The organism is Parasphingorhabdus flavimaris, assembly GCF_013371215.1.
GTDB classification, from domain to species: domain Bacteria; phylum Pseudomonadota; class Alphaproteobacteria; order Sphingomonadales; family Sphingomonadaceae; genus Parasphingorhabdus; species Parasphingorhabdus flavimaris.
This window is the reverse complement of sequence record NZ_JABWMH010000002.1, coordinates 399,049-514,391: the sequence shown is the minus strand read 5'-3', so window position 1 is coordinate 514,391 and position 115,343 is coordinate 399,049. Positions and strand designations below refer to the sequence as shown.

Sequence of the window (115,343 nt, the reverse complement as noted above, 5' to 3'; positions counted from 1 at the left end):
AGAAGATATAATACCGCTCGCCGCGCCGAACGCGGACCAAGACCGGGAAGTTTGGCGAGGGCCTGAACCAGATTTTCGATCTCTTGCGATGCCATGATTTGACCTTTAGGGACATATTGCGTCACCTGCCAAGAACTTAGCTACAGTTTGGCCACACACAAGCGAGATTTTATGCGTCTAGCCTTTATGGGAACCCCGGATTTTGCCGTTCCTGCGCTGCAAGCGCTGCACGATGCCGGACATGAAATTGTTGCGGTCTATTCGCAGCCCCCGCGCCGTGCCGGACGCGGGAAGCAGCTTAGCCCCTCGCCTGTCCAGAGACTGGCCGAGAGTTCGGGGCTATCCGTAAGGACGCCTGTCTCTCTCAAAGATGAAGCAGAACAAGCCGCCTTTGCCGCACTGGATCTCGATGCAGCGGTTGTCGCCGCTTATGGCCTGATCCTGCCGCAGGCGATTTTGGATGCGCCCAAGACGGGGTGTCTGAACATCCACGGCTCGCTGCTCCCCCGCTGGCGCGGGGCGGCTCCGGTCCAGCGAGCGATCCTCGCCGGAGATGCGGAAACCGGAATCACCATCATGCAGATGGAAGCGGGATTGGACACTGGACCGATGTTGCTAAAATCCGAGACCCCAATCGACGGTAAAACCGCTGGTGAGCTGACCGAGGAACTGGCCGAAAAAGGCGCAGAACTGATGGTTCGTTATCTGGCATCTCCGTTGGAATATCCTGCGGAAATTCAGGATGATGCACTGGCAACTTATGCGAAGAAAATCGAGAAACAGGATGCACGGCTCGATCTCGATCAGCCGGCCGAGCAGGTCGAGCGTCAGATTCGGGCATATAATCCCCTGCCCGGCGCCTTTTTCGAATATCAAAACAATCGGTATCGAATTCTGAAGGCGACCGTCAGCGAAGGGGTTGGACCGTCCGGCACAATATTGGACGAACGTCTTCTTATAGCCTGCGGCGCGGGAGCCATCCAGCCCGAGGTGATCCAGAAAGCCGGTAAGCCGGCGATGGACCTGAAATCCTTTCTCAACGGCACAAAAATTCCGGCAGGGACGATTTTGCGATGACCCGCTTTGCCCTCACTCTGGAATATGATGGCCGCCCGTTCATGGGCTGGCAGCATCAGGACCATGGCCCCAGCGTCCAGCAAGCGGTCGAGGATTCAATCAAGAAAATCACCGGCCAGACCGTACGGGTGTTCGCCGCAGGCCGAACCGATGCTGGCGTCCACGCGCTGGCGATGCGCGCGCATTTCGATCTCGATACCAGGCTAACACCCTTTCGCTTGCGCGAAGGTATCAATGCGGGATTGCGTCCCCATCCGGTCGCGGTGCTGGCATGTGATATTGTCGACGACGAATGGCACGCCCGCTTCGCCTGCGAGGGCCGGCGCTATCTCTACAAGATCACCAACCGCCGCGCGCCGCTGACCTTCGATCGCGGGCTTAGCTGGCAGGTCGCTCCGGATCTCGACACCGATGCGATGCACCATGCGGCGCAGCTACTGATCGGACAGCATGATTTCACCACTTTCCGTTCGACCCATTGTCAGGCGCAAAGCCCGGTAAAGACGCTCGACAGCATATCGGTCAGCCGCTTTGGCGACGAGATTGAAGTCGAGGTAGCCGCCCGCTCATTCCTCCACCATCAGGTGCGTTCGATTGTCGGCTGTCTGAAACTGGTCGGTACCGGCACCTGGACCAAGACGGATCTCAAAAACGCGCTGGCGGCAAAAGATCGCAATGCGCTCGGCTTCAATGCACCGCCTGATGGCCTTTATTTTGTCGAGGCTCTCTACCCGCCGGTGTCAGAGGCCGAATAAACGCTGCAGGCTCTTGTCGAGCATCAGCAGCTGCCAGAGCAGACGGCTGTTATCGGAACGCCCGGCGATATGGTCATCCGCGACCTTGCGCAGGGCCTTGCCGTCAAACCATCCGGTTCGCGCCAGAGCTCCGCCGCTGCTGATATCCCGCGCCTGATCGGCCAGCGGTCCGCGAAACCATTGGGCGATCGGCGTGACAAAACCCATTTTGGGGCGATAGAGAATATCATTGGGCAGATATTTCTCCATCGACTTTTTCAGCAGATATTTGCCCTGCCCCTTGTGCACCCGCAAATTGGCCGGCAGCTTCGCGGCGAATTCCATCAGCCTGTAATCCAGCAAAGGCTCGCGCGCTTCCAGTCCCACAGCCATGCTGGTGCGGTCGACCTTGGTCAATATATCGCCGGGCAGCCACATTTTCATATCGGCATATTGGGCCTGGTCGAGACCATTTTGCGCCGGCGCATTTTCCATCAGATCGATCATCCGCTGCTCGGCGTGATATTCTCCCAGATCGCGTTGCAGCGCATCGGAATAGACGGACCGTCTGCCGGAAGGGGTCGTCACGCCGACAGCTTCGGCATAGCCCTCCGGTCCGCTCCTCGCGAGCGACAGCAGGGTAGACTTGGCGCGAAACGGTCGCGGTGCCCAGTCGGCCTTGGGATAGACAGAACCGAGCCAGCCCAGGACCGGCCCGCGGAAGGATTGCGGCAAAAGCCCCCTCACCCGCTCTTCGGCATGGTGAAAGACATGACGGCGATATCCGGCCATCGCTTCGTCCGCGCCGTCACCGGACAGCGCCACGGTCACCGTTTCGCGTGCCAGCTCGCTTACCCGATAGGTCGGCAGCGCGGAGGCGTCGGCAAAGGGTTCGTCGAAATGGTCGGCCAGCGTGTCGATCAGGCCGAAATCATCAGCAGCCACGATACGTTCGCGATGATCGGTCTGGAAGCGCTCCGCTATCGCACGTGCGTAGCCGGTCTCGTCGAGCGACTGCTGGTCGAAGCCGATCGAGCAGGTCTTGACCGCCCGGCGACTATTCTCGGCCATCAGGGCGACCACTGCGCTGCTGTCGACCCCGCCCGAGAGAAAGGCTCCCAACGGCACGTCGGAAATCATCCGCGAGTTTACCGCCTGCTTGAGCAGCTCGACCAGTTCTTCCTCAAGATCCCTGGCCGATCCCTTGCTCCGCTGGCTGAAATCCATATCCCAATATTGTACAGATTCAGGTTCCGGCTTGCCTTGCTCGAGCAAAAGATAATGACCGGCGGCGAGTTTCTTCACGCCCTTCAGCAAGGATGTCTGATCCGGCACATAGCCAAAGGCGAGATAGTCATCGACTGCCGTGATGTTCGGGTCGCGGCGTAGCAATGGATTGGCCAGCAAGGCTTTAAGTTCTGACCCGAACAATATGCTGCCGTCGGAAACCCGCGCGTAAAACAGCGGTTTCACACCCAACCGGTCCCGGGCGAGAAACAATTGTCGGCTGCGCTGGTCATAGATCGCGAAGGCGAACATGCCGTTCAGCCGCTTAAGGCAATCCACTCCCCATTGCCGCCAGGCAAAAAGGATGACTTCGCTGTCGCTGCTGGTCTGGAACTGGTGGCCGAGGCGTTCGAGCTCCGCGCGCACTTCGAGAAAATTATAAATCTCGCCGTTGAAGCTCAGTATCTGCGCCTCGTCGGGCGTCAGCATCGGTTGCGCGCCGCCTTCCAGATCGATGATCGACAGCCTGCGATGCCCCAGCCCGACCCCCGGCGCGGTCCAGATGCCCGAACCGTCGGGGCCGCGGTGGCCGAGAGCGTCGGTCATCTTGCGCAGGCGATCGGGATCGACCGGCTTGGCCGTCTCCAGATGAAAGATTCCTGCAATTCCGCACATATCGTGCGCCCTAGCGCAGCCCCGCCATCTCGTCAGCCAATTTGTCGACCGGACCCAAATCATTCAGGAAGGCATCGATCGACATACGAGACGATACATCGCGATTTGTTTCCGAGGAAACGAGTATCGCGACCGCCTGTTGCTGCCCTCCGAATATCCTGCTCTTCATTGTTTCCAGCTTCACCACCGAACCACTGCCGGTGAGCTTTCCACCGATCCGGTAAAATGAGACCACGTCGCGGACCACCGGCCCAGGTGCGACCAGTTCGATCGCGACAGCCCCGTCCGGCGCATCCAGATCGCGGTTCCACGACCATCGCGTATTCGGAACCAGGGCGCCCTGCCCATAGCCGACAATCTCGCGCCCTTCTTCCTGACGGTCGTAGACAGCAATGGAAAGATCGACTTCCGTTCCGGTCGACGCGTTCCGGTAGCGACCGAAAAGCTGATGACTCGAACGGTCAAACACCGGTTGCCAGGGATAGAGGGGCTGGTAATCCACGCGCTCCCAGCCGGCCACGTCCGGAAGGGAAATCCGATCGGGAACAGGCGATTCCTGGGCAGCTAGCGCCGACGTCCAGATTACGGGAATCAGAATGATCGCGGCCATTGCGGCCATCACCTTGAGCGGCTTTTCCCCGGTTGCCGGCAGATTTTGCTTCCCGCTCAAGGCATCTCCGTCGATCATCGGGTCGTCAATCTTGCGATCGAAAAAAGGCCAGCCGATCGCCATCACCAGAATCAGGACAAAAGCGAAAAAGAACCAGCCGTAGAAAATATGATCGAAACCGGCGGCGAAATCGAGCGTGGTGTGATGCGCGATATACATCGTGCCGAATGCGCGGATGCCATTGGCGAGAACCGGAACAATCACCGCCGCTGTCATGAACAATATCCGGCGCTTCCAGCTGCGGAAACAGATATTGGAAACCAGCGCCCCGTAGGCGAGCATCGCGATCAGGAACTTGATCCCGGAACAGGCTTCGGCAACCTCGAAATAGCCGGTGGGCGTGGATATGAACACGCCATCGATGAAGGCCGGAATGTCGGCCCACCCAAGAAAGACCATCGACAATTTGGCGGTGACCATCTGCAGAAAGGGCACAAATTCCTCGCCGAACGGCACGAGAAAAAAACTGAAGCCGAGAGGGAATATCAGACCCCGCGCCACCGTCGGACCGAGCAGCGTCACCACCGCGCCCTGCAGCATCATCAGCAAACCAAGATGACGCGCGAGCGCAACCCCGGCAGCTTCACCCAGCAACCACCCGAAGGATGCAATGCCGGTGAGCAACAGTCCAGGCAGCCAGATTTGCGGCGTAAGTTTTGCCAGTTCTTCCTGACGCTGCTGCACGAGATAATAGAGGATCGGCAATATCAGCAGGCAGTGGTTGTAGGTGGAGATATTCCACCAGTTCCGCACCATGTCGGCGCCGTCGCGCCAGAATATCGCGAGAATTGCCAGGCTGGCAATCGCCAGCAATTTCAGATGTTTCGACCATAGCGAAACGGACATCGTCGGCTTTGCTTCGGTCGCAACCTGATCTGCCGTCGCGCTCGTCATGCTGCAGCCTCGGCAACAACAGCGGCAGAAAACCCGCACAGCGCCGGCAGGCTGGCGAGCTGCGTTTCCCAGGAATATTGCGCTTGGATCAATATCCCGGCCTGCTCGCCCAGTCGTCTCGCCCGCTCCGGGTCCGCCAGCAAATCGCGAACCAGTTGCGCTTCGTCCTCGACAGATTCGGCAATCAGGAAATGCTCTCCGTTGATCGCGTTTATGCCCTCGGCGGCGCATGTCGATGCCACCACCGGCCTGGCCATGGCCATCGCCTCGAGCACCTTGTTCTGAATGCCTCTGGCGATCCGCAACGGCGCGACCACGACATCGGCGGCCATGATCCAGCTGCGAATATCATCGACCGCGCCCACCACAACGGTGCCGTGCTGACCATCCAATTGCCTCACCTTCTCGGACGGCGCCCGCCCAACAATCGCGAAACGTGCACTTGGGAAACGCGCAAGAATTTCGGGCATGACCTCCATGCTGAAGCTCTGAACCGCCTGCACATTCGGCTGATAATCCATCTGGCCGGTGAACAGGATCATGGGCCCTTCGCCCTTCAGACCTTCTGGATGGACATCCCGGGCAGCATAAAATTCCAGATCGATCCCGTTACCGACCGCCTTCACCCGACCGGCAGACAATCCCGAACGCTGTCGGAACAACGCTGCCTCGGCTTCGCTGACAAACAGACTATGGTCGGCGCGTGCCGCAACATCTTTCTCGAACGCGCTCAGCAGGCGTCCCTCGCGACGATTGATCCAGGCCATCGGACCGAAACCTTCCCCCGCATAGCTTTCAAATTTGGCGCTATCGACATCGGCGAAATCCATCACCACACGGCCGTCGAAATCGGGTGGAATATATTGCGCCATCTGTCCGGAAAATACGAAGATGCAGTCGACCGGGCGGGTGGCGATTACCCGCGCTACATAGGCGTTGATTTCAGAATTCTCGAACGATGTCAGCGACACTGGTTTCCCCGAAACCAGCGCCTCGATTCCGGCCCGCCATCTGGGTTTGTTGCGGACGACAATTTCGCAGGATGCCAGTTCCGCTTTGCGGTCCCAGCCGATTTGCCTTTCCTGTTCGTCATCGGCGAAACAGGCGACGTGCACCGGCGCGCAATCCATCAGCTTCTGCAGAAAATGGTGCGAGCGGATCTTGTCGCCGCGATTGGGCGGCCACGGGACGCGGTGGGCCAGAAACAGGATTTCTCCCATCAGCCGAGGCCCTTGGCAATCATCGGTCCGATCAGATTTGCAACCGGCAGCGGCAGGCGCTGCCACAAGGCGATCTTGGCCTTATATTTGGGGCTCAAGGGATTGACGTCGCGTGCCTCTTCACCGTCGGCGGTGCGGGTCGCGTAGGACAGCGGCTGCGGTTCAAACCCCCAGTTTTTCTTGAAGGAAAAAGCGCCGGTGCCATATTTCGAACGCCCGAAATCAAACTTGTTGCATCCCCGTTTGCGGGCATGGTTCATCAGGCTATAATACATGATATCATTGGCCCTGAACCGGCGCGCATCCCATGTGCCTCCGCCCCAATAAGGCATGACGGTCTGTTGGTGATAAAGGCTCAGCACGCTGGCCACGGGTTTGCCATCATGGAGCACCGTCAGGATATCGGCATCCTCACCAAATTCGTCGAGAACCTCATCGAACAATGCCTTCGGGAAAACCGGTGTCCCGAGATTGCGGACGCTTTCGGCATAGACCGCATAATGGTCGGCCCGGTCCTGTTCCCCGACTCCCACACGCACGGTCAGGTCATTGGCAAGTCCCTTGCGAATCTCCGCCCGCTGTTTGCGCGGGATCGCCAGCAACTGGCTCTCGTCGTCATCCGCCAGCGGATTCACAAAGCCGGCATAAATGCCTTGCTTGTGATGCCATTGCCCGTCGGGAACCGGTCCGCCACGTAATTCGACGCTCGGGAAACTGTAACGTTCGGCAAATTCCCAGGCTTTGTCGGCCAGCAACTGGATGGCCTGATCATTGTCGGACAATATGCCGCCTCCGACCGCAAAACCGGACGACACCAGGGCGCGACCGAACAAGGCGGAATGAATGAGATTGAGCGGCAATATACCCTGCAACTCGCCGGTGCCGTCCTCGGCGAGCAGATATCGCCACTGATGGCCGCAAGCGCGGCTGACCGCCAGCACCCAGGCGGGACGATGAAACGCAGTGCCTTGTGCGGACGCGGACACAAAGGCGTCGATCCGGGCCAGTTCATTGGCCTCCGGCCGCTCGAGAATGCGGACCGACAATGGTTTGGGCTTGAATGCCATATTCATCGCATCAACCCCGCTTCCAGTGCTGCCAGTTCGTCGACCCGGCCCCATTTGAAATCCTGCCCCGCCCGCAAGAGCTTGGCCCGCATAAGTCGCAAATTGGTATAATGGCGCAGCTTTGATTTTATCGGCGCGTCACCGACCCGTGGCTGGCCGGGATCGATTTCCCACGGGTGGAAATAGAATATCGCCCCGCGTCCGTCATCATTGTGCATCTTGCGGATCGAGCGCTCGTATAACGGATAAGGCAAAAGCCGGAAAAAACCGCCGCCACCTGCAGCGAATACGCGATTGCCCAGCTTTACCGTCGTCACCGGCAGTTCGATGAATCCGGATTGCTCGACCGGTTTCCAAGCAAATCGCGGTGAACCGGCCCAGCCATAATGATCATGGTTGATCGGCGCGACGCTCGATGAATAGGCATAGCCTTGCTCGGCCAATATTTCATGCGCCCAGGGAGTCCGCTGATCGATAGAGAAACTCGGTGCCCGATATCCGACCACCTTTTGCCCGGATGTGTCTTGCAGAATTTTCCGGCTGCGATCCAGATCATCCCGGAACTGGTCCGGGGTCAGCGTAAACACGCGGGCATGGTCATAGCCGTGGTTGGCAATTTCATGGCCCGCAGCAGCAACCTTCTGCATCAGGGCCGGATAGCGTTCAGCAACCCAACCGAGAGTGAAGAACGTCGCCTTGATGCCCGCTTCGTCGAACAGCTCCAGCACCGCTTCGCTGTTGCGTTCTACCCGATGCTCAAGCTGATCCCAGTCGGCACGGTCGATGACGGTCTCGAAGGCTCCCACCTGAAACCAGTCTTCGATGTCGACAGACATGGCATTGAGCAAAGCATCCGCTTTTCCCGCCGTGGCGAAAGATTCAGGCCGCGCGTCCTGCATTGACATAGTTTTCCTTGCTCCGGACATCGTTTTCGACCCATTCCACGAGCATCGTCAAGACGCGGTGCAGATTTTCTTCCTGACCGTCCATGCGTTTTTCCAACAGGGACAGACGCTGGGATATTATGTCGACCTTCTCTGCGGTGGCATCGTCGAGCGCCGCCGCCGGTGCGGCAAATGCCGGCGCCTTCTGTGCAGACGCAAATTCGGGCTGTACCGGCTCGGCAACCGGTTCCGCAGATGCTTCGCGATCCCGGAGATTGACCACATCATGGTCCGTTGCCGGCGTCGCTTCAAAAGCCGGCTCGAACGGCTCGGCATCAGGCTCGGCAACCGGTTGCTCGGCAGAAAGGTTCGATATTTCGACCGACGGCTCGCTGCCCGCATCGCGGACTTTTTTGGGCTTTTCCCACAGCGGGCTTTTGATCTCGCCCGACGGCTCCAGCGGCGCATCGATGTCGATGTCTTCGCCATTCAGGTCGGCAAGCACCCGGCCGACCATGGCCTGGTCGATCAGTTCCGCCTGTTCGATCGATCCCATCAGCAATACCCGGCTCATCAACGTGTTGATTTTGCGAGGCACGCCATCGGTCTCGATAAAGAGCAGACGGAAGACATTGGAGGTAATTTTCGGCCGCCCGGACCATCCGCTTTTCGACAGGCGATGGGTGATATAGGGCTCGATTTCTTCTGCGCTCATCGGCTCGAGATGATGATGCGCGATGACCCGTTGCCGCAATTGCTCGAGCTGGTTGGAATTTTCCAGCATGTCGCGGAATTCAGGCTGACCGAGCAGGAATATCTGCAGCAATGCCTGTCCGCCGAGCTGGAAGTTCGACAGCATGCGCAATTCTTCCAGCGCGTCCACCGGGAGGTTCTGCGATTCATCGACGATCAGCAGACAGCGTCGGCCGGCCCGCGCTTCGGAATGAAGAAATTCTTCAAACGCGCTCAGCAACTGGGCCTTGTCCATATGATCGGTGTCGATATCGAAATGATTGGCAGCAACCCGCACGATATCCTGGCTGTCCAGCTTGGTGGTCACGATATTGGCCGCGGTCAGACGCGCCTTGTCGATCGTCGCCATCAAATGGCTAACCAACGTGGTTTTGCCCGCGCCGACATCGCCGGTGATGACGATGAAGCCCTCACCCTGAGCCAGGCCATAGCCGAGATAGGACAACGCCTTGCGGTGTGTCAGGCTCTCGAAATAGAAATGGGGATCCGGGGTCAGCTGAAACGGCCGACCGCTTAACCCGTAAAATGTTTCATACATGCGCGTATCTCCGATCAACGGCGTTGTTGACGCTCTTAAAAGTCATATCTTAGGCCCAGCAGAGCGGAAGCGGTGAGCTCGCTGTCGAAGCCCTCCTGCCGGTAGCTGTCCAGGCCGACCGCGGCGGTCCCCTGAAGTCCTGGCAAAATCCGCCGATAATATGCGGCATTGGCACCGACGCCCAGAACGTTGGGAGCGCCCGCAAAGCCGCTATCCAGAAGATTGGCATAAACATTCGCATCGAAACTGGAATAGGTGTCAATGTCGCGGCCAATCGACAGATTGGTATAATAATTTTCATCAACCAGCCCGTCGACCGCAGCGACCGCTCCCAGTTGCGAAGCGAAGAAGCGACGGCGCGCATATCCCACGCCAAGGCCGGCCTGCCAGCCGTTATAATTATAGGTGTATTGCCCGTTGACGCCGCGCGCACGGAATGAGGACGAGGACGCCGACTGCAACACGTCGTTGAAGCACAAGCCACCCGACTGACCGAAGGCGCAACCGTTGAGCTCGCCGCTCAGCGGATTGCGCGAGCTGGAAAAGCTGGTTCCGAGATTGGCCAGATTGTCATTGAGCAAGCTGCCGAATCCCGAAACCGTATCATAGACAGAGATGTTCAGCGCGGTATTCTGGTTGGGCTGATAGCCAAAGCTGCCGTAATAGGTCTCGCTGCCGTAACGCTGTCCGGCCCGGGCCTCGAACGAGGTGCGACGGCTTGGTCGCCACATCACCCCGACATCCCAGATGATTCCGTCCTGGTCATAGGATAGCAAGCGTGGCGATGTCTCATCGGTAACCAGTCGGCCATCATTGTCGACCACCGGGTCACCATTGACATCGCGGACCGCGTCGCGTTCCGAAATCTCGATATCTTCATAACCGACGCCGCCGACCACTGCCAGGGTCGAAGAGACCGGCACCGTGACATCGGCGCGGGCATATTTGCCCTCATAGCGTTGATCCAGTTGCCCTGCATCTTCGCGTTCCCAGCCCGCACCGACCGACCAGCCGAAAGGCAGGTCGCCCGGCTGCATGCCGACACTGGCGCTGGCCGAGTGACTCACGCTGTCGTCAAAAATATCGATCGGAAGCTGTCCGGGAGGCAAGGCCCCCGTATCTTCGCTCTCGACCTTGGTATAGCCGAGCCGGTAATTGGCATTAACGTCCAGCGCGCCGACCTCGGTCGACAGGTTCGGACCGGCATAAACCGAATAGACTTGCGTCACATTGTCGATATTGCCGACCGCATTGGAAGGCGACTCGCCACGCAAATCAACCCGGCTGCGAGTGGCAAGCGCGCCCGCTTCAAGCGACAGGAGGCCGGGAACGACCTGCACGCCACCGCGCGCCAGTCCGGTAATCACATCATCGTCACCGAAATCATCCTGATAAGAGATGCGGCGTTCGTAACGCACGTTCACTTGGGCTTCCGCGTTGCGGGTCTGGATGGAACTGTCGATACCGGCGGCGACCGATGTATAGGTCAGCACGTCGCCACCATCATTCAGGTCGGCGACCAGCACCTGCTGGATCTCGATATAGGGAGTCACTTCGGCGCGGCGGTCGCGCGCTTCAGCGGCTGGCGCGGCCAGTCCGAGCAGGGGAAATATTGCCGCTCCGCATTTCAGGGCTTTGGCGATCGTTTGCGAGGTCATGGCTTACTCTCCATATCCGTAGTAGGACCCGAAACGTCTTCCAGTCGGCGAGAATTTGGTACCGTTCAGAAGAAGCTGGATATGTTCACATCCGCCCATCAGACTCAGCGCATCGCGCAGGGCGGTTTCGGTTGTTTCATCCGCTTTGACCACCATCAGAACCTGGCCGACATGAGTCGCCAGAACCGATGCCGGCGAAGCCGACAATGCTGGTGGAGAATCAAAAATGACGATGCGATTGGGATTGTGCCGGGTCAGGCGATCGAGCACCTGTTCGGTACGCGCCGACGCCAGATATTCGGTATCGGCATTGGTCTGGTCACCGGCCGGCAGAATGGCGAGGCCGGGAATATCGGTGTGGATGATGCAGTTCTCGACCGGCAATTCCGGATCGGCAAGCGCATCCATCAGGCCCTTGCTCCCCTCGAGACCGAGGCTCGACAATATGCTTGGCTTGGCGAAATCCGCGTCAACCAGCAGGACTTCGTTATCCTTCTCCGCGGCGATCGACAGCGCGAGGTTCAGCGCGCAGAATGTCTTGCCTTCATTCGGATGGGCGGAGCAGATCAATATCCGCTCGCCGTGCGGTACCGGCGCCGTTTTAGGGCTGCCCTTCGCGACCATCAGCAACTGTCGCTTGATGATCCTGAATTCTTCGGAGATGCCGGTGACAGGTCCATCCGGAACGATGAAACCCGCTTCCCTGAGCTTGTCACGGTCGACGATCACCCGCGGCCCGTCATAAGCAGCTACAGGCCTTTGCGGAGCCGCGCTGATCTGCTGACGATCAGCCGCAGGCGGTTGACCCTCGGCTGCATTGTCATGCTGGTCGATGGTCCGGACCGCAGGGATATAATCGTAGATTTCCCCTGCCCTTTCGAGCAGCGAACCTGGTTTTCTGGGGGGGACTATATTTGTTCATAACTGCTCCCTCAGGCCACCATGCCGCGCTGGATGAATTCCACGATCATAAGCATTCCAAAAACGCCGAAGAGCGCACCGCTTGTGCCGTAGAAAAGACGTAACTTGCGCCCGCGTGCTGCGCGCTGGACACTGGTCAGAACCTGCGAAACCGAACCGATCACCGGCAATCCGCTGGCTTTTTCCAGTTTCGATGCGGTCGGATAGCTGGTCTGCAGATGCCCGATGGCGAAAGCCGTACCAACACCGCCACCGATGCCGGCGAACAGAACCATGGCCAGCAATAGTGGCCGATTGGGTGCAGCCGGAGACCGCGGGCTGGACGGCGGATCGATTACCCGGAATTTCACCGAATCGGTTTCCGATTCGACCTGCCCGCGCAACTTGATCTGCTCCCTGTCGGTGAGCAGCTTGTTATACTGATCCTTCAGAACTTCATGATCGCGATTGATCCGCGACATTTCCGCAGCAATGCCTGGCTCCAGCGTCTGCTTGGACGCCAGCTGCGCCATATCCGCCTGCAGTGCATTTTTCCGTGCCTGCAATGCGGCAACCGTCGCCTGGCGTTCGGCCCGCATGCTCTGCAGCGAACTATAAGCGGGATTCGGTGTGCGATATCCGCCACCACCAGCCGGCTCCTTGGCCGCTTGCACACGAAGGGCGGCAATTTCATTCTTCATCGCCGTCACGTCGGGATGGCTGTCGGTCCAGCCGCGTGCGCGCGCAGCCGCCAGTGTCGATTGCGCCTGTGACAACTGGGCACGGGCACCGCCGCCACCGGCAACCCCCGGCGTTGCGATAGACGATGGAGTGCCGGCCAGTTGACCGTTCAAGGCGGCCAGTGAAGCCGAAGCCTGACTGAGTTGCGAGTCGATCTGGCTCTGCTCCGCGCGTGCGGCTTCCAGTCGCTGGCTGATCGAGCCGATACCCGGCAACAGGCCCAGATTTTCAGTCTCGAACTGCACCCGCTTTTGCTCGGCTTCCTGAAGCTCCTTTTCCCGCTGGGCGAGCTGGGCGTCGAGAAACTTGATGGTCTGACTGGTTTCATCGCGGTCACCGGACAGGTTTTCCTCGACAAAAATGTCGATCATTTTCTGGACGATGTCGCGCGACAAGACGGCATTTTCCGCGTCGGAAAGATTGCTCGCCGAAGACGTCGCGATGATCTCGAACAGATTGTCCTTTTCGGATTTAATCTGAACGCTCTTGCGCAGCATCTCGACCTTGCCAGCCAGTTCCCGGTCGCTCGAGACAGACTCGTTCAGCGCGGTTCCACGGACAACTTTTTCAAGATTGATGGTCGATGCCAGAGTTTCCTGGACCCGTTCCATATTCTTCTTGCGCTCGCGTGCATCGACCCCGACCTTGTCGGACAATATCGACTGCATCTCGACCGAGATACGTGCCTTTGATTCATAACTGTTGGGAATCAACGCGACGACCAGCCACCCCAGCAGACATAACCCCCAGGCAACGGCCAGCGCCAGCCAGCGCCGGTTCCAGACGCTGTGCACCGCTATGCGAAATTCATCATAAAGGCTGTTCATAAGCTCTTTTCAATTCCTGTCAGATGGAGGCAAAACCAACTCAAAACATGCTTTCCGGGATGATGATCACATCACCGGGACGGAGCATGACATTGGCCTTGGCCTCGCCCTTTTTCAGCAAGTCGTCGATGCGCAACGCAAATTCCTTCTGCTGACCGGTTCCACGGTCATGCCGGATCAGCCGGGCGCGGTTACCGGATGCAAATTCCGACAGTCCTCCGACCGAGATCATCGCATCGAGCAACGTCATATTGGCGCGGTACGGAATAGAGGCAGGCTTTTCGGTCGCCCCGACGACACGGATTTGCTGCGAAAATGTCCCGGAGAAATTGTTGACGATGACCGAAACCAGCGGCTCGTTGATATATTGGGACAACTGCAGCTTCAGATCCTGCGCGAGCATCGCGGGCGTCTTGCCCACGGCTGGCATATCGGTGATCAGCGGCGTGGTGATTCGGCCGTCGGGCCGGACCTGAACCTTCGCGCCCAGTTCTGGATTGCGCCATACAAAAATGGTCAGTTCGTCGAGCGGACCGATCACATATTCTTCACCTGGCCCTTCCTGCATGGACACGAAAGATGCCGGGGGGAGCTGGGGCCCACTGGAGTTGCCGGAGCATCCGGCGACGGAAAGTGACGCCATTCCGGCACCAATCATCAATTTCGCCAAGTGCTTGTTTTTGATAGCAGAACGCATTTTGTACACCTCGTAAATACTCTTCGCGACACGCCTGATTTCCGGCGGAAAACGGGCAGATCACACAAAGTCACGAGGTGGCTATGCTAGAAAATAGTGAATATTGCGTTAGGAATAGCTGAATTTCAGATTAACGGGACTGGCGCTTTGGCCGCATCCAAAACCTCTGGAACTAATCGACCAATATCTCTTTCGCCGGCCCCTGACCGAGGAAATTGGCCGGGCTTGCCGAGGCACCATAAGCACCGGCGCAAAAGATCGCGACGATGTCCCCGACGTGCGCTTCGGGCATCGCGGCGTTGTCGCTCAACCGGTCCAGCGGCGTGCACAGACAGCCAACTATGGAAACGGTTTCGCTCGGCTCCTCTTCAAATCGGCTGGCGATGGCTGCGGGATAATTGCGCCGCACCACGGTTCCGAAATTGCCGCTAGCCGCCAGTTGATGATGCAGGCCGCCGTCCGTGACCAGAAATATATGGCCCTGACTTTCCTTGCGATCCACGATCTGCGTCAGATACACACCCGCTTCGCCGACAAGATAGCGGCCAAGCTCAATCGCAAATTGCGTGGAAGCCAGGATATCGGGCAGTCGTTCGAACTGTTCCGAAAGGGCATTTCCGACCATTTCGATATCAACCGGCTCGTCACCGGGGAAATAGGGAATACCGAACCCGCCGCCGAGATTTACATGATCCGGCGCCTGCCCGACCATCGTTGCAAGCCGGGCGGCAAGTTCCAGCGTCTGCGCCTGTGTCTCGATTATCGCATCGGCGCTGAGCGCTTGCGAACCGGCAAAAATATGAAAGCCGCGCCAATCTGCTCCAGCGTCCAATATCCGTTTCACCGTTGGTGCAACCAGTTCGATATCCATCCCGAACGGTTTCGCGCCGCCACCCATTTTCATGCCCGACCCTTTGAGGTCAAAGTCCGGATTTACCCGGATGGCAAGCCGTGGCGTTGTGCCGAGGTTCGTGCCGATCCGTAACGCCCGGTCACATTCGCTGGGCGATTCGATATTGATGGTGACACCGGCCCGGATCGCCTGCTCAAGCTCGTCATCCCTTTTCCCGGGCCCTGCAAAGCTGATATGTTCCGCAGCTGCGCCAGCATCGAGTGCCATCCGCAATTCCCCGCCGGAAGCGATATCAATCCCGTCGGCCAGCCCGACCATGTGCCGGAGCAACGGCGGAAAGGGATTGGCCTTCATTGCATAATGCAAATCCAGGGCATCGGGCATGGCTGTCCGCAATTGCGCCATCCGCGCATCAAGCCGGCTGCTCGAATAGACAAAAAGCGGCGAACCATTTTCTGCAACCAGCGCGCTGGCTTTCTGCCCGCCAATCGCGAGTTCACCATCGATTGCAGAATATCCTGGCGGGATCGGTCCTGTCGCTTTGGTCTTGATCATTCGATATCCATGCTGGCCAACGCGTTCCGGTCCAGCTTTCCATTGGGGTTTTTGGGAAATTCAGAAAGCGGGACAATATCCCGCGGGTGCATAAAATTCGGTAAATTCTGCTTCAGATATTTTTCCAGCTGCTCGGTCATGGCATCGGACGGCAGGTCAGCATCGACAGGCCTGACAAAAAGCCGGATCGCCTGACCGAGGCGTTCGTCGGGCACTCCCAGAGCAACCGCTTCTGCAACCATCCCCGATTCGACGGCAATTTTTTCGATCTCGGTCGGGCTGATCCGGTTGCCGGAACTCTTGATCATCGCATCGTCGCGGCTCACGAAATAGAGCAGGCCGTCCGCGCCGCGCTTCACCGTATCGCCCGAGTAGACCGCAGTCCCGCGGTAGCCCGATGCCTCCGGCGCGCTTTTGAACCGTTCCGCGGTCCGCTCGGGATCGTTCCAGTAGCCCTGGGCCACCAGCGGTCCACAATGGACCAGTTCGCCCGCCTGATCGGGACCGGCGACGGCCCTTGCCTCATCGACCACCAGGATTTCGGCGAAGGGTATCGCGGTCCCCATGCTGGTCGGGTTGTCGTCGATCAGCGCAGGGTCGAGATAGGTGGATCGGAAGGCTTCGGTCAGGCCGTACATCGCGTAGATGTCGGTACCTGCCCCGAATATCGCCCGCAACTGCTTGACCAGACTCGGGGTCAGCGCGCCACCGCTGTTGGTCAGACGCCGCATTGACGCCACGGCGTCTTCCGGCCAATCCTGTTCGACCAGTTGCACCCAGAGCGGCGGTACAGCGGCCAATGTGGTTATCTTTTCCCGCGCGCATGCCTTCATGACGTCACGCGGAGTCAGATAATCCAGCGGCACCGCACATCCACCAGCAGCCCAGGCGGAAAACAGCTGGTTCTGGCCATAGTCAAAGCTCAGCGGCAGCACGCAAATAGTCCGGTCGTCTGCCGAGAGCTTGAGATATTCCGCGACGCTGAGCGCGCCCAGTGTCAGATTGGCGTGGCTGAGCATCACACCCTTGGGACGGCCCGTCGAACCGCTGGTATAGAGAATGGCGGCCAGATCATCCGTATCGGTCGTGGACGGGCTGGGTGCCACCGGCTCCCCGAGCAGTTCCAGAGCGGATGCAATGGCCTTGTCTTCGAACAGGCCACAGTCGACATCGCTATCCTCGAGCGATTTGAGACGCCCGGAATTGCTGATCAGCAGCCTGGCACCGCTGTCGGACATGATATGAGCGACCTGAGCCGGTTTGAGCAACGGATTGACCGGCACGTGGATCAGTCCGACCCGGGCCGAAGCCAGCGGCATGATACAGGCCAGTTCGGTCTTGGCCAGCCAGGTTCCGACGCGGTCTCCTTTGACAAGGCCCTGCCCCAGCAGCCATGCCGCCAGCAGGCCAACACGATGATTTAACATCTTGTAGCTAAGAGTCCCCGAACGCATGACGAGAGCGTCCGCATCCGGATCCTTGCCTATCGCCAGATGGTCGAGTGGGAATGCAGCGTTTTCTGATTCAATATTCAATTGGTTTGACCTATGGGAAAAAGAGCAGATTTGTGACAGATACGACCTTAACCATGAGCAGCGAATATCATAGCAATTTTCAATCCGTGCAAGCCATTGCCGGAGAAAAACTGGGCCGCTCGGTCCAGAAATCGTTGTTCGACCGGATCGACTGGCTCAGACAGCTGCACGAGCTTTGTCTGCCGGACAAGTCTCCATTGATCGTTCACAGTAGCGAAGGCGAAGCCGAAGCCTGGATGTTCCTGATGAAAACCGGACTCGGGCGCCATGCTGCGCTCGCCAATTGGTATAATTTCACCTTCCGCCCGATTTTTCTCGCCGACTATGACGAGGTGACCAAGCTGGCCCTGCTCGCCAAACTCGCCAAGCAGCTCAAGTCCAGCTCCCACCGCATAGAAATTACGCCGGTTCCCGACGAGGATTCCGCCGCCAGCCTGACCGAGCGTGCGTTTGAACAAGCTGGCTGGATCGTGTTCCGGTCGAAGGCCGATGATAATCATATCCTCAACGTCAACGGTCGCACCTTTGACCAATATTGGGCCGATCGCCCCGGGCAGCTGCGCAGCACCGTTCGGCGCAAGGCCAAGAAAAACCTCGTATCGGTCAGGATTGAGAAGGAGTTTTCCGAAGAAGACTGGAATGATTATGTCTCGGTTTACGAACGCAGCTGGAAGCCCGAAGAGGGCAATCCCGATTTCCTGAAGAAATTGGCCGAGCATGAAGCGGCGGCGGGCTGCATGCGTCTCGGCCTGGCCTATATTGACGGGGAGCCGGTTGCCGCGCAATTCTGGACCGTAGAGAATGGCGAAGCCCTGATCCACAAATTGGCCCATATCGAGGATGCGACGAAATCGTCGCCCGGCACATTGCTGTCCGTCGCGATGTTCCAGCATGTCATCGATATCGACCATGTCGACCTGATCGACTTTGGCACCGGCAATGACGGTTATAAACGCGAGTGGATGGAAGAGGTCCGTGATCGTTACCGGCTCGAATTCTACTGGCCGAATAACCCGTTGTCCTGGTTGCCAATTTTACGTCATTATGCCTCGGGCCTTGCCGGAAAGCGCGCTTCCCTTTAGGGAAACGGCCTTATCCGGGATTCGGGGGTTTTGATGCAGAATGAGGTTGAATTGACGCCGGAAGCCGCCGTGCGCGCCGTCATGCGGGATATTCTGGGGCTGAGCGAAGAGCAGGTCGCGGGATTCACCGCGGAAACCGAGCTTTTCGGAGCGCTTCCCGAGCTGGACAGCATGGCTGTGGCGGGATTGCTCACCGAGCTTGAAGACCGTCTCGACATCATGATCGACGATGACGAAGTAGACGGCGAATTGTTTGAAACCTTTGGCAATCTTGTCGTCTTTGCCGAGATGAAAGTCACAGGGTGACTCTCGCCCCCGCATTCGTCTCCTACGAATTTGCGGACCGCAAAGAATTTTGCCTGTCATTTGCGGCCTCGTCTTCCCGCAGGGTGATGCTTGTGCCTCCGCTGTTCGACGAGATGAACCGGATGCGGAAGATGCTGGTCGACGTCATGCGTTCGCTGCACGCGCTGAATATCAGTAGCCTGCTCCCCGATCTGCCCGGCACCAATGAAAGTCTGATCGCTCTCGAGCGGGTCACGCTGGCCGACTGGAAAGCGGCCGTCCAGGCCTGCGCAGAGCAGCATGACATTTCGCATATAGCATCATTCCGGGGCGGCACACTGGCCGTCGCGGACATAGCAGCTGCCAGTCACTGGCTATTCAGCCCGATAAAAGGCGCGACCTTGATCAGGACGATGTTGCGGACCAGGATTGCATCGGATCGGGAATCCGGGTTGACCACGAGCCTCGCCGAACTGACCGCGCGAGCAGAGACCGGACCGCTTGAACTCGCCGGCAATGTCATCAGCCCCGACCTGTTCGCCCAGCTCAGTGCCGCTGACATCACGACCATGCCCGACCAGCGGATCGTGCGCCTCGAATCCGACAGCAAGCCTAGTGACGTTCAAATCGCCGGATCGGCCTTGTGGCTCCGCGCCGAGCCGGATGACGATCTCGCAATGTCCGCAGCATTCGCGCAGGATATTGCAGGATGGATCGGGCAATGACGCGGAGTTTTCACCAGATTTCCTGCGAAGGCGAAACGCTCGCCGCCACGCTGGATTCGGGAGACAGCCCCACCTCCTTGATGATTGTCAGCGGCGGCAATGAAATCCGCTCCGGAGCCCATGGCGGCATGGCTCAACTGGCCTTGCGGATATCCGCGCACGGCTTTCCCGTCTTGCGCTATGACCGGCGCGGGATTGGCGACAGCAGTGGCGAAAACCGTGATTTTCTGAGCAGCGCGGAAGAGATAGCGGCCGCCACCCGGTTTTTCCGGCAGCAACAGCCCCAGATCGGCAAGATCATCGCTTTCGGCAATTGCGACGCCGCAACTGCATTGGCGCTCTATGGCCCTGATGCGGGACTGGACGGCTATATGCTCGCCAACCCCTGGGTGATCGAACAGTCCAGCGAACCGGAGAACGAAGAGCCGACGATTTCCTCTGCGGCGATCCGGTCCCGCTACTGGGACCGGATCAGGAATCCGCGCACCATCATCGATTTGCTGTCGGGCAAGATTGATTTGCGAAAATTGCTAAGGGGCCTGAAACAGGCCGCAAAGGTGAAAGAGAATAGCGCGCTTTCGATCCGGTTGCGCGATGCCCTCGTCAATATTGACGGTAACAGCCGGATATTGCTGGCCAAGCGCGACACGACGGCCCGTGCCTTTCTCGCTGCGTGGAACAGCAGCGACTTTGCAAGCTTGCGTGACAGCACCGACATCACTCTCGAAACGCTCGATAGCGCGTCGCACAGCTTTGCCGATGCGACCGCTAAAGACTGGCTTGTCGGGAAATTGCTCGAAGCGTTGCGCTCAGCCTGATCATTCGGCCGCCATCAGTTCAAATTCCTGTTCTGCCAGAAAACGCTCGGCATCGAGCGCCGCCATGCAGCCGGTCCCGGCCGCGGTCACCGCCTGGCGATAGACATGGTCCATGACGTCACCACAGGCGAACAGCCCCGGAATCTTGGTCTTGGGCGTGCCCGGCTCGACCTCGATATAGCCGCCGTCGATCAGATCGAGATGGCCCTTGAAAATCTCGGTTGCCGGCGCGTGGCCGATCGCGACAAAGGCGCCGTCGACGCTCATATGGCTCTTCTCGCCAGTCTGTGTGTCGACAAGATCCAGTCCCACCAGCCCCACAGGGTCACCGCCACCAACAAAGCGTTCGACGTTCGTGTTCCAGAGCACCGATATCTTGGGATTGGCAAACAGACGGTCCTGCAGGATCTTCTCCGCACGCAGGCTGTCGCGGCGATGGATCAGGGTCACGTCGTCGCTGTGATTGGTCATGTAAAGCGCTTCTTCGACCGCGGTATTGCCGCCGCCGATCACCGCGACCTTCTTGCCGCGATAGAAGAATCCGTCGCAGGTCGCGCACGCCGAAACGCCCTTCCCCGACAATTCCTCTTCACCCGGCAGTCCGAGCCATTTGGCCTGCGCACCGGTCGCTATTACCAGCGTATCGCCTTCATAAATATCACCGCCATCGCCGGTCATCCGGAACGGCCGCTTGGAAAAGTCGACGTCGACGATCGTGTCGAATATGAACCGCGTGCCGACTTTTTCGGCCTGCAACTGCATTTCTTCCATCAGCCAGGGCCCCTGGATAACATCGCGGAAGCCGGGATAATTCTCGACGTCGGTGGTGATGGTCAGCTGGCCACCGGGCTGCAGCCCTTGAACCACAATCGGCTCCATTCCCGCCCGAGCGCCGTATATCGCCGCCGAAAGTCCGGCAGGTCCCGAGCCCAGAATGAGCATTTTTGTGCGATGTGTTTCGGCCATGTTCGATTCCCGCTGATGATTCTGTTCATTGCAAATAGGGATGCCGGAGGCCGGTAGGCAAGGCCTATTGCCGACCCGGGTGGCGAAGAATTATTTTGGGCGGTGATAGCTGCTTTGCGCAAGCCGTCGACCGCCCGGCTTCTATAGCGGAAATCACCATGAATCAGGACGGCGTTGCAAGTTTCATCAGTACCAGTCCGCTGACGATCAGCAGCGCCGCGGCAATTCTCATCATGCTCACCGACTCTCCAAAGAACAGCATCCCGATCACAAAGGCTCCGACCGCGCCGATACCCGTCCAGATCATATAGGCGGTACCAAGCGGCAGCGTCCGCATCGCCCAGGTCAGTAATCCAAAGCTGACGATCATCCCGATCACGGTTATGATGCTCGGCCAGAGCCGGGAAAACCCGTGCGACTGCTTCATCGCAGTCGCCCAGACAATTTCAAACAAACCGGCAAATATGAGCAAGATCCACGCCATGGCAACCTCCGTCAGGTCGCCGGGCCGTCCCGGACTTGAACCCCTTCGGGGACGGGAACGTGGTCGCCGCGCCGTGCAATTAACGCCAGCGCGTTCCAGGGTCAATATCCTGAGAAACTCCAATCTGGTTCATTAGCCGACCTGCTAGAAGACCTACACAAAGCAGCATTAGAAAATTCTGAAGGACAAAGGGTTGCGAGCGCCATAGCGCTATGCACACAAGCTTTGCTGTGTTTCATGAGAGCTACGTCAGGAGTTGCATCGTTTTAGCAGACTCTAAAAGGTGTCATTCTCGGCGCACGCATATACCATTAAAGGGAGGCACCAGGTCTAAGAACCCGACACTAGCTACATAAATTGAGCATAAGATTTGATTTTCGTGGATCGCGGCCATCAATCCATAGCCCAATAAAGGGCCATCGGGTTTTCTACCAATAATTGGCGTTGCAGTTGTTTTGTTACTGCTATCTGCGGGATGACATCCACCAATTGCCCGTCATCTGGCAGAATAGCCTGCATATTTGGATGCGGCCAATCCGTTCCCCACAACACGCGGTCGGGATAGTCTTCAACCAGCGGACGAACGGCTGCAACAAAATTTGTAAAAGGTGGTCCTGCTGCGTCAAGCCGGTCGGGACAAGTTACTTTCGTCCAGATGTCGTCTCGACTGTCTAGCAGTTCGCGGAATGCCATCATATCCGGACCATCTGCTCCCTGACTGACATCGGGTCGTCCCATGTGGTCGATGACAATTGGCACCGGAATCTTCTCAAGAAACTCCTTCATCTCTTGCAAGATATCCGCCTCAAAGTAGATCACAACATGCCATCCTTCAGGCAAACGGCCCGCGATCTCGAGAAACTTGTCTTTCGGCGCGTTGTCGACCAGCCGCTTGAGGAAATTGAAACGCACGCCGCGAATGCCACCTTCATGGAGCGCTTCCAATTCGGCTTCGCTGATCGCCGGGTCGACCACCGCCACGCCCCTCGCCATCCCGCCTGATTTAGCAATAGCGTCCAGCGTCGCACTATTGTCGGTTCCGTGGCAACTCGCCTGGACAATCACGTTCCGGGAAAATCCCAGATGATCGCGCAGAGCAAATAGCTTGTCCGGACCAGCATCTTCGGGGAGATATTTGGCCTTGGGACTGAATGGAAACTGCGCTTGTGGGCCAAAGACATGGCAATGGGCATCAACTGCACCGGAAGGCGGCGTGAATTTTGGTTTGGATGGATGGGAATGCCAACTGACAATCCGTTCCGGTTCGTCCGATGAACAATATATATTGCCCAAGTGATCGGTCCATGTGCCCAAATTATCTGAATTGCCGACGGTCATGCAAATATCTCTCCATCCATCAATTTGCGCGCCGTGCGCAGCATGGCAGCGCTGGTCACATTGCCGGTAGTGTCCACCTCCATCACACAGGTTGTTTCTCCAGTCGGATGCTCGACAGAAAGCGTTTTGCTGCTCCCGGCCGGCACATCGGCAACTTCTACGACAGGAGTACCATCGATAAGTGCAGCGGTCGCGACCGTCACCGCTGCGAGCACGCCAACGCTTGCATGGGCCCGGTGCGGGATGAAGCTGCGGACGGTGATGGCTCCGCCATTTCTTGGCGGGGCAACCAGCATCATCTTGGGGACGGATTTTTCCGTCACATCGCCCAGGTTCATGCGCTCGCCAGCTGCAAGGCGGATAGCCTCTATCCTGGCTTTCAAATCATCGGCCGCATCCAGTTCGTCGCGGCTTTCATAGCCGGTCGCGCCGACATCCGATGCCTTCATGATGATACAGGGCATGCCATTGTCGATAAGTGTGCATGGCACGCCATTGATAATGTCGACGGCATTGCCTGTTGGCAGCAATGCACCGCAACTGGAACCAGCTGTATCGCGAAATTCGAGCGGTATCGGTGCCGCAGTACCAGGTACGCCATCTATCCGGGCATCTCCCAGATAGATCGGAACGCCTTCAGGCGTTTGCACCGTTGCCACCGCGATCTGGCCGGTATTTTCCATATAGATTGTGACTTTGGTTTCGCCGTCGCCAGCAGCCACTAATGCTCGCTCAATGGCAAAAGGACCAACACCTGCCAGTATGTTTCCGCAATTTTGTGCGTCGCTGACCAACGCCTGATCGACGAACACCTGAAGGAAGAGATAATCGACGTCGACGCCGTCGCGTTCAGACTTTTGGACCACCGCTACCTTGCTGGTCAGCGGGTCGGCACCACCCATGCCGTCGATCTGGCGTTCGTCGGGGGAACCCATGATTCGCAGAAGGAACGCGTCGCGGACAGCGGTCTCGGTCGGCAGGTCTTCGGCAATAAAATACCCCCCCTTGGACGTTCCGCCCCGCATCCACATGACGCGGATTCCATCAGACATATTTCAGGCCTTCTTTCTCAAGCCGTTCGCGCATCTTATACATATCGAGGCCAAGCTCACCGCTCGCCAGCCGCTGCCGTTTTTCTTCTTCCTTGGCTTCGCGCTCCTGCGCTTTCAGGAGCACGCTGGCGGCCTCCTCCCGTTTAACGACGCATATGCCATCATCATCCGCAACGATCACGTCACCGGGATTTACCAAAGCTCCGGCGCAAACCACTGGCACATTGACTGAACCCAGCGTGTTTTTGACCGTTCCCTGAGCAAATATCGCCTTCGACCAGACGGGAAATTTCATTTCCTGCAAGTCGCGGACATCCCGCACCCCGGCATTGATGATCAGCCCCCGGCATCCGCGCGCTTGTGCCGATGTCGCCAGGAGATCGCCAAAATATCCATCCTCGCATGGACTGGTGGGTTCCAGTACCAGCACATCTCCCTCTTTCAATTGCTCGATGGCGACATGCACCATCCAGTTGTCGCCCGGCGCGGCCGAGATTGTAACCGCTGTTCCTGCTATCCGCGCACCCGGGTAAATTGGCCGCATATTGCTGGCCATCAGGCCGGTTCGGCCCTGCGCTTCGTGCACCGTTGCGACGCCGCATTTGGCAAGGCCATCGACCACGGCCAGATCGGCGCGCTCGATATTCTGGACAACGATATTGGACATGATCAGGCTCCTTTGACTGTTCAAAGTTTACGAAGTTTCCGCGGCGCGACGCAAGTCGGAACTATGCAATGGATATAATAATATGCTAATTGTTCAGGAAATGGAGATCTGGAATTTCAACTTGCGCCACCTGCGCGCTGCTGTCTCTATCGGACGCTTGGGCAGCATTTCTGCAGCAGCACAGGCGATCCATATCAGCCAACCGGCGATCACACAGGGGATTGTAAAACTCGAAGCGCAGCTTGGACAGCCGCTATTTGAACGCAGAACCGACGGGATGATCCCGACCGATGCGGGACACCTGCTCTTCCCGCGCATCGAAGCAGCATTGGCGCAGATCGCATCACCCCGGGTTACGATGACACAGCTCCGCGCCCTGATCGCGCTCGCCAGTGCGGGCAGCTATGCCGAGGCGTCGGCGGCAACCGGACTGGCACAGCCTTCGTTGCACCGCGCGGTCGGTGATCTGTCGGTTGCGCTCAAGCGAAAGCTGGTCGAGCGACGCGGCAAGGGGGTTACACTGACCGAGCAAGGTCGCCGCACCGTGCGGCGGTTCCGTCTCGCCAGGGCGGAGCTGGACGCAGGATTAAGCGAGCTCTCCGCCTTGCTCGGGCGCGAGACGGGGAAGATTACCATTGGTGCAATGCCGCTATCTAGGGCGCGGATATTGCCAGCGGCGGTGGCGGCGTTTCACCGGATGCATCCCGATGTCTCGATTAATATTGTCGAGGGTGCGTTTCACGAACTGATCGAGCCACTGCGCGACGGCGACATTGACGTGATGATCGGGGCTTTGCGTGATCCCTCGCCCGGACCGGACATCACCCAACAGCCGCTGTTTGAAGATCGTCCGGTCGTGATCGGCCGGAAAGACCATCCTGCTGCCGACAACGAACCTTCGCTGGAAGCGCTTGCACAATATCCCTGGACGATTCCAGCATCAGGCACGCCATTGCGCGATGGTTGGACAAAGATGTTCGCCGCGCGTTCCATCCCGCTGCCGGAAGTACCTATTGAATGCGGTTCGGTTATCACCATTCGGCAGATATTGATCGAAAGCGATTTTCTGACACTCTTATCACCCGATCAGGTGGCTGTGGAACTGGAGGCAGGATGGCTCACCAAAATTGCCGAAATTCCCAAAGAGTTTATCCGCAATATCGGGATGACAACGCGCATGGACTGGCGACCAACGGCCATGCAGGCCAAGTTTATCACGATTTTGGAAGCTGTATCCAAATCAGATTGAATTCTCAAAAACTTATAACAAATTCAAGCTTCCAATTGGCGTGAATGTAATGCGCAGGATAGCTTGCCAGCCATGGATCAATCGATCACTCTTGTCGGTTATGGTGAAGCGGGACGGACCTTTGCGCGGGCCGCTGGCTGGCAGTCACGGGCGCATGTGTTCGACATGCAGAATCTCGACGATGCTTTTGCCGAAGACCGGGTTTGCGGCTGTTCAACGCTGGCGGAAGCTCTGCTCGGCAGCAATTATGCCATCAGCGTGGTCACGGCCGATCAGGCGCTCGTTGTCGCACAGGATGTGGCAACCACAATCGCATCGGGGACGCTGTTCTTTGACATGAACAGCGTCGCGCCCGATACCAAACGCGCTGCAGCGGACGCTATCGAAGCCGCTGGCGGTCATTATATTGATGCCGCCATCATGTCTCCGGTTGATCCGGCTGGTATAGCAGTTCCCTTGCTCATCTCCGGCCCGCATTGCGAGGACGGGATGGAGGCTCTGAGCGCGCTTGGATTCACCAATGTCCGGATTGTCGGCGAAAATGTCGGCCGTGCGTCGACCATCAAGATGTTGCGTTCGGTCATGTATAAAGGTGTTGAGGCACTGACCGCAGAATGTCTGATCGCCTGCGAGAAGGCAGGCGTGATCGATGAGGTTCTCGGCAGTTTTAACAATGACTGGTCTGCCCAGGCGGATTACCGGCTCGACCGGATGCTGGTTCACGGCACCCGGAGATCTGCAGAAATGGCGGAAGCAGTCAAGACGCTCGAAATGTTGGGCGTTGAACCGGATCTGACCCGCGCGACGGTTGCACGGCAGGCGGCGCTCGGCGAACTTGGCCTCAATCCTCCTCCGGATGGACTGAATGCAAAATTGAAAGCGCTTGCCCAATGACGATGATTATCGACTGCCACGGTCATTATACTGTCCTGCCAAAAGCGCATGACGAATGGCGTGAAGCGCAGAAGGCCGCCTTTGCGGCTGGCGGGAACGCGCCGCCCTACCCCGAAATTTCGGATGATGAAATCCGCGAAACGATCGAAGCGAACCAGCTCCGCCTGCTGAGAGAGCGCGGCGCGGATATGACGATATTCTCCCCCCGCGCCTCTGCCATGGCACCGCATGTTGGAGATCAGTCAGTCGCTGTGCCGTGGGCGCAAGCTTGCAATAACCTTATTGCCCGAGTGGTCGGGCTTTATCCCGAGACCTTTGCTGGCGTTTGCATGCTGCCGCAATCGCCCGAAGCGGACATGACATCGAGTATCGCCGAGCTCGAACGTTGCGTCGACATGGGCTTTATCGGCTGTAATCTCAATCCCGATCCGGGCGGCGGCAAGTTCGAGCATCCGCCTTTGACCGACAAATTCTGGTATCCCTTTTACGAGAAGATGGTCGAACTGGACATGCCGGCAATGATCCATGTCTCGGGCAGCTGCAATCCGGCAATGCACGCAACCGGTGCCTATTATATCGCAGCCGACACAATCGCCTTCATGCAGCTCATTCAAGGCGACCTGTTCAGGGACTTTCCGGGATTGCGCCTGATCATTCCGCACGGAGGCGGCGCGGTTCCCTATCACTGGGGCCGGTATCGCGGGCTTGCCGACATGCTGAAGCAGCCCGATCTTTCGACCCACCTGATGAACAATGTCTATTTCGACACTTGTGTCTATCACCAGCCAGGCATCAATCTTCTGGCTGATGTCATCGACAACAAGAATATCCTGTTCGGCAGCGAGATGGTCGGCGCTGTGCGCGGTATCGATCCGCAAACCGGCCATTATTTCGACGACACCAAACGCTATGTCGATGCGCTCGATATATCCGATGCAGAACGCCATGCCATATTTGAAGGCAATGCCCGTCGTGTCTTCCCGCGGCTGGATGCGCAGTTGAAGGAGCGAGGGCTGTGACAACCTGGATAAAAAACGCCTGGTATGTCGCCGGATGGGATTATGAAGTCGGCCCGCAACCGCTGGCGCGGACGATATTGGGCGTGCCGGTCGTGCTCTGGCGCAAACTCGATAGCGAAGTGGTGGCCATGCGCGACGCATGCCCGCACCGCATGCTGCCTTTGTCCATGGGTATCAAGGAAGGCGATTCCATTCGCTGCACCTATCATGGCTTGAAAATCGGGCCTGACGGAATTGCCGAAGAGATGCCATTGAAATCCGATCCGGTGAACAAACGGATTTGCACGCAAACGTTCCAGATACACGAACAACACCGGTTCGTGTGGATATGGATGGGCGAGGAGAAAGGCGATCCAGCCGATATCCCCGATCTATGGCCCTGCTCAGCAGATGGCTGGAGCTTCGATGGCGGTTATAATCCCATCCAGTGCGACTACCGGTTGCTCATCGACAATCTGATGGACCTTACCCATGAAACTTATGTCCACGGGGGTTCAATCGGGCAGCAGGAATTGATGGAAACGCCGCTGAATACTCGCAAAACGGAAGATCGCGTGTTTGTCGAACGCTGGATACCGGACATTGATCCGCCTCCATTCTGGAAGGGCGCTCTGGGCAAAGAGGGTCAGGTGGACCGCTGGCAAATCTGCGAATTTATCGCGCCGGCAGCGGTGATGATCGACGTCGGAGTGGCCCCGATCGAGGCAGGCGCGACACTGGAAAAACATGATCAGGGCGTTCGCGGCTTTGTCGTCGATTTCATGACCCCGCAAGACGAAGAAAATTGTCATTATTTCTGGGGCATGGCGCGCGATTTCCGCGTTGACGACCCCGGTTTCGGGGCACGTTTCCGGCAGCAGCAAAATGGCGTTTTCGATGAGGATATTGTCATATTGGAGGCCCAGCAAAAATCGCTGGCGGCCAATCCTCATCTATCAATGCAGTCCTATAATATCGATCAGGGCGGCGTGCGCGCGCGTCAGATGATCAGCAAAATCATAAAGTCGGAGAGCGGCCAATGAGCATTCAGGATATTCACGAATATCTCGCCGAATTCGAGGACATCCCCGGCACGCGGGTCTTCACGGCGACGCGCGCACGGCGGGGTTATCATCTCAACCAGTTCGCGATGAGCCTGATGAAGGCAGAAAATCGCGACCGCTGGAAAGCCGATGAGGCGGCCTATCTGTCGGAATGGCCGATCACGGATGATCAGCGTCAGGCGGTACTCGATCGCGATTATAACCGGATGCTCGACCTCGGCGGCAATATCTATTTTCTCAGCAAGATATTCTCGACCGATGGTATCAGTTTTGCCGAGGCGGTCTCGACGATGACCGACATGAGCTTTCCCGAATATCGCGATATGATGATGAATGGCGGTCGCTCGCCCGAAGGCAATAGATCAATCCGGGAGGGCAATTGACATGGCACGGATAACCGCAGGCGTCGCTTCCAGCCACGTTCCGCTTCTCGGGGTCGCGGTCGATCAGGGCAAGACCCAGGACGACTATTTCGGACCGATTTTCAAGGGCTATGAGTGGACGAAAAAATGGGAGGAAGAGCAAAAGCCCGATGTAATCGTGCTGGTCTATAATGACCATGCTTCTGCCTTTGACGCGAACATCATTCCCACTTTTGCGATTGGTTGCGGCGAAACATACAAACCCGCCGACGAAGGCTGGGGGCCGCGGCCGGTTCCTGATGTCGAGGGCCACGCCGACCTGGGCTGGCATATCGCGCAAAGCCTGATCCTGGATGATTTTGACATGACGATCATCAACGAGATGGAGGTCGACCATGGGTTGACTGTGCCGCTTAGCATGATGTTCGGTCAGCCTGACAACTGGCCCGTCAAAGTCGTCCCATTGGCGGTCAATGTCGTGACCTATCCGGTGCCGTCGGGCAATCGTTGCTGGGCGTTGGGCGAGGCCATTGCGCGCGCGGTAGAGAGTTTTCCCGAAGATCTGAATGTACAAATCTGGGGAACGGGCGGGATGAGCCATCAGCTGCAAGGACCTCGTGCCGGGCTGCTCAATCGCGAATGGGATAACAAGTTTCTCGACCTGATGATCGGCGAGACCGATGCCGCCCGTCATATTCCGCATATCGAATATCTGCGCGAAACGGGTAGCGAGGGCATTGAATTAATCATGTGGCTGATCATGCGCGGCGCGCTCGGCAAGAAAACAAAATGCCTGCACCGCCATTATCATATCCCGTGCAGCAACACCGCAATCGGCCACCTTGTGCTGGAACCAGACAATTAAATATTAGGAGAATATCCCATGAGAATCGCACTCGCAGGCGGCGGCGCCTTTGGTGAAAAACATCTTGATGGCCTGAAGAATATCGACGGCGTCGAAGTGACCGCGCTGGTTGGCCGGACGCTGGAACCAACCCGGGCTATGGCTGACAAATATGGTGTCGGTTTTGCCACCACCGACTATGACGAGATGCTCGCGCGCGAGGATGTCGATGCGGTCATATTGGCAACGCCAACGCAGATGCACGCGGCCCAGTCGATCGCCGCGATGGACGCCGGCAAGCATGTCGAGGTGGAAATTCCCCTGGCAGACAGCTGGGCCGATTGCGAAGCTGTGATGGCCAAGCAGAAGGAAACCGGGCTTGTCTGCATGGTCGGGCACACCCGCCGGTTCAATCCGTCGCACCAATATGTGCATAACCGGATCAAGGCTGGCGACTATAATATCCAGCAAATGGACGTGCAGACCTATTTCTTCCGCCGTAAGAATATCAACGCCAAGGGGCAGGCACGAAGCTGGACCGACCATCTGCTCTGGCATCATGCCGCGCATACGGTGGATCTCTTTGCCTATCAGGCCGGGCCGATCATTCAGGCCAATGCGATCCAGGGGCCGATCCACCCGGAACTGGGCATCGCGATGGATATGTCGATACAGTTGAAAGCGCAGAGCGGCGCGATCTGCACGCTTTCCCTCTCGTTCAACAACGACGGCCCGCTGGGCACATTCTTCCGCTACATCGGCGACAACGAGACTTATATCGCGCGCTATGATGATCTGGTGAACGGCAAGGAAGAAGTGATCGACGTGAGCAAGGTCGATGTTTCGATGAACGGAATCGAATTGCAGGACCGCGAATTCATTGCCGCAATCCGAGAAGGGCGGGAACCCAATAGCAGTGTTGCCCAGGTGTTGCCTTGCTACAAGGTGCTGCATGATCTCGAACAGCAGCTCGGGTGAAAACACAGGTCGTCATTATTGGCGCTGGCCCCGCCGGATTATTGCTCGGCCATTTGTTGCGCGCCGAAGACATTGACTGCATCATCGTCGAGCGCGCGTCGGCGGAGTATGTGCTGGGCCGGATTCGTGCTGGCGTCCTTGAGCAGACGACGACCGATCTGCTCCACCGGCTCGACATTGATGCCCGGTTGAATAGCGAAGGGCTGCTCGAAGAGGGCTTCTGCCTTGCCGATGGCGAGAGACTGATCCGGATCGATACTTACAGCCTGACAGGCAAACATGTCACCGTTTACGGCCAGACCGAGGTCACGCGCGACCTGATGGATGCAGCGCCCGAACGGGGACTGGACATCATCTATGAAGCAAATGATGTCGACTTGCATGATATTGACGGTAATGCGCCGTATGTTACTTATCGCAAGGACGGCTGCGAGCACCGAATCGATGCGCGCTTCATCGCTGGATGCGACGGCTATCATGGTCCGTCGCGGCAAGCCATTCCGAAAAGTGTCGCACAATCCTACGAGCGCGAATATCCATTTGGCTGGCTTGGTATTTTGGCCGATGTGCCGCCCTGCCATGACGAACTGATCTACGCCAATCACGAGCGCGGCTTTGCGCTGGCTTCGATGCGGAGCAAGACGCGCAGCCGCTATTATATTGATGTTCCGGTCACAGAGAACGTCGAAGACTGGAATGACGATCGGCTCTGGGATGAGCTTGCCGTCCGGCTGGGTCCTCAGGCCGCAGCCAATATGACCCGCGGCGCAGCAATTGAAAAGAGCATCGCGCCGCTGCGCAGTTTTGTGTTTGAGCCCATGCGCCACGGCAGCCTTTTTCTCGCGGGAGATGCAGCCCATATCGTTCCGCCCACGGGGGCCAAAGGACTGAATCTGGCTGCATCCGACGTGCATTATCTGTCGGAAGCCCTTGCCGGCTTTTTCAACCACATCGACAATGACGGCATCGCGGCCTATTCACAAAAGGCATTGGCAAGGGTCTGGAAGTCCGAACGCTTCAGCTGGTCGCTGACAAAACTGATGCACCGCTTTCCCGAAGACGGGCCCTTCGAACGACGGATGCAAATGGCTGAACTGGATTATATTTCCGGAAGCGAAGCGGCGCAAAAGACAATCGCCGAAAATTATGTCGGATTGCCGCTTTGAAGTGACGCCATTATGCTATTGTCAGGGATTCAACCCTTTACAACCTGCTGATCAATCACGCCAAATGGTGACGAACCATCGACACCGCGACCTTCCATCCGGATATGGTCGCCAAAACCCATGAAACCTGTTGTCGCCGGCGCCTTGTCGCGGATCATCTCGATCGCGCGGACTTCTGAGATACAGCTGGAACCGACTTCCGCATAATCGGGATTCGATACCGTGCCCGAGCCGATAATAGTCCCCGCCACCAGATCGCGGGTCAGAGCCGCATGGGCGACGAGATCGTGAAAGCCGAAATCCATCGCCGCGCCATTGGCCGCGCCGAAACGCTTACCATTCCAGTCAATCTCGAGATCGAGACAGACCCGACCATCTTTCCAGCCGTCGCCCAGTTCATCGGGTGTCACTGCAAAGGGCGCCATTGAACAGGCCGGTTTTGCCTGGACCCAGCCAAAACCGGTCTTCATCTCGATCGGGGCGATCGCGCGCAGCGACCAGTCATTGATCTGGACGATCAGCTTTATATGGGCCATCGCATCCTCGGCGGACGTGCCCATCGGCACATGATCGACGATCACGCCAAATTCACCCTCGAAATCGATGCCATGTTCGATGCTCGGCAAGGGCACATCTTCGGTCGGGCCGAAGAAGCGATCGGAGACGCCCTGATACATCAGCGGCCGGTCACTTTCGATCGGGTCAAGCCCGAACGCGACCTGCATCAAATCGCCGTGGGTGGAAAAAGCCGAGCCGTCGAGCCACTGCCAGCTGCGCGGTAGGGGGGCGGCGCATGCCTCGGCTGTGGCAGGCTCCCCCTGCCCCGCAGCCAGCTTCTGCCGTGCCTCTGAAAGGATCGCCTGGCCGGCATCCCAGCCTTCCATCAGCTGCAGCAAATTTGGCAGCCGGTCCCCGATTTTCAGACAGCGCGTGCCATCGTCCGAAACGACAGCCAGAGCGCCGTCGGGTGTGCCGTCTTTGAGGGTTGCCAGTCTCATTGTTTCAGGCTTTCATCAAATGCGCCGTCGATCAGGATGAAGGCGATCCGGCAATTTTCACTGCTGCGGTTGGCCCAGCCATGGTTGGTGCCGCGCTGCACGACAATATCGCCAGCGCGCACGGTGGTTTCGCCTTCGTCCATGATGAGGACCAGCTCGCCTTCGAGCACGATTCCGTAGTCGATCGTTTCGGTGCGGTGCATATGGGCATGGCGCGAGCCTTCTCCTTCAAAGGAGGAAGCGTCCGCCGCCCCGATTTCGGCAAAATGGGCTTTCGCCTGTTCGGGAGTCATTTCCGAGAAGCTGTCGTCGTCGGGCGGGATATCGAGAACCCGTATTCTCGTGCCGTTTGCCGGCGGGGCCAGGATGATCCCCTCTTCCGGAGGCTCTCCCGAAGCGGCGTCAATCGGCGCGGGCGTCGCGCGGGTGTTCCAGACTTCGTGGAACAGCGGTCCGGTTTCGCCACCAATTTTCTGGGTGCGCGGCACGCTGCCGTCTTCCTGTATGATCGCCTGACCTTGCGCATTATGGCCGGTAACAACGCGGCGGACGGGTCTCTCGCTCATAGTTTCATTTCCTTCGTTTCAATTGGGTTTCATTCAGAGCTTTGGCGGCGTGAATGCCAGCCCGCGTTCGGTGAGTTCTTGCTGCGCGCGCGCTTCGTGCTGGAGCGCGGCCCTGGCAGAGGGACGCTCGCTCGCCCGGTCATAATGATCGGCAATTGCCGGGAAGGTCGCGGGATCGAAACCGGCTCCGGTGATCCGGAACCAGATCCAGGCCAGATAGGCGTCGAGGATCGACCAGCGATCGCCGAGATACCAAGGCTGTTTGCCCAGTTGGGTCGCAATAGGTTCCAGTTGCAGTTTCAAAACCTCTTCGGCTTTTGCGCGCACATGCGCGGAAGATGCCGGGTCGGAGAGGATCATGCCCGGGATCACGAAACGCGTCACCAACGGGTGCAAGTCAGCCGACATGCGGAACAATGAGGACAGGACGGACGCATCGGCCTGGGGATCACCGGACAGCGGCAACAGGCCTGCTTCGGGATATGTCTGCGCCAGATAGAACAGGATCGCACCATTTTGTGTGAGAACGCCTGCCTCTGTTTGAATCGCCGGAACTTTGCCCGCGGGATTGATTGCCAGATATTCCGGCTTGCGGTGCTCACCCGCCATGAAAGCGACAAGCCGCGTTTCATAGGGTTGCCCGATTTCTTCCAGCGCAGTGAGCGTGACGCGAGCACAGGTCGAAGGAGCAAAATAGAGAATTGGTTTGTTTTCGGTCATGCCACTGTCATTTCCACTGGCAGCGAAGCCAATGCATGGAGCGTGTTGTTAAGCCGCCGTTCGGGTTTTCCGGTCAGGCGAATGGAGGAAACCCGCCGGGCCAGAGCAGCGCCGATCAGTTCGCCTTCGAGACGCGCGACCATTTGGCCAAGACACTGGTGGATACCAAATCCAAAACCAACATGGCCACTGACATTGCGGTCTATCCGGAATTGATCGGGATCATCCCATTTGCGCGGGTCGCGATTGGCGGACGCCAGGAACAGCAGAACTTTTGATCCTTCGGGAATTTTGATTCCGGCAACTTCGGTATCTCTTGAAGCCGTTCGAAAGAAGGTCTGCACGGTGGAATCCCACCGCAGGCTTTCTTCAAATGCTCGCAGTGCAAGTTTTGGATTCTCCCGAAGCTTTTGAAATTCGTTGGGGTTTTCAGCCAAGGCCAGGGTCATGTGAGCGATACCGTTCACCGTCGTGTCGACGCCGGCGGACAGAAACGATCGTACCAGTCGCTCGGCTTCGTCTGCAGTACAATCGCCGCGATCCGCTGCCTCATACAAGGCCGCACCCCAGCCACCGGGCTTCAGATTCTCTCGCTTGCAGACTTCACCCACCCATTCGATCGCCGCTTCCTTGCCAGCATTGCCTTCTTCGAAAACACGATTGCGAGGGCCAAAGGCGTTGAACACGATCGTTGCATAATCGATCAAATGCTCCCGCCCCTCGTCAGGCAGTCCGATCGTGTCGGGAAAGATCATCAGCGGAAAGGCTTCTGATAAATCAGGCACCGCGTCAAAGCGTCTCTTCCCGGCCAAAGAGGCAACCAATGCATCCGCCTTTTCCTGCCAGACCGGACGCAGTTCCTTCAGCGCTTTCATCGAAACAATCTTGTTGACGATGGCCCGTGTTCGATCATGTAGCGGGGGGTCCGCCTCGAGCAGCAACGACGGCGGACGGAACGGTTCTTCTTTCGAAAAATCGGCCAGACCAACACCGCGCGAGGAGCAAAAGGTCTCGTGATCGCGCAGCGCGGTTTGAACTTCATCAAAGCGGGCCATTGCATAGACGCCCAATGTTTCCAGCCACACAACCGGACCGGCATCGCGCAGCGCGGCATGATGCGCGTAGGGATCGGCGAGAAATTCTTCTGCGAACGGGTCCATGTCCATTTTGGTTATTTGCTTTGGCATCATGTTGTTGCCTCAAAGGTTGGTTTGCGCGCAAACAGCAGTGCAGCGATGGCGCCAATTGCGATGAGCCCCGCATAGACGGTCAGTGCATTTGCGAGCCCGCCTGTTGCCTGCATAGCCGAAGCCGCGACGATCGGAGCGAGAAACTGCCCCAGGAAAAATGCGCCTGTCCACATTCCGGTACCCCGGCCCCGCATTTCGGCGGGCAGACGGCGCATGGTCCAGGTCAACATATTGGGCAGCAGGATCCCGCTGCCGATGCAGGCCAAAATCGCGAATGCCCCAATCATCGGCAGGACTGAAGAAAGTCCTATGCCGATATAACCGATGGCGGCAACGGCCAGACCCAGCGCGAGCAGCAGAGGACCCGCTTTGTCTTTCAGCCTGTCAAACACGAATGTCCCCAGCCCGACGCCCAAATTGGTCCCGGCACCGATCAGTCCGATGATACCGGGTGATACGGCACCGGACAGTTCCAGAATCGGACCCAGTTGCACGATGACGGTATAGAAAACGATTCCCACACCCAATGTCGTGAAAACCAGCGGGAGAATTGCGCGGTATGGAAAGCCCGGCTTTGCGAGTCCGGCATCATTCGCCTTCACCTCTGGTTCGAACAGGATCGTGGCTGCGGCGAGCGCGATCGGTATGGCGACAAGGTACAGCAGAAACGGTCCGCGCGAGCCGAACAGTTCGCCAAGCCCGCCGCCGATGGCGATCAGCGCAATGGCGGCGATGCTGCCCACGGCGACCTGCAGCGCAATCCACTTCTCGCGCCGCTCACCGACAAAATAATCGCCGATAAGAGCGGTCGCGACCGTCATGATGATGGCTTCGACGATGCCGAGTGCAACCCGCGCACCGATAATCTGGAAAAGATCGTCTAGAAACCACGGGATGATACCGAAGGCGGCGTAAAGCAGCAGCGCTGCTACCAGCAATGTCTTTCGCCCCAACCGGTCGGACAGCCAGCCCGCCACTGGCGAAAAGAGCGCGACACAAAGAGCGGGAATCGTAAGCGCCATCGGGACCAGAAATTCGCTCCCTTCGACGGAAGCGAATTCGCGCATGAGCAAGGGCAAGACCGGAACCAATGATATGATCGCCATGATCGGCATGACCGACGCTGCCAATATGATGATGCCCTGGCGTGTACCAGCTTGGCGCGCTGCGTTTCCAACACCTGTTTCCGCCATGCTCGCATCCCTCCTGTGTTCGCAGCCCATTTTTTGGGTCAGCTCTTCTTAGTCTTCGCTATCCCGCCATTTATAGTTCAGCGGCGCTTCGCGAAAAGCAAAACGATCAACGTGCCGTTCAACAGCGCCCTTCAAACCATCGCGCTGCCCTTCCGATGACGCCTCGATGCAGCAGCGCAAGGTACCGCCCTCCGGTGCCAAGGTCACAACTGCATCGGCGGGCCAGGCGGCCCCGCGCGCATCTTTTGGAAAAGTGATAAGAACAGCCTCTCCCCTCTCCTCTACGGCGAGGTTATGCGCCCAATGCTTGCCAAGCTGTGCTGCATATTTTTTTGCGTTGTCGGTCGGCACCTGGGCTTCTGCGATATATTTCACCCGGCATTCCCGCCCAATGTTTCGGCAAACCAGTCGGACAGCAGATCGCGACCATAGGCCATATTGTCCGCGCCAACATGCTCGACACCGCCTTCGCGCTGCGTGAAGATAACCTTTTCGCGGCGCGGCGAGTTGACCAGCTGGTCATAGAGATCCGAAGCATAATCCACACTGATCTGACGATCATTGGACCCGTGGGTGACGAGAAACGGAACCGTGATCCGGTCCATATGGCCGTTGAGGTTCATATCGGTCGATTTCGCCAGGAAATCTTCCATATCTTCCGCACCAAATGCCCACATCACATGCGCCCAATAATGCGGAACCGGGTTTTCCCCTTCACGCTTCATGCGCTTGTCCTGCACTTCGCGCCAATTATGATTGGCACCCCAGACCGCTCCGCTGGCGAACCGTGGTTCGTAGGCTACAGCGCGCGGCGCAAAATGGCCGCCGAGCGAAATACCGGTCATGCCCAGTTTCGACGCATCGACATTGTCCTGCGTTTCGAGCCAGTCGACAGCCTTCGAGGCCCAGCTTTCGCTATGCGGATCGACCGGAAGATTCTGCAACCGCAATGCTTCGCCCGAACCGGGCTGGTCTACGCAAAGCGTCGAGATTCCGCGTCGCGCCAGTTCTTCGGGAAGGCGCGTCCAGTAGAGCAGTTCCTTGTTGCTATCGAGACCGTTGCAGAAGACGACAGCCGGCTTTTTCCCGGAGCCGGGAGCCTTGGTCCAGATCGCCGGCATGGTGCCGGTGTCGAGCTGTATTTCTACCCGCTCACGGTTGATCGATCCGAGCTTGGTCGACCGGTCAAAAGCATTGCGCGCTTTGGCGAAAGTTTCGGTGCGACCCGGATGGCCATGTCCCATCATGCGTTCCGCGGTGAACAGATAAAGCGATGCGCGCTCCAGCTTGTTCGAAGCAGAGAAGTTCCGCCCCCTGGCTTCGTCCTCCGCAGCGAGTTCCTGCAGCTTGTCCCCCATCGCGGCCCATTGTTTCATGAACTGCGGAACGCCGGCATCATCGCCCGCCGCTGCCGCTTCCTTGATCGGCTGGCACATGTCGATGATTTCACCAATCTGGCCGCCGCTTTCCATTGCTATTGCGACCGACAGGTTCCAGATATAATTGGGAAAATATTCAAAAAGAGCCATATATTCAGACCTCCGAGGGCTGGAAGAGACAAGGGTCGGCTGCCGGTTTCGGCATGGTCTGCGGCCCGCCTATACCGGTTTCCCACTGGTCCATCACCTGCGGACCAGGTTCGTGTACCATTTCCTGATGATTTTCGAAATCGACCTCTTCGAGCTCCGATGTATATTCCACCGCGAAACCGGCGGGTGTGCAGAAATAGCTGAACGTATTGTTCCCCGCGGTGTGGCGGCCAGGGCCCCAGCGAATGTCGGTGCCGCGCTTGCGCAAACGGCTGGCGCCACGCATCATGTCATCCAGCGTCAGCATATCATAAGCGACATGGTTGAGGCAGGGTGGCCCGGGCAATAGTGCAATCCGGTGATGCGCTTCGTTGCAGCGCAGGAAGCACATGAAATCGCCCAGCCAGTCGGAAACCTTGAACCCGAGCACTTCGGTAAAAAATTTGACCGCTGCTTTGTGATCGGGGGAATGCAGAACGATGTGACTGATTTTGAGTGGCATGCCTTCCCAGCGTTTCATCACCCGCTGTTCTCCGCGTTCGACATCCGAGGAAATTTCGAACGGCATTCCATCGGGAGAGAAGAAGCGGAAGCCATAGCCCCCGCCCGGAGCATCGAGGACGCGCGGCTCGTGAATGATCTTGCAGCCGGCATCTCCGACCTTCGCACGCAGGGCGTCGACGTCCGCGCGGCTGCCGGCCGCCAGAGCAATTACCTCGACACAATCGCTGTCGCGCTTGTGCAGGCGGACCACGTGATGCTCGTCATGGCCATGGGTCTTGAACCAGGCCATGTCATCGGTGGCCTGCACTTCCGTCAGGCCCCAGTCATCGGCATAGAATTTCCGTTCGGTGTCAAAGTCCTTGACGCCGTATCCGACGTAGCGAATTTCGGTTACTCGGCTCATTACTTAGTCCTTAATCTTGTTCTATCAAATGGGTTGGGAGACAATCGCGAACATCTCGTGGGTGGCCTCGGCGTTATCGACCGGCGGTCCCTTGCCGAGCTGGCCGTGACAAATCGCCAGAGACTTTTCGACAATATATTTGCAACGGTCGAAACGACGGGCGCGATAGGCCTGGAAGGCGGCTTCCGGCGTATCGTGATTGGAAAGTTCATCGGCCAGAACAAGGCTGTCCTCGATTGCCATGCCAGCGCCCTGCCCCAGATGCGGCGTGGTCGCATGGACCGCATCACCGAGCAATACGACCCGGCCACTGTGCCATGCACCATAGAGCATCATCTGCTCCAGCGGGCGGTAGACAACGCCTTCGTCATCGGTAATTTCAGCCGCCAGCTTCTGAATTTGCGGCGGCGCGGCGGACAATTTTTCGCGCATGGTCTGGGCCATGCCCGCTGTCTCATAGACCGGCTTGTCCGGTTCCGGCGTTGTCACATACATGTACATCAGCTCTTTGCTGATCGGCACCAGGCCGATGCCGGTCGGACCGTTATAGACATGCAGCGCATTGAGATCGTCGGGACGCTGGAAATTGTAGCGCCAGACCGATTGGCCGGTAAATTCCGGTTTCTCGGCATCCGGCATGATTTTCTGCCGCGTGTCGGAATAGACCCCGTCTGCGCCCACCACGATATCGAATTCTTCTGTCTTCCCATCTGAAAAAATGACGCGAACCTTGTCGCCCGAATCGTCGATCGCGTCGGCAACAACGCCCAAGCGGATTTCTGCGCCCGATGCCTTGGTCCGGTCACCCAGAACCCTGTGCAGTGCGGGCCTGCCGATGCCGACATTGGCCGGATAATTCTCCGCCAGGCGCGGTGCCGGAATTTCGGCCACCTTGGTGCCGTCGGGCATATGGATGGCGATCGTGTCGAACGGCACACCGGCGCTCAGATAATCGTCGAGCAGGCCCAGCTCCGACATTGCCCGGATGACATTGGACTGCTGGATGATACCGACACCATAGACGGACCAGTCCGGGTCTTTTTCGATGACCGTGACCCGGTGGCCTTTCTGACGCAGGGCAATCGCTGCGGTCAACCCGCCTATGCCGCCGCCGATGACAAGAATATTGCGATCGTTCATGGCTAGAAAACATCCATGTCATTGGCGATAATCACAGGTCCATCGTAATGGTCCGCGATTGTCCGGAGATATTCGAAATAGTCCGGCGTGTCCGTCTCCGCGCCGGCAAAATGGGTGACGATCACTGCCTTCACGCCAGCGCGAGCCGCCAATTGCCCGACATCCTTGGGCAGCAGATGATGTTTGGTGAGATGGGCTTCCATGCCCTTTGCCGCTTGCTCGGGCATTCTGGGATTGTTGCGCCGTACCGTAGCAACGATAAGTGGCACGTCCATCATTTCTGCGACGAGCAGATCGGCATCCCTGGCCAGTTCCTCAACCGCGCTGCTTGGTCCGGTGTCGCCGGTATAGACGATCGAACGCCCGGGCAAATCGAAGCGGAACGAGAGGGACTGGAAGCGTTTTTCCAGATCACTGCCCGGTACAAAACTATAGTGGCTGTTGCTGCGCACGGACACATTCATTCCGTTCACATTTGTCTTGGCACCGTCGCGAAACTCGACCACCTCGATACCAGTCCGGTGGTCCTGGACCGGGGCACCCGGCACGCCGTAATTGGCGGTCGCGCCTGGCGTCATGGAGGCGAGCAGCCCGTCAACCATTTCCTGTGTGCCAGGAGGGCCGTAGATGGTAAAAGTCTTCGGCGCGTTGGTCTGGAAGCGAAGCCCCAATATGCCGGCAAGCCCGGCCGTATGGTCAAAATGCAGATGGCTGATGAATATGCCGTCCAGCGCTGCGGTCTGGACGCCGGCCTTGCCCGACTGGCCCGAAGCACCATCCCCGACATCGACAAGATATTTTTTGCCGTTGAACACCAGCAGATTGGCAGGCTGCGAACGGGTCGGGCTGGTTACCGGCCCGCCTCTTGTGCCCAGGGTAATCCATTTGCCCTTGCTGTCGGCAACAGTCTGGCTGTTTTCATCCTGCTGAGCGGGAGTGGCCGGTCCCGCTTGCGCAAGGACCGGAGAAGCGGAAAGCAGCAGTGCGCCCACCGAAAGTGAAAATGTTGAGCGCACTGCCTGAACTCCCTTAAAAATTGAACTTCGCCCGCACACCATAGGTCCGCGGTGGCTGGTAGGTTCCACCGACGACGTTGCCGGAGCCCAATTGAACAGTTGTCGAAACAGCTTCGTCGGTAATATTCCGGGCGAAGGCAGTAATCGCCCACTGGTCATCCAGTTCGGCCAGGGTGAGCGAGGCGTCCAACGTCACGTCGCTTCCGACCCGGCTCTCCGGAATATAGTTGAATCCGACCTCACGGCTGCCACGGTAACGTCCGTCCAAGGTGCCGACAAGTTTGACCGCACTGAACTCGATTGTCTGCTCCAGTCCAAGATTGGCGGACCATTTCGGAGAGTTCAGAGCCTGTTTGCCGGAACAGTCAACGATATAGGACCCCTTGCCGCTGACCGGATCGATCGGCTGCTGTGTGGTATCGCAACTGGTGACAGGGCGCAGGAAGTTTGGTGGATCGCCCGGATCGGCCAGATCGACCTGATCGAACGAATATTCGTCATATTTGGCATCGAGATATTGCATGCCCCCGCGCAATTTGGTCGTTTCGGTAACCAGGAACTGGAAGTCGATATCGACACCCTTGATCGAGGATTTGCCGACATTGCGGGTGTAGAAGGCGTTGTTGCCGTCCACATCGACGCCCAGAGCCGCCAATTGCTGGCCCTTATATTTCCAGTAGAACAGCTCTGCGTTCAGCTCGAAGCGGTTGTCGAAGAAGCGGTTTTTCGAACCAATGGTGAAGGCGTCGATGAACTCCGGATCATAGGTTTCCCGGCCCCGTGCGAGGTTAAAGCCGCCGGCGCGGAAGCCGTTTTCGAAACTGGCATAGACCAGATTCTCCGGCGTGATGTCATATTCGACCGCAGCCCGATAGGTGAATTCCTTGTCACTGGCGGAACGCTGGATGGTGTTGGGCGTGATGATCAACAGCGCGCCCGGTCCGAATTGTGCCGGAGCAAAGATATTGAACGGACCATAAGGAAATACCTGACCCACACCATCTGCTCCATTGGGATTAAAGGCGGTTTGCGGATTTCTGCCGGGAACCGGGAACAATGCCGGGTCTAGGCCGCCGAGCACATCCTGCAGAGTCAGGCCGACTGGCAAGGTTGGAACATGGCCACAAAACGGAGCCCGGCCAACCGGATCCTCGAGGCAAACCCCTGCTGCTGCCGTAGCGCTGGCATCGATCGAGCGATTTTCGGTTGTGTGACGTATACCGCCGACAAGGCGCAGATCGTCGGACAGGTTGAATGTCGCACGACCAAAGAAGGCCAGCGAGTCCGACTGTGAATCAAATGCGTTGTTCGAGACGGTGCCAAACTGGTTGAAAGCATTCACGCCCTCGACACGTTCGTCGAAATAATATGCGCCCGCGATCCAGTCGACTGGCCCCGTCGAACCCGAGAATCGTGCCTCGATGCTCCACTGTTCGGCAGTGTCCTTGTTGATCGCGGCCTTGAACGGAGGTCCGTTGAATATATTATCGAGCTTGGACTGGCGATAGGCCGGGATCACCACGAGATCGACATCGCCGAGTTCGAAGTTCATTTCTGCACTCACCCCAAGATATTCGTCATCGCGCGATGGATAGGCGAAGTCCTGAAAAGGCGAGAAAAGCGGAGCGGTCGCGACCGTTGCGAGAAAGGCGAGCGCTTCGGGAGTATGGAGACCGGTAAACGGCTCGGCCACGGCAGCCGGAGCGGAGATGAAATTCCATCCCGGTACCGGAGGATCTTCGCGTCCCGGCGTTCCAGGAGGAATCAGGCCATAGGCACCAAAGACATCTGTGCCGGGACCCGCGCCCTTCTGGGTGGAATAATCGACCGTGAAGCGGATATCAAATCCGGGGGCTGGTTCGGCATAGAACTGGCCACGAAATGCGACATCCTTGGCGTCAAATGTGCCATCGGTATTGTAGCCATCATGTTCGTTGACCGCAGCGGCGATGCGGATCGCGCCGTCGTCGCCCACAGCAAGGTTAAGAGCGCCTTCGATCCCGAAAGCGTTATAATTGCCGTAGGAACCGGAGACATAGCCGCTCGTTTCGCCAGGAATTGGCTTGGTCGGGATCACGTTGATGGCGCCGCCGGTTGCGTTACGTCCGTATAATGTGCCTTGCGGCCCCTTCAATACTTCGACACCCGCGACATCCAGAAACGAAGCAATGGTCGATGAAGGCCGTCCGATGTAAACGCCGTCGACGTTGAAGGCGACTGCGGGGCTGGTGTAACCGTTGTTCGTGAAATTGCCGACCCCGCGAACAAAATATCCGGCATTCGCGCCACCGCCTGCGGTGACGTAAAGTGCGGGAGCAACCGCATTCAAAGTTGTGGCATCGGCAACACCGGCCCGCGTCAGGTCAGCCCCCGTGGCGGCATTGATCGGAATCGCAGCATCCTGCAGCGACTCTGCTTTGCGTTGCGCCGTCACGACAATTACGCCCAGTCCACCAGACTGCTCTGCCTCGCCCGCAGACTGCGAATCACCGCCTGTTTGCGCTGACTCAGCCGCTGTTGCTGCATCTGCGACTTCTCCTGCGTAAGCCGGCGTCGCTGCAAAGGCGGCAAAGCAGGCTACTGACAGTGCAGTTCTGGAAATAGTTGATCCATTGAAATTACGGCGCATGTGTCCTCTCCCATAAACGTGTGCCCGGATTTACCGGTGCTTCTAGAAAGGCGATAGAACCGCCCGTTTAAAAGATATAATTTTTTGTTTTTGTTGTAATGCATCAATTATATTTATATGTTGATGCATCGGGCCGAACGTCCGCGGGATGACTCAGGGATAGATACAAGATGCGGCTCGACAATTTCGATCTCAATTTACTCGTGGCTTTCGACATTCTGCTGCAGGAAAAAAATGTCACCAAGGCGGCAGCCAGGGCGCATGTGACGCAGGCAGCGATGAGCGCACAGCTCAAGCGTCTTCGCGAAGCTTTTCAGGACGAGATACTCGCACAGCAAGGCAAGAAGATGGTGCCGACACCATATGCCCTGGCGATGCATCCGGAAATTACCGAAACAATTGCCTCTTTGCGTGCCCTGATCGCCCGCAAGGGCAAATTTGATCCGGCGACTTCCGAACGTGAATTCAAAATTGTCGCATCGGACTATATCACAACGGTCTTGCTCGTGCCTTTGCTGGGTGCGATTTCAACGATAGCACCTTTCGTCAAACTGGACATCGCCTTGCCATATTCCAATACCAACAAATCGTTGGCCGACGGCGAACTCGACATGTTCCTGGGCCCAGAAACCTTCACCCATCCAGACCATCCCTCCGAACTGATCTTCGAAGAACGGCATGTCGTGGTGGGATGGTCCGGAAACCCGCACATGAACGAACAAATGACGATCAAGCGCCTGTCAGAACTTGGCCATGTAGGTGTCTCGATTTCAGGCGGTGACACTTATATCGATGCCTGGATGCGCGAGACAAATATCGAGCGCCGGATAGAAGTACGCGCACCATCGTTCCTTCAGGCACCATTTCTGGTACTGGAAACAAACCGTGTTTGCCTCATGCATGAACGGCTGGCTCAATCACTGGCAGGGCGACTGCCACTGCGCATTGCGAACCTTCCCTTCGAGGTTCCACCCATGCGCGAGATGCTTCAGTTTCACGCGACGCGCGAAAAGGATCCAGGTCTCACCTGGCTGCGGGAGCAGATCAAAAGCCTGGCCACGCTCAGGTAGCGGAGACGGTGGTCAACACTGCCTCGAAAAATCGAAAAGCGTAAGGGCTTCCTTTATGTCTAGAGAGAATTCTGATCCGGACCAGCGCGAACGTCGACTATTCGGGACGCAGCGGTCATTTCGAGAACTCTGATTGCGGTGCCCGCATCCGCCAAGGATCCTCGAAGCCGACAGTCGTCTATCGGCCTTTGGTCGGACTCGCAGCAGAAGCGGACCCACAGTAGATCCGCCGGCAATCCGAAGAAATCATGGCCTTACTCCACCGCCGAGAGCGATGAAAAGTGACACCTGGTTCTGGTCATTCGCGCGGATCAGTTCCAGCAGAGACTGCTGGGCGCTGAACAGATTTCTCTCTGCGTCCAGAACCTCGAGATAACTGACGACGCCCTCGCGGTATCGCAGACGGGCTATCCGTGCGGTCGCTTCCTGCGCCGCAACCGTTCGCCGGGCCGTATCGACCTGTTCGCCAAGCCAGCGGCGACCGGCGAGAGCATCGGAAACCTCGCGAAATGCCGTCTGGACCGTCTTGTCATAGGTGGCCACCGCTTCGGTTTCGAGAGCCCGGGCAAGGCCGAGATCGGCATCGCGCGCGCCCCAGTCGAATATCGGCAGACTGATCGACGGACCGAAGCTCCAGGTGAAACTGTCTTCGCTGAACAAATCATCCAGACTGCCGGACGTCAGCCCGCCGGAACCAGTCAATGATATGCGCGGGAAAAATGCCGCGCGCGCTGCGCCGATATTGGCGCGCGCTGCGCTCAGGCTTTGCTCCGCTGCGACAATGTCGGGACGGGAGAGTAACAGGTCGGAAGGAAGGCCGGCGTCGAGAGGCCCGGCAAATTCCTGTCTCTCCAGCGGAAGACTGTCGGGAAGATCGGCGGGAAGTCGCCCCCCCACCAATACCGTCAACTGGTTGCGGGATTGAGCCTGAGACAGGCGTTGTGCCCCCAAGGTCTGTTGCGCTTGCGTCAACAGGACTTCGGCTTGCCGGTAATCGAGAGCCGATGTGACACCGGCATCCAGCCGCAATTTGGCGATCCGCAAGCCTTCGGTCCGGCTTTGCAGGGTCGCTTCGGCGAAGGCGATCTGCTCCCCTGTTTCGAGAAGGTCGAGATAGGTCGAGGCGACGTCGCCGATCAGCGAAAGATAGAAGGCGCGCTGGGCCGATATGGTTGCCAGATAGTTGGCGCGCGCAGAGTCGCTTAGATTGCGGACGCGGCCCCAGAAGTCCAGTTCGAAAGAGGTGACGGCCACGCCGGCATTATAGCTGTCGAATGTGACCGAACCGCTCCCGCCGGAGTTCGTATCAAGAGGTGTGCGCGTGCGAACCGCGCTGCCGCTGGCGTCGACTTGCGGAAGGCGCTGGCTGTCCTGGATCCGGTATTGTGCGCGCGCCTGTTCGATGCGCGCCGTAGCCGCCACAAGGTCGCGGTTGTTTTCGACCGCGGCAGCGAGCAGCAGTTTGAGCTGCGGATCGTTGAAATAGTCGCTCCAGCCCAATTGCGAGGCGACAACGCCGCCATCAGGACGGTACTCGCCATCATAGTCTGGCGCGGTAGGAAGCTCTGGACGCCGGTCCTCGGGCGCCAGATTGACGCATCCGCTGAGCATAGTGGAGCAGGCCAAAACAACGGCTAAAGCAAGACGGGATTGTCTGGTCATGCGCTTTTCCCTTCCGCCTGTTCTTCATCGAGCGAACCGGCCGCCATCGGAGCCTTCCGGCTCAATTTCTGCCGTACCAGCAAGTAGAGCAACGGTATGACGAATATGCCGATGGCGGTTGCGCTGACCATGCCGCCCATCACGCCGGTTCCCACCGCTATACGGCTGTTTGCTCCGGCACCCGTCGCGATTGCCAGCGGCACCATCGCCAGAATGAAGGCGAGCGATGTCATGATGATCGGGCGCAGGCGCAAGATTGCAGCGGTTTTGACCGCATCGATAGTCGACTTGCCCGCCGCCTCTTCCTCAATGGCGAATTCCACGATCAGGATGGCGTTTTTCGCCGCCAGTCCGATAATGGTTATCAATCCGACATTGAAATAAATGTCGGCCGACAATCCGCGCATCAGAGAGAATACCACCGCACCCAACATGCCGATAGGAATGATCAACAGGACCGCCAGTGGCACGGCCCAGCTTTCGTAAAGCGCAGACAGCAACAGGAAGACCACCAGCACGGAAAGACCCAGCAGCAGCCCGATCTGGCCCGCTGACTGCTTCTCCTCATAGCTGAGACCGGTCCATTCATAGCTGATCCCTTCGGGCATTTGCGTCATCGCCTCTTCGACCGCTGACAGGGCATCACCGGATGACATGCCGGGCGCAGCAGATCCCGAGACGGTCATGGCAGGATAGCCGTTATAGCGAGCGAGACTGGGCGCTCCGGCCGTCCACTTGGCGGTGGCAAATGTTGAAAATGGAACCAGTTCGCCCTGATCGTTGGGCACCCGGAGCGCCATCACGTCATCCGGGGTCATTCTGTATCGGGCGTCCGCCTGGACATAGACTTCCAGCGAGCGCCCGTCGCGGATGAACTCATTGGCAAAGGCCGAGCCGAAATTGATCGACAATGTGGTGTTCACGTCGGTGATGGACAGGCCAAGCGAACGCGCCAATACCCGATCGATATCGACTTTGAGTTGCGGTGCGGGTTGCTGGTCTTCCGGACGGACGCCGGTTACGACATCGCTTTGCGATAATATGCCGAGCAACCGGTCCCGTGCCTCCGTCAGTTTTGCGCGGCCCAAACCACCGCGATCTTCGATTTTTACACTGAACCCGCTGGCGTTGCCCAGCGACTGTATTGCTGGCGGTTGTATTACGAATATGATGGCATCGTCATTCTGCGCAAATTGTCCCATGGCTTCGTTCAACAACGCATCGGCCTGGCTTTCATCGGCGGCGCGTTCGCTCCAGTCGGTCAAGGGAGAGAACATCATCGCATTATTCTGGCCCTGTCCATAAAAACTGAAACCGCGTACCACGACCAGATTGGCCACTTCCTCCTTGTTCATCCAATGGTCGGAAACGGGTTTGACGGCCTCTTCTGTACGCGTTTTGGTGGCCCCTGAAGGCGATTGCACGACCGTAATCAGATATCCCTGATCCTCCGTCGGCAGAAATGCGGTCGGGAGGCGCAGGAACAATAAACCTGCAACCAAAACGAGTAGCAGGAACACTATAAGGCCGCGTATGGGACGACCCAATATGGAGTCGGTTGCCCTTCCGTAACGATCCGTCATACTGGCGAACCAGATATTGAACTTGTTCAGCCAGACCGAAATATATGCGACGACGTCTGCCCATATTTTCGAAACGCCGGTTTCTGGTGCCTGATCGGTTTCGACAGCATCTTTGGAGGAGTCTGTCTCATCGTCCCTGATAGGCTTCAGCAGGGTCGCGCAAAGAGCAGGAGTCAGTGTCAGCGCCATCAGTGCAGAGAACAGAATTGATACCGCCAGCGTTACCGAGAATTGGCGGTAAATGCCGCCCGTCGATCCGGGGAAGAAAGCCATCGGAAGAAACACGGCGACCAGCACCAGTGTAATACCGATAATAGCGCCGGTAATCTGGTCCATCGCCTTGCGTGACGCCTCGACCGGCCCAAGTCCTTCTTCGCGCATGATACGCTCGACATTTTCGATTACGATGATCGCATCATCTACCAAAATGCCGATGGCCAGCACCATGCCGAACAGGGTCAAGACGTTGATCGAAAATCCGAATATCCACAATCCCAGGCATGCGCCCGCCAGCGCAAACGGCACCACCAATGTCGGAATCAGCGTGGCCCGCCAACTTTGCAGGAACAGAAACATGACCAGGAAAACCAGAATCATCGCTTCGATCAGCGTCGTTACAACCTCCTCGATGGAGATATTGATGAAGGGGGTGGTGTCGTAAGGTATGGCCCATTCGACATCATCGGGAAGGCTGGAGTCTATTGCCTGCATCCGCGCTTCGACTCCCTCGGCAACCGAAAGTGCATTCGCGCCCGTGCCAAGCTGTATCGCCATCCCGGCCATCGGCTGGCCGTTCAAGGTTGTCGATGTGGAATAGCTTTGCGTCCCGATCTCCACTCGCGCAACATCACCGAGGGTGACCGTTCCCCCGCCGGTTTCGGCGCGCAATATGATTTCCTCGAACTGCTCTGTGGAGGTGAACCGGTTTTGCGTCGTGATCGTGGCGTTTATCTGTGTGTCTTCCAGAACAGGGAGCGCACCCAGGGAGCCGCCAGCGGTCTGGCTGTTCTGTTCCCTGATTGCGGCCAGAACGGTTGAAGGAGTCAGTTTGAAGGAAGCCAGACGTTCCGGGTCAAGCCAGATCCGCATGGCATATTCGGATCCGAGCAGGGTGACGTCACCAACACCGCTAACCCGGCGTAATTCGTCGATAATCTGGGTCGATGCAATATTACCAAGATCGGTGGAATCCAGATTCCCGCTCTTCGAGGTTAGCGCGACAATCTGCAGAAATCCGCTCGTGGCTTGCCGCACCTGGATTCCCTGCGCCGTGACGTCGCTCGGCAGGCGGGCCTCGATCGTGCTGAGGCTGTTTTGCACATCGGTTTGCGCGATATCTATGTCCGTACCCGCTTCGAATGTCAGCGTGATCGACCCGGTGCCGTTGGATTGGCTGGACGAGGACATATAGAGGAAGCCCTCGATGCCATTCAGCTGCTGTTCGATCAACTGAATGACATTTTGTTCCAGCGTCGCCGCATCGGCACCGGGATAGACGACCGAAATACTCAGCGATGGCGGCGCGACTTCGGGATATTGCTCGATCGGCAATTCGCGCAGTGCGATGAAGCCGGACAATAATATGCCCAGCGCAATGACCCATGCAAAAATGGGGCGGTCAATAAAATATCTTGGCACGGCTCAATCCAACTTTCGCGAAAAATATATCGGGCTCGACAGGATCATCGCACTGCCTCCGTTTTCGGCTTTGAAACAGACGGTGTTTTCGTGGCGGCTTTGGCACCGGCGCTATCCGATTTTTCCGGGGACGATTTTGCCGTTACAGGAATGCCCGGCTGAATCTTTTGCAAATTGCTGACGATGACCTGGTCACCCGCTTTCAGGCCGCTTTCGATTATCCACATCGCACCGGACATCGCGCCAAGTTCGACGGAACGCGCGGCCGCCTTGCCGTCACCATCAATAACCATGACGGTGCCTCCTGCCTCGCTAACGGTCACTGCTTTCTGAGGAACCATATAGCCCCCTTTTTTCTTGCCGACAAATATACGCGCACGGACAAATTCACCGGGAAGCAAAAGACCGGAGGGGTTGGCAAATTCTGCCCTCAGCTCAACCGTACCGGTGGTTTCGTTGACGGAAAAATCCAGAAAGTCGATTTGACCCGGGATCGGATATTGGGTGCCGTCTTCAAAAATAAGCTCGACCTGGGCCGTATCCTTCTCGTCCAATATTATCGATCCGTCCGTGATACCGCGCCTGATGTCCAGCACGCGAGAGGATGACTGTGCGAACGTGACATATACCCGGTTGGCCTGTTCGATACGTGTCATCAAAGTAGCTTCGGTAGCGCTGACCAGCGCGCCCTCGGTTACATCGGCGCTGCGCACCCGTCCCGCGATGGGTGCGCGGACCGTGGTGTAGCCCAGTTGCAGATTGGCGGCATCAAGTTCGGCCTTGGTCTGGGCTACGCTGGCCTGGGCTTCGCGCGAGGCCGCTACTGCTGCATCATATTCCTGCCGGCTGATGGCCTGTTCCGCTACCAGTGGCCGATAGCGATCCACCACCGCTTGCGCATTGGCAGCCGTGGCTCTGGACCGTTGCAGGCTGGCCCGCACCTGCGCGGTGCTCGCGCGCAATTCCGAAGGATCAATCGAGAACAACGGCTGTCCGGCTCGCACATTGCTGCCCTCTTCATACAAGCGCCGCTGTACGATACCGGTCACACGCGCCCTGACATCGGCGACGCGCACCGCTTCGACACGGCCGGGGAGTTCAATGATATTGGGAATTTCGGATTCGTTGACCGTATATATCTCGACCGGCATGGCTTGCTGGACAGGAGCTTCTGTCTCTCCAGAGCAGCCGATCAGACCGAGAATGCAAAATCCGGCCAGCATATTTTTTATCATAGTCATATTCCTGTTGGCCAAGCGTGTTGGCAATGAGCCTGTTCGGCGGGATAGGCCGACAGATTCCTCGTCGCAATAGTCATTGTGCACCGCAGCAAAAACAATTGTTTTAGTCGAGTAAACATATGCCTTTGTCATTTTTTGGAAATTTGGGGGCAGTCTACTGCCCATGCGGATGCTACCTATAGCCATTATGATGAGAATGTCCGAAAATTCACATTTCCCGCGATCCGTTCTTTCTCTGGTCACGCACCGGCATTGAATCGAACGGACGCTGATCCTCTGAACCTGCCCCAACTGGAACAGGTTCTCCCGATTTCTTGAGCCTGTTGGGAAGTTTAGGGATGATCTATCTGCTCTAAACGGACACCGTTCTCGACTGAGACGCCGCATTTTTCCAGCCAAGAATACAAGCTTCCCCTGTCATCCAAAGCAATTTTGAACGGTACTGATCCTTTCGTTATTTGCTGCCGGATTGAATGGTGCAATCGCTATTATTTTGCCTTGGCCGGAACGACGGCTTTGCGCCCCAATTCCGGACCTTCCAATGATTTCCGCTATATCCCGATAGCAGGTGTTGGATTTGGCTGCGTTATCCGGTCACTTGGGTGGTGAGCCTGCCTGCACTGCTAACCCAGAAAGCCTCCAATTTGTGCCTTCATAAATATATCTTTGTTCAAAATGGACTGACTTATCTTTAAATCCGTAATGTCCTCTAATAGAGAGGATTGCTGCTTTTTCATTGATTTTGGCACTATCAATAACCGGTGTTATTTTGCTCATCGTCAAAAAGGCATCATCATCGTCGAAAAACGTCTTAAAGGCGTTGTCTAGATCTTCCACTGATGCCGTTTGACGAAGACCATTTGCGGAACTGTCCCACAGTTTCTTCATGCTGTCATCGACCAGTGAATCGGCAAAGGCCGCAACTGTTTCGCGAAACAATTGCTGTTGTTCACCGACAGAAGGGACGAGCCGGGCACCACTACTATCCTTGAACCCCGCGCTTTCCTTCTCAATGGCGTTAATGCGCCATCCGGCTTCAGAGTTAATAAGCCGAAGCGTGAGAGGTATTTCGCTTCCGTCTAATGTTGTTACCGTTCCTTCCAATTCTCCTGTACTGCCGGTTATTTCACGAGAACTCCAAGATGTTTCTTTCACATTATCCAAAGCATTGGCTGCGAGATAGGCTCGGAGGCCTTCCTTGCTTGTCCCATTCTGGAAGTCTTCGGACAGCAACGCATAAGCGGCGTCCATATCGTCATTTTGCGCTGCTGCAAAAAAATCATCGCCGGCTTTGGTCACATCACCGGTCAGCCAGAAAATGAATCCCACCAGGGCTGCAATTCCGGCAAAAATGCCCAATGCAACTTTCATCCATGTCTTCATCAGAAATCCTTTCACGTTAAAAAGACAAGGCCCGACCCAAGCTTCTGCCTATCAACCGAAAAATGGACGATGAGTGGATGTTGCGCCATCCCCAGTTCATGGGATGGGCGAACACCCACGATTTGATTTATCCCGCATAAGTGGTCACTCTCCACAACTGAGCTACTTGGGAGATATTTTATGCGACCTGGATATTCCAAAGTTGCCGTTGTGGAGGATGATCCGCCGGTTCTTACCGACATTTGCAAAGCGATTGAGCGTGCAGAGGATATGGAACTTGTCGATTCCGCTACCAACTTCGTGTCCGGAAAACAGCTGGTGGAGAATGGCGGGTTCGATGTTCTGGTATGTGATCTTGGATTGCCGGATGGGGATGGAACAAACCTTATCAAGATGGCGTCCGAACGGCAGAACAAAATAGATATCATGGTGCTCACCATGTTTGCCGATCACCAAAAAGTCCTGAATGCTATACGAGCCGGCGCGCGGGGATATTTGCTCAAAGACCAGCCGCTTGAAAATTGTGTTGATGCGATACGAGAAATCCGAGCTGGCGGCTCGCCAATTAGCCCAATAATCGCTCGATTGGTGCTCAAACAGCTACAACCACAATCCCGGCCCGAAGACCGATTAGCAGAAGCTCTGTCCAACCGGGAGTTGGAGACACTCAACCTTTTATCGCGCGGATTTTCTTATTCTGAATCTGCCGAAATCATGAATATCTCTGCTCACACAGTGGCAACCTACGTCAAACATATATACCGCAAGCTTGAAGTAAATTCTCGCGCCGAGGCCGTATTCGAAGCATCAAGTCGCGGAATATTAGGGGGGTAGCGGTTTGTTGGTTCGCTTTTTTGGGCTGCTCTTGCTTTCTGCTTTTTTGATGGCCTTGCAACCAGTCGAAGCGCAGGATGACAATTCCAATAACCAGTTTGATGTGCAAACATCAAACGCCGGGAAAATCATCCGCTTCGTTGATGCAGATTTTTCCTTTTCCGAAATCAGCGACATCCCGGACAGTAGCTGGATCCGTCGAGAACTACCTGCACTCTGGCTGTCAGACGAGGCGCGCAAGGTGCAAGGCGGGGATTTGTCGGTCTGGGCAAGAGTAAGGTTTGACGGCACAGCTTTCGAAAAGGATAGCATTTCCATATTCACCGAGAATAATCGCGAACGGGTTTCGGTTTCTATCAATGGAGTCGACATTTTTCGAAACTATGCTGATGATAGACATTCGATGCTTGGATGGAATCATCCCTATTTGATTCCGGTATCAAATTCTTTGCTGAAGCCCGGTACAAACGAGATTGTGATCCGGGCTGAATCGGGCCGTAACCATTCGCTAGGTATCGGTACCATCGCCGTGGGGAGCCACAACGCCTTGGCTTCGCATTTCGAAAGCCAGTATTTTTTCCGGATTGATGCGCCAAAAACGCTGAACTGGACCATGCTCTTGTTATCGGTTTTTGTGTTTATCATGTGGCTAGGGCGCCGACAGGAAATGGAGTTGTTTTGGCTGTCGCTGACCGGAATATCCTGGTTCGTTCGAAACTATCACTTTTTCGCCGAGACAATTCCCATCGAGCCGCTGCTGTTTCAGCAAATTACCTATTATTCTATCTATTTTGCTGTTGCCGTCACGTTGGCTTTTTGTGCCGAATTTTTGAAGCTGCGCTACCGCAAGATCATCATTATTATCATGCTCGGGATCGGAGTGTTTTTATGCCTGTCCCGGTTTTTCCTGATCAACACAAACCATACGGACATAGCGAGTAACCTGATGACGGTGGGCCTCTTTGGTTCGTTTCTGCTGATTTTGGCCCATCATGCATGGAAAGGCCAGTCGCCTGAAAGCTGGTTGTTGCTCATTTTACTGTCTCTTGCGGCTCTAACCGGCGTTCACGACATTGGACGGATCCCCAATGTCAACTGGTGGACCGGAGCAGGATTTCATTTTCAGCCTTACATCGGGTTTTTGCTTTTTCTGGTGTTTCTGCTGTCGCTAGCTGGGCGCTTCCTCAGCGCGCTCAGTCTTGTCGAAGAAACCAATGTCCATTTGGAAAAAAGCGTAAAGGAAGCGACCGATGCGTTGGCTGCCAGCCAGCAGGCTCAGCGAAAGATGGAAGTCGAACGGGCGCTCGAGACAGAGCGCGAACGTTTGATGCGGGAAATGCATGACGGGATCGGTTCCAGTCTCGTCACGGCGCTGGCTGTCGCCCGTCAACGCAAAGACCCGCCGTCAACTATAACAACCCTTCAAAGAGCCATTGGCGATCTTAAGATCACGGTAGATTCTTTGGCACCGATCGAGGGTGATGTGGTCACCCTTCTTGCCAACCTGCGCCACCGGATGGAGCGAGAGCTTTCACAGGCGGGCATAACCAGCATCTGGCAAGTAGAGGAATGCCCCCCGCTTGATTGGATGGATGCCGGACACAGTCTTCACCTGTTGCGTCTGTTGCAGGAGGCTCTCAGCAATGTCCTTCAACATGCCGACGCCAGTTCGATCACTCTGTCATGCAAGTCAAGCATGCGGCAAAATAAGTCTGGGGTCCTGATTGGCATTGTTGATGATGGTATCGGCTTCAATCCTTCGGATCGCAGTGGGAGCAAGGGATTGGGGTTTATGCATCAACGCGCTGAGATTTTGAATGGGGCTTTGACGATTGAGAATTTGGTTTCCGGTGGTACCGCAGTAAAATTGTGGCTTGCGCAAGCATCTGTCTTGCAAGACTAGAACCCTGCGTCCGATTGCCAATTGTAGAGCAATATCCAATCGATGGGCTCAATTCCAATGTCTTCTGTTGCACTCGAAGGAGACACTAGAGCAGACAACATGAACGTCCGAATTTGGGTCGTTAGCCGACGGTGCGCTTTCCACCGCCCAGCATCCAATAGCCGACAGTCCGCAAACGACCCAATATCAGTCGTCAGAATCCGACCTGTCGAATGAGCGCAAACCACCCAATTGCGGTCTTTTGGAGTGATGCGTTGATCCGGTGCTTTGGTCCTCGCGGCCGGCGCTGGTATGGTTTCGTGTTTGGCTAGGATGGCCGCTTGGGATTTAACTGACATCCATAGTGGCGCCTTATCCAGCGCTCATTGCGATGGGCCTTGTTCCGCTACAATTTGGTCCAATGTGCCGTAAACGGAGCCACTCCAAGGAGGGGATATCGGGGCGCCGCGATCAGCTTTGATTGCAAAATTGTTGGAGGGAAACTTCTTCTCGACCTCATAGGCGACATGCGCCGCTCCAATGCGCCGCTTGCATTCGTGGTCGTCGATTTTGCAGAGACGCTCCCTTGATCACTGCCGGAAGCCATCGGCTATCCGCCAAGCTGCTCGGGGAACGTTCTTCTATTGGGTTTCGTATTGATTCGGCTCAGAAGCTCAAACCAAAAGTTTACAGGTGAACTGTAAACCGCTCTATGTGGCTAATTGGGAAATGGCTGTTTTCTGGTAGCGGAGGAGGGACTCGAACCCCCGACACATGGATTATGATTCCACTGCTCTAACCACCTGAGCTACTCCGCCATCAAGTCCCGGCGACCGATTTGGCCACCACGAAACTCTCTCTGGACGGCGGCGCTATAGTCACAGCCTTCTGTCCGGTCAACAAGCTGAATCAAGAAATAAGCAAAACTTGCACGGCCAATGGATTTCGCGCTAACAGCGACCTTGATGCCGATATGCGGCAGCGAAGGGCATATATGAACGCATTTTACGACATCTTGATCGTTGGCGCTGGCCATGCCGGCGCGCAAGCGGCGATCGCACTGCGCCAGAAGAAATTTGAAGGCTCCATCGGTCTGGTCGGAAACGAAAAATATCCGCCTTACGAACGGCCTCCGCTTTCCAAGGAATATCTGGCGGGCGACAAGCCGTTTGAACGGATACTCCTGCGGCCGGAGAGCTTCTGGCCCGAACGCGAAATTGATCTGCTTACCGGCAACCGGGTATCGAAAATCGATCCGGTCGCCAAGAAAGTCACGCTGACCTCCGACGACGAGATCGGCTATGGCAAGCTGATCTGGGCAACCGGTGGTTCTCCGCGCATGCTCGATTGCCCGGGCAGCCAGGCGCGCAATATTCACGCGGTCCGTTCCCGCGCCGATGTCGACAAGATCATGGCCGCCCTGCCGTCGGTCGAGAAAGCCGTTGTCGTCGGCGGCGGATATATCGGACTGGAAGCGGCTGCCGTCCTGACCAAATTGGGCAAGCAGGTCACAATCGTCGAATCGCTTGACCGGGTCCTGTCGCGCGTCGCTGGCGAACCACTGTCGCGATTTTACGAGGCCGAGCACCGCCGTCAGGGCGTGACCATCGAACTGGAGGCCAGTGTCTCGGGATTCGAGACCAACGACGAAGGGATTGCCACCGCAGTGACCCTCGCCGATGGACGGACGCTTGCCGCAGACATGTTTGTGGTCGGCATCGGCATCATCCCCGAAACCGGCCCGCTGGTCGCGGCTGGCGCAGCGACCGGCAACGGGGTCGACGTCGATTCCCACTGCCGGACCAGTCTCGACGACATTTATGCGATCGGCGACTGCGCTGCCCACAGCAATGCCTTTGCCGATGGCGCGATGATCCGGCTCGAATCGGTCCAGAACGCCAATGACCAGGCAAAGGTCGCCGCGCTCGATATCATAGGCGAGGAAGCCGAATATGACAGCGTGCCCTGGTTCTGGTCGAATCAATATGATCTGAAACTGCAAACCGTCGGCCTTTCGGCCGGCCACGACAGCCATGTCGTCCGCGGCGATCCGGATTCGCGCAGCTTCTCGGTGATATATTATCGCGATGGCAAGGTTGTGGCGCTGGACTGCGTCAACGCCACCAAGGATTATGTCCAAGGCCGCAAGGCGGTCGTTGAAGGATTGAATCTCGACAAGAACGAGCTTGTCGACACAGATATTCCGATCAAGGAAGTCGGCGTCCGCTAGCGGCCGCGAAAGGGCCAGTTGCCGATATCCCGCCAGGGACCGTCGGCATAATAATGGAGGCCGATCCCGTGAATCGCCAGGGGGCGTGGCTCGAACGCGGCTGACAGCTCGTCAAAAAGACGCCGCGCCTCGCCCGATGTCACCTTGTTCTGGACGGTGATGTGGAGCCGTGGGGTTTGCTGGTCCTGCGCCACCAGCAGCCCGGCAAAGCGGTCCGCCAATTCCATCCGCAAAGCCAGCAACTCGGGCGCCTGCAACCGATAGGCAACGCCATTTCCAAGGTGGATCAGACCGGACAGGCTAGCCTCCGGCTTCGACAGATTGCCGGTCAGAGCGACGACGGCAGATTTTATTTCATCCAGCGCCTGCGGCGGCAGGTGATGAAACAGGGTTATATGAGCGCCGATCTGGTTTCGCTCGGGCGGGAAATGGCGCCTGCGCATGCTGTCAGCCCAGGCGAAGTCCGCCGGGCCCATTTGCGCCGTCATGATGATGGGTTTGTTGAGACGGTCCATAAGCGGATGCTATCGCACAATAAAAAACCGCGAGCAATTTCTTGCTCGCGGTCTCATTTGCATAAGCTGAAAATGCTCAGGCGGCCTTGCGTGCCGCTGCGTCGTCATCCAGCCAGTTGAGCAATTTCTCGGGGGTCGATTCGACATAGGGGTCAGCGTCGACGCCGTCGTCATTGATGCCCGGCTCTTCGAACCAGGCGCTGACGACGCCATCATCGGCAATCATCGAATAGCGCCAGCTGCGATCGCCGAAGCCGAGGTGGTTCTTCTTGATCAGCATGCCCATGCGCCGGGTAAAGTCACCCGAGCCGTCTGGCAGCAATTTGACCTTTTCGAGACCGAGGGACTTGCCCCACTGGTACATTACGAAGGCGTCATTAACCGAGATACAATAGACTTCGTCGACGCCGCGCGCCTTGAATTCGTCATAGAGACGTTCAAAAGCGGGGCATTGCTCGTTCGAACAGGTCGGCGTGAATGCGCCGGGCAACGAAAATACGGCAATGCGCTTGCCAGCAAACAGGTCCGCCGTGTTTACGTCCTGCCAGCGGAAAGGATTCTCGCCATCGACGGCTTCATCGCGAACGCGGGTTTTCAGGGTAACCTGGGGGATATTACGACCGATCATTATTAACTCCTTGTGACTTGAAAGGCGCTCGTTAGGCGCAAAATGCCTATCGGTTAAATTGATTTACCCTGCCATACTTATTCACAAAATCGTTCAATGACCGGTTTGACTTGAAACTTCCGTGGCAAAATATCAAACTCGCCTCAGTTTCAGGGGATGGGGTCAATAATGATGGATAAACGAAAAGCGCCAACCGGGTTCTGGGTCGTAGGAATTCTTGCTCTCGTATGGAACACAATGGGGCTTGCCGCCTATTTCCAGCAGTTCATGATGAGCCCGGAAGCATTTGCAGCGCTCCGGCCGGAACAGCAGAATCTGCTTCTCAACCAACCGGTCTGGCTGACCTCGGCCTTTGCCGTCGCCGTGTTCGCCGGATTTGTCGGCTCGATCCTGCTGCTCGCCCGCAAACGCCTGGCGGTAAGGATGTTCCTGCTGTCGATGATCGCCGTCTTCATCCAGTTTGGCGGCCTGCTCCTGTTCCTGGGATATGCCGACGTCCTGACCGGCAGCGAATGGATCATGCCGATCCTGATCCCGATCTTTGCAGTCGGCTTTTATCTTTTTGCCCGCAACGCGGAGAAGCAGTCCATTCTCGCCTAGGTTGACGTGCTGAACGGGGTAAAGTCGGTATCTTCATCATAGATATCGACGCCCTCGCGCCGCTTGAGCCAGCCGACCACCAGATAGGTCACCGGCGTCAGCACCGCCTCCCACAGCACCTTCAGCAACCAGTTGGTCGCCATCACGGTAAACACCACCGCAGGCTCCCATATTCCCCAGAAGGCCAGAGGATAGAAGATCAGGCTGTCGACGCCCTGCCCCACGACCGTCGAGCCGATCGTGCGGCTCCATAGCGCCTTGCCCTGCGTCCAGACCTTCATCCGCGCCATCACATAGCTGTTCACAAATTCACCGGCCCAGAAGGCGACAATCGATGCCGCGACGATGCGCGGCACCTGACCGAAGACGCTTTCATAGGCGGCCTGCCCTTCCCATCCCTCTGCCGGCGGCAAAGAAACCACCACCCAGCTCATGAAAGCCATGAACAGCAGCGCGGCAAAGCCGGCCCAGATCACCCGCCTCGCCCGCGCATAACCGTAGACTTCGGTCAGAATGTCGCCGATCACATAGCCAAGCGGGAAGAATAATATGCCAGCGCCGTAAATCCACTGTTCGCCGCTGATCGTGATGAAGGTCGGCTTGGCCGCGCCAATGACATTGGACAGCAGCAAGACAGTGACGAAGGCCGCCATCACGAAATCATAATAGCGGAACCGGTGGCCGGTCTGGCTGGAAGCGGAGGTGCGGACAACAGGACTATCGTTCATCGGCGGACCTTAGCTCCGGCGCAGGACAATTCAACAATTATGGCACGGCAGGCACATCACGGTTTGCAGCCGGTCAAAAGCACGCTAAAGCGCTTGGAAATGACGCGCCCGTAGCTCATCTGGATAGAGCGCGAGACTTCTAATCTTGAGGCAGCAGGTTCGAGTCCTGCCGGGCGCACCATTTTTCCCAATGACCGATGCACAGGACTATCCGGTCTGGCGGTAAAAGTTAGGCAAATAGCAAGCGACTGCTTTACTTGGCCGGCTCTGATCCCGCCCGTTCTCCCCATATCTTTCGTCGACCTGCCCATATTCAGAGCAATTCCGCCGGAACTATCCCGCCATGGCCGCGTAATCCTGTTGATACGTCACAAAATGGAGGATTTGCTATGGCCAAAAGTGATAACAAGAAAACCGGGCATTCTCATGAATATGAACGCTTGAACCCCGGAGCAGCACCCGGGACTCCGCACAGGCCGGAGACTTCATACGGCATGGACAAGGGCAAGGCCGGAGGGACATATGGAGACGCCGAAAATACACCAGCCGATGATGACGACGATTTGACCCCCGGCGGGCAATCGCCCGAAAAGGTCAGCGAGCGTCCGAATGTTTCCACGGTGCGCCCCGAAGACTATCCGCTGAAAGATCGCAAAGACAGCCAGGCTTGAGCAAATAATTTCGCCGTTCGGCAGCAAGGCCACAGCGGCAAGTGCGCCAGAATTCCGCAGGGATTCAAAGGGTTATCTCTGCGACCTGCCGCCGCGCCATCTGTCCTATTTCTTGAAACCGCGCTGGACCGCGTCCATCGGTTCCGACGTCACCGGATAGCCGATGCCTTCGGGAATGCACAAATGGACCAGCCCGTCGCGTTTCTCGAGACTGGGGGAGACCATCACCGAGGGGTGAGCCTTGCTGTGGGCAACCGCCTCGTCAAACGAACCAAATTGCGCCAGCCTTTCCAGATTGCGCTTGGTCGGGAAGATGATCTTCACCTCTCCGGCATCGGCGCGATCGAGCACGGACTGTGCATTGCCCCAGAACAGATTGTAATTCTCGGTTTCGTCGACCGTGGCCTCTGCCTTGTGATCATCATGAGAAATCATGTAGAATCGCGTGTCGAAAACCCGTTTTTCGGCAAAGGGCGGGCACCAGCGCGTAAAGGGTATCAGCTTTTCCAGTTCCAGCTGCCAGTCGAACTGGTTGCAGATATCGGAAAGGATCGTTCCGCTGTTCAGCGCATCCCGTGCTTCCGAAACACGTCTGGGGTCGAGATCACCATCTACCGCGACCGCAATTCCGGTTTCCTCGATCGATTCTCTGATCGCCGCGATCCGCGCGCCATATTCGTCAAAATCATCATGGCCGAGCGCCCTGGCATAATCGAAATCCGCATCATCAATTCTGCCACCGGGAAAAACCGCAGCACCGGCAGCAAAGACCATCTTGGCCGAACGTTCGACCATCAACAGTTCCGGCGCCTCGCTTCCGGGCTGATCGCGGAATATCACCAATGTGGCGGCGGGAATCGGCTTGGGCATCGGCTTGCCGGTTATCGCATCGATGGGCGGCGTTCCGCTATTATTCTCTGATTTGATCATATCATCATATGAACAGCAAGCGACTGGTTTGCCAAGTGATTTGATTCCCGCCTGTCCGCGCAATCGGATTTGCCAAACTTCCGTCGCCGTGGCAGGATCGGGATATGGGAATAGTCGAGCTATTGGGATTGGCCGGTAGCGTCAGCCTGATCGCGGGCTGGCGACTATATCTGACCGTGTTTGTCACCGGTCTCGCGATGCGGTTGCAGTGGATCAGCCTGCCGGAAAATCTTCAGATGCTCGATGCGCTCGCCAATCCCTGGATATTGGCGATCAGCGCGCTCGGAGCGCTGGCCGAATTTTTCGCCGACAAGATTCTCTGGCTCGATTCGGTCTGGGACACCATCCATACAGCGGTCCGGCCGCTGGGCGGCGCTCTGCTGGCCCTCGCGGTGGTCGACGCCAGCGACCCGGCCTGGCAGGTGGCGGTGTTTCTGCTGGGCGGTGGCGCGGCCCTGATGAGCCACGGCGCAAAAGCCGGCGCCCGCGCCCTCGTCAACACCAGTCCGGAGCCGGTCAGCAATGCGGTTGTATCGACCGGCGAAGATATTGCCACCGGCGGCTTGCTGTTCCTCGCCTTCGCCAACCCGATAGCCGCTCTAATCATAGCATCGGTGATGCTGATCCTGTGCATTTTTCTGGTCTATAAGGGGTATAGGCTCTGGCGACAGATCGTGGCCAGCGGAAGCTAGTCGCCGATCAGCGAAAGTTGGAGCGCAAGATACAGAGGGAAAAAATGGTCGGGGAGACAGGATTTGAACCTGCGACCCCCTGTACCCAAAACAGGTGCGCTACCAGGCTGCGCCACTCCCCGACGCGCGCTTCCCCTAGGCGGTGCTTTTGCGAAAAGCAAAGGGTTTTTACGCTTCTTTTTTGCCGCTGCTCGTCAAGAGAGCTTTTCGCGGCGTCGCAGAAAAAATGGTGGGCCCGGAGGGACTCGAACCCCCGACCTAGCCGTTATGAGCGGCCAGCTCTAACCAACTGAGCTACAGGCCCATATGAGCAGCTTTTGTCAGGCAAATCTCAATGGAATGGTGCGATAGCGGAAGCTGTAACGATTTGGCAAGACCGATCATCGCAATTCGTCAGACTGGCGACCAGCGAGCAATCAGGCGCCTTTGGCGGTCTGCAACAAATCATCGATACCGACCGGTTTCACATTTCGTGAATCGAGATGCTCGAGAATCTCCCGCCACCAGTCATAAAAGCCGTGGAGATCGCTCTCGTTTCGCACATAGGGCGTATGGCCGGGCGAGAGCGACGGCGAATGAAAGGAAAAAACCAGCAGCCTCAAATCGTCGTCGAGCGCGACATCGATCGCCTCTTTGGTTTCACGCGCCGAAATACCCTCCGGCGTCAGCGGGATACGCTCGAGCATCTTGCTGCGGGACAATAGCGCGTTGGCCAGCGGTGATTTTTCCATCACCGTCGCCGCAAGACCATATTGCCGGCGCAAAATACCCGAATAGACGGTCGTAAGGGGCACTTCGAGCAGTTGCTCGCCCTCGCCCCACCAATATGGCTCGGAGCCAACCGACAGGAAGTCCGGGCCACCCTCGCCGCTATAGTCAAAGCGCGGCCGGATACTGCTGTCGATGACAAAACCGTGTTTCAGCAATATCTCGGTCGTATTCGGACCGATCCCGTATCGACCGGCGCGATAGATGGTCGGCGTCACGCCAATTTTTTCCCGAATGGCATCGCGCAACGTTACCAGCTTCTGCTCCTCCAGCTCTTTCGGCAGATTGCCGGCAAAGCTGTTGTGCTGGTTGATCTCCTCTTCGAACGGCGGATTGATCCAGGGATGGAGATGAACGCCGACCGTGGCGCCTTGCCGACCGGTGACGGTTTTCAGAAACGCTGCTGCCGTGTCATCCTGGACGATCGCGTAATCGACGAAATAAACCGGTTTGACACCGTATTTCTCGACAAATTCCTGGTATTTTTCCAGCATCGGCACCGTGATGGTGGTGTGACCGCGGCGTTCGAACGGGCCATCCCAGTCAAATTCTTCTTCCGTGTCGATGGTGATCAGAAAACGTCTGCCGAATTCGCTCGGCCACTTCACATGACGATCCGGTGTCTGGATTTTCATCGACTGCAGCCCCCGCATATTGACTTCTGACGGCTTCGTTTCGCACGATAAATTAGGAAAGCCAAGTAGTCGAAGGCACGGCCTACTCTATTTCCGTTTCCCGAACATTAATTTTGCCGGGCGCTGCGGCGGGAAGGGTCAATGCGATATTGTCCTTGTTGATCGTCAGCGAGCCGCCCGCAGCCTGCGCGAGATTTCGCACCAGCCGCAGCGAGAAGCCGAGGCCGAGCAAGGACGATTCTCCAACGTCGCCATCAATTCCCTGCGATGGATCCAGCAGAACGCTCTCGGCAATATCCTTTATTCGCGACGGCCGCGAGAGGGTAAACTGGTTGGTTGGCTGCACCCCTATCCGCGTCCGCAGCTCGCCCTTCAGTGTCTCGCCATTCTCGCAAGCGATAATCGCCGCCGACAACAGACGGGCAAAAATCCGTTCGACCGATTCGCCGTCGAGGGCGAAGGGCCGAACCGGCTCGGCCTTGCTGATGTTGAGATCAACCGTCTTGCTCTGCGTCAGCCCCTGCAGCCGCTGGGTCATCCGCTCGAACAGCCAGTCAGCCTTGGTGGTTCCGACCGATTCCGGCAATTGTCCGGAATCAACCTTCACCGCGATGTCGAGATCTTCAAATCCCGCCAGCAGTCGCCGCGCTTCATCCATGATGTTGCGCGCCAGCGATCTATATTCAAAGGAGGCCGGCCCGAACAGTTGCTGCTCGATAATCTCGCTGAAACCGATCACCGCATTCAGCGGTGTCCTGAGTTCGTGGATCAATTGCTGCAGCTGTTCGCGGCGTTCGAGATCGATACTGCTATGCCCCGCATCCTCCGCAATATTCGGCCGCCGCATGATTCCGCGATAGCCTTCGAACCGTCCGGTTTCCTCGCTGAAAAAGGGAATGGCGCTCATCCGCCAGTCGCCGGCAACGATCGAGGCCCCGCACAGCCGCATCCGCGCATTTTCCATCGGCATCCGCTGGCGAAAGGCGGCCGCGCCATAGGCGTCAGGGCCCGGTCCGTCATCAAAGGCTGGCTGGGCGATGGTGACACCGACGATCGCCCCGACCGGAGGCCCTTCGGTCCACATGATGGTGCCGGATTCATCGGTTTCAAACCGGATCGCCTCGAGCGATTCCAGAAAGGAGACCTTGTTGCCGGTTTCACCCGCCGGCTGACCTGTCGCTTCTACGCTACGGTTCTTTTGATAGTCAGCGATTTTCTCGACCAGGGCGCTGATCTGGGATTCTTCGGTCTTCTCCGCGGGGACAACGGGCGCACTCTCGCCGGAAACTTCTGAGGATGGCCGCTCGTAAACGCGACCAACAGATTTCCGCTCATCCTCGGCTACCGGGCTGACATCCACTGGCTGCTCGTCAGCCGCCTGAAAACCGCGAGATCGCAATTGCGCTTGCGCGCGCTCGGAAAGCCGCGGAAATGCATCGGCACTGATCTCGGGTGTCAAATCTGCCGCTGCCACCGCGGCATCACAAATGGCATCGCTATCGGCGCTCAAATAGACTAGCAGCGGCGCGGAACGCAAACGGCCGTTCAGCGATTGTACGGCCGCCAGCCGGTCCGCATCGCTGACCCGGTCGTGCAAATCCCGCAAGCGGGTCAATCCCTGCTGCACATCCTGATTGGCCAGATCGCCCGGTTTTTGTGCCATTAGATCGATGACCTGACGCCATTGTGTAGCAGCAGCCGAGCCTTCCGGAAGGTTCCCTTTCAGCACGGTGTTCAGGCGATCATCGAAGCGCAATATTTGATCCTGATAAGATTTGTTATACACGGTTGTTAACTTGGCAATAACCCTTTCCCGGAGCAACGGGAAGCTAGGAAAAATTCGCGTCACAATGTGGGACATCGGAGAAAGCATTGCTTGGCTGGCTTATTTTATTATAACGATCAAATGATTCGCGAACGGATATTACATCACTATGGCTGATACTAACCTTGATGAAATTGATCTGAAGATCTTGCAAAGGCTGCAGAATGATGGCCGCATAACCAATGTAGAACTTGCCAATAGCGTCGGTCTAACGGCCCCTCCCTGCCTCCGCCGCATGCGCGCGTTGGAAGACGAAGGCGTCATCAAATCCTATCATGCGGCGATTGATCCTGCCAAAATGGGATATACAATCACCGTCTTTGCGATGGTCAGCCTGAAAAGTCAGGCGGAAAACGACTTGCGGGCCTTTGAAGATCATGTGCAAAAGCTGCCCGAAGTGCGGGAATGCTATATGCTCAACGGCGAAATCGACTTCATGCTGAAGGTGGTCGCCAAGGATCTCCAGCAGTTCCAGAGCTTTCTGACCAGTCAGCTTACCGCCGCCCCCAATGTCGCCAGCGTAAAGACATCGCTCACCATCCGGTCAGCCAAACATCAGCCCGGCGTTCCGATCGACCAGTAAAAAAAAAGGGGCACCGGAAACGGCGCCCCTTTCGATTTTCAGGTTCGTTCGGACCTAGGTTGCTGGCTCCGCCGCAACCGCTGCAGCAGCGGCTGGTTTGGTTTGCTGGCCTATCCAGGTCGTCCACATCTGCGCCAATGGTGCGCGTGTTCCGGATACTTTCGCAAAGGCTTGCAACGCAGCGTCATAATTGCCGGCATAGGCTTGCGTTGTACCAAGACCCATATAGCCGCGATTAAGATCGGCCCCTGGCTTGGTAAGTCCCGCTTCGTAAAATGCAGCGGCTTTGTCGAAACCCTTGTAGCTCAGCCAGACATCGGCAAAATTCATCATCACCGAGCTGCTGCCAGATCCGCGTACCGCAGATGGCTGGCTGGGCAATGATGCACGATCACCCGACACCTGCCGCCGTGCTGGCGCAAGAACTTCGGAAACGAGCGGATCACTCGAAGTGATAAGACCCTTTTGCTGGCCTTCCTCGATCACGGCAACCACGTCGCCAAACAGATTTTTGCGCTGCGCTTCCTCGGCAAATTCCTTATAGTCGCGGGCGGTTGTCAGTCCTCCGGTCACTTTCATGAATCGCAACACTTCAAGATTCTGGATACTGTCCGATTGCGACGTGATCCGGCTGGCTCTCACTGCATCACCCCAGGAATCTCCTGAAGGATAAGCGGCTGCCCATTTGGCTGCCCAGGTTGAATAAAGATTCTTGTCGCCTGTGGCCAGCGCGCGGTCACGGACCATTCTATACCATGATTCCGGTGCCTTGGTCCCGGATGCATTGGCGTTGTCGATGATCTGCGCCCACTTGGCGAGGCCTTCCTTGGGCATGTTGCGCTTGAAATAAGTCTCGGCCAGCAGCGGCTCGACATTGCCCTGTCGATAGCCAAGATCGTAAGCCGCCTGAAAACGCTGCGCAGCTTCTGCCCAACGCTCCGCGGAATAGGCAAAATTGCCGGCATAGAAGTTAAAAGCGGGCAATTGCTCTGCACCGGTACGTCCGCTGTTGAGCGAAGCAATTATGCCTTTTTCCTGCAAGGAAGTATCTTTGACCGCGCCACCAAGCTGGATCGCCAGTTGCCCCGCTACAAAGAGGTCATCGCCTGCCAGATTTTCAGCTAGCAAGGCATCGACCAGCGGCTTTGCAGTTTCGGGGGTTTCACTCGCCAGAGCAGTCTGGATTTCGGCAACCTTCGGCCGGATTTCCTTGCTAATTTCGATCGCGGATTCTTTTTCTTTCTTCTTCTTTTTCGCCGCCTGGGCGTCTTGCGGCAATGCCGTAAACGCCAGCGTGCCAGCGGTTGCCAAGGCTACCGCCATGGAAAAATGAGATAAAAAACGCATGTATATCCTCCGGATAAATTACTGATTGGGAGAAGCATGTTCTCCTGAATATGGTTGCACCATAAGCTCTTGGCCTTATTACCAAGCTTTCTACTCTTTCCTAGGGTAAATCCGCTGAATAGAGGTTGAACGGTCGCATCTGAACGACCGTATCAGACATCCGATATCGTAAAACGAGGTAAAATCGCGTGCTTGCAATTGTTTCCCCCGCCAAATCGCTAGATTTTGAATCCGCCATTCCTCCTGTCGTCGTGACCGAAAACCGCTTTCCGGCCGAAACCGAAAGGCTGGCGAATGCCATAAACAATCTGACGGTCAAGAAACTGAAGTCGATCATGCCGGTTTCGGACAATCTCATCGCGCTCAACCGGCAGCGCTACAGCGATTTCTTTAATCAACCCGAACGGCCGGCAATCTATGCCTATAATGGCGATGTTTATACCGGCTTCGAAGCGGCCAGCCTCGGCGAAGAAACAATCACCTTCGCGCAAGGTCATTTGCGTATTCTTTCGGGCCTCTACGGGTTGCTCCGCCCGCTCGACCCGATCAGGCCCCATCGCCTGGAAATGGGCACCAGATGGGCACCGCGTTACAGCAAGCTGACCGACTTCTGGAGCGACAAGATTGCCAAGGCGCTGGCGGCGGATCTCGAGCAGAGCGGCAGCGACACCATCGTCAATCTGGCCAGCAACGAATATTGGGCATCAGTCAAACCCCATGTCGCCAAGCTGCCAGGACGGGTCATCGAAGTGGATTTTCGCAAGGACAGCCCCGACGGCCCCAAGTTCATCAGCTTTGAAGCCAAACGTGCGCGCGGAATGATGGCGCGCTATATTTGCGAGAACCATCTGGCAGACGCAGAGGGGCTCAAGGGCTTTGATTATGACGGCTATCGTTATGACCCTGAAAGCAGCACCGCAGACAGTCTTCGCTTCCTGCGCTCATGACGGGACAGACCGCTGTCGTTATCGGTGCCAGCGGCGGGATTGGCGCTGCTGTCGCCGATGCTCTCGAAGCGGACAGCAGATATCACAAAGTCGTGCGATTTTCCCGCACCGGCAATAGTCCGGTTGCGGTCGATCTGACATCCGAAGCGAGCATTGAAGTGGCCGCCAAATGGCTGAAAGCGCAAAATATTTCGCCATCACTGGTGTTCGTTGCCACCGGCCTGCTCCACGACGGCGAAAAAGGTCCGGAGAAAAGCCTGCGTCAGCTTGACCCGGACTGGCTGATGGAAAACTATCAGGTCAATGCAATCGGCCCTGCCCTTGTCGCCAAATATTTTCTGCCGCTGATGAGCCGGAAGGAGGGTGGCAAATTCGCGGCGCTGTCCGCCCGGGTCGGCAGCATCTCGGACAATCGCCTCGGCGGCTGGTACGGCTACCGCGCATCCAAGGCCGCGCTCAACATGATGATCCGCAACCTGGCGATAGAATGGTCGCGCAAGAACGACAGGTCGATAATAGTCGCCCTGCATCCGGGCACCGTCGACACGGGGCTGAGCGTCCCGTTTCAGGGCAATGTTCCGCCCGGAAAATTATTTGATCCCGGTCGCGCCGCGCGCCAGCTGCTGGCTGTTCTGGATGCCCTGAAACCCGCCGACAGCGGGAAGATTTTCGCGTGGGACGGTGCGGAAATCCAACCCTGATTTCGACACTGTAATATTATTGCAAAACTGGCCCGAAAGGCTGGCTTTTGCCTGTCCGTTCCCCTAGAAGAACCGGCAAGAAAAAACCTATTAAAAAGGCCTGTTTGTGAACGAACAAACCACTCCACCGTCGCCGTCCAATATCGAACCGATAGACATCGTCGACGAGATGAAAACCAGCTACATGGATTATGCCATGTCGGTCATCGTCAGCCGTGCGCTGCCCGATGTCCGTGACGGCCTGAAGCCGGTTCATCGTCGTATATTATTCGCCGCCCAGGAAGGCGGCATGGTCGCCGGACGACCCTATCGCAAATGCGCGAAGATCGTCGGTGACGTGATGGGCAACTATCACCCCCATGGCGACAGCGCGATTTACATGGCGCTTGCCCGGATGACCCAGGACTGGTCGATGCGCGTGCCGCTGATCGACGGTCAGGGCAATTTCGGTTCGATGGATCCCGACATGCCCGCTTCGATGCGTTACACCGAGGCGCGGCTGAACAAGGTCGCCAATTTCCTGCTCAACGATCTCGACAAGGATACCGTCGATTTCATCCCCAATTATGACGGCAGCCTCCAGGAACCCAGCGTGCTCCCTGCCCGCTTCCCCAATCTGCTGGTTAACGGCGCCGGCGGTATCGCGGTCGGCATGGCCACCAACATCCCGCCGCATAATCTCGGCGAAGTGATCAACGCCAGCCTCGCCTATATCGAAAATCCCGGCATTACGATCGACGAGCTGATCGAGATCGTCCCCGGACCGGACTTTCCGACCGCACCGCTGATATTGGGCCAGTCCGGCGCACGCGCTGCTTACAAGGATGGCCGTGGATCGATCATGATGCGCGCTCGCCATGTGATCGAGGAAGGTCGCGGTGACAAACGCTCGATCGTCCTGACGTCGATTCCGTTCCAGGTCGGCAAATCCGGACTGGTCGAGAAGATCGCCGAAGCCGCCAAGGACAAGCGGATCGAGGGTGTCTCCGATATCCGCGACGAATCCAGCCGCGCCGGCGTCCGCGTGGTCATCGAGCTGAAGCGCGATGCAACCGCCGATGTCGTGCTCAACCAGATCTGGCGCTTCACCCCGGCCCAGTCGAGCTTCCCGGCCAACATGCTCGCCATTCGCGGCGGACGTCCCGAAGTTCTCAATCTGCGCGACATCATCGAGTCCTTCGTCAAGTTCCGCGAAGAAGTCATCACCCGCCGCACCAAGTTCGAGCTGAACAAAGCCCGTGAACGGGCGCATATCTTGCTGGGTCTGGTTGTGGCGGTTACCAATATGGACGAAGTCGTCCGGATCATTCGCGGGTCCTCGACCCCGGCTGAAGCCCGCGAATCCCTGCTGCGGCGCGAGTGGCCGATTGCCGAGATCGCCGGCTATATCCGATTGGTCGAGGCGACCGAAACCGATGTCGAAGGCGACAGCTACAAACTCTCGCAGGTTCAGGTCAAAGCGATCCTCGATCTGCGTCTGCAGAAACTGACCGCGCTCGGCCGCGAGGAAATCGGCGACGAACTGAAGGAACTGGCCACAGCGATCGAGGAATATCTCGCGATTCTCGCCGACCGCGAAAAGCTCTATGCCGTAATGCGTGAAGAGCTCGAACAGGTTCGCGACGAATTTGCGACCCCGCGCATCTCGGAAATAACCGCAGCATGGGACGGCCTCGAAGACGAGGATCTGATGGAACGGTCCGAGATGGTCGTGACCGTCACCCATGGCGGCTATATCAAGCGCACCCCGCTCGACACATTCCGTGCCCAGCGCCGCGGCGGCAAGGGCCGCGCCGGCATGACGACCAAGGACGAGGACGCAATTGTCGAATTGTTCGTGACCTCGACCCATACGCCGGTCCTGTTCTTCTCGACCCACGGCAAGGTCTATCGCCTGAAAGTCTGGAAACTGCCCGAAGGCGGACCCCAGACCAAGGGCCGCCCGATGATCAACCTGCTGCCGCTGGCCGATGGCGAGACGATCTCCACCGTATTGCCATTGCCGGAAGACGAAGCCGAATGGTCGAGCCTCCATGTCATGTTCGCCACCGCCAAAGGCGGCGTACGGCGCAACAGCATGGACAGCTTTACCAACGTACCGTCCAACGGCAAATTCGCGATGAAATTTGAGGAAGGCAACGATGATCGCCTGATTGGCGTCGAATTGCTGAGCGACAATGATGACGTCCTGCTGGCAACCAAGAATGGCAAGGCCATTCGGTTTGCCGGTGACGCGGTCCGCTCGTTCCAGAGCCGGACGTCCACCGGCGTGCGCGGCATCGCGCTCAAGGGCGACGACGAAGTGATATCGCTGTCTGTTCTGCGCGGATTTGAAGCCTCGACCGAGGAACGCGATCAATATCTGAAAGCGGCTCCCTGGAAGGATAACGAGAACGCACCCGAGCTTTCCGCCGAACGTATGGCCGAGTTCAGTGAAACGGAGGACTTCATCCTCACTGTCTGTACCAATGGCTATGGCAAGCGCTCGAGCGCCTACGAATATCGCCAGTCGGGCCGCGGTGGTCAGGGCATTCTCAATATCGACAATATCAAGCGCAACGGCACTGTTGTCGCAAGCTTCCGCGCCACCGACGACGAACAGGTCATGCTGGTCACCGACCAGGCCAAGCTGATCCGCATGAAAGTTGCGGACATGCGGGTGATCGGGCGCAACAGCTCGGGCGTCAAATTGTTCGACGTTGCGAAGGGCGAACATGTCGTCGGCGCCGCCAAGATTGACGAGGAAGAAGAATCGGAAAACGAAGCCGAAGATGCGGTGGTTGAGGAAATGGTCGAACAGGGCATTTCCGATGGTGACATAGCGACACCGGAAGCATCGGGAGATGAAGCGCCGGAAGATACAGCCGAATGATCCAATACCGTTCGTCCTGAGCCTGTCGAAGAAGCCCCTTGCAGGAAGAGGTCTCTCGATGGCGATAGGCCCTTCGACAGGCTCGGCACGAACGGAAAAACATGGAGGGGAAAGCCGATGAAGATCAGTCCATCCGGGCAAGCCTGCGGCGCCGAAGTGACCGGCATCGATCTCAGGCAGCCACTCTCGACTGACGAAGTCTCCGCCCTCAGATCCGCTTGGCTCGACCATCATGTATTGTCCTTCCCGGACCAGACGATGAACGATGACGATCTGGAACGGTTCACAAGATATTTCGGCGACTTCGGCCATGACCCGTTTTTCGACCCGATAGAAGGCCGCCGACATATTGCTGCCATCCGGCGCGATGCCGAAGAGAAAAGCCCGCTATTTGCCGAAAATTGGCACAGCGACTGGAGTTTCCAGGCGCATCCGCCAGCCGGCACCTGCCTGCTCGGGATCACCATTCCTCCCGTCGGCGGCGATACATTATTCGCCAACCAGCACGCTGCGCTCGACGCCATGCCATCCGAAATGCGCGCCCAATATGAAGGCCTGACCGCGATCCACAGCGCAGGTCTCGCCTATGCGCCGGATGGCGCCTATGGTGAAAAGGACGAGGGCCGCAGCATGGCGATCCGTCCCGACGAATCGGCCCGCGCAATCGAGACTCACCCCTTGATCCGCGAACATCCGGAGACCGGTCGCCCCGGACTGTTCAGCTGCATGGGCTATATCATCGGCTTTGAAGGCATGGCGCAAGAAGAAGCCCTGCCCTTGCTCCAGCAATTATATGCCTGGCAAAGCCGTGACGAATTTGTCTATCGCCACCAGTGGCAGAAAAATATGCTGATTATGTGGGACAATCGCTCGGTGCTGCACTGCGCGACCGGGGGTTATGACGGCCACGACCGCCTGCTGCACCGTACGACGATCGCCGCTTATCAGGCGTGAACCGGGTCTGCGCTTTCGGCTGCCAATTCGTGCCTCAGCGTCCTGACAATTCCGGTGGCGATCATGAACTGGCCGAAATAATATAGCGGCCAGATCAGCAATTCCGGAATGACACTGTTTTCCATCGGGCCCATCCGGGCGAAAATCAGCAAGTCCGAGACCAGAAACATCACCGCGCCGGCGCCAACCTGATAGCGTGAAAAGCGGCTGGTCCATGCCATGGCCGCCATGGCCGCGACTGACAGGCAATAGACTGCGACACCGGCGGCATCCGCCCGAACCGACGGCAATGCCCAGGCGATCAGCACCGACAGCGGCACGAGCATGATCGCGAATATTTTCTGGCTGAACCCCAGTTGATGGCGGCGGAAGCGGGAGTAGAAAGCAATCGCGACGAGATGTCCGGCCATGAAGGCACCGGCGCCGAGAATCAGGTCATATTCGAGCGCCATATCGCCGATCGCACCGAGGGCCATGATCGCGCCGACAATCTTTCCGTCCAGCCGATGCAGACGGACCAGCGCATAAATGGCGAGAAACCCGACGCCGGCACCTTTCCACGCCATCAGGTAGAGGCCGGGAATATTGCTATCTTTTACAAAGAAATAGCTGATCCCGAACAGCAGGCTGAGCAGCAAAAACGGTCGGGATTCGGCAAATGCGCTTTTCATCGGAATGTCATCGTCCCCTATTCTTCATCGCCTGTATCATGCAACGGGCTCGACTGCCAGATTGACATTAGAGTCTTACCACAACACTAAGGCGCCCATGACAGATGTACATATTATTGGTGGCGGACTCGCCGGGTCGGAAGCAGCATGGCAACTCGCGGAACAGGGCGTGAAAGTCCGCCTGTCCGAGATGCGGGGAAGCGGCGAAATGACGCCTGCCCACCAGACCGAAGGCCTCGCCGAACTGGTCTGCTCGAACAGCTTTCGCTCCGATGATGCGGAGAAAAACGCCGTCGGACTTTTACACCAGGAAATGCGCGACCTCAATTCGATCATCATCGGCGAAGGCGACAAGCACCGCCTGCCCGCCGGATCGGCGCTCGCCGTCGACCGCGATCATTTTTCCGAAGGCGTGACCAAGCGGCTTACGGAACATCCCAATATCGAGATTGTCCGCGAGCGCATCGACCAGCTTCCCGAAAGCGGCCTGACGATTGTCGCCACCGGACCGCTCACCGCGATGACTCTGGCGGAAAGCATCGGCGCGGCGACCGGCGAGGACTCGCTGGCCTTCTTCGATGCCATTGCCCCTATCGTCTATAAAGACAGCATCAACATGGACATCGCCTGGATGCAGTCGCGCTGGGACAAGGTCGGGCCGGAAGGCGACGGCAAGGACTATATCAACTGCCCGATGGACGAGGAGCAATATAAGGCCTTCATCCAGGGCCTGCTCGACGGCGAAAAGACCGACTTCAAACAGTGGGAAAAGGACACGCCTTATTTCGAGGGCTGCATGCCGATCGAAGTTATGGCCTCGCGCGGTCCCGAAACCCTGCGCTTCGGTCCGATGAAGCCGGTCGGTCTGACCAACAGCCATACTGGCGGCAAGGCCTATGCGGTCGTCCAGTTGCGCCAGGACAATGCGCTTGGCACGCTGTGGAATATGGTCGGATTCCAGACCAAGCTCAAATATGGCGCGCAGGCCGATCTGCTCAAGACCATTCCCGGTCTTGAAAATGCCGAATTCGCCCGGATGGGTGGCCTCCATCGCAACACGTTCATCAACGCACCCAAATTGCTCGATCCGCAATTGCGCCTCAAGAAAGCACCGCATATCCGCTTCGCCGGCCAGATCACCGGTTGCGAGGGCTATGTCGAAAGCTCCGCCGTCGGCCTGATGGTGGGCCGGATGGTCGCTGCCGAGATTCGTGGCGAGCCTTTCACCCTGCCCCCGCAGACTACTGCCTTCGGCGCCTTGCTATCGCATATCACCGGCGGTGCCGACGCCCGCGACTATCAGCCGATGAACGTCAATTTCGGACTCTTCCCGCCGTTCGAGCAGCGGGTCAAAAAGAAAGAGCGCAAGGAAGCCTATACCGCGCGAGCCCGGGAAGACTTCGCCTCCTGGCTGCAACCGCTGTCGTCAAAAGGCCTGCAAATAGCCTAGCATTTGCAGCGCGGCGGCGAGCGCTTGGGCCTCGTGCTGCGAAACTCGGTACGGGTCAGCTGACCATTGCCATTGGCGTCGGCGCCCGCAAATCGTTCGCTGGTCGAGATCGCCCACTCCTCGAACGAGAGATAATTATTGCCATCGGTGTCGAGCTTTTTGAAGGAATCGGTTCGACTGCTCATCATCTCGAGACGGGTGACAATTTCATCGCGGTTGCGGTCATAGCGATTGAACCGCCTTTCCTCACGCGACGCCTTGTAGGCACTGGGCGGTACTGGCGGGGCCGGCCCGACGAGGTCCGGATCCAGTTCGACCACCGGCAGGCTTTCGGCCTCGGCAGGTTCGGGGACCGGCGGTGCAGCCGGGATCGGCATATCCTGACCCTCCGCACCGATCCAGATGAACAGGCCGGCCGTCAGCATCAACATCATGCCGGCAGCCCCGGCGGCGAATTTCTTCATAAGCGCTATCCGCAGATCAGCGACTACCGCCCTAGCGACCAGCGATGCCGTGCCATATGATCCGCGCGGCGCTGGCCGGAGTATATAGATCGGCAGCCAGTTGCCCTTTCCTAACATCGCGGGTCATCAGCCCGCAAAGGATAGAGAGCGGTCGTCCGCTTCTGTCAAAATCCGCGCGCGCCTGCGACTTCACGATCGCCGAGCAACGCTCGAAGGCCGAGGCCCGCATTTTCGCGTCGGAACAATGCCGGGCAAAGTCCCACAAGGCCCATGCCCGGGCCAGTTCGACCTGATCTTCGGTCAGCGGCTCCGCACCGGCCAGAGCAAATCCGAAAAATCCCGTCCCCCGCGCTGTGGCATAGGTCTGGAACTGGCGATCATCCCACGGAAAGTCGTCGAGCATCACTTCCCAGCCGTCAAGCAAGGCCAGCAGCGGCTCAAGCGAGTCCCCTTTGGCCTCGAGCAGATTGATATGTTCGATCAGAGGTTCGCCAACGGGTCGCTCGGACGCGGCTTTGGTTAAAATATCCCGCCACCAGGTTAACCGCATCTGTCCAATCAAAATTTCCGACGTTGACCGGACTATTTCCGCGAATCGGGCATCGAGCGCAAACAACAGCGCATAACGGTCACGATCCGTCGATTTTGCATAGGCCGCAATCAATCTCTGGAGAGGTTCCAGCTCTTTCAACGCATCAATCATGGTGCAGCGGTTGCCAGTTTTCCCCCCGAAATCAAGGTAAAGATCGCTTTAACCAAGCCCATTGGCCAGCCGCTAACCCTTTTCCACGTAATTGACATGTTCAAATTGCGTTATTTCAGGGGGCCGGACGAAATGCTTGGCAAGAGAAACAGAAAATCCACGCGAGCCATCTTGAGGGCATTGCGATCGAACAATGCAGGTAATGTCTATGCAATGGCGGCCGCAGCATTGTTCCCGATTGTCGGCATCATTGGCGGCGGCATTGACATCGGCCGCGGCTATATGGCCCAGGCTCGTTTGCAGCAAGCATGTGACGCCGGCGTTCTGGCCGGACGACGTTCGATGTCGGGAGCGACCATGTCCTCCGCTGACGCCACTGAAGCCCGCAAATTCTTCGATTTCAACTTTCCGGAAGGCTCTTTCGATACCGACCCCTTCTTACCTGTCGACGGTAAAGCCAATCCCCGGTTCGTTGATGGTCCCGGAGACAAAACCGTCAATGGCTTCGCCGAAACCACAATAAACACGTCGCTGATGAAGATCTTCGGATACGATAAAATGCATCTGAAGGTCGATTGCTCGAGCCGCCTCGACATCGGCAATGTCGATGTGATGATGGTGCTAGACGTTACCGGTTCGATGAACTGGAAACCCGATGGCAGCAGCACCAGCAACGAGTCGCTGAAGAAAATCACCGGTCTGAAAAATGCGGTAGAGGATTTCTACAACATTCTCGGATCCGGCGGAGGCGCACAAGGCAGCCAGATCCGCTATGGCTTCATGCCCTATAATGCGATGATTAACGTGGGCGAGACCCTGTACGATGCTGATCCGTCATGGCTGGTCGGCGGCGTTGGCACGGCGGAAGAGGATGAATGGAATTACCAGACCCGAAGAGCCCATTGGAAAGTCCCCGGGACCGGCTTGAGAAGAACCTACGAACAAATCAACGTTGCAGGCGCCGACGGCAATGATCGCGATGCCTGCGAATTCAAGTTCGGGCAGAATAAATCCACGCCTCCGGTTTGGTCACCAGGCAATAGCGGATATGGGTCCGGCACGCCGCTCACCCAGAACGGCTATTACTATGAATTCAGCTTCTACAGCTATGACCGCAAAAGCAAAAATAACAAAGTTTGCAAGCGGAAGGTCGAAAGATATGATTCACCACCGGTAAAAACGACGACCTGGCAGCCGGGTGCTGTTTTTGATTTCTGGGAATATGACGAATTCGACCACGATGTTTCCAAATATGTGAAGTCGATCAAGTCATCCAACCCGTCCGCGTTGCGACCAACTCTGTACAACACTCCCACCAGCAACACGAACGGTCCAAACGACCGTTGGGATGGATGCATCGAGGAACGCGACAGCTACGCGGATATCACCGCCACGACCAATGCCATTCCGGCAAATGCCTACGATCTGGATATCGATCTTATTCCGGAATCCAAGGCAACGCGCTGGCGGCCTTACTGGACCGGTGTTGAATATCTCCGCAACGGATCGTCGGCAAGCGACTCATCATGTCCGACAGCAGGCAGACGGCTTGCGGAATATGCCAGCTATGATTCCAATCCCGGCCTCAATTCGGCAGGGAGCACGATCTATCCGGGCACTCTCAAGAGCTACATCAGTTCGCTTAGCCCGAATGGCAATACCAACCACACAATCGGTATGATTTGGGGCGCGCGCTTCCTGTCACCCACCGGTTTGTTTGCTACGGAAAACTCGAAATCCAAAAACGGATTCAATATCTCGCGTCATCTCATCTTCATGACCGATGGTGATTTGAACGTCTTTCCGAACAGATATAACGTCTATGGCTACAACCAGCTGGATGGTCGTCTGGCCCCGACGGGCACCGGCCAGTCGGACTATGAGAAAATCCAGGCCCAGCGCTTCCAGTTGATGTGCAATGCGGTCAAGGCTCAGGGCACGACGATCTGGGTAATCCAGTTCACCAACAGCAGCACGGTCCAGACGCATCTGAAAAATTGTGCGACGAGCGAAAGTCATGCCGCGGCTGCCACCAGCAACACCGCGCTACAGGACGCTTTCGGTGATATCGCGAAGACTATTGGCGGACTGAGGTTGTCGAAATGATCCGGTCAGCAATGAAAAAAGCGCGCATTCTGTCGGATGAAAACGGCGCGACCCTGGTCGAATTCGGACTTGTCGCCGGACCGTTCATCCTGATGCTCATGGGCATTATGGACCTGGGATATCGGGGCTATGTCGATACGGTGTCCAAGTCGGTTCTGCACAAGGTGGCACGCGACGCGTCGACCGGCGAGATGACGGTTGCAGAGATCAAGCAGCAGGTAAACAGTGGGCTGGAAGATCTCGTCCTCAACGACGCAGTCGTCAAGGTGAAGACCGAAAGCTATTTCGATTTTACCAATATCGGCAAACCGGAAAAGCTCACCACCGACAAGAACGGTAACGGTGAAGTGGATCCGGGCGACTGCTACATCGACAATAACAACAATGATGTGTTCGATATCGATTACGGCATCGAAGGCACTGGTGGTCCCGACGATATCGTCAGCTACACCATCGAGATCACGTCGCCACGGCTCTTCCCGCTGGCGTCGATGATGGGGATGGACGAAATCATGACCATTTCAAACAGTACGGCGGTACGAAACCAGCCATTTGGCGCGCAGGTCGATCTCGTCGAAACCTGTGTTTCAACGCTGGATTAGAGGGAGGCAAAAGAAAATGAACAATATTCTGAAAAACAATGCCTCCGCCATGATCGACAGGTTCAAGAATCTGCCGATCGTTGAAGATACCAGCGGTCTAGCACTGCTCGAATTTGCCTTTACCGCGCCGGTGATGCTGCTGATCGGCATGGCCGGGATGGAAACCGCAAATCTTGCGATCGCCCATCTCCAGGTTAGCCAGATTGCTATGCTGGTCGCAGATAATGCTTCCCGCGCGCGGGAGTCGATCGACGAGGCTGATATTCGCGAAATATTCACCGGTGCCGACCTCACCGGCGACGCGATCGATTTCTCGCCCAACGCACGGATCATACTTTCCAGTCTGGAAACCAACGGCAGAACCGGGTCCGACAAGGGACAATGGATACGCTGGCAGCGCTGTTACGGCGGCAACACGAATTTCTCATCCTCGCACGGCGCGGAAGGCGATGGCAGATATAATTCCAGTCTCAACGGCGGTATCGGCCGACCGGGCAAGAAAATATCGGCAGCCGGATCAACCGCAATCAATTTTGCGGAAGTCATATATGATTATAAACCGCTGGTTTCAGACCGGTTTTTCGGGGAGACCGTGATCCGCTATGAAAGCGCTTTCGTGGCCCGTGAGCGTGACGACCACGCGATGAAAAACGCAAGCAAGATTCCGGATAACGAGCTGTGGAAATGCAGCACCTACGCCACGATTGACAATCCGCCGAGCTAGGACATTGCCCTGCCGGCAAACAAGCCGGCGTGCCGGGCCGCTTGAGCGGGTGCTATTATCGCGTCCATTGCCGACCTAACGATAGCAGACCTTCTTCACCGCCGTGATAATCCGCGCGCTGTCGATCAGTGCCGCTTTCTCGAGATTGGCTGCATAAGGCAAAGGCACATCCTCGTTGGTCACCCGCATCACCGGGGCGTCGAGATCGTCGAAACCCTGTTCCATGCAGACGGCGATGATTTCACTGGCGATCGAGCAGGTCGGCCATCCTTCCTCTGCAACAACCAGACGATTGGTTTTCGCAAGGCTCTTGAGCACGGTCTCGGTGTCCAGCGGCCGCAAGGTGCGGAGATCGATAACCTCGGCTTCAATCCCCTCGCCCGCAAGCGTATCAGCAGCTTCCAGCGCCAGCCCGACACCGATCGAATAGCTGACGATGGTGACATCACCACCTTCGCGCATGATCCGGGCCTTGCCGATCGGCAGCGTATAATCCTCTATCTCGGGTATTTCGAACGAGCGTCCGTAGAGCAATTCATTTTCCAGAAACACCACCGGATCAGGAGTCTGTATCGCCGCTTTGAGCAAGCCCTTGGCGTCCGCTGCGTCATAAGGGGCGATGACGATCAGGCCGGGAACCGAAGCGTACCAGGGACCGTAGTTCTGGCTATGCTGCGCGCCGACGCGGGAGGCTGCACCATTGGGACCGCGGAACACGATCGGGCAACGCATCTGGCCACCGGACATATAATTGGTCTTGGCCGCCGAGTTGATGATCTGGTCGATCGCCTGCATCGCGAAGTTGAAGGTCATGAATTCGACAATCGGCTTCAGTCCGCCCATCGCCGCGCCCGCCCCAATACCGGCAAAACCATGTTCGGTGATCGGCGTGTCGATCACCCTCTTGGCGCCGAATTCGTCTAGCAGGCCCTGGGTCACCTTGTAGGCGCCCTGATATTCGGCGACTTCCTCGCCCATTACAAAGACAGTCTCGTCCTTGCGCATTTCTTCGGCCATCGCATCGCGCAGGGCTTCCCGGACGGTGATCGAGGCCATGGCAGTGCCCTCAGGAACCGACGGGTCGTCGGCCCGCGAAATCGGAGCCGGCGGTGCGGCCTCCATGATCTCGGGCTTCTCTTCTTGCGCAGGCGCAGGCTTGGCCTCTTCCCTGGCCTCACTGGCCGGAGCGGCTTCGCTTCCGGTTTCGGCTTCTTCGTCTTCACCGGTCATCTCGGCGATCACCGTGCCGACAGCGACCTCGTCGGTTCCGGCCTCGACCAGAATTTTCGAGATCACGCCTTCGTCGACGGCTTCAAATTCCATCGTCGCCTTGTCGGTTTCAATCTCCGCCAAAATATCGCCGGAGCTGACTTCGTCGCCCTCCTTGACGAACCATTTGGCCAATGTGCCTTCTTCCATCGTCGGCGACAGGGCGGGCATTTTCAGTTCGATCGCCATCAATATTGCTCCACCAGCACGTCAGTATAAAGTTCGGACAATTCCGGTTCCGGTGACTCTTCGGCGAAATCAGCCGCCTCCATCACGGTCTTCCGGACCTTCTTGTCCATCGCTTTCAGATCTTCTTCGGACACGCCCTGCTTGAGCAACGCCGCCTTCAGCCGTTCGATCGGATCGGATTTCTCGCGCACGTCCTGAACCTCGTCGCGGCTGCGATATTTCGCCGGATCGGACATCGAGTGGCCGCGATAGCGATAGGTCTTGAGTTCCATCAACACCGGACCGCCGCCGCTGCGCACATCCTTCAACGCCTCTTCGACCGCGCCGCGAACCGCCAGCACATCCATGCCGTCGACTTGCACGCCGGGAATGCGAAAGCTTTCGCCACGCCGGTAAAGCTGGTCTTCGGCGGACGAGCGGTTGACGCTGGTGCCCATGGCATATTGGTTATTCTCGATCACGAAAATCACCGGCAGCTGCCAGAGTTCCGCCATGTTGAAACTTTCGTAAACCTGCCCCTGGTTCGAAGCGCCATCACCGAAATAGGCCAGACAGACGCCGCCATCTTCCTTATATTTATGAGCGAAGGCCAGACCGGTGCCGAGCGACACCTGCGCGCCGACAATGCCGTGGCCGCCGTAGAAACCATGTTCGACCGAGAACATGTGCATCGAACCGCCCTTGCCTTTCGAAATGCCGGAGGCGCGGCCGGTCAGCTCTGCCATCACGATATTCGGGTCGATCCCGCAGGCCAGCATGTGACCGTGATCGCGATAGCCGGTAATCACGCTGTCCTTGCCGGGGCTGATCGCCGACTGCAGGCCCGTGACCACTGCTTCCTGACCAATGTACAGGTGGCAAAACCCGCCGATCAGACCGAGGCCGTAAAGCTGCCCGGCCTTCTCCTCGAAGCGCCGGATCAGCAGCATTTGCTCGTAGAATTCCAGCATTTCTGCTTTGGTCGCTCTATATATCGGGGCCTTCAAACCGCCGGTCGAATGCACGACCGGTTTTGCTTTGGCTGGGGCGCGTTTGGGCGCTTCGGTTTTCTTGGCTGGGGTGGTTTTCCGGGGAGCTTTTGCCACGCGAGCGGGATCCTTTTTTTGACTAGCAAATAGCATAGCCAAAACTGTTACGTTACCCAAGCACTTAGACTCACTGACCGGTTAAATAATCGGCCGGACCAATCGAAACTGCCCGGCGCTATTTCAGCGGAACAATGATCTCGTCAGGATGCACGACATTCAGTTTTTTGCGCATCAGTTCACTGATCAGGTCGGGATCAGCCCCGCGCGGATCAAGCAGCCGGACCCGGTTGCCCAATGCATCGCGTTCGGCTTCCAGTCTGGCCAGTTCGATCCCGCGCGTTTCCAGCTTTGCCTGATATTCGCCCCATGCCAGAACGCCGGTCGGCCCGACCACTGCATAGCCGGCGATGGCAAGCAGAGTCATCAGCGCGAAGCCCGGCCCGAGGGCAGCTTTTATCAGACCGGTGATTTTTTCGCGTTTCGCCATATAACAGCCTTGAATCAGAAAAGTGATTCGCTGGCAAGAGCCTTAATATCTATTTTTGAAGAACGGCGCCCAACCGCCTCAAAAAAACGAGGAAACAGCGCCTAACTGAAAATCGAGCGCCCGGCGTAACGAGCGACGCTTCCCAATTCTTCCTCGATCCGGATCAGCTGGTTATATTTGGCGAGCCGGTCCGACCTTGCGAGGCTGCCGGTCTTGATCTGGCCGCAGTTGGTCGCGACCGCGAGATCGGCGATGGTGGAATCTTCGGTCTCACCCGAACGATGCGACATGACCGCGGTATAGGATGCATTATGGGCCATCCGGACCGCCGCCAATGTTTCCGACAGCGTTCCGATCTGGTTGACCTTCACCAGCAGCGAATTGGCCAGGCCGTCCTTGATGCCCATCGACAGACGCTCGGGATTGGTTACGAACAGATCATCGCCAACCAGTTGCACCGTATCGCCGACCGCGTCGGTGATCAGTTTCCAGCCTTCGAAATCATCTTCCGACATGCCGTCTTCGATCGACTTGATCGGATAGTCCTTGCACAGCGCGGCAAGATAGTCGGACATTTCTGCCGGGCTGAGCACCTTGCCCTCACCGGAGATATGATATTTGCCATCGCGGAAAAATTCGGTTGCCGCGCAATCCAGCGCGAGCACGACTTCGTCACCAATCTTGAAACCGGCTTTTTCGACCGAGGCCATGATGAAGTCCAGCGCTTCGCGGGTCGACCCTAGGTTCGGTGCAAAACCGCCCTCGTCTCCGACTGCTGTGGCCAGACCTTTTTCGGACAGACCCTTTTTCAGCGTGTGGAAGATTTCCGATCCCCAGCGGACCGCTTCCGACAGGCTGTCAGCGCCAACCGGCATCACCATGAATTCCTGGAAATCGATCGGGTTGTCGGCATGTTCGCCGCCATTGATGATATTCATCATCGGCACCGGCAGGACATGGGCTGAAACGCCTCCGACATAGCGATAGAGCGGCAGACCGCGCGCGTCGGCTGCGGCTTTTGCCGCGGCCAGGCTGACACCCAATATCGCGTTGGCGCCCAGTCGCGCCTTGTTGGGCGTGCCATCGAGCGCGATCATCACCGCGTCCAGTTCTTCCTGGTCTTCCGCGTCCAGATCGGTCAGCGCTTCCTTGATCTCGCCATTAACCGCGTCGATTGCCTTCAGGACGCCCTTGCCAAGATATTTGCTCTTGTCGCCATCGCGCAATTCAACCGCTTCATAGGCACCGGTGGAAGCGCCGGACGGCACGGCGGCGCGGCCAAAGCTGCCGTCCTCCAGCAGGATATCGACCTCGACGGTCGGGTTGCCACGGCTATCGAGAATTTGACGGGCATGAAGGTCGATTATTGCGGTCATGGGAAGGCTCCGAGTGGTGTAAAACAATTGCCATGGCCTTAGAGCCACGGCGGGCTTCTTGCAATCTATTGCACCATATTTATCCGTGCCTTGCCCCTTGTTTCCAAAGCAAATCATCCCATTTCGTTTGAGTGGGAAATTCAAATGGAACAATTTCCATTTGTGACGCGTTGGCAAGGGACAAACGAGGAAGGATTACAGATCATGGCAGAAGTCAAGAAACCAGCCGTAAAGACAAGTGGAAAGACTGCGACCAGAAAAACCGCAGCAAAGAAAGACACGTCCGAGAAACGCACGGCAAAGGCGCAAAAAGCAGCGCCTCTGAAAGCCGGTGCCACCAAGGCCGCAGCTTCGACTGCAAGCTCGACCGGCGATTTCAGGGACCGCGCGATTACCAAAGCCAAATCGGCGGCCACCGCAGGCAAGGAACATACCGGCAATGCGATCGAGAATCTGAGCAGGATCATCGAGGACAGCGCCAAGACCATCGACGAGAATGTCGGCGAGAAATATGGCAATTATGCCCGTTCCGCAGCGGACACGGTTTCCTCCTTCGCCGAAAAGCTCAACGGCAAGGAAGTGGACGAAATGGTCGACGATGCTCGCGACTTTGTCCGCAAGAGCCCGGCAGTAGCCATCGGCGCAGCAGCCGTGGTCGGATTTCTGATCTCCCGTCTGGTGAAATCAGGGATGGATGATCGCGACGCATGAGTGTAGCATGAAGCCACCATATCAGCAGGTGAGCGATGTTGCAGGACAAGGATATTCCGGTTTTGGATGACGAGCGGCTTTCCGAAGAAACAGCGAGCAACGCCCGGGACGATGCCACTGGCGCGTCCGAAGCGAGGACCCTGACGTCGCAGATCAACGAACTGATCGAAGACGTCCGGGTCCTCGCCCGTGCCGAAACCGAATATTATCGCACCAAATTGTCGGTAAATCTGGCAGCAACGAAGCGCGTCCTGCTGTTGTTCGGGGTTGCGGTGGTGACCGGAATCATGGCAATCATCGCGCTGATCCTGGGACTGTTACTGGTTCTGTCACAACATGTTGGCCCCCTGGCAGCGACCGGAATCATTGTCGGGTTGACGCTGCTGGTTGCGTCGGTGACGATGGGCATGGCAATAAAACGGGCAAAGAAGCTGCCCCTTGATGAAAATAATTCGTGAGATTGAAGATGGCGAAAACCAATGACGAGATATTCAGCCTCCGCAACCTGGCCATGGACCGGGCGCAGGCACGCGAGAATCTGAAGATCGACACGGCAGCAACCAGAGAACGTCTGAAACCGTCCAGTCTCGTCTCGGAAGCCAGGAACAAGGCCACACAAAAGGTCGGCAAAGCCGGGCAAAAGGCAACCGAGGGTCTCAAGGCCCATCCGGTGATCACCGCCACCGTCGCCGCGACCGCCGCGATGATCGCGATGCGCCGGCCGATCGCCCGCCTGATTGCCAGCCAGAAGAAATCCCAGCCGGATCAAATCGAGGAATAGAATATGAGCAAGTTAACCGACAATATCGACAAAGCCCGGGCAGCATCCCGCGAACGGTTTGAAACGGCCAGGGACATCGCCAGCGAAAGCACGGTCGTAGCGCGCGAGAAAATGTCCGAAAGCAAGGCCCGTGCCGCGGCCCTGCTCGGTGACGGCCGGGAAAAAGCGGCGGAAAGCGTTGCCGCCACCAGGGAGGCCGCGAAAAAAGCAGCCGCCAGGTCGGAAGAAACCATCACCAACAGCCCGCTGACAATCGTCGCAGCCGGTGCCGCGCTCGGCGTACTGGTCGGTGCCTTGCTGCCGAAAAGCAAAACCGAAGGCAAATTTGTCGGCGGTGCCGGACGCAAGATCAACGAAACGGCAAAAACCGCCTATCAGGCGGCGAAGGACGCCAGCCGCGACCAGATTAGCGAAATGGGTCTGAGCAACGACAATTTACGAAACCAGTTCAAAGATATGTTTGGCAAAGCAATCGAGGCTGCTAAGACCGCGATGGCCGCAGCACAGGATGCGGTGAAAGAAGATAATCAGGGCAAAAAATGAACGAAGAACGCAGCAAAATTCATCTGGTCATGGGCGGACGGGTCAAGGATCCGCGCGGCATGGAATTTGTCAATCTCGACAAGATGGATCTGGTCGGGGTCTATCCCGACTATGAGGCAGCAGAGGACGCCTGGCGTTCAAAGGCCCAGATGACGGTTGACGATGCCGAGATGAAATATGTTGTCGTTCATTTGCACAAGCTGCTCGAACCGGATGTTCCGCTCGAAGTCTAGGCGCTTCGAAACCGCCATTCGAGCAAGGGCCGGGTCAACACCAGACCGGCTACAAAACCGCCGATATGCGCGAAGATCGCTATTCCCTGCAGATTGCCGCTGGTGGCAAGACCGATCATCAGCTGGATGCCGATCCATGCCAGCGTCAACCAGATGATACGGACGACATGGCCGGGAATCGGCCCGACCGGATCAACCTTGTTGCGCGCAAACAGCAGGGCATAAGCTCCCAATATCGCGGAAATGGCACCGCTCGCGCCGACCATCGGGATCATCGATCCGGGTTCGACGGCAAATTGCGCGATTGCCGCCGCATAGGCGCCCGCGACATAAAGAACAGCCATCAGCTGCGGACCCAATGCCTGTTCGACAAAGCGACCGCAGAATAGAAGCATCAGCATGTTGAAACCGATGTGCAGCAGACCGCTGTGCAGGAAGGCCGAAGACAGAGGAGTCAGCCAGGCCGGCACCAGCCAGCCATAGACGGACGTGTCGATAAATTCGCCGCTCAGGCGGATCGGAAACATCCCGCCGCGCAGAATGGCATCCTGTTCCCAGCCGAAAAGCCAGACCAGCAGAAAGATCACGACATTGGCGATGATCAGGCCGTTGGTCAGTTTTCCGGCGGGCATATTCATCTGGTCTAGATGAACTCGATCTTGTCGAGCAGGAAATATTTGTCACCCGATGGCACGGTGACCTCAATCTCTTCACCAACGCTGCGACCGATCAGGGCGCGGCCGATTGGCGAATTATAGCTGATTTTGCCGGCCTTGGCATCGGCTTCCGCCTGACCGACCAGCTGATATTTCACCGGCTTGTCATCTTCGTCGAGCAGAGTCAGGGTCGCGCCAAAGACAGCCTTGTCACCCGACAGGGTCTTGGGATCGATGACCTGGGCGCGGGACAATTTATCCTCGAGATCGCCGATCGTCGCCTCGACCTGGCCCTGACGTTCCTTGGCCGCGTGATATTCGGCATTTTCCGAAAGATCGCCGTGCGCCCGCGCGGTTTCAATCGCATCGACAATGATCGGGCGTTCCAGCTTCAAGGCCCTGAGTTCGGCCTCCATCTTGGCATGGCCTTCGGCAAGCATTGGTACTTTTTCAACAGCCATTATATTGGCCTTTCCTTACTGATACGCTGCCGATTTCGGCCGTGCAGCGTCAAAAACAGTTTTCCGGCGCCCGCTTCAGAGGACGCCCGCAGTTTGACGAAATGTCGGAAAAATTAAGTCTGCGAAGCCTTATAATAGGACTGTAGCGCACGAACTTCAAGAGTCTCCTCGCGCAACGCCTCAATCGCCTGCATCACGGCATTGCTCGCGGTCGCGGTCGTATAGATCGGAATCTTGCCAACCAGCGCCGCCGCCCGGATCGACTTGGAGTCCTTGAGCGACTGCCAGCCCTCGGTCGTGTTGAAGATCAGATTGACCTCATCATCCTTGATCCGGTCGACAATATGCGGGCGCCCCTCGGCGACCTTGTTGACCCTCTCCACCTCGATACCCTTTTCGGCCAGATAATCGGCGGTTCCGGAGGTGGCGATGATCTTGAAACCAAGCTTCTCGGCGAGGCGCGCCGCCGGCTCGATCACCTTCTTGTCGGTTTCCTTGACCGAGATGAAAATGGTTCCGCTGTCGGGCAGGATCGCGCTGGCGCCCAGCTGCGACTTGGCAAAGGCGATCGGGAAGCCCTGGTCGATCCCCATGACTTCGCCGGTCGATTTCATTTCCGGCGACAGGATCGGATCGACGCCGGGGAAACGGTTGAACGGGAACACCGCTTCCTTGACCGCGGTATAATCGATATGCCGGTTGATCACCGGCAGGTCCTTCAGTTTCTCGCCGGCCATCACGCGGGACGCGATCTTGGCAATCGGCACGCCAATCGCCTTGGCGACGAAAGGAACCGTCCGGCTGGCGCGGGGATTGACCTCGATCAGATAGACTTCATTATTCTTGACCGCGAACTGGATGTTCATCAGGCCGCGAACCTTCAGGCCGAAAGCCAGCGCCTCGGTCTGCCGTTCCATTTCCGCAATAATCTCGTCGCTCAGACTATAAGGCGGGATCGAGCAGGCGCTGTCGCCCGAATGGACGCCGGCTTCCTCGATATGCTGCAGCAAGCCGCAGACCACGACTTCGTCGCCGTCGCAAATCGCGTCGACATCGACCTCGACCGCGTCGCGCAGATATTGGTCGACCAGCACCGGACTGTCGCCCGACACCTGTACCGCCGTGTTGATGTAATTTTCCAGCTGGGCCGGTCCGTCGACGATTTCCATCGCCCGGCCACCGAGCACGAAGCTCGGCCGCAGCAGCACCGGATAGCCGATCCGGTCGGCGATTTTCACCGCTTCGTCGCGGGTCCGCGCCATGCCGTTTTCCGGCTGTTTCAGCTTCAGCTTGTTGACCAGCTTGGCAAAGCGCTCGCGGTCTTCGGCAAGATCGATCGCATCCGGCGAGGTGCCGAGGATCGGAATGCCCGCGTCTTCCAGCGCCTGCGCCAGTTTCAGCGGCGTCTGCCCGCCAAATTGCACGACCACGCCGACCAGTTCGCCCGACTGCTGTTCGACATGCAGGATTTCCAGCACATCTTCGGCGGTCAAAGGCTCGAAATAAAGCCGGTCGGACGTATCGTAATCGGTCGAAACGGTTTCCGGATTGCAGTTGATCATGATCGTTTCAAAGCCTGCGTCGGAAAGCGCGAAGCACGCGTGACAGCAGCAATAGTCGAACTCGATCCCCTGCCCGATCCGGTTCGGACCGCCACCGAGAATGACGATCTTCTTGCGATCCGACGGCTGCGCTTCGCATTCCGGTTCCCCGAAAATCGGCGCTTCGTAGGATGAATACATATAGGGCGTCTTGGCTTCAAACTCCGCTGCGCAGGTATCGATCCGCTTGTACACCGGCCGCACGCCCAGCTTGTGACGCAATGCCCGCACTTCCGCTTCTGTGGTTGCGCCAGCCATGGCGGCAAGGGCGTCATGAACCAGCCCGTGGCCGCCCGCGACCGCCCGCCCTGCTCCGCCCGCGACATGGACGGAATCGATCGCCAGCTTGGCCAGCCGCTGATCGGAAAAGCCCATCGACTTCAGCTTGCGCAAGGCTTGCGCATCATTGGGCAGACCGTTGTCGATCACGCCCTGCTCGGCGTCGATAATCTCGCGAATGCGGGCAAGGAACCACGGGTCAAAACCGGCGATTCCATGGATTTCGGCGTCGCTATACCCTTCGCGCATCGCCTGGGCCGCGACCAGCAGCCGGTCGGGTGTCGCCCGCGCCAGTTCTGCGGAAATATCCTCACGGCTGGCGCCTTCCAGCGCCTGCACCCGGTTGAAGCCGTCGAGCCCGGTTTCCAGACCGCGCAGCGCTTTCTGCATCGATTCGTGGATATTGCGGCCGATCGCCATGACCTCGCCGACCGACTTCATCGCGGTCGAGAGCAAAGGCTCGGCACCCTTGAATTTCTCGAAGGCAAAGCGCGGAATCTTGGTGACGATATAATCGATCGTCGGTTCGAACGATGCCGGGGTTGCGCCGGTAATATCATTCTCGATCTCGTCGAGCGTATAGCCGACCGCCAGTTTCGCGGCGACGCTGGCAATCGGGAAGCCGGTCGCCTTGGAGGCAAGCGCAGACGAGCGCGATACGCGCGGATTCATCTCGATCACGACCAGCCGGCCATCCTTCGGATTGACTGCGAACTGTACGTTGGAACCACCTGTTTCCACGCCGATTTCCCGCAGCACCGCAATGCTGGCGTTGCGCATGATCTGATATTCCTTGTCGGTCAGGGTCAGCGCCGGCGCAACCGTGATGCTGTCGCCGGTGTGCACACCCATCGGATCGACATTCTCGATCGAGCAGATGATGATGCAATTGTCCGCCTTGTCGCGGACAACCTCCATCTCATATTCCTTCCAGCCGATCAGGCTCTCGTCGATCAGCACCTCGTTGGTCGGCGATGCGTCCAGCGATGTCCGGACATAATGGACAAATTCCTCACGGTTATAGGCGACCCCGCCGCCGGTGCCGCCCATCGTGAAGCTCGGCCGCATGATCGCCGGCAATCCGATTTCCTCGAGTATTTCGAGCGCCTGCGCCTCGCTATGCGCCACGGCGCTGCGAGGGCTTTCCAGGCCGATCTTGTCCATCGCCGCCTTGAACTTCTCGCGGTCCTCGGCCTTGTCGATCGCCTCGGCGTCGGCACCGATCATCTCGACGCCATATTTTTCCAGCACGCCCATCTTGTTGAGCGACAGCGCCGTGTTCAGCGCCGTCTGCCCGCCCATGGTCGGCAGGATCGCGTCCGGCCGTTCCTTCTCGATGATCTTCGCGACAATCTCGGGCGTGATCGGCTCGACATAGGTCGCGTCGGCCATTTCCGGATCGGTCATGATCGTCGCCGGATTGGAGTTGACCAGAATGATCCGGTACCCCTCTTCCTTCAGCGCCTTGCACGCCTGCGTGCCCGAATAATCAAACTCGCAGGCCTGCCCGATGATGATCGGGCCGGCGCCGATGATGAGGATGGATTTTATGTCAGTTCTTTTGGGCATTATGCAGGGTTCTCATCAGAAATTTCGCCATTTTCGTTGCAGGCAAAACAGCCCCAACCATCATGGTCGATGTCATATTCGCTCTCGATCTCGAGGCATTTGCGGGTCAGTTCGCGGATCGTCTCGCGCTTGGTGTCGAGATCGGTCTGCAGCTCGATCACCCACTCGTCATCCTCATTGGAGACCAGCGCCGAGCGAAAGCCCCATTTCGCCGCGTCATTCTTCAGCTTGTTGATATCCGAGACCGCCCCGACAAATTGCACGTTAATCTCGCGCACAACATGCGACAAATCGCCGCCTGCTGCCATATTTTGCAGGATTTCGTCATCAATCGCCCATTCTTCGGCGAGATGCGCAGGATCGATTGGTCCGCTCATCAGCTCAGGCCCCCGACAAATTTCTCGAACAGATAGAAACTGTCCTGCGGTCCCGGAGAGGCTTCCGGATGATATTGCACGCCAAAGGCCTTTTTGCCGATAATCTCGATACCGCAATTGCTGCCGTCGAACAGGCTCTTGTGGGTTTCATGCACCGTGTCGGGCAGCGTCTCACCGTCCACCGCAAAGCCGTGGTTCATGCTCGTAATCTCGACCAGCCCTTCGGTGGTGTCCCAGCCGCCGCCGATCCGCTGCACCGGATGATTGGCGCCGCGATGGCCCTGGTGCATCTTGACCGTCTTGGCGCCCGCCGCGAGGGCGAGCATCTGGTGGCCAAGGCAGATGCCGAACAGCGGGATATCCGCTTCCAGCAGCTGCCGGATCACCGGAACCGCATAGACGCCGGTCGCCGCCGGATCGCCGGGGCCATTGGACAGAAACACGCCCGCCGGCTTCAACGCCATGATTTCATCGAATGAAGTTTCAGCTGGTACCACAGTAACTTTTGCGCCAGCCTTCACAAGATTTCTGAAGATATTCCGCTTCGCGCCATAATCGATGGCGACAACGTGAGGTCGCTCATTGGCCCCAACTTTGACAAACTTTGGATCCCCCCCGTTCGTCTCGAGCGAAGTCGAGAGACCCGCTGCCGACGAAGCAGAAGATGCTTCCAATTCTTCCATTTTGGCATAGCCATGACCAAGCCGCCACAGACCGCCCTTGTCCCAAAGCTGCGTCTGGTGCCCGGTCACTTGCTTCGCCAGATCCATGCCTTCCAGGCCGGCCCATGCGCGCGCCTGGGCGAGCAATTCGTCGATATCGAAATTGCCCTCGGGATCATGGGCGATCACCGCATTGGGCGCACCCGCTTCGCGGATCCGCCGGGTCAAGGCCCTTGTATCGACACCGGAAATACCAATCCGGCCATTCTCCGCCATCCACTGGTCAAACGGCTTCTGGTCGCGGAAGTTGGACGGTGCGGTGATATCCTCGCGGACGATACAGCCCAGCGCATGCGGGCTGTCCGCCTCGACATCATCCTCGTTGGTTCCGACATTGCCGATATGGGGAAAGGTGAATGTCACGATCTGCCCGGCATAGCTGGGGTCGGTCATCACTTCCTGATAGCCGGTCATCGCGGTGTTGAAGCAGACTTCGCCGACCGCAGAGCCGGTCGCGCCAAAGCCCCTGCCCCAGACTATCGTACCGTCGGCCAATACCAATATCCCGGTTGCACCCTCTGGAGCGGCGGGATTATGGGCATGGGTCATGAGCTGTTCCTTCAGGTCCGTCTTAGGCGCAAAATTTCATGGGACCTAGAGCCAGATTTCTGGCGCCACAATCTATGAAAAATATTATGTTCCCGCTATGGTGGTCGCTTATTCCAAAAATATGAGGAACGCCATGATTCGCGATACCGTGAAAGCCGCGCAAATTGCCGCCATGAAGGCCGGTGACAAGGACCGTACCGCCGCGACCCGCAGCATATTGGCGAAGTTCAAGGACAAGGATATCGAACTGCGCACCAAGGAAGATGCGCGCGATGAAGATGCGATCCTGATCGACGTGCTGCAGAAAATGGCAAAACAGCGCCGCGAATCGATCGACATGTTCGAATCCGGCGGCCGCACCGAACTCGCCGCAGCGGAAAAACAGGAACTGGCGGTGATCGAGGAGTTCCTCCCCGCGCAACTGAGCGACGAGGAAACCGCAGCGCTGATCGACGGCATCAAGACCGAACTGGGCGCCGACGGCATGAAGGACATGGGCCGGGTGATGGGCGAACTGAAAAAACGCCATGGCACCGAAATCGACATGAGCAAGGCCAGCGCACTGGTGAAGGCTGCGCTTTCGTGAAACGTAACTTCGACCGTTCGTGTCGAGCGAAGTCGAGACACTTGGGAGGCGCGTAATTGGCGTTTTGGACCTACATGCTGTTATGCGCAGATGGTAAGTTCTACACCGGTCACACGGATGATTTGGAACGCCGGATAGCTGAGCATTGCACCGGTCGATATTGTAAGTTTACGAGCCAGCGACGGCCTGTAGAATTGGTTTGGTCCGAAACCTTCCCGACTCGAGAAGAAGCTTTGTCAGCCGAATTAACAGTCAAGAAATGGTCCCAGGCCAAAAAGCGCGCTCTAATTGCAGGTGACTGGAAGAAATTGTCCTATTTCGCAAAACCACCTCGAGACCGTCTCTCGACTTCGCTCGAGACGAACGGAGAGATGAGCGCCCAAAACACCGTTCGTGTCGAGCGAAGTCGAGACACCGGGATCACACAATGACCCTCTCCCCGCAATGGCTCGAACAACTGCGATCGCGGGTCACGTTGTCGACCCTCATCGGGCGGACCGTGAAGGTCCAGAAAGCGGGTCGCGAGTACAAGGCCTGCTGCCCGTTCCATAACGAGAATACGCCGAGCTTCACGATCAACGACGAGAAGGGCTTCTACCACTGCTTTGGCTGCGGCGCCCATGGTGACGCGATCAGCTGGATGACCGAGCAGCGCGGTCTTGGCTTCATGGACGCGGTCAAGGATCTGGCAGCCGAAGCGCAAATGGACGTCCCTGCCCCAGACCCGCGCGCCGCGCAGCGGCAGGAAGTCCGCGCCACCCTGCATGACGTCATGGCGGCAGCGCAGGACTGGTTTGTCGCGCAATTCAACGGGACCGAGGGTGCCGCAGCACGCGAGTATCTGAATAACCGCGGCATTTCCGAAAGCACGATCCGCGAGTTCGGCTTCGGTTTTGCGCCGGATTCGCGCGGCCGGCTCAAACAGGCGCTCTCGACCCATGGCATTGACCAGCTGATCGAGGCCGGCCTGCTGATCAAGGTCGATGACAAGGAGCCTTACGACCGGTTCCGTGGCCGGCTGATGATCCCGATCCGCGACCCCCGCGGCCGGGTAATTGCCTTTGGCGGCCGGATATTGGGCGACGGCGAACCGAAATATCTCAACAGCCCCGACACCCCGCTCTTCGACAAGGGCCGCACGCTCTACAATCTCGACAAGGCATCGCCCGCTTCCCGCCGGACCGGGCGGATTTTGGTGGTCGAAGGCTATATGGACGCCATCGCGCTCGCGCAGGCCGGTTTCGCCGATGTCGTCGCTCCGCTCGGCACCGCCCTGACCGAGCACCAGATCGAACGCATCTGGAAGATGGTCGAAGCGCCGATCCTCTGCTTCGACGGCGACAATGCAGGGCAGAAAGCGGCCATGCGCGCCGCTCTGCGCGCCCTGCCGATATTGCGGCCATCGCACAGCCTGCACTTCATCTCCCTCCCCGCAGGACAAGATCCTGACGACCTGATCCGCTCTGAAGGCGCCCACGCCTTCGCCGCCCTTATCGCCAAGCCGCAGACGCTGGACGATAAAATCTGGCAGGTGGAGTTTGACGCCGAGCCGCTCAACACCCCCGAAACCAAGGCGGGCCTGAAGAAACGGCTGTCCGACCATGTCCGCGACATCGCCGATCAGGATATCGCGCATCATTATCGCCAGGAATTTAACGACCGCTATCAGGCTGCATTTTTCGCCCAGAAGGACAGCCGGTCCGACCGGCGCTTCACGCCAAACAAGGGCCGCAAGTTCCCGTCAAAATTTGTCTCCTACAAGCCACTCGACGAGACCAAGAGCTTTCTCATCGAGGGCTATGACCTGCAGATTGCCAAGGGCATATTGGGCGGCCTGATCCGTCATCCGTGCCGGATTTCCAGCCATTTCGAAGAGCTTCACGCGATCAAGCTGGCCGATTCGCAGCTGCAGATATTGCTCGGCGAACTGATCAATGTCGCGATGAGCAAAGAAACGCTTGATATGCAGGGCCTTCTTACCATATTGGAGAAGACAGATTGTTATAATGTCGCAAAAGGGCTGTTACGGGCCGACGCGCTGAATTTCACTTTCAACCGCAAAATGCCAGACGATGCTCCTTCGCAACTGATCGAACGGGCGCATAAGGATTTGGCAGAAGCGATAAAAGTGGTGACGGCGCGCCCCGGACTGGAAGCGGCTCTGGCAGAGGCAACGCGGCGAGTGCAGGACGATCTTACGGAAGAAAGTTATGCCGAGCAGCAGCGCCTCAGGGAAGCGAAGCAATTATTTCACGAGCGGTTGGTCGACCTGACCCAGATCGACGACACACTATAGTTTCAAATTAGGGGCCTCAGCCATTGGCAAGTAAAGCGAAAAATTCCAAAGCCGAAGACGAACCGTTGATCGATCTCAACGATAGCGCCATCAAGAAGTTGATCGCGAAAGGGAAAAAACGCGGCTATCTGACGATTGACGAGCTGAACGAGGCCCTGCCCCAGGACCAGAACGAGCAGATCGAGGACGTCATGTCCGCAATCTCCGAAATGGGCGTCCGCATCGTCGAGAATGACGAAGAAGCTGCCGAGGAAATGGGCGGCGACGAAGTCGAGTCCATCGATGGCAAGGACAAGGAAAAGAAGACCGCCGCTGCCGCTCCCAAAAAGGCTGCCTCCGATCGTACCGACGATCCGGTCCGCATGTATCTCCGCGAAATGGGCGCTGTGGAATTGCTCAGCCGCGAAGGCGAGATTGCGATTGCCAAGCGTATCGAAGCTGGCCGCGACACCATGATCTGGGGCCTTTGCGAAAGCCCGACGACATTCAACGCAATCATCGAATGGTCCACCGCGCTCAACGATGGCGAAATGCAGTTGCGCGAAATCCTCGATCTCGACGCCATGCTTTCCAAGGACCCCGTGCCGGAAAATCTGGAAGAAGATGATGACGACGACGGCGAGATCAGCGAGAAGACCGCAGGCCCGTCGTTCAAGGATGATGATGAGGTCGAAGACGAAGAATCGGCTGATGGCGAAAATGACGACGAAGCGGAACTGACCGAACGCCGCACCAAGCGCGTCGTCGATGAGGAAGAGGAAGACAACACACTCTCGCTTGCGCAGATGGAAGAAGCCCTGAAACCCGACGCGCTCGAAAAATTCGCGCTGATCACATCGGTGTTCAAGAAATTCTCGAAATTGCAGACGACCCGGCTGGAATCGCTGGCTGCGGGCAAGGACTTCCCGGCGGCTTCCGAGACAAAATATCACAATTTGCGCGAAGAATTGACCGCATTGGTCGAAAGCGTGCAATTTCATGCCAACAAGATCGAATTTCTGGTCGACCAGCTCTACTCGTTCAATCGTCGGCTCACGACGCTTGGCGGTCAGATGCTCCGTCTGGCTGAGCGCCACAAGGTTCCGCGCCGTGCGTTTCTGGAAAGCTATGTCGGCAACGAACTCGATGATGGCTGGCTCCCCAGCATGGCCAAAGCCGACAAGAAATGGGCAGCTTTCGTCGCAAACGAGGCAGAAGCGGTCGACCGCATCCGTTCGGAAATCTCCGACATCGCCAATGCTACCGGCACCTCGCTGGTGGAGTTCCGCCGTATCGTCAATATGGTGCAGAAGGGCGAGCGCGAAGCGCGGATAGCCAAGAAGGAAATGGTCGAGGCCAATCTCCGTCTCGTGATTTCCATCGCCAAGAAATATACCAACCGCGGCCTGCAGTTCCTGGACCTTATCCAGGAAGGCAATATCGGCCTGATGAAAGCGGTCGACAAGTTTGAATATCGTCGGGGCTACAAGTTCAGCACCTATGCGACCTGGTGGATCCGTCAGGCTATCACCCGCTCGATTGCCGATCAGGCGCGGACCATCCGTATTCCGGTCCACATGATCGAGACAATCAATAAGCTCGTTCGCACAAGCCGTCAGTTCCTCCACGAACAGGGCCGCGAACCGACCCCGGAAGAAATGGCCGAACGCCTCTCAATGCCGCTGGAAAAAGTGCGCAAGGTGATGAAAATTGCCAAGGAGCCGATTTCGCTCGAAACACCGATTGGTGACGAAGAGGATTCGCATCTCGGTGATTTCATCGAAGACAAAAATGCGATCATTCCGGTCGACGCGGCCATTCAGGCGAACCTGAAAGAAACCGTGACTCGCGTGCTCGCCAGCCTCACTCCGCGTGAAGAACGGGTGCTGCGCATGCGCTTCGGAATCGGCATGAACACGGACCACACGCTTGAAGAAGTTGGACAACAATTCAGCGTTACCCGCGAACGTATCCGACAGATCGAAGCCAAGGCATTGAGAAAGCTCAAACATCCCAGCCGCAGCCGTAAAATGCGGAGTTTCCTGGATCAATAGGGCCTGACTTTTCCGCCGAGCATCATGGTTTGCAAATAGCTAACAGGCGATAAACCGGCTCTTTAGGAATCACCTGTATATCGGGAACTGGACGAAGATGCCTTTTCGCATTTTCGCGACAAATTCTCGGGATATCGGAACAGCCATGCTTGGACAAAATGCACAATCGACGACACAGCATGGATTTGCTGAGCACGTCGGTACCCATGGCAGCAGCATGGCGCCCTATGTCCAGTTGATCGCTCAGGATTTCTCGATATTGTCGGGCGCAGATATCGCTGACATTGCCCATTTTCTGTGCATTTTGCACGGTCGTCATCCCGGCGTCATCGATAACGCCGCAACCCGCATAGTCGACGACGCAGCACGCGAATGGCTGATCCAGGCGACCGACGGCTTTGCTGCAGAACGCGCTTTCCTGACCAAATTGACCGTTTCGGCTGGACCAATTTCCGGCGTCAGCGCATCGGACCAGAGCAATGCCGCCGTGCACGGTCAACGCAAGGCTTTGGACATGTTATCCCAGTCTGATCGTAACGGCTGCGCCGTCGGTGCCGCCATCGCTCTGGTTTCGGACTGGCAAGCGATCAGAAAAATTCTCGAACCGATCGCCCTCCGGGTTGGCGTCGAAGCCCGCTCTTCGATCCTGCCGGATGTGGCTTCGACGGCGGCGTTAAAGGATGAACTATCGCAAACGGCTGCCCTCGAGCGGGCCTTGAATTTTGGCTCTGAACAATTGCTCAACCAGCATCGGGGGCTTTGGCAACTTCTGGAAGCACGTCGCAATACCCGGATATCCCAATAAATAGCTGGTCCATTTCCCTGTTATTTAACTAAATGATTAACTTGCCTGCAACGGCGATTTTCCCTATCGCCTTTGCTTTGACTATCACGGCAAGGAATAGAAAATCATGCGTTTTGACGGTACCAAAGACTATGTTGCAACCGACGATCTGAAGGTTGCTGTCAATGCTGCCATGACGCTCCGGCGTCCGCTACTTGTCAAAGGCGAGCCCGGCACCGGCAAGACCGTTCTGGCCTATGAACTCGCCAAGGCAATGGGCACGCCGTTGATCGAATGGAACGTGAAATCCACCACAAAGGCGCATCAGGGCCTTTATGAATATGATGCGGTAGCGCGTCTTCGCGACGGGCAACTCGGCGACGAACGCGTCCACGACATCTCGAATTACATCCGCAAGGGAAAGCTCTGGGAAGCCTTCACCGCTCCCGAACTCCCGGTCCTTTTGATTGACGAAATCGACAAGGCGGATATCGAATTCCCGAACGATCTTCTGCAGGAACTCGACCGCATGGAATTCCATGTTTACGAAACCAAGGAAACCATCAAGGCTGCCGAACGGCCGATCGTGATCATCACCTCGAATAACGAGAAGGAACTGCCCGACGCATTCCTGCGCCGCTGCTTCTTTCACTATATCAAATTCCCGGACCGCCAGACGATGCAGGAAATCATCAACGTCCATTTCCCTGACATTCAGGGCGTCCTGGTCAAGAAGGCGATGGATATTTTCTACGAAGTCAGAGACGTACCCGGCCTGAAGAAGAAACCAAGCACCAGCGAATTGCTCGACTGGCTCAAACTGATCCTCAACGAAGACATGCCCCTCGAAGTGCTGCAATCGAAAGATTCGAGCAAAGCTATCCCGCCGCTCCACGGCGCGCTGCTGAAGAACGAGCAGGACGTGATGTTGTTTGAACGGCTGGCATTCATGGCGAAACGCGAAGCGCGCTAAGCAGAGGCACAGACAATGTTCTTTAACTTCATGGACGAACTCCGGGCCGCTGGCATTTCGGCTTCGCTCAAGGAACATCTGGTTCTGCTCGAGGCGCTCGACAAGGATGTAATCCGGCGCAGTCCGGAGGAATTCTATTATCTTTCGCGGGCGACATTCGTGAAAGATGAAGGGTTGCTGGATCGCTTCGACCAGGTATTTTCAAAAGTCTTCAAGGGCATAGAAACTTCCTACGGCACCCAGGAGGAAGAGATTCCGCTCGACTGGCTGAAGGCGGTCGCGGAGAAATATCTGTCCGAAGAAGAAATGGAAAAGATCAAGTCTCTGGGCAGCTGGGACGAAATCATGGAGACGCTGAAAGAGCGCCTTGCAGAACAGGAAGAGCGCCACGAAGGCGGCAGCAAGTGGATCGGCACCGGCGGCACCTCGCCTTATGGCAATTCGGGCTATAATCCGGAAGGCGTCCGGATCGGCGGCGAAGGCGGCCAGAAAAAGGCACTCAAGGTATGGGACAAGCGCGAGTTCCAGAATCTCGACAACACCAAGCTGCTTGGAACACGCAATATCAAGGTAGCATTGCGCCGGCTGCGCAAATTTGCCCGTGAAGGCGCCCAGGACGAACTCGATATCAACCGGACCATCGAGGGCACCGCCAAAAAGGGCTGGCTCGACATCCATATGCGGGCCGAGCGCCACAACGCGGTAAAGCTTCTGCTTTTCCTTGATGTCGGCGGGTCGATGGATCCTTTCATCAAAATCTGCGAGGAATTGTTCAGCGCGGCAACCGGCGAATTCAAGAATCTCGAATTTTTCTATTTCCATAACTGCCCTTATGAGGGCTTGTGGAAGGACAATCGCAGGCGCTTTTCCGAGCGCACCAACACATGGGATGTCCTCCATAAATATGGCCATGACTACAAGCTCATCTTCGTCGGCGACGCGTCGATGAGCCCCTATGAAATCACCCATCCCGGCGGATCGGTCGAACATTTCAATGAAGAAGCCGGGGTCACGTGGATGCAGCGGCTGACCAACACCTATCCTGCAGCTGCCTGGTTAAACCCGGTACCGGAAAAGCAATGGGGCTATTCGCAGAGCGTCAAGATCATCCGCGAACTGATGAACGACCGTATGTACCCGCTGACCGTGGACGGCCTGAGCGATGCCATGAAAGAACTGACCCGCAAGCAGGGCTAGCGTCAGGATTCAACGGCCAACAGCGTTGTACCCTCATATTTTTCGGCTGCCGGCTCGAATATTTCAGAGCGTTCGAAATGAAGGTCTTCGACGCGAACGTCTTTCAGGCCGGAGAGCTTGAACGTTCCAAGCTTGACTTCCCTCGGTGGCAGGCCGTCTTTTTCCAGCGGAACCGCATCGACATACATTTCGTCATGCCGCGTATAGAGAATATGCGGCGCCAGCTTGAAAGCGGTATTGTTATAGGTTGCGGCCACACATTTTTTCAATGCGACACCCTCGAAGAGTTCTTTGCTCGGTAACATGATTGCCGATTAGCAGATTTTCCGGCGAATGCAATAAAGATGTTGCAGTGCAGCATAGTCAGTAAAGCAGGAAATCCCCCAGCATCTGGCCCCACAATCGCTCGTCCGGTGCGGCGATGGCCTCCAGATCGTTGGCGATTGAAGACGGATTGTCGATCCATTCCCGCAGCGATGGCCCGCCGTTGATCACATCGAAAGCCAACCGCCCTTCCTCATATTCATATGGGAAATCGCGCCACAGCTCATATCCGAAATAGAGTTTTCTAATGGCTTTCAGCGCCAGCGCCTGAAGTCGCCATGGTCGGAATCCCTGGTGATCGTATACAGGGCCCTCGGCATGAATCTGGACACCGTTGCACAGCTGGCCCTGATGCTTGTGGAAGGTTGGTTCAAACCATATTTCCCGGAGCGCACAGCCTTTCAACCATTGCGGTGCCTTTCGTCGCATTTCCGCAATGACCGCTCGCGCATCGATATCCGGGGCGCCGAACAGCTCCAATGGCCGCGTGGTTCCGCGACCCTCGGATAGCGTAGTCCCTTCGAGCATGACCGTGCCGGCATAGGCTCTCGCCATATTGACGTTTGGAGCATTGGGGCTCGGATTGATCCAGATACGGTCTGTCGGCCAGCCGGAGCCCGGACCCTCCGGCTGCCACCCCTGCATTTCGATAACCTGATAATCCACGTCGAGGTTGAAATGGCTCACCATCCAGCGTCCCATTTCGCCCATGGTCAGCCCGTGTCGCATGGGCATCGGTCCTGCCCCGACGAAACTTTCCCATCCTTCTTCCAGCAGCGTCCCCTCGATAGGCCTCCCTGCCGGATTGGGCCGGTCCAGTACCCAGACCGTCTTGCCGTGCTCTGCAGCGGCCTCCAACATATAGCGCAGCGTGGTGATGAACGTATAGATGCGGCAGCCCAGATCCTGAAGATCGATCAGGATGACATCTAATGTCCCCATCGACTGGCCCGTCGGTTGCCGCACTTCGCCATAAAGACTGAACACCGGAATATCGTGAACCGGATCATTGTAATCCGGCGACTCGATCATATTATCCTGCTTGTCACCGCGCAGGCCGTGCTGGGGACCGAAAGCGGCTGTTATGTTGATTCCGTCGATCGCAGACAATGCGTCCAGACTGTGCACGAGATCGCGCGTCACCGAAGCGGGATGTGCAAGCAGTGCGACCCGCTTTCCAGCCAGCGGCCGCCGCAAATCCGCGTCTTCGATCAGCCTGTCTATACCAAATTTCATCAACCTTCCGCTGCCTCCATTTTGAGCGTAAATCCATCCCGGTGATGGAAGTCCGGCCTAGCCGCGGGATGCGCCAAAGCCCAGAGTGATTTGTCGCCATTCTGCATTTCAATGACCGCGGACAGGCCCGCATCGAGTTCTTTCAGTGCCCATGAAGCGGGCAGTGCCAAGGTCACCTCGAGAGCAATATGCGAGTCGCTGAAATCCAGGAATATCTCGGGTGACCGGACGAGCGCGAGCGGTTCCATTGATTCGCGATAACGCGGAAAACCATAGGCAGCCCAGTGCCCCGAGGGGGAGAAATTGAATTCGCAGTATCGCTGTTTCCGCGGCTCGCTGAGGAATAGTTCAAAACAGGTGCTTTCCCACAGATTGTCCATCCGCACGGGCTGATCCTGAATATCCGGCAGCTTCACTTCGTCGACATTTCCGGAGGCATGATATCTCAGCCAGATTGTACCGGTCTCGGACATCGACCACTCGACCAAAATGTCGTCGATGGCAGATACCGGGGTTATCGGGTGGGATTGCAAGTTCAAACGCATATTGCGACTTTCGTTGTCCCCATGTAACGCACCAATCCATGACCAATTATCAATCTGATCTGCTGCGTCTACTAAATGATCGCGGCTATATCCACCAGTTAACCGATGCGACAGCATTGGATTCTCTCGCGATGAAAAGCGTGATCCCGGGCTACATCGGTTTTGATGTAACCGCGGATTCACTGCACGTCGGAAATCTGGTCCAGATCATGCTGCTGCGTCGTCTGCAACAGGCAGGACATAAGCCGATTGTTCTGATGGGCGGCGGAACCACCAAAGTTGGCGATCCGTCAGGCAAAGACGAAATGCGCAAATTGCTTGATGACGAAGGTATCAAGTCAAACTTTGCCAAGATCCGCGACAGCTTCGAGAATTTTCTGACCTTCGGCGATGGCCCCACCGACGCGATCATGGTCAACAATGACGACTGGCTGAGCAAACTCGAATATATCCCGTTTTTGCGCGATGTCGGTCGCCATTTCACGATCAATCGCATGCTGACCTTTGATTCCGTCAAACTCAGGCTGGAACGCGAGCAACCGCTGACCTTCCTCGAATTCAACTATATGATTCTGCAAGCCTATGACTTTGTAGAATTGTCGCGCCAATATGGTTGCAAACTGCAGCTTGGCGGATCGGACCAATGGGGCAATATCGTCAACGGAATTGAACTGGGTCGCCGGATTGACGGGGCCGAGCTATTTGGTGTCACCACTCCGTTGATAACCAAGGCCGATGGTTCGAAAATGGGCAAATCCGTGGATGGCGCCATCTGGCTGAATGCTGCCCGGCTGTCTCCCTATGATTACTGGCAATTCTGGCGCAACACCGATGACCGGGATGTCGGAAAGTTCATGCGCTTGTTCACCGATCTCGACCTCGACGAAATCGCTCGCCTGGAATCGCTTCAGGGATCCGAAATCAACGAAGCCAAGAAGGTTCTTGCAGATGCCGCCACCGCCATGGCGCATGGCGAAAAAGCCGCAAGGGAAGCCGCTGAGACCGCCCAGAAGACGTTCGAGCAGGGCGGCGCCGGGGGCGACCTGCCTGTTCACATCGTCGAAAACGGAGAAATACCCTTGCTCGACGCCTTGGTTGAAATCGGCTTTTGCGCATCCAAAGGTGAAGCGAAAAGGCTCATCGCAGGAGGCGGCGCCCGGCTGGACGACGAGCCGATCAAGGATGCTGGACATATGGTGTCCGTCTCTGACCAAGACGTGAAGCTTTCGGCCGGAAAGAAGAAGCATGGATTGCTGCGCAAGGCGTGACCCAAAAGCTTTCGCCAGCCGTTTACTAGCATTTACCTTTTATTCTTAATCATTGGTTATTGTCGGATTCTAGCCTTTTGGGAGTTCGCACGACATGACTAGCGTACATAACACATCGCCAGATCCGCGCCGCGCTACTCGCTTTCCGGTCGATTTTGAAACAATTTGCGAATTTCAATCCGGCCAGGAGAAGCAGATCAGGATTACCAATATTTCCGCACACGGCCTGATGGTCGGCGAAATACTGGAAATGGAGAAGGGCGACAGGGTAACGGTCCGATTGCCGGTCACTGGACGGATCGAGGCCTATCTCGTCTGGTCGCACGAGGGCCGCTGTGGTTTTGAATTTGAAAGAGTGATCCGCGAACCCGATTTCGTGGCAATGATCGACAAGATCAACAGCCTCTAGAACCCGGCCCCAGCTTTCATCCGCTGCGCAGCAGGCTGACGCCCCAGTCGCGCTCGAACAGATAAAGCGCTATCCGCGCAGCCTGCCCTCGCTCGCTGTCCAATCCACCATCGCGGTCCAGGAGCAGCCGGGCATCGTCCGTCGCAGGCCCGATAAGCTCGTTTACTTGAGCCGGCGTTGCAACCCGAAAGCCGGCGTCGCCCGATTGGCGTGTGCCCAATAATTCACCCGCCCCGCGCAAGCGGAGGTCTTCCTCGGCGATCCGAAAGCCGTCATTGGTCTCGCGCATCAGCGAAAGACGGGCTCGCGCGGTCTCGCTCAGCGTATCGCCACGAATCAGCAGACAGTTCGATTTGACGCTTCCCCGCCCGACACGACCGCGCAACTGGTGCAATTGGGCGAGACCGAAGCGATCAGCCGCCTCGATGATCATCAGACTGGCGTTCGGAACATCGACCCCCACTTCGATGACCGTCGTGGCCACCAGAATCTTGATTTCGTCGCGCTGAAAACGACCCATCACGAGGTCTTTCTCAGGCCCCTTCATCCGGCCGTGAACCAGCCCGACCTGATCGCCAAAACGCGTTTGCAGGCTGGCTGCGCGCTCCTCCGCCGCCGCTAGATCGCTCTTCTCACTCTCTTCGACCAGCGGGCAGACCCAATAAGCCTGGCCACCGGCAGCGATATGACGTGCAAGCCCGTCCACGATGTCGGCCATACGCGCTCCCGAGACCACGCTCGTATCGATGGTTTGCCTGCCCGGTGGCAGTTCATCGATACGGGAGACATCCATTTCACCATATTGGCTTAGCGTCAGGGTCCGCGGTATCGGCGTGGCGGTCATTGCCAGAAGATGCGGGGTTCTCTCTGCTTTTTGAGTCAGCATGAGCCGCTGGGAAACACCGAATTTATGCTGTTCGTCAATGACTGCGACAGCCAGATTCTTGTACCGCACCTGCTCCTGAAAAATTGCATGGGTCCCGATCAGAATATCGATCGAACCATCCATCAATCCCATCAGGGTCGCTTCGCGAATCTTGCCCTTGTCGCGTCCGGTGAGGATCGCGAGATTGACCGGAAGGCCGTTCAGCAATTTCTGCAGACCTTCATAATGCTGACGCGCCAGTATTTCTGTCGGAGCCAGAAACGCGCCCTGATATCCGGCTTCTACAGCGGAGAGCAGCGCCATCAACGCCACCAGCGTCTTTCCCGAGCCAACATCGCCCTGCAGCAATCTCAGCATCGGAGCAGTTTGCGCGAGGTCCCCCTCGATTTCGCCGATACAGCGTTTCTGGGCATTGGTCAGTTCAAACGGCAGTTTCAACTGGTCTCGCAGGCGCCCGTCCCCCTCAATCGAGATGCCTTTCTTGCTGCGGTTGCTGGCACGGACCAGCATGAAGGCCAGTTGATTGGCAAAAACCTCGTCATAGGCCAGTCGATCATTGGCACCCTCGCCTTCCGCACTGTGGAGAGCAGTGATACTATCCTTCCAACTCTTCCATTTCTTCGCTGCAAGCTGGCTTGGCTCTACCCATTCCGGCAATTCCGGCGCAAGCGCGAGCGCTTGCGCGGTCAGCTGACGCATCCGGACATTGCCCAGCCCGTCCGACAAGGGATAGATCGGCTCCAACAGTGCAATGCTGTCGACCTGTTCCGGCTCGAGTATCTGGTCGGGGTGGACGATCTGCAGCTCGTCGCCATAGCGCTCGAGCTTGCCCGAAATGATTTTTGGTTCACCGAGCGGCAGTAATTTTTTCGGCCAACCCGGGTTCCGCCCGAAGAAAGTCAGACTGATATAGTTGCCGGCATCATCTGTTGCGTTCACCCTCAGCGGACTGCGTGGTCCGCCGCTGCGGTAGTCGACGGGTGTCACCTGAACGATAATCGTCTCGCCGACGTCAATCTCGTCAAGCTCCTTGACCCGTTTCCGCTGCATCCAGTAGCTCGGCTGATGATAAAGCAGATCCTTGATCCGCATCAGTCGCAGCTTCTCCAGCGGCTTGGCCAGAGCCTTGCCGACGCCCTTGAGCGACTGGGTTTCGCCAAATAATGGATTGAGTATCTCGGGCCGCATGTCTATCCGCCTTTATACCGTCGCTGGCGCATTATGCCAGCCAAGTTGGAGCAGCAATTATGGACCGCGAAACAAAGCTGAAAAGGCTTCAATTTCGCGCATGGCATCGCGGAACCCGGGAAGCCGATTTCCTGATCGGCGGATTTTTCGATCGCTACAGTCAAGGCTGGTCGGATACGGAAATCGACTGGTTCGAAAGTCTGCTCGTCGAAGATGATGTGGATGTGATGGCCTGGGCGATTGGAACGCAGCCGGTTCCGGAAGTTTTTGCCGGTCCGCAAATGGATGTCATGCAGCGACTCGATTATATTGACGCGACAAAATAGCCCCCCTCTCCCATTTCCAAAAGCCCATTGAACATGTCTTATTTAGATAGATTATCATCCTCGGAAAAAGGCATGACTCTGGCCGGGGTTCCCGCTGGCTATCGCCCGCTGTTCCTGTCCGAAATTGCAGCCAATTCGGGACAGCGGACGATGTTCGTCGCGACCGACGACGCCGCGATGAGTGCAATAGCCGAAGCGGCCCGTTTCTTTGAACCCGACCTCGATATCATTGAGTTTCCCGCTTGGGACTGCCTGCCCTACGACCGCGCATCTCCGGCCCTGCATACAACATCCGACAGGCTGGCCGCCCTGGCCAAGCTGGCGCTTCCCTGTGCTGGAGGACAACTGGTTGTCACCACCATCAATGCTATAACCCAGCGAGTACTGACACCATCGCGGATCAAGGAATTTGTCACCCATCTTGCCCCCGGAACGATCGTCGAGCAGGAAAAGCTGATCTCTTTTCTCTATGCCAACGGCTTTGTCCGGGTTGACACGGTCGCCGACAGCGGTGAATTTGCCGCCCGCGGTGGCCTGATTGATCTGTTTCCGCCCGGCGCCGAAATGCCGATCCGGATCGACCTTTTTGGTGACGAGATTGAAACCCTGCGGCAATTCGATCCTGCCGATCAACGCACTGTCGGCAATATCGACGAGCTGGATCTGCTTCCGGTATCAGAGTTTCTTCTGGATCCGGACAGTATTACCCGCTTCCGTACCCGCTATCGGGATCTTTTCGGAGCCGTCGCCACGGGCGATGCGCTCTATCAGTCAATCTCCGACGGGCGGCGGTTGGCCGGGATGGAACACTGGCTTCCGCTTCTCGAAGACCGGCTGGCTACTATTTTCGATTATGTCGGAGACGATTGCATCATTCTTCAAGATGCTGCCGGCTCTGCGGCTGCTGAAGCACAATTTTCCGCTATTGCAGATTATCACAAGAACCGGGTTGAAGCCGACAAGGCCAATCTTTCGAGCTACCGTCCGCTAGAGCCGTCATCGCTTTATCTGACGCCGGAAGAATGGCTGGCCCGCGAGCAGGATGCGCCGGTCCATGTTCTCAGCGAATTCGACGAACCCGAATCCGATAGCGTCATTTCCATGTCAGCTTCGTCTCCCCGCGATTTCGCGCCGGAGCGAGCGCGCAACGAGAATATCTATCAGGCGTTGAGCACCCATCTCAACAATCTGACCAAGGCCGGAACGACCGCAATTGTCGCCAGCTACAGCAAGGGATCGCGCGCCCGTATCCTCGACCTGCTCAAGGATCATGACGTCAAGACGCCAGTCATCTGTGACGACTGGGAATCCTGTCTTGCAACCGGCGCTTCGGTTGCCTTGACAATATTGCCCCTGTCTTCCGGCTTTCGCAAAGAGGGCCTGTCGCTGCTCACCGAGCAGGATATTTTTGGCGACCGGCTGGTCCGCAAATCCAAGCGTCGCAAAAGCAGCGATGCCTTTATCGAAGAGCTTTCTGCGCTCAGTCAGGGTGATCTGGTCGTCCATCTCGAGCACGGGATCGGCTTGTACGAGGGCATCGTCTCAATCCCGGTCGGCGAAAGCCCCCATGACTGCGTCCATCTGAAATATGCCGGCGGTGACAAGCTCTACGTCCCGGTAGAAAATATCGATGTCCTCAGCCGCTATGGTGAAGGCGGAGACAGCGTCGTGCTGGACCGGCTCGGCGGAGAAGCATGGCAACGACGCAAATCGAAGCTGAAGGAACGCATCCGCGCCATAGCCCACGAATTGCTGAGAACCGCCGCTGCGCGCGCTTTGCAACCGGCGACGCCGGCCCGGGTAGACGCCAGCGAAATGGCCGGTTTTGTCGATCGCTTCCCCTATCAGGAAACCGACGATCAGCAGCAGGCAATCGAGGAAGTGCTGTCCGACATGGCGTCCGGCAAGGCGATGGACCGTCTGGTTTGCGGCGACGTTGGCTTCGGCAAGACCGAAGTCGCGATGCGGGCGGCCTTTGCGGCAGCCATGGCCGGGATGCAGGTTGCCATCATCGCGCCGACTACCCTGCTCGCCCGTCAGCATTTCAACAATTTCGAAGAGCGTTTCCGGCCTTTCCCGGTAAAAATCGGCAGACTGTCCCGGCTGGTTTCACCAGCTGAATCCAAAAAGACCAAGGATGGATTGGCAAGCGGAGAAGTCGATATTGTCATCGGCACCCACGCTCTGCTCGCGAAGTCGATCGAATTCGAGCGGCTCGGCCTGATCATCATCGATGAAGAGCAACGGTTCGGCGTGACCCACAAGGAACGACTCAAGGCGATGAAGGCGGACGTCCACGTCCTGACGCTGACCGCCACACCCATCCCCCGCACGTTGCAGATGGCGATGACCGGCATGCGCGAGTTGTCCGTGATCCAGACACCGCCGGTAGACCGGCTGGCGGTTCGCACCTATGTCATGCCCTGGGACCCTGTCCCACTTCGTGAGGCATTGCTGCGCGAACATTATCGCGGGGGCCAGTCCTTTGTCGTCGTTCCGCGAATTGCCGACCTTCCCGATATCGAAGATTTTTTCAAGAAACACGCCCCCGAACTGACTTATGTGGTTGCTCACGGACAAATGCCCCCAGCAACCGTGGAAGAGCGTATGTCTGCCTTTTACGACCGCAATTATGACGTGCTGCTGGCGACCACGATAGTCGAAAGCGGTCTGGATATTCCGAGCGCAAACACACTGATCATCCACCGCGCCGATCGTTTCGGCCTTGCCCAGCTATATCAGCTCAGAGGCCGTGTCGGACGATCCAAAACCCGGGCTTATGCCTATATGGTCACTCCAAAAGACCGGGTCATTACCGAGAAAGCGGAGAAACGCCTGAAGATACTCGGTGATCTCGACAGTCTGGGCGCCGGATTTGAACTGGCCAGCCATGACCTTGATATTCGTGGCGCCGGCAACCTTCTTGGCGACGAACAATCCGGCCATATCAAGGAAGTCGGCTTCGAGCTTTATCAGTCAATGCTCGAAGACGCGATTCTGGAAGCGAAAGCCAAGGGCTCGGGCCTCCAGGTCCAAACCGACAGCTTCTCCCCCCAGATCACGGTCGATGCGCCGATCCTGATTCCCGAGGCCTATGTTCCCGATCTGTCCCTTCGCATGGGACTCTATCGCCGGATGAACGGTCTCAAAACGCTTGCCGAAATCGAATCCTTTGCGGCAGAAATGATCGACCGTTTTGGCGATCTGCCGGTCCAGACGGACAATCTGCTGAAGCTGATGCATATCAAGATGAATTGCGTAAACGCACAGATCACAAAGATCGAAATGGGCCCCCGCGGCGCGTTGGTCAGTTTTCACAACGACCGCTTCCCCAATGTTCCGGGCCTGCTCGACTATGTCGAACGGCTCAAGGGAACGGCTCGGATTCGGCCGGACCACAAATTGTTTATCGAACGCAAGTGGCGCGATCCCAAGTCCCGTCTCCATGGCTTGACCCAGCTGACAACAGGCCTATCGAAACTGGCGCAACGCGTTACCGCTTAGTTGCTGCGCAGTGCGAAAGCTTCAAATTCATCCGGTGACAGCGGCCCGGATCGGAGGAAGCCCTGGAAATATTCACACTCCTGCTCGATCAGGATATCGAGTTGGGATTCGGTTTCAACCCCTTCGGCGATGACACCCAGATTCAGGCTGTGAGCCATGTCGATTATCGACCGCACCACCACCTGGTCCTTCGGCGAGCCGCTGATATCGCTGGTCAGCCCGCTATCGATCTTCAGATAATCGACAGGCAACTGCTTTAGATAGGAGAGGCTGCTGTAACCGGTCCCGAAATCGTCAATCGCAATGCGAACGCCTGCGGACCTCAGCCGCTGCAACGTATCGGCAGATGCCGACAGGTTTCCGATCAGTTCCGATTCCGTGATTTCGATAGTCAGGCGTTCCGCTTCAAAACCAGCGGCTTCGACCTGTGCCAGAATATCGACGTCAAAAGATGCTGCAGCCAGATCGCCAGCTGTGACGTTTAACGAAAGACTCAAGAAACCGAGACTCTCTGGCCAGTTGGCGGCCAGCGTCAGTGCCTGTTTATGAATTTGCGTGGAAAGCGATTCCATCACCCCGGCGCGTTCGGCGACCGAGAACAAGGTGGATGCACCCAACAGCCCATATTCAGGATGCTCCCAGCGAGCCAGAGCCTCAGCGCCTGTGAGTTGTCCGGTGGCCACTCTCAATTGCGGTTGAAACGCGATGACAATTTCGCCGCGCCCCATCGCTCCGGCCAATTGAATTTCCAGCAATTCCTCAAAATGCACATCTGCTTCGGAAACGGAGCTGAACTTTATCGGCAGAGCGTCGGCCGCGGTCGCTTCTGCAAGCGCCAATACTGCTTTTCTGATCAACGTTTTTTCGCTCGAATCCTTATGCCCTATCGCCACCCCGGCCCGCGCAACGAGATGGATTGGTCGCCCCTCCCATTGCAGATCGGAAAAGACGCTATCAAACAGATCATTCGCAAAAGCCGAAATCTCGCTGCTGTGGATATCTGCCAATGCGATCAGGAAATTCTGACCGTCCAGACGCGCAACAATCTGCGAGCCGGCATATAACCGCTGCGTCTGATCCATCAGCCTGTGCCCGACAATGCGCAGCAGTTGATCGCCGACATTCCGTCCGAACGCGGCATTGATCATGCGGAAGTTTTTGAGGCCGATCGCGATCAAGGTCAGCGGTTTCCCGGCCTCCAGCTTCTCCCTCACCCAGGTGCGGGCGGCAGCTGTATTCCGCAGCCCGGAAAGCAAGTCCCGGCCGCGCCAATCGTCGACTTCTTCATTGTCGGCAAGATATTCGATTCTACCAAAAATTCTTCCCTCGGCTTCGTGCAGATGATGGATCACTGCCCGGCCTTTGAATCGGTGAGGAACCGCAGCCTGTCTGGCACCATCGCGCAGACGTCCCATGGCACCCCGCACGCGCTTCCGCTCTTCGCTCGATAGATTACGATATATTCCGGTGGCAGGATATCGCCCGAAATCAATCTCGCTCGCCGCCATCCTCAGACTTTCACTGATCCAATATTCACGGACGGGGCCTAATGTCATCGACCATTGCAAATCTGCAAATGTGAGCATCGAATGTTCGTGACTCGTGCGTTCCGCTCCGCCGCGGAAATTCTCGGCATAGCGATAGGCATATTTGATTGCCTGGGCGAGATTCGCTCCGGAATCGGCAAAATCCAGATAATGGGTTGCACCCGATTCAAAACATTGTTCAAGAATCTGTACATTCTGGCTACTGTCAACCAACACCAATATCGCGACCCCGCCTTCAGTGGCCGTCGAGGCAAGTTCTGCAATGGCCGTCAAGCCGTCATTTTCTGCTCCGCGAACATCGATCACGGCAATCATCGCTCCGGCCGAAAAAAACCGTGCGCCCAGATTGTCCAGTCTGCGGGCAGAATGAACCCGCCACCCGAAAGACGCAATTTGAGAGGCCAGCGGATCGCGCTCTTGGAACGAAAGCAGAAACAGATTTCTGAATTCTACCGGATGCGTCGGCAGGATGGATAATTCGTGAACCTCGAAGCTCCTTTAACTGGGCGCCGTAACACCGGTTTTCTGGCGATCGACCATGACTTCCGTAGCAGCAAAACCTTTATAGGGCGTTGCCTGAGCATTAGGAAAACGCTAGCCTTTCAGCATTCAATCAACGTGAGGCGCTCAATGCAAGACGGTTTCGGACGCAAAATTGATTATCTTCGCATTTCGGTCACCGACCGATGCAATTTCCGCTGCCAATATTGCATGTCCGAGAAGATGACATTCATGCCAAAGTCGGAGCTTCTGACGTTGGAAGAAATTACCCTTATTGCCGAACGGTTCATCAGTCACGGTATCCGCAAGATCCGGCTGACCGGCGGCGAGCCACTAGTCAGACGGGACATGAAAGATGTGATCCAGCGGCTTGGCCGAAAAGTGGCGACCGGCGAGCTGGAAGAATTGACTCTCACGACCAACGGCTCCTTGCTCACCGAATATGCTGACCATCTCGCGGCTCACGGAATGCGGCGAATCAATGTCAGCATGGACACGCTTGATCCTGACCGCTTTTCGGAAATTACGCGTGGCGCCGATGCGAATGTCGTACTCGATGGCATCGAATCTGCCAAATCAGCTGGCATCCGGGTAAAGATCAATATGGTTGCGGTCCGCGACTTCAATGAAGCGGACCTTTTACCCATGGTGGAATATTGCGCGAAAAACGGTCATGATCTGACGATTATCGAGAGCATGCCGCTGGGCGACGTGGGGGCAGACAGGAAGCTTGCGCATATTTCAGCCGATGAGTTTCTGGCCCCCTTGAGGGATCATTATAGCATTGCTCCCATCGCTCATCGCAGCGCGGGCCCGGCGCGTTATGTATCGGTCGAACCGCTAGGTCTGCGACTTGGCCTGATTACGCCGCTCAGCAATAATTTCTGCGATGGCTGCAACCGGCTCCGCCTCACCACCGACGGCAAGATATATATGTGCCTCGGTCATAATGCCCATATCGACTTGCGCGCGGCGGTCCGCAAGGACGGTATCGCTAGCGTTGACCAACTGCTCCAACAGGCTCTAAGGCTTAAACCGCTGCGGCATGATTTCAATGCTCAGCTGGAGGGGTCCGCAGAGATATTGGAGCGTCACATGAACGTCACGGGCGGATGAGCGAAGCAAAATGGGCACTGATCGTGTCGCCTACCCAGCCGGCACAGGAAGCCGCTGAAAAACTGAAACCATTGATCGACTGGGTCCCGGAAGAAGAGGCCGACAAGGCCGTTGTGCTGGGCGGTGACGGGTTCATGCTGCAAACGCTGCACCAGATGCTCAATCGCCGCAACATCATGCCGGTATATGGGATGAATTTGGGCACCGTGGGCTTCCTGATGAACAACTGGCACATGGACGACCTCAGCGAGCGGTTGCGCAAAGCCAGAGCATTCAAGGTCAAGCCGCTCAAGATGGAAGTGGAAACCATTTCCGGAGCCAAATTCACCCTGCCCGCGATCAACGAAGTATCGCTTTTGCGCGAAACCCGTCAGACAGCCAAGCTGGAAATCGAGATCAACGGCCGGATCATGATGGAAGAACTGGTGTGCGACGGTGTGCTTATTGCCACGCCTGCCGGCTCCACCGCCTATAATCTGTCCGCCAATGGTCCAATCTTGCCATTGACCTGCAATCTTTTGGCACTGACTCCGATCAGTCCCTTTCGGCCACGTCGATGGAAGGGAGCAATTTTGCCGGACAAGATGGAAATCACCATTCGCGTTCTCAACCCCGAAAAACGGCCAGTTAGTGCGGTTGGCGATCAACAGGAAGTCCGTGATGTCAGTTGCGTGAAGGTCGCGATCGACCGCGCCCAGTCACTCACAATGCTGTTCGATCCGGAACATGCACTGGACGATCGCATCGCCATGGAACAATTTGTTGTTTGATGGCTTGCGGGACGCAAATGACATTGTTATAGGCGCGCTTCACCATGAAAGGCTCGGTCCAGAATCGAGCGTGTTCCCCGATAGCTCAGTGGTAGAGCATTCGACTGTTAATCGAATGGCCGTTGGTTCGAATCCAACTCGGGGAGCCATTTTTCCACCTGGTGTGTTTCGTTCCATAGTCTATCCGGCCCCGCTGCCGACAAGCACGCCGGCACCCCCCGTTCCGCTTTCTTCTGCTCTGCAAAAATAGCCTGAGACAAACACCCCTGTTTGTTTTTCGTGAAGTTTGCCGCAAAGCTGCTGGTATTCGGCGTTTCTGAAGCCTCCGTCGCGCTCAGAGTATGATTTCCGGTTGGTCTGCCAAAGGTGACGCGCTAGCCGGCAGGTCCGGGCCATCGGGGCATTATATGGTCGCCAACGCCCGAAGTCTTGGCCGGTGCCTCGGGCCTACCGCGCTTCCGTCTGGTTCCTGGCCAGTTTTGACTTTTCGGTCGCGATAAACTGTTCCATTTGCGCTTCCATCACTGGCAAAGGCACCGCGCCCAGCGCCAGATAGGCATCATGAAAAGGCCTCTGATCAAAAGCGGTACCCAGTTCCGCCTCGGCCTTGGTGCGCAACTTGCGAATGCTCATCTCGCCGAGCTTGTAGGCCAGTGCCTGCGCAGGCCAGGAGATATAGCGGTCCACTTCGGTTTCGACATCTCGCTCGGCAAGTGCTGTATGGCTGGCAAGATAATCAATCGCCTTCTGCCGGCTCCAGCCTTTGCTATGGATGCCGGTATCGATCACCAGTCTCACGGCCCGCCACATTTCAAAGGTTTGCCGGCCAAATTCCTCATAAGGGGTTTCGTACATGCCCAGCTTGGTGCCCAGCCATTCGGTGTAAAGCCCCCAACCTTCGCCATAGCCGGAGAAATAAATATCCTTGCGAAATTCCGGCCGGTCGGGTGCCTCTAGCGCCACCGCCGCCTGAAAACTGTGGCCCGGGATGCATTCATGGAGTGCCAGGGCTGTCAGAT

The 115,343-nt window shown here is 57.1% G+C and carries 106 protein-coding genes and 5 tRNA genes (2 of these 111 only partly in view); 50 read left to right on the top strand and 61 right to left on the bottom strand.

Features of this window, described 5'->3' with window-relative positions:
* Positions 1–95: the 5' end (the start) of a recombination mediator RecR gene (recR, locus tag HUO14_RS07150; protein ID WP_176279177.1), read on the bottom strand. The gene continues 508 nt to the left of window position 1, outside the view; the window shows 95 of its 603 coding nt (coding positions 1–95); the start codon lies at positions 93–95; its stop codon lies beyond the left edge, outside the window.
* A 76-nt stretch (positions 96–171) separates the two neighbouring features.
* On the opposite strand from recR, the gene fmt reads away from it, so the two are divergent.
* On the top strand, positions 172–1,077 hold the full coding sequence (gene fmt / locus HUO14_RS07145; protein ID WP_176279176.1) for a methionyl-tRNA formyltransferase: 906 nt from the start codon (positions 172–174) through the stop codon (positions 1,075–1,077).
* The gene (gene truA / locus HUO14_RS07140; RefSeq protein WP_176279175.1) at positions 1,074–1,832 is read left to right on the top strand and encodes a tRNA pseudouridine(38-40) synthase TruA; all 759 of its coding nucleotides are present in this window, start codon (positions 1,074–1,076) and stop codon (positions 1,830–1,832) included. The genes fmt and truA overlap by 4 nt, the downstream gene beginning before the upstream one ends.
* On the opposite strand, the gene HUO14_RS07135 is transcribed toward truA, so the two are convergent.
* The 12 genes from HUO14_RS07135 to HUO14_RS07080 all read right to left on the bottom strand — a co-directional run bounded on the left by HUO14_RS07135 (position 1,818) and on the right by HUO14_RS07080 (position 17,505).
* Positions 1,818–3,713, bottom strand: a complete 1,896-nt coding sequence (locus HUO14_RS07135) for an XrtA/PEP-CTERM system amidotransferase (RefSeq protein WP_176279174.1) — start codon at positions 3,711–3,713, stop codon at positions 1,818–1,820. The two genes, truA and HUO14_RS07135, sit on opposite strands and share 15 nt — an antisense overlap.
* A 10-nt stretch (positions 3,714–3,723) precedes the next feature.
* Positions 3,724–5,277 (bottom strand): exosortase A, encoded by a 1,554-nt coding sequence (gene xrtA, locus HUO14_RS07130; RefSeq protein WP_176279173.1) that lies wholly within the window; start codon positions 5,275–5,277, stop codon positions 3,724–3,726.
* Complete coding sequence (locus HUO14_RS07125; RefSeq protein WP_176279526.1) at positions 5,274–6,500, bottom strand: TIGR03087 family PEP-CTERM/XrtA system glycosyltransferase; 1,227 nt, start codon at positions 6,498–6,500, stop codon at positions 5,274–5,276. The genes xrtA and HUO14_RS07125 overlap by 4 nt, the downstream gene beginning before the upstream one ends.
* Positions 6,497–7,570, bottom strand: coding sequence for a FemAB family XrtA/PEP-CTERM system-associated protein (locus tag HUO14_RS07120; RefSeq protein WP_176279172.1), 1,074 nt, complete (start codon positions 7,568–7,570; stop codon positions 6,497–6,499). Before HUO14_RS07120 ends, HUO14_RS07125 begins: the two co-directional genes overlap by 4 nt.
* Complete coding sequence (locus tag HUO14_RS07115; RefSeq protein ID WP_176279525.1) at positions 7,567–8,463, bottom strand: XrtA system polysaccharide deacetylase; 897 nt, start codon at positions 8,461–8,463, stop codon at positions 7,567–7,569. The genes HUO14_RS07120 and HUO14_RS07115 overlap by 4 nt, the downstream gene beginning before the upstream one ends.
* Complete coding sequence (locus HUO14_RS07110) at positions 8,444–9,739, bottom strand: XrtA/PEP-CTERM system-associated ATPase (RefSeq protein WP_176279171.1); 1,296 nt, start codon at positions 9,737–9,739, stop codon at positions 8,444–8,446. The genes HUO14_RS07115 and HUO14_RS07110 overlap by 20 nt, the downstream gene beginning before the upstream one ends.
* 35 nt (positions 9,740–9,774) lie before the next feature.
* On the bottom strand, positions 9,775–11,397 hold the full coding sequence (locus HUO14_RS07105; protein ID WP_176279170.1) for a hypothetical protein: 1,623 nt from the start codon (positions 11,395–11,397) through the stop codon (positions 9,775–9,777).
* Positions 11,398–11,400: 3 nt separating this feature from the next.
* Entirely contained in the window at positions 11,401–12,309 is a 909-nt protein-coding gene (locus tag HUO14_RS07100; RefSeq protein WP_176279524.1) for an AAA family ATPase, read from the bottom strand.
* A 20-nt stretch (positions 12,310–12,329) separates the two neighbouring features.
* A complete protein-coding gene (locus HUO14_RS07095) occupies positions 12,330–13,865 on the bottom strand; it encodes an XrtA system polysaccharide chain length determinant (protein WP_176279169.1) in 1,536 nt (511 codons plus the stop codon).
* Between the two features lie 40 nt (positions 13,866–13,905).
* The gene (locus HUO14_RS07090) at positions 13,906–14,523 is read right to left on the bottom strand and encodes an XrtA/PEP-CTERM system exopolysaccharide export protein (protein ID WP_418889430.1); all 618 of its coding nucleotides are present in this window, start codon (positions 14,521–14,523) and stop codon (positions 13,906–13,908) included.
* 211 nt (positions 14,524–14,734) lie between these two features.
* Complete coding sequence (locus tag HUO14_RS07085; protein WP_176279168.1) at positions 14,735–15,970, bottom strand: pyridoxal-dependent decarboxylase, exosortase A system-associated; 1,236 nt, start codon at positions 15,968–15,970, stop codon at positions 14,735–14,737.
* Positions 15,967–17,505, bottom strand: a complete 1,539-nt coding sequence (locus tag HUO14_RS07080; protein ID WP_176279167.1) for an acyl-CoA ligase (AMP-forming), exosortase A system-associated — start codon at positions 17,503–17,505, stop codon at positions 15,967–15,969. The genes HUO14_RS07085 and HUO14_RS07080 overlap by 4 nt, the downstream gene beginning before the upstream one ends.
* A 32-nt stretch (positions 17,506–17,537) precedes the next feature.
* Here HUO14_RS07080 and HUO14_RS07075 point away from each other — a divergent pair, with 32 nt between their 5' ends.
* Genes HUO14_RS07075 through HUO14_RS07060 form a run of 4 tightly spaced genes read left to right on the top strand, consistent with a single transcriptional unit; the run spans position 17,538 to position 20,415 of the window.
* Positions 17,538–18,587, top strand: a complete 1,050-nt coding sequence (locus HUO14_RS07075) for a GNAT family N-acetyltransferase (protein ID WP_176279166.1) — start codon at positions 17,538–17,540, stop codon at positions 18,585–18,587.
* Positions 18,588–18,620: 33 nt separating this feature from the next.
* Positions 18,621–18,893, top strand: a complete 273-nt coding sequence (locus HUO14_RS07070; RefSeq protein WP_176279165.1) for an acyl carrier protein — start codon at positions 18,621–18,623, stop codon at positions 18,891–18,893.
* Entirely contained in the window at positions 18,890–19,597 is a 708-nt protein-coding gene (locus HUO14_RS07065) for an alpha/beta hydrolase family protein (protein ID WP_176279164.1), read from the top strand. Before HUO14_RS07070 ends, HUO14_RS07065 begins: the two co-directional genes overlap by 4 nt.
* On the top strand, positions 19,594–20,415 hold the full coding sequence (locus HUO14_RS07060) for a hydrolase 1, exosortase A system-associated (protein ID WP_176279163.1): 822 nt from the start codon (positions 19,594–19,596) through the stop codon (positions 20,413–20,415). The genes HUO14_RS07065 and HUO14_RS07060 overlap by 4 nt, the downstream gene beginning before the upstream one ends.
* Here the strand turns inward: HUO14_RS07060 and trxB are convergent, their stop codons facing one another.
* The 5 genes from trxB to ligK form a co-directional block, all read right to left on the bottom strand.
* Positions 20,416–21,381, bottom strand: coding sequence for a thioredoxin-disulfide reductase (gene trxB, locus HUO14_RS07055; protein WP_176279162.1), 966 nt, complete (start codon positions 21,379–21,381; stop codon positions 20,416–20,418). It lies immediately after the preceding gene.
* 163 nt (positions 21,382–21,544) lie between these two features.
* Positions 21,545–21,865, bottom strand: coding sequence for a quaternary ammonium compound efflux SMR transporter SugE (gene sugE, locus HUO14_RS07050; RefSeq protein WP_176279161.1), 321 nt, complete (start codon positions 21,863–21,865; stop codon positions 21,545–21,547).
* 393 nt (positions 21,866–22,258) lie between these two features.
* On the bottom strand, positions 22,259–23,203 hold the full coding sequence (locus HUO14_RS07045; protein WP_176279160.1) for an amidohydrolase family protein: 945 nt from the start codon (positions 23,201–23,203) through the stop codon (positions 22,259–22,261).
* Complete coding sequence (locus HUO14_RS07040) at positions 23,200–24,255, bottom strand: 4-oxalomesaconate tautomerase (protein ID WP_176279159.1); 1,056 nt, start codon at positions 24,253–24,255, stop codon at positions 23,200–23,202. Before HUO14_RS07040 ends, HUO14_RS07045 begins: the two co-directional genes overlap by 4 nt.
* On the bottom strand, positions 24,248–24,922 hold the full coding sequence (gene ligK, locus HUO14_RS07035) for a 4-carboxy-4-hydroxy-2-oxoadipate aldolase/oxaloacetate decarboxylase (RefSeq protein ID WP_176279158.1): 675 nt from the start codon (positions 24,920–24,922) through the stop codon (positions 24,248–24,250). The genes HUO14_RS07040 and ligK overlap by 8 nt, the downstream gene beginning before the upstream one ends.
* 82 nt (positions 24,923–25,004) lie before the next feature.
* Between ligK and HUO14_RS07030 the strand changes: the two genes are divergently transcribed.
* From HUO14_RS07030 to pobA, 8 genes are all read left to right on the top strand, one after another.
* Positions 25,005–26,171, top strand: a complete 1,167-nt coding sequence (locus tag HUO14_RS07030; protein WP_246255351.1) for a LysR family transcriptional regulator — start codon at positions 25,005–25,007, stop codon at positions 26,169–26,171.
* A 72-nt stretch (positions 26,172–26,243) separates the two neighbouring features.
* Complete coding sequence (locus tag HUO14_RS07025) at positions 26,244–27,065, top strand: NAD(P)-dependent oxidoreductase (RefSeq protein WP_176279157.1); 822 nt, start codon at positions 26,244–26,246, stop codon at positions 27,063–27,065.
* The gene (locus tag HUO14_RS07020; RefSeq protein WP_176279156.1) at positions 27,062–28,084 is read left to right on the top strand and encodes an amidohydrolase family protein; all 1,023 of its coding nucleotides are present in this window, start codon (positions 27,062–27,064) and stop codon (positions 28,082–28,084) included. Before HUO14_RS07025 ends, HUO14_RS07020 begins: the two co-directional genes overlap by 4 nt.
* Positions 28,081–29,106 (top strand): Rieske 2Fe-2S domain-containing protein, encoded by a 1,026-nt coding sequence (locus HUO14_RS07015; RefSeq protein ID WP_176279155.1) that lies wholly within the window; start codon positions 28,081–28,083, stop codon positions 29,104–29,106. Before HUO14_RS07020 ends, HUO14_RS07015 begins: the two co-directional genes overlap by 4 nt.
* On the top strand, positions 29,103–29,510 hold the full coding sequence (gene ligA, locus HUO14_RS07010) for a protocatechuate 4,5-dioxygenase subunit alpha (RefSeq protein ID WP_176279154.1): 408 nt from the start codon (positions 29,103–29,105) through the stop codon (positions 29,508–29,510). Before HUO14_RS07015 ends, ligA begins: the two co-directional genes overlap by 4 nt.
* Position 29,511: 1 nt before the next feature.
* A complete protein-coding gene (locus tag HUO14_RS07005; protein ID WP_176279153.1) occupies positions 29,512–30,354 on the top strand; it encodes a class III extradiol dioxygenase subunit beta in 843 nt (280 codons plus the stop codon).
* 18 nt (positions 30,355–30,372) lie between these two features.
* Positions 30,373–31,311, top strand: coding sequence for a Gfo/Idh/MocA family oxidoreductase (locus HUO14_RS07000; protein WP_176279152.1), 939 nt, complete (start codon positions 30,373–30,375; stop codon positions 31,309–31,311).
* Positions 31,308–32,477, top strand: coding sequence for a 4-hydroxybenzoate 3-monooxygenase (pobA, locus tag HUO14_RS06995; protein WP_176279151.1), 1,170 nt, complete (start codon positions 31,308–31,310; stop codon positions 32,475–32,477). Before HUO14_RS07000 ends, pobA begins: the two co-directional genes overlap by 4 nt.
* Before the next feature lie 29 nt (positions 32,478–32,506).
* On the opposite strand, the gene HUO14_RS06990 is transcribed toward pobA, so the two are convergent.
* Genes HUO14_RS06990 through HUO14_RS06940 form a run of 11 tightly spaced genes read right to left on the bottom strand, consistent with a single transcriptional unit; the run spans position 32,507 to position 44,365 of the window.
* Positions 32,507–33,475 carry a fumarylacetoacetate hydrolase family protein gene (locus tag HUO14_RS06990; RefSeq protein WP_176279150.1) on the bottom strand — a complete coding sequence of 323 codons (969 nt, stop codon included), beginning with the start codon at positions 33,473–33,475 and terminating at the stop codon, positions 32,507–32,509.
* The gene (locus HUO14_RS06985; RefSeq protein WP_176279149.1) at positions 33,472–34,041 is read right to left on the bottom strand and encodes a cupin domain-containing protein; all 570 of its coding nucleotides are present in this window, start codon (positions 34,039–34,041) and stop codon (positions 33,472–33,474) included. The genes HUO14_RS06990 and HUO14_RS06985 overlap by 4 nt, the downstream gene beginning before the upstream one ends.
* A gap of 33 nt (positions 34,042–34,074) precedes the next feature.
* Positions 34,075–34,761 carry a glutathione S-transferase family protein gene (locus HUO14_RS06980; RefSeq protein ID WP_176279148.1) on the bottom strand — a complete coding sequence of 229 codons (687 nt, stop codon included), beginning with the start codon at positions 34,759–34,761 and terminating at the stop codon, positions 34,075–34,077.
* On the bottom strand, positions 34,758–35,951 hold the full coding sequence (locus HUO14_RS06975) for a cytochrome P450 (RefSeq protein ID WP_176279147.1): 1,194 nt from the start codon (positions 35,949–35,951) through the stop codon (positions 34,758–34,760). Before HUO14_RS06975 ends, HUO14_RS06980 begins: the two co-directional genes overlap by 4 nt.
* Positions 35,948–37,144, bottom strand: a complete 1,197-nt coding sequence (locus HUO14_RS06970) for an MFS transporter (RefSeq protein WP_176279146.1) — start codon at positions 37,142–37,144, stop codon at positions 35,948–35,950. The genes HUO14_RS06975 and HUO14_RS06970 overlap by 4 nt, the downstream gene beginning before the upstream one ends.
* A gap of 48 nt (positions 37,145–37,192) precedes the next feature.
* The gene (locus HUO14_RS06965) at positions 37,193–37,519 is read right to left on the bottom strand and encodes a DUF2218 domain-containing protein (protein WP_176279145.1); all 327 of its coding nucleotides are present in this window, start codon (positions 37,517–37,519) and stop codon (positions 37,193–37,195) included.
* On the bottom strand, positions 37,516–38,673 hold the full coding sequence (locus tag HUO14_RS06960) for an alpha/beta hydrolase family protein (RefSeq protein ID WP_176279144.1): 1,158 nt from the start codon (positions 38,671–38,673) through the stop codon (positions 37,516–37,518). The genes HUO14_RS06965 and HUO14_RS06960 overlap by 4 nt, the downstream gene beginning before the upstream one ends.
* 4 nt (positions 38,674–38,677) lie before the next feature.
* Positions 38,678–39,580, bottom strand: a complete 903-nt coding sequence (locus tag HUO14_RS06955) for a VOC family protein (protein WP_176279143.1) — start codon at positions 39,578–39,580, stop codon at positions 38,678–38,680.
* A 24-nt stretch (positions 39,581–39,604) separates the two neighbouring features.
* Positions 39,605–40,720, bottom strand: a complete 1,116-nt coding sequence (locus tag HUO14_RS06950) for an FAD-dependent oxidoreductase (RefSeq protein ID WP_176279142.1) — start codon at positions 40,718–40,720, stop codon at positions 39,605–39,607.
* Between the two features lie 2 nt (positions 40,721–40,722).
* Entirely contained in the window at positions 40,723–41,736 is a 1,014-nt protein-coding gene (locus HUO14_RS06945; RefSeq protein ID WP_343046066.1) for an MBL fold metallo-hydrolase, read from the bottom strand.
* A 13-nt stretch (positions 41,737–41,749) separates the two neighbouring features.
* The gene (locus tag HUO14_RS06940; protein WP_176279140.1) at positions 41,750–44,365 is read right to left on the bottom strand and encodes a TonB-dependent receptor; all 2,616 of its coding nucleotides are present in this window, start codon (positions 44,363–44,365) and stop codon (positions 41,750–41,752) included.
* Positions 44,366–44,535: 170 nt separating this feature from the next.
* Here HUO14_RS06940 and HUO14_RS06935 point away from each other — a divergent pair, with 170 nt between their 5' ends.
* On the top strand, positions 44,536–45,435 hold the full coding sequence (locus HUO14_RS06935) for a LysR family transcriptional regulator (RefSeq protein ID WP_176279139.1): 900 nt from the start codon (positions 44,536–44,538) through the stop codon (positions 45,433–45,435).
* A gap of 246 nt (positions 45,436–45,681) precedes the next feature.
* Here the strand turns inward: HUO14_RS06935 and HUO14_RS06930 are convergent, their stop codons facing one another.
* The 4 genes from HUO14_RS06930 to HUO14_RS06915 all read right to left on the bottom strand — a co-directional run bounded on the left by HUO14_RS06930 (position 45,682) and on the right by HUO14_RS06915 (position 52,942).
* Positions 45,682–47,097 carry an efflux transporter outer membrane subunit gene (locus HUO14_RS06930; RefSeq protein ID WP_176279138.1) on the bottom strand — a complete coding sequence of 472 codons (1,416 nt, stop codon included), beginning with the start codon at positions 47,095–47,097 and terminating at the stop codon, positions 45,682–45,684.
* A complete protein-coding gene (locus HUO14_RS06925) occupies positions 47,094–50,318 on the bottom strand; it encodes a multidrug efflux RND transporter permease subunit (protein ID WP_176279137.1) in 3,225 nt (1,074 codons plus the stop codon). The genes HUO14_RS06930 and HUO14_RS06925 overlap by 4 nt, the downstream gene beginning before the upstream one ends.
* Positions 50,319–50,362: 44 nt before the next feature.
* On the bottom strand, positions 50,363–51,553 hold the full coding sequence (locus HUO14_RS06920) for an efflux RND transporter periplasmic adaptor subunit (protein ID WP_176279136.1): 1,191 nt from the start codon (positions 51,551–51,553) through the stop codon (positions 50,363–50,365).
* Between the two features lie 600 nt (positions 51,554–52,153).
* Complete coding sequence (locus HUO14_RS06915; RefSeq protein ID WP_176279135.1) at positions 52,154–52,942, bottom strand: DUF4864 domain-containing protein; 789 nt, start codon at positions 52,940–52,942, stop codon at positions 52,154–52,156.
* A gap of 180 nt (positions 52,943–53,122) precedes the next feature.
* On the opposite strand from HUO14_RS06915, the gene HUO14_RS06910 reads away from it, so the two are divergent.
* Entirely contained in the window at positions 53,123–53,776 is a 654-nt protein-coding gene (locus HUO14_RS06910) for a response regulator (protein WP_176279134.1), read from the top strand.
* Positions 53,777–53,783: 7 nt separating this feature from the next.
* Positions 53,784–55,679, top strand: a complete 1,896-nt coding sequence (locus tag HUO14_RS06905; RefSeq protein ID WP_176279133.1) for an ATP-binding protein — start codon at positions 53,784–53,786, stop codon at positions 55,677–55,679.
* Positions 55,680–56,399: 720 nt separating this feature from the next.
* Here the strand turns inward: HUO14_RS06905 and HUO14_RS06900 are convergent.
* A tRNA-Met gene (locus tag HUO14_RS06900) sits at positions 56,400–56,476 on the bottom strand.
* A 176-nt stretch (positions 56,477–56,652) separates the two neighbouring features.
* Here HUO14_RS06900 and HUO14_RS06895 point away from each other — a divergent pair.
* The gene (locus HUO14_RS06895) at positions 56,653–57,888 is read left to right on the top strand and encodes an NAD(P)/FAD-dependent oxidoreductase (protein ID WP_176279132.1); all 1,236 of its coding nucleotides are present in this window, start codon (positions 56,653–56,655) and stop codon (positions 57,886–57,888) included.
* Here the strand turns inward: HUO14_RS06895 and HUO14_RS06890 are convergent.
* The gene (locus HUO14_RS06890) at positions 57,885–58,403 is read right to left on the bottom strand and encodes a 2'-5' RNA ligase family protein (protein WP_246255350.1); all 519 of its coding nucleotides are present in this window, start codon (positions 58,401–58,403) and stop codon (positions 57,885–57,887) included. The genes HUO14_RS06895 and HUO14_RS06890 overlap by 4 nt on opposite strands.
* A gap of 76 nt (positions 58,404–58,479) precedes the next feature.
* Positions 58,480–59,031 carry a peroxiredoxin gene (locus HUO14_RS06885; RefSeq protein WP_176279131.1) on the bottom strand — a complete coding sequence of 184 codons (552 nt, stop codon included), beginning with the start codon at positions 59,029–59,031 and terminating at the stop codon, positions 58,480–58,482.
* 168 nt (positions 59,032–59,199) lie between these two features.
* Between HUO14_RS06885 and HUO14_RS06880 the strand changes: the two genes are divergently transcribed.
* Positions 59,200–59,631: a hypothetical protein gene (locus HUO14_RS06880; RefSeq protein ID WP_176279130.1), complete on the top strand. Its 432-nt coding sequence runs from the start codon at positions 59,200–59,202 to the stop codon at positions 59,629–59,631.
* Here HUO14_RS06880 and HUO14_RS06875 read toward each other — a convergent pair.
* Positions 59,628–60,359 (bottom strand): queuosine precursor transporter, encoded by a 732-nt coding sequence (locus tag HUO14_RS06875; protein ID WP_176279129.1) that lies wholly within the window; start codon positions 60,357–60,359, stop codon positions 59,628–59,630. The genes HUO14_RS06880 and HUO14_RS06875 overlap by 4 nt on opposite strands.
* 104 nt (positions 60,360–60,463) lie before the next feature.
* Between HUO14_RS06875 and HUO14_RS06870 the strand changes: the two genes are divergently transcribed.
* Positions 60,464–60,540 (top strand) — tRNA-Arg (locus HUO14_RS06870).
* 208 nt (positions 60,541–60,748) lie between these two features.
* A complete protein-coding gene (locus HUO14_RS06865; RefSeq protein WP_176278791.1) occupies positions 60,749–61,030 on the top strand; it encodes a hypothetical protein in 282 nt (93 codons plus the stop codon).
* A 105-nt stretch (positions 61,031–61,135) separates the two neighbouring features.
* On the opposite strand, the gene HUO14_RS06860 is transcribed toward HUO14_RS06865, so the two are convergent.
* Positions 61,136–61,960 (bottom strand): NUDIX hydrolase, encoded by an 825-nt coding sequence (locus HUO14_RS06860; protein ID WP_343046065.1) that lies wholly within the window; start codon positions 61,958–61,960, stop codon positions 61,136–61,138.
* Between the two features lie 104 nt (positions 61,961–62,064).
* On the opposite strand from HUO14_RS06860, the gene HUO14_RS06855 reads away from it, so the two are divergent.
* The gene (locus HUO14_RS06855) at positions 62,065–62,652 is read left to right on the top strand and encodes a DUF4126 domain-containing protein (RefSeq protein ID WP_176279128.1); all 588 of its coding nucleotides are present in this window, start codon (positions 62,065–62,067) and stop codon (positions 62,650–62,652) included.
* 45 nt (positions 62,653–62,697) lie between these two features.
* Here HUO14_RS06855 and HUO14_RS06850 read toward each other — a convergent pair.
* From HUO14_RS06850 to HUO14_RS06835, 4 genes are all read right to left on the bottom strand, one after another.
* Positions 62,698–62,774, bottom strand: a tRNA-Pro gene (locus HUO14_RS06850).
* Between the two features lie 105 nt (positions 62,775–62,879).
* A tRNA-Ile gene (locus HUO14_RS06845) sits at positions 62,880–62,956 on the bottom strand.
* 112 nt (positions 62,957–63,068) lie between these two features.
* Positions 63,069–64,055, bottom strand: a complete 987-nt coding sequence (locus tag HUO14_RS06840; RefSeq protein ID WP_246255349.1) for a polysaccharide deacetylase family protein — start codon at positions 64,053–64,055, stop codon at positions 63,069–63,071.
* A gap of 82 nt (positions 64,056–64,137) precedes the next feature.
* Complete coding sequence (locus HUO14_RS06835) at positions 64,138–65,811, bottom strand: sensor histidine kinase (protein WP_176279126.1); 1,674 nt, start codon at positions 65,809–65,811, stop codon at positions 64,138–64,140.
* Between the two features lie 178 nt (positions 65,812–65,989).
* Here HUO14_RS06835 and HUO14_RS06830 point away from each other — a divergent pair, with 178 nt between their 5' ends.
* Positions 65,990–66,463 (top strand): Lrp/AsnC family transcriptional regulator, encoded by a 474-nt coding sequence (locus tag HUO14_RS06830; protein WP_176279125.1) that lies wholly within the window; start codon positions 65,990–65,992, stop codon positions 66,461–66,463.
* A 54-nt stretch (positions 66,464–66,517) separates the two neighbouring features.
* On the opposite strand, the gene HUO14_RS06825 is transcribed toward HUO14_RS06830, so the two are convergent.
* Positions 66,518–67,810 carry a hypothetical protein gene (locus HUO14_RS06825; protein ID WP_176279124.1) on the bottom strand — a complete coding sequence of 431 codons (1,293 nt, stop codon included), beginning with the start codon at positions 67,808–67,810 and terminating at the stop codon, positions 66,518–66,520.
* Between the two features lie 188 nt (positions 67,811–67,998).
* On the opposite strand from HUO14_RS06825, the gene HUO14_RS06820 reads away from it, so the two are divergent.
* The 4 genes from HUO14_RS06820 (at position 67,999) to HUO14_RS06805 (ending at position 73,284) form a co-directional block, all read left to right on the top strand.
* Positions 67,999–68,757 carry a peroxide stress protein YaaA gene (locus HUO14_RS06820; RefSeq protein ID WP_176279123.1) on the top strand — a complete coding sequence of 253 codons (759 nt, stop codon included), beginning with the start codon at positions 67,999–68,001 and terminating at the stop codon, positions 68,755–68,757.
* Entirely contained in the window at positions 68,754–69,458 is a 705-nt protein-coding gene (locus tag HUO14_RS06815; protein WP_176279122.1) for an SDR family NAD(P)-dependent oxidoreductase, read from the top strand. The genes HUO14_RS06820 and HUO14_RS06815 overlap by 4 nt, the downstream gene beginning before the upstream one ends.
* 169 nt (positions 69,459–69,627) lie before the next feature.
* The gene (gene gyrA / locus HUO14_RS06810; protein ID WP_217907969.1) at positions 69,628–72,330 is read left to right on the top strand and encodes a DNA gyrase subunit A; all 2,703 of its coding nucleotides are present in this window, start codon (positions 69,628–69,630) and stop codon (positions 72,328–72,330) included.
* Between the two features lie 117 nt (positions 72,331–72,447).
* Positions 72,448–73,284, top strand: coding sequence for a TauD/TfdA dioxygenase family protein (locus HUO14_RS06805; protein ID WP_176279120.1), 837 nt, complete (start codon positions 72,448–72,450; stop codon positions 73,282–73,284).
* On the opposite strand, the gene HUO14_RS06800 is transcribed toward HUO14_RS06805, so the two are convergent.
* Positions 73,275–73,955, bottom strand: coding sequence for a lysoplasmalogenase (locus HUO14_RS06800; protein ID WP_217907937.1), 681 nt, complete (start codon positions 73,953–73,955; stop codon positions 73,275–73,277). The genes HUO14_RS06805 and HUO14_RS06800 overlap by 10 nt on opposite strands.
* A gap of 97 nt (positions 73,956–74,052) precedes the next feature.
* On the opposite strand from HUO14_RS06800, the gene trmFO reads away from it, so the two are divergent.
* Entirely contained in the window at positions 74,053–75,405 is a 1,353-nt protein-coding gene (trmFO, locus tag HUO14_RS06795) for a methylenetetrahydrofolate--tRNA-(uracil(54)-C(5))-methyltransferase (FADH(2)-oxidizing) TrmFO (RefSeq protein ID WP_176279119.1), read from the top strand.
* Here trmFO and HUO14_RS06790 read toward each other — a convergent pair.
* Positions 75,402–75,869 (bottom strand): EF-hand domain-containing protein, encoded by a 468-nt coding sequence (locus HUO14_RS06790; RefSeq protein ID WP_176279118.1) that lies wholly within the window; start codon positions 75,867–75,869, stop codon positions 75,402–75,404. The genes trmFO and HUO14_RS06790 overlap by 4 nt on opposite strands.
* A gap of 31 nt (positions 75,870–75,900) precedes the next feature.
* Positions 75,901–76,572, bottom strand: a complete 672-nt coding sequence (locus tag HUO14_RS06785; RefSeq protein WP_176279117.1) for a hypothetical protein — start codon at positions 76,570–76,572, stop codon at positions 75,901–75,903.
* Between the two features lie 213 nt (positions 76,573–76,785).
* Between HUO14_RS06785 and HUO14_RS06780 the strand changes: the two genes are divergently transcribed.
* From HUO14_RS06780 to HUO14_RS06770, 3 genes are read left to right on the top strand one after another with little or no spacing between them, the layout of a single operon-like run.
* Positions 76,786–78,678, top strand: a complete 1,893-nt coding sequence (locus tag HUO14_RS06780; RefSeq protein WP_176279116.1) for a pilus assembly protein TadG-related protein — start codon at positions 76,786–76,788, stop codon at positions 78,676–78,678.
* An 11-nt stretch (positions 78,679–78,689) separates the two neighbouring features.
* Complete coding sequence (locus HUO14_RS06775; RefSeq protein ID WP_176279115.1) at positions 78,690–79,280, top strand: TadE/TadG family type IV pilus assembly protein; 591 nt, start codon at positions 78,690–78,692, stop codon at positions 79,278–79,280.
* A gap of 16 nt (positions 79,281–79,296) precedes the next feature.
* Positions 79,297–80,004 carry a TadE/TadG family type IV pilus assembly protein gene (locus tag HUO14_RS06770; protein ID WP_246255348.1) on the top strand — a complete coding sequence of 236 codons (708 nt, stop codon included), beginning with the start codon at positions 79,297–79,299 and terminating at the stop codon, positions 80,002–80,004.
* Between the two features lie 75 nt (positions 80,005–80,079).
* Here HUO14_RS06770 and HUO14_RS06765 read toward each other — a convergent pair whose 3' ends face one another.
* The 4 genes from HUO14_RS06765 to eno form a co-directional block, all read right to left on the bottom strand.
* Positions 80,080–81,462 (bottom strand): pyruvate dehydrogenase complex E1 component subunit beta, encoded by a 1,383-nt coding sequence (locus HUO14_RS06765; protein WP_176279114.1) that lies wholly within the window; start codon positions 81,460–81,462, stop codon positions 80,080–80,082.
* A complete protein-coding gene (gene pdhA / locus HUO14_RS06760; protein ID WP_176279113.1) occupies positions 81,462–82,583 on the bottom strand; it encodes a pyruvate dehydrogenase (acetyl-transferring) E1 component subunit alpha in 1,122 nt (373 codons plus the stop codon). The genes HUO14_RS06765 and pdhA overlap by 1 nt, the downstream gene beginning before the upstream one ends.
* Before the next feature lie 82 nt (positions 82,584–82,665).
* Positions 82,666–82,977, bottom strand: a complete 312-nt coding sequence (locus tag HUO14_RS06755) for an FtsB family cell division protein (RefSeq protein WP_176279112.1) — start codon at positions 82,975–82,977, stop codon at positions 82,666–82,668.
* A 101-nt stretch (positions 82,978–83,078) separates the two neighbouring features.
* Positions 83,079–84,353: a phosphopyruvate hydratase gene (gene eno / locus HUO14_RS06750; RefSeq protein ID WP_176279111.1), complete on the bottom strand. Its 1,275-nt coding sequence runs from the start codon at positions 84,351–84,353 to the stop codon at positions 83,079–83,081.
* 204 nt (positions 84,354–84,557) lie between these two features.
* Here eno and HUO14_RS06745 point away from each other — a divergent pair, with 204 nt between their 5' ends.
* Genes HUO14_RS06745 through HUO14_RS06725 form a run of 5 tightly spaced genes read left to right on the top strand, consistent with a single transcriptional unit; the run spans position 84,558 to position 86,621 of the window.
* Positions 84,558–85,064: a hypothetical protein gene (locus HUO14_RS06745; RefSeq protein ID WP_176279110.1), complete on the top strand. Its 507-nt coding sequence runs from the start codon at positions 84,558–84,560 to the stop codon at positions 85,062–85,064.
* Positions 85,065–85,099: 35 nt separating this feature from the next.
* Positions 85,100–85,522, top strand: coding sequence for a phage holin family protein (locus tag HUO14_RS06740; RefSeq protein ID WP_176279109.1), 423 nt, complete (start codon positions 85,100–85,102; stop codon positions 85,520–85,522).
* 8 nt (positions 85,523–85,530) lie between these two features.
* The gene (locus tag HUO14_RS06735; RefSeq protein WP_176279108.1) at positions 85,531–85,845 is read left to right on the top strand and encodes a hypothetical protein; all 315 of its coding nucleotides are present in this window, start codon (positions 85,531–85,533) and stop codon (positions 85,843–85,845) included.
* Positions 85,846–85,848: 3 nt separating this feature from the next.
* Entirely contained in the window at positions 85,849–86,388 is a 540-nt protein-coding gene (locus tag HUO14_RS06730; RefSeq protein WP_176279107.1) for a hypothetical protein, read from the top strand.
* A complete protein-coding gene (locus HUO14_RS06725) occupies positions 86,385–86,621 on the top strand; it encodes a DUF4170 domain-containing protein (RefSeq protein WP_176279106.1) in 237 nt (78 codons plus the stop codon). The genes HUO14_RS06730 and HUO14_RS06725 overlap by 4 nt, the downstream gene beginning before the upstream one ends.
* Here the strand turns inward: HUO14_RS06725 and HUO14_RS06720 are convergent.
* The 5 genes from HUO14_RS06720 to carA form a co-directional block, all read right to left on the bottom strand.
* Complete coding sequence (locus HUO14_RS06720; protein ID WP_176279105.1) at positions 86,618–87,259, bottom strand: rhomboid family intramembrane serine protease; 642 nt, start codon at positions 87,257–87,259, stop codon at positions 86,618–86,620. The genes HUO14_RS06725 and HUO14_RS06720 overlap by 4 nt on opposite strands.
* A 5-nt stretch (positions 87,260–87,264) precedes the next feature.
* Positions 87,265–87,741: a transcription elongation factor GreA gene (greA, locus tag HUO14_RS06715; RefSeq protein WP_176279517.1), complete on the bottom strand. Its 477-nt coding sequence runs from the start codon at positions 87,739–87,741 to the stop codon at positions 87,265–87,267.
* Positions 87,742–87,851: 110 nt separating this feature from the next.
* The gene (gene carB, locus HUO14_RS06710; RefSeq protein ID WP_176279104.1) at positions 87,852–91,187 is read right to left on the bottom strand and encodes a carbamoyl-phosphate synthase large subunit; all 3,336 of its coding nucleotides are present in this window, start codon (positions 91,185–91,187) and stop codon (positions 87,852–87,854) included.
* Entirely contained in the window at positions 91,187–91,564 is a 378-nt protein-coding gene (locus tag HUO14_RS06705) for a ribonuclease E inhibitor RraB (protein ID WP_176279103.1), read from the bottom strand. Before HUO14_RS06705 ends, carB begins: the two co-directional genes overlap by 1 nt.
* Positions 91,564–92,835: a glutamine-hydrolyzing carbamoyl-phosphate synthase small subunit gene (gene carA, locus HUO14_RS06700; protein ID WP_176279102.1), complete on the bottom strand. Its 1,272-nt coding sequence runs from the start codon at positions 92,833–92,835 to the stop codon at positions 91,564–91,566. The genes HUO14_RS06705 and carA overlap by 1 nt, the downstream gene beginning before the upstream one ends.
* A 133-nt stretch (positions 92,836–92,968) precedes the next feature.
* Between carA and HUO14_RS06695 the strand changes: the two genes are divergently transcribed.
* From HUO14_RS06695 to HUO14_RS06665, 7 genes are all read left to right on the top strand, one after another.
* Positions 92,969–93,421 carry a GatB/YqeY domain-containing protein gene (locus HUO14_RS06695; RefSeq protein ID WP_176279101.1) on the top strand — a complete coding sequence of 151 codons (453 nt, stop codon included), beginning with the start codon at positions 92,969–92,971 and terminating at the stop codon, positions 93,419–93,421.
* A 74-nt stretch (positions 93,422–93,495) separates the two neighbouring features.
* A complete protein-coding gene (locus tag HUO14_RS06690) occupies positions 93,496–93,852 on the top strand; it encodes a GIY-YIG nuclease family protein (RefSeq protein ID WP_246255425.1) in 357 nt (118 codons plus the stop codon).
* The gene (dnaG, locus tag HUO14_RS06685) at positions 93,849–95,717 is read left to right on the top strand and encodes a DNA primase (RefSeq protein WP_176279099.1); all 1,869 of its coding nucleotides are present in this window, start codon (positions 93,849–93,851) and stop codon (positions 95,715–95,717) included. Before HUO14_RS06690 ends, dnaG begins: the two co-directional genes overlap by 4 nt.
* A gap of 23 nt (positions 95,718–95,740) precedes the next feature.
* Positions 95,741–97,750 carry an RNA polymerase sigma factor RpoD gene (gene rpoD / locus HUO14_RS06680; protein WP_176279098.1) on the top strand — a complete coding sequence of 670 codons (2,010 nt, stop codon included), beginning with the start codon at positions 95,741–95,743 and terminating at the stop codon, positions 97,748–97,750.
* Between the two features lie 145 nt (positions 97,751–97,895).
* Positions 97,896–98,555, top strand: coding sequence for a DUF6975 family protein (locus HUO14_RS06675; protein WP_176279097.1), 660 nt, complete (start codon positions 97,896–97,898; stop codon positions 98,553–98,555).
* A 106-nt stretch (positions 98,556–98,661) separates the two neighbouring features.
* Positions 98,662–99,507: an AAA family ATPase gene (locus HUO14_RS06670; RefSeq protein ID WP_176279096.1), complete on the top strand. Its 846-nt coding sequence runs from the start codon at positions 98,662–98,664 to the stop codon at positions 99,505–99,507.
* Positions 99,508–99,522: 15 nt separating this feature from the next.
* A complete protein-coding gene (locus HUO14_RS06665; RefSeq protein ID WP_176279095.1) occupies positions 99,523–100,704 on the top strand; it encodes a vWA domain-containing protein in 1,182 nt (393 codons plus the stop codon).
* Between the two features lie 2 nt (positions 100,705–100,706).
* On the opposite strand, the gene HUO14_RS06660 is transcribed toward HUO14_RS06665, so the two are convergent.
* From HUO14_RS06660 to HUO14_RS06650, 3 genes are read right to left on the bottom strand one after another with little or no spacing between them, the layout of a single operon-like run.
* Positions 100,707–101,009, bottom strand: coding sequence for a hypothetical protein (locus tag HUO14_RS06660; protein ID WP_176279094.1), 303 nt, complete (start codon positions 101,007–101,009; stop codon positions 100,707–100,709).
* Between the two features lie 58 nt (positions 101,010–101,067).
* A complete protein-coding gene (locus HUO14_RS06655) occupies positions 101,068–102,264 on the bottom strand; it encodes an exo-beta-N-acetylmuramidase NamZ family protein (RefSeq protein WP_176279093.1) in 1,197 nt (398 codons plus the stop codon).
* A complete protein-coding gene (locus HUO14_RS06650) occupies positions 102,264–102,809 on the bottom strand; it encodes a DOMON-like domain-containing protein (protein WP_176279092.1) in 546 nt (181 codons plus the stop codon). Before HUO14_RS06650 ends, HUO14_RS06655 begins: the two co-directional genes overlap by 1 nt.
* A gap of 38 nt (positions 102,810–102,847) precedes the next feature.
* Between HUO14_RS06650 and tyrS the strand changes: the two genes are divergently transcribed.
* Together tyrS and HUO14_RS06640 are read left to right on the top strand one after the other, a co-directional pair.
* Positions 102,848–104,077 (top strand): tyrosine--tRNA ligase, encoded by a 1,230-nt coding sequence (gene tyrS, locus HUO14_RS06645; RefSeq protein WP_176279091.1) that lies wholly within the window; start codon positions 102,848–102,850, stop codon positions 104,075–104,077.
* A gap of 94 nt (positions 104,078–104,171) precedes the next feature.
* A complete protein-coding gene (locus HUO14_RS06640; protein WP_176279090.1) occupies positions 104,172–104,486 on the top strand; it encodes a PilZ domain-containing protein in 315 nt (104 codons plus the stop codon).
* A gap of 16 nt (positions 104,487–104,502) precedes the next feature.
* Here HUO14_RS06640 and recG read toward each other — a convergent pair whose 3' ends face one another.
* Positions 104,503–106,560, bottom strand: a complete 2,058-nt coding sequence (recG, locus tag HUO14_RS06635; RefSeq protein WP_176279089.1) for an ATP-dependent DNA helicase RecG — start codon at positions 106,558–106,560, stop codon at positions 104,503–104,505.
* A gap of 59 nt (positions 106,561–106,619) precedes the next feature.
* On the opposite strand from recG, the gene HUO14_RS06630 reads away from it, so the two are divergent.
* Both HUO14_RS06630 and mfd read left to right on the top strand, forming a co-directional pair.
* On the top strand, positions 106,620–106,886 hold the full coding sequence (locus HUO14_RS06630) for an FAD assembly factor SdhE (RefSeq protein ID WP_176279088.1): 267 nt from the start codon (positions 106,620–106,622) through the stop codon (positions 106,884–106,886).
* Between the two features lie 33 nt (positions 106,887–106,919).
* The gene (gene mfd / locus HUO14_RS06625) at positions 106,920–110,390 is read left to right on the top strand and encodes a transcription-repair coupling factor (RefSeq protein ID WP_176279087.1); all 3,471 of its coding nucleotides are present in this window, start codon (positions 106,920–106,922) and stop codon (positions 110,388–110,390) included.
* Here the strand turns inward: mfd and HUO14_RS06620 are convergent.
* On the bottom strand, positions 110,387–112,252 hold the full coding sequence (locus HUO14_RS06620; RefSeq protein WP_176279086.1) for a putative bifunctional diguanylate cyclase/phosphodiesterase: 1,866 nt from the start codon (positions 112,250–112,252) through the stop codon (positions 110,387–110,389). The two genes, mfd and HUO14_RS06620, sit on opposite strands and share 4 nt — an antisense overlap.
* Positions 112,253–112,567: 315 nt before the next feature.
* Between HUO14_RS06620 and moaA the strand changes: the two genes are divergently transcribed.
* From moaA to HUO14_RS06605, 3 genes are all read left to right on the top strand, one after another.
* Positions 112,568–113,554 (top strand): GTP 3',8-cyclase MoaA, encoded by a 987-nt coding sequence (moaA, locus tag HUO14_RS06615; RefSeq protein WP_176279085.1) that lies wholly within the window; start codon positions 112,568–112,570, stop codon positions 113,552–113,554.
* Positions 113,551–114,324 carry an NAD kinase gene (locus HUO14_RS06610; RefSeq protein ID WP_176279084.1) on the top strand — a complete coding sequence of 258 codons (774 nt, stop codon included), beginning with the start codon at positions 113,551–113,553 and terminating at the stop codon, positions 114,322–114,324. Before moaA ends, HUO14_RS06610 begins: the two co-directional genes overlap by 4 nt.
* 74 nt (positions 114,325–114,398) lie before the next feature.
* A tRNA-Asn gene (locus HUO14_RS06605) sits at positions 114,399–114,473 on the top strand.
* 298 nt (positions 114,474–114,771) lie between these two features.
* Here HUO14_RS06605 and HUO14_RS06600 read toward each other — a convergent pair.
* Positions 114,772–115,343, bottom strand: the 3' end of a protein-coding gene (locus tag HUO14_RS06600; protein ID WP_176279083.1) for a DUF885 domain-containing protein. It continues 1,219 nt past the right edge of the window; the window shows 572 of its 1,791 coding nt (coding positions 1,220–1,791); its start codon lies off the right edge, out of view; its stop codon occupies positions 114,772–114,774.

Excerpts from the sequence above, each read along its gene's own strand:
- fmt (WP_176279176.1), top strand. The coding sequence starts at position 172 with ATGCGTCTAGCCTTTATGGGAACCCCGGATTTTGCCGTTCCTGCGCTG.
- truA (WP_176279175.1), top strand. The coding sequence starts at position 1,074 with ATGACCCGCTTTGCCCTCACTCTGGAATATGATGGCCGCCCGTTCATG.
- HUO14_RS07135 (WP_176279174.1), bottom strand. The coding sequence starts at position 3,713 with ATGTGCGGAATTGCAGGAATCTTTCATCTGGAGACGGCCAAGCCGGTC.
- xrtA (WP_176279173.1), bottom strand. The coding sequence starts at position 5,277 with ATGACGAGCGCGACGGCAGATCAGGTTGCGACCGAAGCAAAGCCGACG.
- HUO14_RS07120 (WP_176279172.1), bottom strand. The coding sequence starts at position 7,570 with ATGAATATGGCATTCAAGCCCAAACCATTGTCGGTCCGCATTCTCGAG.
- HUO14_RS07115 (WP_176279525.1), bottom strand. The coding sequence starts at position 8,463 with ATGCAGGACGCGCGGCCTGAATCTTTCGCCACGGCGGGAAAAGCGGAT.
- HUO14_RS07110 (WP_176279171.1), bottom strand. The coding sequence starts at position 9,739 with ATGTATGAAACATTTTACGGGTTAAGCGGTCGGCCGTTTCAGCTGACC.
- HUO14_RS07105 (WP_176279170.1), bottom strand. The coding sequence starts at position 11,397 with ATGACCTCGCAAACGATCGCCAAAGCCCTGAAATGCGGAGCGGCAATA.
- HUO14_RS07095 (WP_176279169.1), bottom strand. The coding sequence starts at position 13,865 with ATGAACAGCCTTTATGATGAATTTCGCATAGCGGTGCACAGCGTCTGG.
- HUO14_RS07090 (WP_418889430.1), bottom strand. The coding sequence starts at position 14,523 with ATGATTGGTGCCGGAATGGCGTCACTTTCCGTCGCCGGATGCTCCGGC.
- HUO14_RS07085 (WP_176279168.1), bottom strand. The coding sequence starts at position 15,970 with ATGATCAAGACCAAAGCGACAGGACCGATCCCGCCAGGATATTCTGCA.
- HUO14_RS07070 (WP_176279165.1), top strand. The coding sequence starts at position 18,621 with ATGCAGAATGAGGTTGAATTGACGCCGGAAGCCGCCGTGCGCGCCGTC.
- HUO14_RS07060 (WP_176279163.1), top strand. The coding sequence starts at position 19,594 with ATGACGCGGAGTTTTCACCAGATTTCCTGCGAAGGCGAAACGCTCGCC.
- trxB (WP_176279162.1), bottom strand. The coding sequence starts at position 21,381 with ATGGCCGAAACACATCGCACAAAAATGCTCATTCTGGGCTCGGGACCT.
- sugE (WP_176279161.1), bottom strand. The coding sequence starts at position 21,865 with ATGGCGTGGATCTTGCTCATATTTGCCGGTTTGTTTGAAATTGTCTGG.
- HUO14_RS07045 (WP_176279160.1), bottom strand. The coding sequence starts at position 23,203 with ATGACCGTCGGCAATTCAGATAATTTGGGCACATGGACCGATCACTTG.
- HUO14_RS07040 (WP_176279159.1), bottom strand. The coding sequence starts at position 24,255 with ATGTCTGATGGAATCCGCGTCATGTGGATGCGGGGCGGAACGTCCAAG.
- ligK (WP_176279158.1), bottom strand. The coding sequence starts at position 24,922 with ATGTCCAATATCGTTGTCCAGAATATCGAGCGCGCCGATCTGGCCGTG.
- HUO14_RS07030 (WP_246255351.1), top strand. The coding sequence starts at position 25,005 with ATGCTAATTGTTCAGGAAATGGAGATCTGGAATTTCAACTTGCGCCAC.
- HUO14_RS07025 (WP_176279157.1), top strand. The coding sequence starts at position 26,244 with ATGGATCAATCGATCACTCTTGTCGGTTATGGTGAAGCGGGACGGACC.
- HUO14_RS07020 (WP_176279156.1), top strand. The coding sequence starts at position 27,062 with ATGACGATGATTATCGACTGCCACGGTCATTATACTGTCCTGCCAAAA.
- ligA (WP_176279154.1), top strand. The coding sequence starts at position 29,103 with ATGAGCATTCAGGATATTCACGAATATCTCGCCGAATTCGAGGACATC.
- HUO14_RS07005 (WP_176279153.1), top strand. The coding sequence starts at position 29,512 with ATGGCACGGATAACCGCAGGCGTCGCTTCCAGCCACGTTCCGCTTCTC.
- HUO14_RS07000 (WP_176279152.1), top strand. The coding sequence starts at position 30,373 with ATGAGAATCGCACTCGCAGGCGGCGGCGCCTTTGGTGAAAAACATCTT.
- HUO14_RS06990 (WP_176279150.1), bottom strand. The coding sequence starts at position 33,475 with ATGAGACTGGCAACCCTCAAAGACGGCACACCCGACGGCGCTCTGGCT.
- HUO14_RS06985 (WP_176279149.1), bottom strand. The coding sequence starts at position 34,041 with ATGAGCGAGAGACCCGTCCGCCGCGTTGTTACCGGCCATAATGCGCAA.
- HUO14_RS06980 (WP_176279148.1), bottom strand. The coding sequence starts at position 34,761 with ATGACCGAAAACAAACCAATTCTCTATTTTGCTCCTTCGACCTGTGCT.
- HUO14_RS06975 (WP_176279147.1), bottom strand. The coding sequence starts at position 35,951 with ATGATGCCAAAGCAAATAACCAAAATGGACATGGACCCGTTCGCAGAA.
- HUO14_RS06970 (WP_176279146.1), bottom strand. The coding sequence starts at position 37,144 with ATGGCGGAAACAGGTGTTGGAAACGCAGCGCGCCAAGCTGGTACACGC.
- HUO14_RS06960 (WP_176279144.1), bottom strand. The coding sequence starts at position 38,673 with ATGGCTCTTTTTGAATATTTTCCCAATTATATCTGGAACCTGTCGGTC.
- HUO14_RS06955 (WP_176279143.1), bottom strand. The coding sequence starts at position 39,580 with ATGAGCCGAGTAACCGAAATTCGCTACGTCGGATACGGCGTCAAGGAC.
- HUO14_RS06950 (WP_176279142.1), bottom strand. The coding sequence starts at position 40,720 with ATGAACGATCGCAATATTCTTGTCATCGGCGGCGGCATAGGCGGGTTG.
- HUO14_RS06940 (WP_176279140.1), bottom strand. The coding sequence starts at position 44,365 with ATGCGCCGTAATTTCAATGGATCAACTATTTCCAGAACTGCACTGTCA.
- HUO14_RS06935 (WP_176279139.1), top strand. The coding sequence starts at position 44,536 with ATGCGGCTCGACAATTTCGATCTCAATTTACTCGTGGCTTTCGACATT.
- HUO14_RS06930 (WP_176279138.1), bottom strand. The coding sequence starts at position 47,097 with ATGACCAGACAATCCCGTCTTGCTTTAGCCGTTGTTTTGGCCTGCTCC.
- HUO14_RS06920 (WP_176279136.1), bottom strand. The coding sequence starts at position 51,553 with ATGATAAAAAATATGCTGGCCGGATTTTGCATTCTCGGTCTGATCGGC.
- HUO14_RS06915 (WP_176279135.1), bottom strand. The coding sequence starts at position 52,942 with ATGAAGACATGGATGAAAGTTGCATTGGGCATTTTTGCCGGAATTGCA.
- HUO14_RS06910 (WP_176279134.1), top strand. The coding sequence starts at position 53,123 with ATGCGACCTGGATATTCCAAAGTTGCCGTTGTGGAGGATGATCCGCCG.
- HUO14_RS06895 (WP_176279132.1), top strand. The coding sequence starts at position 56,653 with ATGAACGCATTTTACGACATCTTGATCGTTGGCGCTGGCCATGCCGGC.
- HUO14_RS06890 (WP_246255350.1), bottom strand. The coding sequence starts at position 58,403 with ATGGACCGTCTCAACAAACCCATCATCATGACGGCGCAAATGGGCCCG.
- HUO14_RS06885 (WP_176279131.1), bottom strand. The coding sequence starts at position 59,031 with ATGATCGGTCGTAATATCCCCCAGGTTACCCTGAAAACCCGCGTTCGC.
- HUO14_RS06880 (WP_176279130.1), top strand. The coding sequence starts at position 59,200 with ATGATGGATAAACGAAAAGCGCCAACCGGGTTCTGGGTCGTAGGAATT.
- HUO14_RS06875 (WP_176279129.1), bottom strand. The coding sequence starts at position 60,359 with ATGAACGATAGTCCTGTTGTCCGCACCTCCGCTTCCAGCCAGACCGGC.
- HUO14_RS06865 (WP_176278791.1), top strand. The coding sequence starts at position 60,749 with ATGGCCAAAAGTGATAACAAGAAAACCGGGCATTCTCATGAATATGAA.
- HUO14_RS06860 (WP_343046065.1), bottom strand. The coding sequence starts at position 61,960 with ATGATCAAATCAGAGAATAATAGCGGAACGCCGCCCATCGATGCGATA.
- HUO14_RS06855 (WP_176279128.1), top strand. The coding sequence starts at position 62,065 with ATGGGAATAGTCGAGCTATTGGGATTGGCCGGTAGCGTCAGCCTGATC.
- HUO14_RS06840 (WP_246255349.1), bottom strand. The coding sequence starts at position 64,055 with ATGAAAATCCAGACACCGGATCGTCATGTGAAGTGGCCGAGCGAATTC.
- HUO14_RS06830 (WP_176279125.1), top strand. The coding sequence starts at position 65,990 with ATGGCTGATACTAACCTTGATGAAATTGATCTGAAGATCTTGCAAAGG.
- HUO14_RS06825 (WP_176279124.1), bottom strand. The coding sequence starts at position 67,810 with ATGCGTTTTTTATCTCATTTTTCCATGGCGGTAGCCTTGGCAACCGCT.
- HUO14_RS06815 (WP_176279122.1), top strand. The coding sequence starts at position 68,754 with ATGACGGGACAGACCGCTGTCGTTATCGGTGCCAGCGGCGGGATTGGC.
- gyrA (WP_217907969.1), top strand. The coding sequence starts at position 69,628 with ATGAAAACCAGCTACATGGATTATGCCATGTCGGTCATCGTCAGCCGT.
- HUO14_RS06805 (WP_176279120.1), top strand. The coding sequence starts at position 72,448 with ATGAAGATCAGTCCATCCGGGCAAGCCTGCGGCGCCGAAGTGACCGGC.
- HUO14_RS06800 (WP_217907937.1), bottom strand. The coding sequence starts at position 73,955 with ATGAAAAGCGCATTTGCCGAATCCCGACCGTTTTTGCTGCTCAGCCTG.
- trmFO (WP_176279119.1), top strand. The coding sequence starts at position 74,053 with ATGACAGATGTACATATTATTGGTGGCGGACTCGCCGGGTCGGAAGCA.
- HUO14_RS06790 (WP_176279118.1), bottom strand. The coding sequence starts at position 75,869 with ATGAAGAAATTCGCCGCCGGGGCTGCCGGCATGATGTTGATGCTGACG.
- HUO14_RS06785 (WP_176279117.1), bottom strand. The coding sequence starts at position 76,572 with ATGATTGATGCGTTGAAAGAGCTGGAACCTCTCCAGAGATTGATTGCG.
- HUO14_RS06780 (WP_176279116.1), top strand. The coding sequence starts at position 76,786 with ATGGCGGCCGCAGCATTGTTCCCGATTGTCGGCATCATTGGCGGCGGC.
- HUO14_RS06775 (WP_176279115.1), top strand. The coding sequence starts at position 78,690 with ATGAAAAAAGCGCGCATTCTGTCGGATGAAAACGGCGCGACCCTGGTC.
- HUO14_RS06770 (WP_246255348.1), top strand. The coding sequence starts at position 79,297 with ATGAACAATATTCTGAAAAACAATGCCTCCGCCATGATCGACAGGTTC.
- HUO14_RS06765 (WP_176279114.1), bottom strand. The coding sequence starts at position 81,462 with ATGGCGATCGAACTGAAAATGCCCGCCCTGTCGCCGACGATGGAAGAA.
- pdhA (WP_176279113.1), bottom strand. The coding sequence starts at position 82,583 with ATGCTATTTGCTAGTCAAAAAAAGGATCCCGCTCGCGTGGCAAAAGCT.
- HUO14_RS06755 (WP_176279112.1), bottom strand. The coding sequence starts at position 82,977 with ATGGCGAAACGCGAAAAAATCACCGGTCTGATAAAAGCTGCCCTCGGG.
- eno (WP_176279111.1), bottom strand. The coding sequence starts at position 84,353 with ATGACCGCAATAATCGACCTTCATGCCCGTCAAATTCTCGATAGCCGT.
- HUO14_RS06745 (WP_176279110.1), top strand. The coding sequence starts at position 84,558 with ATGGCAGAAGTCAAGAAACCAGCCGTAAAGACAAGTGGAAAGACTGCG.
- HUO14_RS06740 (WP_176279109.1), top strand. The coding sequence starts at position 85,100 with ATGTTGCAGGACAAGGATATTCCGGTTTTGGATGACGAGCGGCTTTCC.
- HUO14_RS06735 (WP_176279108.1), top strand. The coding sequence starts at position 85,531 with ATGGCGAAAACCAATGACGAGATATTCAGCCTCCGCAACCTGGCCATG.
- HUO14_RS06730 (WP_176279107.1), top strand. The coding sequence starts at position 85,849 with ATGAGCAAGTTAACCGACAATATCGACAAAGCCCGGGCAGCATCCCGC.
- HUO14_RS06725 (WP_176279106.1), top strand. The coding sequence starts at position 86,385 with ATGAACGAAGAACGCAGCAAAATTCATCTGGTCATGGGCGGACGGGTC.
- HUO14_RS06720 (WP_176279105.1), bottom strand. The coding sequence starts at position 87,259 with ATGAATATGCCCGCCGGAAAACTGACCAACGGCCTGATCATCGCCAAT.
- carB (WP_176279104.1), bottom strand. The coding sequence starts at position 91,187 with ATGCCCAAAAGAACTGACATAAAATCCATCCTCATCATCGGCGCCGGC.
- HUO14_RS06705 (WP_176279103.1), bottom strand. The coding sequence starts at position 91,564 with ATGAGCGGACCAATCGATCCTGCGCATCTCGCCGAAGAATGGGCGATT.
- carA (WP_176279102.1), bottom strand. The coding sequence starts at position 92,835 with ATGACCCATGCCCATAATCCCGCCGCTCCAGAGGGTGCAACCGGGATA.
- HUO14_RS06695 (WP_176279101.1), top strand. The coding sequence starts at position 92,969 with ATGATTCGCGATACCGTGAAAGCCGCGCAAATTGCCGCCATGAAGGCC.
- HUO14_RS06690 (WP_246255425.1), top strand. The coding sequence starts at position 93,496 with ATGCTGTTATGCGCAGATGGTAAGTTCTACACCGGTCACACGGATGAT.
- dnaG (WP_176279099.1), top strand. The coding sequence starts at position 93,849 with ATGACCCTCTCCCCGCAATGGCTCGAACAACTGCGATCGCGGGTCACG.
- HUO14_RS06675 (WP_176279097.1), top strand. The coding sequence starts at position 97,896 with ATGCTTGGACAAAATGCACAATCGACGACACAGCATGGATTTGCTGAG.
- HUO14_RS06670 (WP_176279096.1), top strand. The coding sequence starts at position 98,662 with ATGCGTTTTGACGGTACCAAAGACTATGTTGCAACCGACGATCTGAAG.
- HUO14_RS06665 (WP_176279095.1), top strand. The coding sequence starts at position 99,523 with ATGTTCTTTAACTTCATGGACGAACTCCGGGCCGCTGGCATTTCGGCT.
- HUO14_RS06660 (WP_176279094.1), bottom strand. The coding sequence starts at position 101,009 with ATGTTACCGAGCAAAGAACTCTTCGAGGGTGTCGCATTGAAAAAATGT.
- HUO14_RS06655 (WP_176279093.1), bottom strand. The coding sequence starts at position 102,264 with ATGAAATTTGGTATAGACAGGCTGATCGAAGACGCGGATTTGCGGCGG.
- HUO14_RS06650 (WP_176279092.1), bottom strand. The coding sequence starts at position 102,809 with ATGCGTTTGAACTTGCAATCCCACCCGATAACCCCGGTATCTGCCATC.
- tyrS (WP_176279091.1), top strand. The coding sequence starts at position 102,848 with ATGACCAATTATCAATCTGATCTGCTGCGTCTACTAAATGATCGCGGC.
- HUO14_RS06640 (WP_176279090.1), top strand. The coding sequence starts at position 104,172 with ATGACTAGCGTACATAACACATCGCCAGATCCGCGCCGCGCTACTCGC.
- recG (WP_176279089.1), bottom strand. The coding sequence starts at position 106,560 with ATGCGGCCCGAGATACTCAATCCATTATTTGGCGAAACCCAGTCGCTC.
- HUO14_RS06630 (WP_176279088.1), top strand. The coding sequence starts at position 106,620 with ATGGACCGCGAAACAAAGCTGAAAAGGCTTCAATTTCGCGCATGGCAT.
- mfd (WP_176279087.1), top strand. The coding sequence starts at position 106,920 with ATGTCTTATTTAGATAGATTATCATCCTCGGAAAAAGGCATGACTCTG.
- HUO14_RS06620 (WP_176279086.1), bottom strand. The coding sequence starts at position 112,252 with ATGATTGCCGTGATCGATGTTCGCGGAGCAGAAAATGACGGCTTGACG.
- moaA (WP_176279085.1), top strand. The coding sequence starts at position 112,568 with ATGCAAGACGGTTTCGGACGCAAAATTGATTATCTTCGCATTTCGGTC.
- HUO14_RS06610 (WP_176279084.1), top strand. The coding sequence starts at position 113,551 with ATGAGCGAAGCAAAATGGGCACTGATCGTGTCGCCTACCCAGCCGGCA.